Source organism: Tranquillimonas alkanivorans, assembly GCF_900115595.1.
GTDB classification, from domain to species: domain Bacteria; phylum Pseudomonadota; class Alphaproteobacteria; order Rhodobacterales; family Rhodobacteraceae; genus Tranquillimonas; species Tranquillimonas alkanivorans.
On record NZ_FOXA01000004.1, the window covers coordinates 1 to 113,401 of the forward strand.

Here is a 113,401-nt window from a genome sequence, read left to right on the forward strand (position 1 = left end):
GTAGAAGTCGTTCTCACCGATATAGAACACCTTGTCGTAGCTCACCGGGCGCCCGCGGTCGTCGCTCAGCCCGTCGCGCGGCAGGATCATGATCGCGCCGGACATGCCCGAGACGACGTGCCAGGGGATCATGGGGCCGCCGGGCGCGCAGTGGTACACGAACGTGCCCGGCCGCGTGGCCTTGAACCGCAGCTTGGTCATCTCGCCCGGGTTCACCAGCGTCAGCGCGCCGCCGCCCAGGGCCCCCGTGGCCGAGTGGAAGTCGATGTTGTGGGGCAGGCTGTTCGTCGCCGGGTTGATCAGCGTGAGTTCCACGTAATCGCCCTCGTGCACCACCATGAGCGGTCCGGGCACCGAGCCGTCGAAGGTCATCGCCTGAAGATAGGCCCCCTTGTCGACCTCGATCTCCTTCTCCTCGATGGTCATCTGGAACTCGACGATCTCCGGCCCGTGCCGCGCCACCTGGTCGTGCGCGTGCACGAAGGGTGGCTTGACCAGTTCGACCTTGCGGCGGGGCAGGGTCGAAAGGTCCGCCTCGACCGCATCGGTGATGACCATCGCCTCCCCGGCCTTCGCGGCCGTGGCGGCAAGCGGAGCGGCGGCCAGTCCTGCGGCCCCCATCAGTGCGGCGCGACGTGTAAGCATCGTCTTTCTCCTTTCGAACGCCTGATCACGTTGCACTCACCCTAAGCGCGCACAGGAAACCCCGACTTTGCGAATGCGCAAACTCGGCGGCGATAGGCCAGGATTTCGGTGTCGTGACAGGAGGGTGGGCTTCCCGCGGCCCAAAGCATCGGGCGCGATAGGGGGGACGTCGTCCACGTTCTGCTTCCGCAGTCCGGGGCGCACCTGCGCCCGCGGCGCGTGACACGATACTCAGCACGCCCACCGGCCGTTGTCGGTCCGGGCGCCCCCCGATACGGCGCCTGCTGCAGTGATGCCCGAGCCGCCCGAACGGGAAGTTCGCCCCACGCTTGCTCAGAAGGCACGCCTGAGCGACCTCGTCGAAAGGCTCGGCATCGCGCGTGGCCCTGGTCCAGTGAGAGGTCGGAGGAACATCGTTCGATGGTCCTCCGACGCACTGCGCCTGATTTGCGCGATGCAAAACTGGTCGACGGGACCCGCGCCCGTCACCCCTCCGGGGCTTTGCCGGAAAGCTTGCTGCTCAGTACATCACGTCCGGCAGCCAAAGCACAATGGCGGGCAGAAGCAGCAACAGGACGATCCGCACGAGGTCCGCCCCCAGAAACGGGACGATGCCCCTGAAGATCGTGGATTGCCGCACGTCGCCCGCGGCGCCCTGGATGACGAACAGGTTCATGCCGACCGGCGGCGTGATCAGCCCTATCTCGGCCACCGAAACCACGAGGATCCCGAACCACACCGGGTTCACGTCGAGCGCGGCCACCATCGGGAAGACGAACGGAATGGTCAGCAGCACCATCGACAGCGCGTCCATCACGCAGCCCAGCAGCAGGTAGAAGACCACCACGATCAGCAGGACGGTGAAGGAGGACAGCTGCGCCCCTTCGATCGTGCGGACGAGGAAGCTGGGCAGGCCCGACGTCTCGATGAAATAGTTGAAGAGCCCCGCGCCGACGAGGATCAGAAAGATCATTCCCGTCGTCTCCATCGTCTGCCAGCAACTGTCGAGGAATGTCTCCTTCGTCAGTCCGCCCGAGGCCAGCGCCATGAAGAACGCTCCAAGCGCGCCGACGGCCGCGGCCTCGGTCGGAGAGAACCAGCCGAGGTACATCCCTCCGATCACCAGCGCGAACAGGCCCAGCACGCCCCAGACCCGGCCCAGCACGCTCATCCGCTCGGGCCAGGTGTGCCGCTCGCTCGGCGGGCCCAGCCCGGGGCGGCGGCGCACTTGCACCCAGATCGCGCCCATGTAAAGGAGCGTTGCCAGCAGGCCCGGTATCAGCGCGGCGATGAAAAGCTGGCCGATCGAGGTCTCGGTCAGCAGGCCGTAGAGCACCAGGATCACCGAGGGCGGGATCAGCACGCCCAGCGTTCCGCCTGCCGCGATCGATGCGGTGGCAAGGCGGTCGTCGTAGCCGTGCCGCCGCATCTCGGGCAGGGCGACCTTGCACATGGTGGCCGAGGTGGCCAGCGACGATCCGCAGATCGCGCCGAACAGCGCGCAGGCGCCGATGGTCGCCATCGCCAGTCCGCCTTTTGCGTGGCCGGTGAAGGCGTTGACCGCATCGTAGAGGCTGCGCGACAGGCCCGCCTGGGCGGCGAAGATGCCCATCAGGATGAACAGCGGCACGACGGACAGGCTGTAGGGGAACACCGCCTCAAACGGCGCGGCGCCCAGCACGAAGGCGGTGCCGGTCCAGCCGTTCAGCCAGGCGAAGCCGGCCACTCCGGTCACGCCCATCGACACGGCGACCGGGACCCGCAGCAGGATCAGGGCGAGCGTCATCACGAAGCCCAGAAGGCCGATTACGGGGTCAGTCATCCGCGGTGCAGTCCGGTCGAGGGAAAGAGGAAGGAAACGACGGCGGCCCAGAGCGCGAAAAGGCACGCCAGGATCGACAGGCCCGATCCGGCGAGCAGCGGTGCCCAGTACCAGATCATCGGGATGCGGAGGTTCTGGCTCACGTCGCCGAACATCATCTGCATCTGCGCGGCGCCCCAGCCATACCACAGGATCAGCGCCATCAGCCCCAGCGCGGCCAGCGCCGTCAGGACCGCCAGGAACGCCTGCACCCGGTCGGGGAACGCCTGTGTGACAAGGTCAACGCTCACGTGACCGTCACGGAAGAAGGCGAAGGGGATCGCGGTGAAGGCGGTGGCGAGGATCAGAAGCTGCACAAGGTCCACAGCCCCGGGAATCGCGCCACCGACGAACCGCAGGCCGACGTCGATCACCGTGACTAGCCCGGCGCCGAACAGGCACGCCATTCCGAACAGTGCCGTCACGCGGAAAATCGCCCCGGCAATCGTGCCGAGGCGACCCTTGGGCATGCGGGGCGAGGGGATCACCGCCGCCCGCTTGTCCGTCTTATTCTGCCGAGAGTTCTGCGACATGGTCCTGAGCGGCCTGGTAGATTTCGCGCGCGTTGTCCACGCCCTCGGCTTCGAGCGAGTCGAGGTAGGCGTCGATCATCGGCTGCAGCGCCTCGCGCCAACGCTCGCGCTCTTCGTCGGACAGCTCCGTGATCTTGCTGCCCTTCTCCTGTGCGGCGGCGAGGCCTGGCGCGTCCCAGTCGTCCCACCAGTCACCGAAGCGCGCCACCAGCGCGTCGCCCGACAGCGAGTCGACACAGGCCTGCACGTCCTCGGGCAGCCCGTCATACGTGTTCTGGTTCATCACGAAGAAGAACGACACGGTGTAGACGCCGGCGTCCAGGTGATAGTTCAGCACCTCGCTCAGCTTGAACGAGTTGACCGGATCCCACGGGAAGACCGTGCCGTCGATCACGCCCTTCTGCAGGTTCTCGTAGACCTGGCCGGGCGGCAGGCCCACAGGTTCGGCGCCCAGTTCCTCGAGCATGGCCGACACGGCCGGGCTGGGCGTGCGAATGCGCAGGCCCTCCATGTCCTCCATCGTGGTCACGGGGGTGTCGGCGGTGTGGATCAGGCCGCCGTTATGGGCGTGCAGCGCCAGCACCTTGAGGCCGTTGTATTCTTCCTGGAGGTGCTCGGGGAACAGTTCCCACAGGGTACGGCTGGCGACGCCGGCGTCCTCGGTCAGGAAGGGGATGTCGATGACCGACGTGCGCGGGAAACGGCCGCGGGGGATGCCGTGCAGGCCGTGGGCGATGTCCACGACGCCCGCGAGCACCTGTTCCTGCTGGCGCGCCACGTTGCCCAGCTGCGTGCCGCCGGGGAAGATCTCGACCGACACCTGGCCGTCCGAGCACTCCTCGAGGTCGGCCGCCCAGGGCTCGATGAAGTCCGTGTGGATGCCGTGCACCGGCGGCAGGAAGTGGCTGAGCCGCAGGGTGATGTCCTGCGCCTGCGCCGGAAGCCCGGCGAGCGCCGTGCTGGCGGCAAGCGCCAGACCGGCGAACGTACGTCTCTTGGTCATTGTGTTCCTCCCTTTCGTGTTCGGATGATTAGCCTGCCGCGGCTCACAGCGCGAGCCGCAGTTTGCCCTTCCCGCGGGAACAGCAGGCCATCAGGCGCTTGCTCTCGCGGTGTTCGGCGGCGCTGAGCACCTTGTCGCGGTGATCGACGTCGCCGTCGAGCACGCCCACCTCGCAGGTCCCGCAGAGCCCTTCTTCGCAGTCGCTCGCCACGTCGATGCCGGCGGCCCGCAGGGCGTCGAGCAGCGTCTGGTCGGCGGCGACGGTGACGGTGAAACCGCTGTCGGCGAGTTCCGCCTCGAACGGCTGCTCGTGCTCGGGATCGAGAAGGCTCGCGCCGGCGGTGAAGTGCTCGACGTGCAGCGCACCCTCCGGCCAGTCGGCGCAAACCGCGCCGATGGCGTCGAGCAGGCGATCGGGTCCGCAGGCATAGACCTGCCGTCCGACCTCGTACCCGCCGGCGAGCCCGGTGAGGTCCATTCGCCGTCCTTCGTCGCCGGAATAGACGTTCAGCCGCTCCCCGTGATCCGCCATCAGCCGGTCGAGGAACGCCATCTTCGCCCGCGTCCGCCCGGCGTAATGCAACTCGTAATCTTTGCCGAGGTGCTTGAGCCGGTCGGCCATGGCGAGGATCGGCGTGATGCCGATGCCGCCGGCGATCAGGACGTAGCGCTCGGCGTGCTCGTCCAGCGGAAAGTGGTTCTTCGGCCCCCGGAAGCTGAGCTCGGTGCCCGGCTGCAGGTTGTCGTGCAGCCAGACCGAACCGCCCCGGCTCTCGGGTTCGCGCAGGACGGCGATCTGGAGGCGGTCGGTCCGGGCGGGGTCGCCGCAGAGCGAATACTTCCGCTCATAGTCCCCGAACAACAGGTCCACGTGGCCGCCCGCGCTCCAGCGCGGCAGGTCGCGGCCTTTCGGATCGGCGAGCGAGAGGCGCACAACGCCCTCGGCGATCTCTTCGCGTTCGGCCACGACGACGGGGCGCGACAGGGCGCTGGCGTTGGGCGCGCCGACCTCGAAACGCAGCCGCGGCTCGCGGGCCTGCGGATCCGTGCGCTCGGGGTTCTTCGCCGGATCCCAGCGGACCAGCAGATGCTCGGGGCCCCGGAACGAGGTGTTGGGGACGAAGGTGAACTCCTGCTCCACCAGCTCCATGTGCGGGAGGCGGCGGGTGAATTCCTCGAGGAAGATCCGCATCTCGAGCCGGGCGAGGTTCTTGCCCATGCACTGGTGCGAGCCGTAGCCGAAGGTGAGGTGATCGGTCGTGTTGTCGCGGAAGATATCGAGCTCGTCGGGGTTCTCGAACTGGCGCGGATCGTGGTTGGCCGAGGCGGTGACCATCAGGATCTTCGCGCCCTCGGGCAGGTCCACGCCGCCCACGGTCACGGGCTTCGTCGCGATCCGCCGCCACGCCACGACCGAGCCGGAGTGGCGCAGGCATTCCTCGACCGTGTTGGGGATCAGCGAGGGCGCGGCGCAGACCTCGTCCCACAGCTCGCGGTTTTCCAGCAGGCGCCGGAACATGTTGGCCGACGCGTGAGCGGTCGTTTCGTGCGCGGCGACGATGATCGCCATCATCATCGAGTGCAGGTAGCTGTCGGTGACGACCTCGGGCAGTTCCTTCTGCTTGCGGATGGCATAGGGCATCCAGCCGGGCATGTCCGGGTTCGCGCGCATCTTCTCGAGCACTTGGCCGGAATACTGCCAGAACTTGCCCACCGCGTGCGCGACGCCGACCTGCTCTTCCTTCGTAGGGCGGCCCCAGGTGTTGACGGTGTGCGCGACCGAAAACTCGCGCAGCTTGGCCATGTCGTCCTCGGGCACGCCCAGGAAGTGCAGCGCGACGGTGAGCGGGATTTCCCACAGCATCTCGTCGACCAGGTCGGCCTCTCCCCGGTCGACGATGCGGTCGAGCGCTTCGCGGGTGAGGCGGCGCACCATCTCCTCGTGGCCTTCCAGGCGGGCGGGTTCGAAGTGGGACATCAGCGCGCGACGGCGCTCCGTGTGCTGCGGCTCGTCCTCGTTCACGAGGGTGCGGTTCATCGCGTAGCCATAGCCGTTCAGCGCGTCGATCGCCTCCTGCGAGACCGGGGTGATCTTCTCGAGCGCGATGGCGGGCGAGAACGCGATGTTGTCGCGGAAGATCGCCTTGATGTCGTCGTAGCGGCTCACGACCCAGTAGCCGAGCGAGGAGGCGTAGAAGACGGGCTCCTGCTCGCGCGACCAGCGCAGCGCCTCGGCCGGGTCGAACTGGTACTCGGCCCCGAACGGATCGAACGCCTGCGCCTTCTCGGAAAACGGACAGCCGGTGGCGCGCTGCGCCTCCTGAACGTCGGTCATGCTCCTCCTCCGCAGCATGTTTGCAATTATCGCACAACATGTGCACTATCCGGAGACTAGGCGGCGTTCTGGCCGCTGTCAACGAGGTGAGGGGCGATGAGCTCGTTGCAGACGCTGTCGCGTGGACTGAGGGTGCTGGAGCTGGTGGCCCAGCACGAAGAAGGGCTGACCATTGCCCAGATAGCCTCGGCACTGGGCGTGCACCGCGCCATCGCCTATCGGCTGGTCGCGACGCTTGAGCAGCACATGCTGATCGTCCGGCAGCACGACGGGCGCATCACGCTCGGCGGAGGGCTGGTCGCGCTCGCCGCACGGGTCGAGGGGCAATTGCGCAGCCTGTCACGCCCCGTCCTCAAGCGGCTGGCCGACGAAACCGGCGCAACCGCCTTCCTTTGCGTCGGCCACGGCGACGAATGCGTCGCACTTCAAGTGGTCGAGCCCGACAGCGCGCTGTTGAGCGTGTCTTACCGCGTCGGATCGCGCCACCCGGTGACACGTGGCGCTGCGGGACTGGCCATCGCCTCGCTCAGGCCCGAGGCGCCGGACGATCCCCCCGCTGTGCGGCAGGCGCGCGAAGACGGCTACAGCGTCACCCGCGGCGAACTTCAGCCGGGTGCCGTAGGCGTGGCCGCGCCCGTGCGTTTTGCCGACCGCGCATTGGCACATGCCGAAGCCTGCGTCGGAGTCGTGGCGCTGCAGGATCTCGACGTCGAGCGTGTACGCACGGCGGCGCTAGACGCCGCGCGCGCGCTGGCGCTCAATAACAGCTGATCTTCCGTCAGCGCAGACGCCGCGCCTCGGCAGGAAACGCTGGCTCCATAGGGGAGGACCAGCGTCCAAGGATGACGCTCGGCTCTGAGCGGTTCAGTCGACCAGCTTGCTCATTCGCAAAGACCGCAGTCCGGCGTGGCGGCCGGAATGGAAGAACCGCGGAGAGATACAACCAACGAAACGAAAAAGGCGCACGGTTTCCCGTGCGCCTCCTTTGACTTGTACGGCGTTCGCCTCAGTCCTTGCGAAGGTTGATCGCCGGGTTCAGCGAGAAGAAGTTGTTGGGTATGATGTGCACCGTCTTCCAGTCGGTGGACATCACCGGCCAGTCCTCGAGCCGCGGGATGTGGTGGAAGCCGGCGGTGAACCAGGTGACGATGTCCTCACCCGCCAGCGGCTTGTCCGCCTTCACCCACTCGGCCAGCGTGTCGGACCCGTCACTCTGCATGGCGAACTTTCCGCCGGCATAGCGCTGCTCGGGGTCGTAGACCGTGTTCCAGACCGAGTACTCGATATAGGCGTTGCGCTTCATCGGCGGATCGTTCTCGAAGTCGAACGGACCGTAGGCGATGTTGCCGTGGTGGATCAGGTAGGACGGGTTGTGGCCCAGCGGCCCCTCGCGGTCACGGTTGTAGAGGGTGAAGTAGCGCGGTTCCATCGCGCTGATCCGGTAGCGCGCGTCGAGCTCGGAGTCGGGCACGTTCTCCTCGACCGTCCACATTGACGTGCGCGGGCTGTCGGCCGGCACCTCGGCAGGCACGATGTCGAGCGTGGCGAACTCGTTCACGGGCTGGTCCACGTCGAAGTCGAGCCGGAAGTTGAAGTAGTGGTCGTGGTTCGACGCCACGAGGTTCGGCGCGATCAGCGTGCCCCACTTCGTGTCTTCCTCGGCCGTATCGTCGTCGAGATGCGTGGTCGCCACGCCCTTGACCGCGTCAAGACCCGTCGCCCCGATCATGATCTTCATCTCGCCGTTCTGCTTGAAGCGATAGTCGATCAGGTAATCGTAGTTCCCGACCTCGGACGCCGTGCGATAGACCAACTCGGTCGCCGGGCGGCCCTCGGCGGGCACGAAGTTCTCGGGCGTCTGCGCGAAGACCTCGAAGTGCCGCCAGGCCGGGTCGCCGATGTTGCGCTCGAAGATGCAGATCGCGTCCGGGATCTCGAGCGGGTTGCCGGCGTCGTCGGCTATGACGGCAGGCATGTAGGTCGCGTAGGCGGGGCAATCGACGCCCGGGGTCAGCGGCGTCAGGAACAGGCCGAAGCCGTATTCGCCGCTGTCCATGTAGGTGCGCCAGTACATGCCGGCGGTGGGGTCCATGTAGGGGACGAAGACCTCGGACAGGTGCGCCTGGTAGAGGACCGAGCGCCACTCGTCGCTGTCCTGCACCTGGATCTGGGACAGCACCGGTCCGGGCCGCTTGTCGATGCGGTGACGGAAGCGCCAGATGTCCCACTCGATCTGGCTGCCGTCGATGGTGTAGTTCGGCTCGCCTTCCTGGTCGACCTTGGCGGGGTTGGTGACCGGCCGCAGCGCCATGCGCTCGGCGATCTCCTCCTCGGTATAGCCCCACGGATCTTCGGGGATCGGCACGTTGCCCTCATCGACGATCCGCAGCGCCTCGCCCGAGTTCAGATCGACGACCGCAAACAGCCCCTCGACCGGCTTGGCGTAAAAGTTCGAGCCGGTCGGGTTCACGTAGCACGGCACCTTCATCAGGCGGTTGCCGTCTTCCTCGCCCGAGAAGAAGTTGCCGGCCGTCAGCGGCAGGCAGAACACGTCGTCGGGCGTCAGGCCGCGGCTTTCGAGGCCCGAGACCATGTCGGGATGCGACAGCGCCGCTTCCATGGCCGAGATGAACTCCTGGAACAGGATCATCGGCTGGCCGCTGACCGGTTCGGTGCCTTCGACCTCGCCGTCGGTGAGGTTGACCGTCGCCTCGATGAAGCCGTCGCCGTCGGGGGCGGTCATGTGCACCATCGCGCGGCGGTCGACCTCCTCTCCCTGCTCCCAGGCCAGCACCTCGGACTTCGGCGGCTCGATCAGTTCGATCAGCGGGTAGAGCGTGTCGTCCGACGCGATGTCGGCGCCGCGCAGGATCTCGTTGATCTGCCCGTACTCGTCGGGCGTCAGCCCGTCGAGCGGGTGGGCGAGGGCACCGGTGGCGCCGAGCACGAATGCTGCGCTCCCGGTCAGTAGGGTCTTCACGTTCATCTTTCTCTCCCTGTTATCGGTCTCAGGCGAACAGCACCTGGATATCGGTGTATTCGGCCAGGCCTTCTTCTCCGAACTCTACTCCGATGCCCGAGGACTTCACCCCGCCGAAGGGCGCGTTGGGCTGGATCATGCCGTGCTTGTTGATCCAGACCGAGCCGCATTCCATCCGCTTCGCCACGGCGCGGGCCGCGTCGATGTCGCTCGACCAGACCGAACCGCCCAGCCCGTTGGCGCTGTCGTTCGCCTGCGCGATGGCATCCTCGACGTCACTGTATTTGATGATCGGCAGCGCCGGGCCGAACTGTTCCTCGTCCACCAGCGCGTCGCCGTTCTTCAGGCCGGCGATGATCGTCGGCGGGAAGAAGAGGCCGTCGCCGGGTTTCCCGCCAAGCAGCACGTCACCCCGCTCGCAGGCGTCCGCGACGAGGCGCGACAGCTTGTCGAACTGCATCCGGTTCTGCACCGGACCCAGCACGGAATTCTCGTCGAGCCCGTCGCCCATCGGCACGTTGCGCGCATAGTCCACGAGAGCCTCGCAGACCTCGTCATGGATGCTTTCATGGACATAGAGCCGCTTCATGGCGGCGCAGGTCTGGCCGTTGTTGATGAACCCGCCCCAGAACAGCCCCTCGGCGATCTGTTTCGGGTCGGCGTCGGGAAGCACGATCCCGGCGTCGTTGCCGCCAAGCTCCAGCGTCAGGCGCTTCATCGTCTCGGCCGCAGAGCGCATGACCTTCTGGCCGGTCGCGCAGGAGCCGGTGAAGACGATCTTGCGGATGTCGGAATGCGCGGACATGAGCGCACCGAGGTTCTGCTCGGCGTCATCGCCGGTCACCACGTTGACCACGCCCGCGGGGAGCACCTCGTTCATGATCTGCACGAGCCGCAGGGTGGACAGCGGCGTCAGGGGCGAGGGCTTGATGACGACCGTGTTGCCGGTGCGCAGAGCGGGCATGATGTGCCAGATCGCGATCAGGACGGGGAAGTTCCAGGGCGTGATCGACCCGACCACGCCCAGCGGCTTGCGGTGCAGCTCGACCCGGCCTTCGTTGTTGTCCTGAAGCACCTTCATCGGCAGCGACAGCCCTGCGGTGTATCCGGCCCACGCGCCCGCGCCGCCGACTTCCCAGCGCGAGCCGAGCCCGTTCAGCGGCTTGCCCTGCTCGGCCGTGATGATCTGCGCGAGCTCCTCGGCATGTTCGCCGATCTTCGCGGTCACCTCTTCGCAGGCGGCCTGCAACTCCTCGTCCGACTTCTGCGACCACGTCTCGAACGCGCGCTTGGCCGCGGCCACCGCGGCGTCGAGTTCAGCCGCCCCGGCGTTCGGAGCCGCGCCGGCCGGTTGCAGCGTCGACGGATTGATGACTTCGAAGGTGGACCCGGTAGAGACGGCGTTTCCGTCGATGGTCAGGTCGTAGGTGTACAACTCTTGCTCCTCCCAAAGCTTCGGCCCGCGGTCCCGCAGGCCATGTGGAGGAGCAAAGTACTGGGTTCCGCACGCGGGTCTTGGACCACAGCGCCAGATGCTGTGGCTCAGGGCGACAACGTCTTGCGCGCGGCACCGGGAGACGTTCCGAAGCGCTTGCGAAAGGCGCGATAGAAGTACGACAGGTCGTTGAAGCCGGTCTCGTAGGCGATGGCCGAGACGCTCTGTCCGGGCGTGGCCGGCGCCGCCAGGCGAGCCCGGGCGCTCTCCAGCCGTACGGCCAGAAGGCGCTCGCTCACAGTCTCTCCGAGCGCCGAGAAATGCCGCTGCAGCGTGCGTGGCGAAACGCCCAGTTCTCCGGCGAGGTCGGCGGTGCCGAAGTCCGGTTCGCTGCACCGCCGCTCGATGACGGCGAGGGCGCGTGACAGAACCGCCTCTTCCTTCTTCTCGGCCATCCCCGCCTGATGTTCGAGACACCGCAGGTAGGCGCCGAGCAGGCTCAGGAGCGCCTCGCCGAGGTGGGGTGCGACGGCGCCGTCTTCGACGAACAGCTTCGCCAGAACGGCGCGCATCGCCAGGAACAACGGGTCGTCCCGGTCAATCTCGAGCCCGCCGGTGCACACGGGTCCGAAGCGGTGCATCAGCTCATCGCGCGGAAGGTGGATCGAAACCTGCCGCGAATTGGCGCCGTCATAGACGAACTCGGACGGGCGGGCCGAGTCGACGAGGTACATGTCCCCCGGCGACAGCACATGCGCCTTTCCCGCCTGATGGATGCGGCACATGCCCTTGTCCTGCACCAGCAGGAACAGGTGATCGCCCGGGTCCGACCGGATCATCCGCTGGTCGCGCGCCACCTTCTGCGCATCAAGCGACACGATGGCGGTCTCGAAGCGCGACACCTGGATGCGCGATGCCGCACCCGCGACCAGGCCGCGACGTTGCGCGGCAGGCTCCACGCAGAACTGCCCGCAGATCGCCTGCACGTCGCGGGCGAAATCCTCGACCGGCTTGGGATGCGCGCGGGTATCGGTGGACCGGATCAGGGTCTGCGGCTCTGGTCGAAGGGCCATGATGCCAAGCGATCTCCCCGATGGATGCAGCGGCTTTCAGAGCCGGATGTGCGGGAGAGCCTACGCAAGGACCTCCAGCCGAACAACCCGGGACGCCATTACCCGACGGCATGGCGACATGGACAGCCCGGCTGCGACTGTCTAAACAAGACGACGATTGACTGTCCGCGAGGAGCAATGGTGGCGTCCATTCCCGCCAGCATCGACGAAACCATCGCCTGTCTCGCAGAGCAGGATTACGTCTGCGGCCGGGGGCTCGGGACCGTCGTCTTCCTGTCGCTCACCCTGGGCAAGCCGCTGTTCCTCGAAGGGGAGGCGGGCACCGGAAAGACCGAGATCGCCAAGGCGCTGGCCGCCGGGCTGGGCCGCAGGCTGATCCGGCTGCAATGCTACGAGGGGCTCGACGCGGCCTCGGCGATCTATGAATGGAACTTCGCGGCCCAGATGGTCGCCATCCGCACCGCCGAGGCGGCCGGGCAGGCGGACCGGGGCGAGCTGCAGGCCGAGCTCTTTTCGGCCGACTACCTGATCCGCCGCCCGCTTCTGGACGCGCTCGAGCCGCACGCCGAGGGGCCGCCCGTCCTGCTGATCGACGAGGTCGACCGCACGGACGAGCCGTTCGAGGCGTTCCTGCTCGAGGTGCTGTCCGATTTTCAGGTCACGATTCCCGAACTGGGCACCGTGACGGCGCAGGAGCCGCCGATCGTCGTGCTCACGTCCAACCGCACGCGCGAGGTGCATGACGCCCTGAAGCGCCGCTGCCTGTACCACTGGGTCGACTACCCGACGTTCGAGCGGGAACTGGCCATCCTGCGCGCCCGGGTGCCAGAGGCCACGCAAAGGCTGTCGGAAGAGATCGTGGCCTTCGTGCAGGCGCTGCGTGGGCAGGACCTGTTCAAGTCGCCGGGCGTGGCCGAGGCGATCGACTGGGCGCGCTGCCTCGTCGCGCTCGACGCGGTGGCGCTGTCGCCCGAGGTGATCACCGATACGCTCGGCGCGGTGCTGAAATACCAGGACGACATCGCGCGCATCGCCGGCGCCGAGACCACGCGCCTGCTGGACGAGGCGAAGGGCGCGCTGGCAGACGTTTCCTGATGGACGGGGCGGAAGACGGACGGCTCGTCGAAAACATCGTCCACTTCGGGCGGGCGCTCAGGAAGGCGGGGCTGCGCGTCGGCACCGCGCAGGTCGAGACGGCCGTGCGTGCGGTCGAGGCCGCCGGCTTTTCCCGTCGCACCGACTTTTACCACACGCTGCGCGCCACGATGGTGACGCGGGCCGAGGACCTCGAGACCTTCCACCAGGTCTTCGCGATGTTCTGGCGCGACCCGGACTTCCTTCAGACGATGATGCACCTGCTGTCGCCGCAACTGCGACAGGACGCGCGGCAGCCGAAGGACGACGCCGCCCGGCGCCGGGCCGAGGACGCTCTGGCCCGTGACCGCCCGCCGCCCGAGGCGCCGCGCAAGCAGGAGGAGCGCGTCGAGGCCGCGCTGGTGAACTGGTCGGGCATGGAGGTCCTGCGCCGCATGGACTTCGAGCAGATGAGCGCCGCCGAACTGGCCGAGGCGGAACGTGCCGTTGCCACGCTGGCCCTTCCGGTCAAGCCCATCCGGACCCGGCGCGGGCAGCGCTCGCGGCGGGGTGCACCGGATGCGCGGGCGACCATGCGCGCCGCGCTTCGCAAGGCGGGCGAGGTCGACCGCATCGCTCGCAGGACGCCCGCCGTGCGCCCGCCCGACCTGGTTGCACTGTGCGATATCTCGGGCTCCATGTCTGTCTACTCGCGCGTCGTGCTGCGCTTCCTCCACGCCCTCTCTCATGCCCGCGAGCGGGGCTGGGGCCGCGTCCACGCCTTCACCTTCGGCACCGCCCTTACGAACGTGACCCGCGCTCTCGACCGCGCCGACCCGGACGCCGCGCTCGCCGCCATAGGGCGGGAGGCGCGCGACTGGGAGGGCGGCACGCGGATCGGGACGGCGCTGGAGCGGTTCAACAAGGACTGGTCGCGGCGCGTTCTCGGACGGGGAGCGGTTGTCCTGCTGATCACGGATGGTTTGGAGCGAGGCGACGCCGCGCTTCTGGCGCAGGAGGCCGAGCGGCTGCACCTGTCGGCGCGAGCGCTTGTCTGGCTGAACCCGCTGCTGCGCTTCGACGGCTTTGCGCCCGAGGCGGGGGGCATCCGCGCGCTCTTGCCCCACGTCGACAGCTTCCACGCCTGCCACTCGCTCGACAGCCTCGCCGACCTGTCGCGCGCGCTGGGGGCCTCGGGCGAACGGGATCGCCTGCTCCGGGCGATGCAGACCCGTTGACGGGACCGTGGCGCGAAGGGTCTTGCCTTACGTCAAGCTGCCGGTAGGCTTCTCGATAGGGATAGCCGGAGGCTCCCGCCGGAGGAGGGCGGGCGTGCCCGGCAAGAGGGAGGACTTCATGACCAACGTCAACCTGACGGTGAACGGCAAGCCGGTGCGGCGGGACGTGCCCGACACCACATTGCTTTCGGATTTCCTGCGCGAGGACCTGCGCCTGACCGGCACCCATGTCGGTTGCGACACCAGCCAGTGCGGCGCCTGCGTCGTCCACGTGAACGGCAAGGCGGTGAAGTCCTGCACAGCGCTCGCCGTCTCGCTCGACGGCGCCGAGGTGACGACGATCGAGGGCGTGGCGCAGGGGCGGGAGCTTCATCCGATGCAGGCGGCCTTCAACGACCACCACGCGCTGCAATGCGGCTTCTGCACCCCCGGCATGATCATGAGCGGCATCGACATGGTGAACCGCTACCGGGCTGCCGGGAAGGACCTCGACGCCGAGACGATCCGGCACGAGCTCGAGGGCAATATCTGCCGCTGCACCGGATACCACAACATCGTCCGCGCCATCGAGGATGCGGCCGCGCGCATCCAGGGGGCCGATGCCCCCGCGCATGCGGCCGAGTGAGGGAGGATCGACCATGACCGAGGGAATCGGCGCCCGCGTGAAGCGGACGGAAGACCGGCGTTTCATCACCGGCAAGGGCAAGTACACCGACGACATCCGGATGGAGAACCAGGCCTACGCCGCCTTCGTCCGCAGCCCGCACGCGCACGCGAAGGTCACCGGGATCGACAGGTCGGCGGCAGAGGCGATGGAGGGCGTCGTCGCCGTGCTCGACGGCCACCAACTGACCGGCGACGGGATCGGCAACATCATCTGCGGCTGGGCCATCACGTCGAAAGACGGCTCTGCGATGAACATGGGCGCCTGGTCGGCTCTGGCGACCGACCGGGTGCGCTACGTGGGCGATGCCGTGGCGGTCGTCATCGCCGACACGGCGGCACAGGCGCGTCTCGCCGCCGAGGCGGTCGAGGTCGAATACGAGGAACTGCCCGCCGTCACCAACGCCGAGAAGGCGCTGGCAGAGGGCGCGCCGCAGCTTCACGACAACGCGCCGGGCAACCTGATCTACGACTGGGAGATCGGCGAGGAAGCCGCGACGGACGAGGCGCTCGCCGGGGCCGCGCACGTCACCGAGCTTCCCATCGTCAACAACCGCGTTTCGCCCAACGCGATGGAGCCGCGCTCGGCCGTGGCGATCTATGACGAGGCGGACGAGCATTACACGCTCTACACCACGTCGCAGAACCCGCACGTCGCGCGGCTGGTCCTTTCGGCGTTCTACAACGTCGCGCCCGAGCACAAGCTGCGCGTCGTGGCGCCCGACGTGGGCGGCGGCTTCGGCTCGAAAATCTATATTTATCCCGAAGAGATCACCTGCCTCTGGGCCTCGATGAAGACCGGGCGGTCGGTCAAGTGGACCTCGACCCGGTCCGAGGCCTTCATGACGGACGCGCACGGGCGCGATCACGTCTCGAAGGCCCGGATCGGCTTTGACACCGAGGGGAAGATCGTCGGACTGAAGGTCGACACGATCGCCAACTTCGGCGCCTACATGTCGCTCTTTTCGTCGGCGGTGCCGACCTATCTCTATGCCACGCTGTTGTCGGGCCAGTACGACATCCAGAACATCCACTGCAACGTGCGCGCCGTCTATACCAACACGGTGCCGGTCGACGCCTATCGCGGTGCCGGGCGGCCCGAGGCCTGCTATCTCGTCGAGCGGCTGATGGAGACGGCCGCGCGCGAGATGGGCGCCGACCCTGCGGAGCTGCGGCGCAAGAACTTCATCACCGAATTCCCGCACCAGACGCCGGTGATCATGAATTACGACTCGGGCGACTTCCACGGCAACCTCGACAAGGCCATGGCCGCCGCGGACGTCGCGGGCTTCGACGAGCGCCGGAAAGAGGCCGCCGCACGGGGCAAGCTGCGGGGCCTCGGCTATTCCTGCTATATCGAGGCCTGCGGCATCGCGCCCTCGGCCGCCGTCGGCTCCCTCGGGGCAGGGGTCGGCCTGTGGGAAAGCGCGGAGGTCCGCGTGAACCCGGTCGGCACGATCGAGGTCCTGACGGGCTCGCATAGCCACGGCCAGGGGCACGAGACCACCTTTGCGCAGGTCGTCGCCGACCGCTTCGGCGTGCCGCTGAACAGCGTGTCGATCGTCCACGGCGACACCGACAAGGTGCAGTTCGGCATGGGCACCTACGGGTCCCGTTCCGGGGCGGTCGGGCTCTCGGCCATCAGCCGCGCGATGGACAAGGTCGAAGCCAAGGTGAAGAAGATCGCCGCTCACACGCTGGAGGCCGCCGAGGACGACATCGTCATCGAGGGCGGCGAGGTGAAGGTCGCCGGCACCGACCGGAAGATGGCGTGGCACGAGGTGGGGCTCGCGGCCTATACCGGCCACAACCTGCCGCCGGACATGGAGCCGGGCCTGAAGGAGGGGGCGTTCTACGATCCCGTCAACTTCACCTTCCCCGCAGGCGCCTATATCTGCGAGGTCGAGGTCGATCCGGACACCGGAGTGACCGAGATCGTGCAGTTCACCGCCGCGGACGACTTCGGCACCATCATCAACCCGATGATCGTCGAGGGCCAGGTCCACGGCGGCGTGGCGCAGGGGATCGGGCAGGCGCTTCTGGAAAACGTCGTCTACGACGACGCCGGGCAACTCCTGACCGGCTCGTACATGGACTACGCCATGCCGCGGGCCTGGGACACGCCGTTCTACACGCTCGAACACAACACGACCGTCTGTCCCAACAACCCGCTGGGGCTGAAGGGCTGCGGCGAGGCGGGGGCCATCGGTGCGCCGCCGGCGGTCATCAACGCGATCACCGACGCCATCGGCGACAACGACCTGCAGATGCCGGCGACGCCGCAGAAGGTCTGGCGCATGATACAGGCAACGCAAACGCCGATCGCGGCCGAGTGAGAGGGTAAGAGAGCATGTATCCGACCAAGTACCACAAGCCGGCAAGCCTGGAGGACGCCGTGGCGGGGCTCAGGTCCGCCGAGGACGGCGCGCTGCTCGCCGGCGGCCAGACGCTGCTTCCGACGATGAAGCAGCACCTCGCCGCTCCGACCGACCTGATCGACATCCGCGGCATCGACGGGATGTCGGGCATCCGCGTCGAAGGGGACGTGTTGGTGATCGGCGCAGCCACCACGCATGCCGAAGTCGCAGGATCGTCCGACGTGCAGGCGGCCATCCCCGCGCTCGCGCAGCTCGCCTCCGGCATCGGTGACGCGGCGGTGCGGCACATGGGGACCATCGGCGGCTCGGTCGCCAACAACGATCCTGTGGCCGATTATCCATCCGCCGTGCTCGCGCTGGGCGCGACAATCGTCACCGACCGGCGCGAGATTGCGGCCGAGGATTATTTCCAGGGCATGTTCATGACGGCCCTGGAAGAGGCCGAGATCATCCGCGAACTCCGCTTCCCCAAACCCCGGCGCGCAGCCTATGCCAAGTTCCCGAACCCGGCGTCGCGCTATGCGCTCGTGGGCGTTTTCGTGGCCGACACCGCCGCCGGGGCCTGCGTCGCGGTGACGGGCGCGAGCGAAAGCGGCGTGTTCCGCCACGAGGGGCTGGAGGCTGCACTGTCAGGAGACTTCTCGGCCGATGCCGTCGACGGCGTCGAGATCTCGTCCGAGGGCTTCATGTCGGACATTCACGCGGACGCTGACTATCGGGCGAACCTCGTCCGCGTGATGGCGAGGCGGGCTGTGGCGGCATTGGGCTGACCTTTCGCCCCCTGTCGTCCACCGCAGGTACCGGTTCGACGCAGGCACCGCGGTGCCTGAAGCGTCGAGCTGGCCAATACTGTGCGGCTGGCGGAAGACGGCTGATGTACTTCAAGGCGTCAATCCCGTCGTACCTCGTCGACGTGTTTGACTGTCGGCTCATCCGTGTGCCTGGTCTTCGGGTGCTTCCTTGACGGCAGCGCTTCTGCCGCTCTTCCCCTTGCGCGCAAGCTGAGCCAACATGCCGCGAACGGCGGGCTCGGCACCGTCTTCGTGTGCTGGGGGGTGACATGCGGTTCTGGATCACGATCGCGCTGACATTCGTGCTGTCCGCCGTCGGGCTGACCTACGAGATCGCCGCGGGCCGGGTGCTCGCCCCGTTCTTCGGCACCTCGCTGCTGACCTGGACGGCGGTCATCGCCACCGTGCTCGCCGGCTTCTCGCTCGGCAGCGCGCTGGGCGGTCTGATCGCCGAACGCGAGCGGCGGGCTGCGGCGGGGCTCGTGCGCATGGCGCTGGTGGCCACGGCGGTCCTGATGGCCCTGTCGCCGTCGGCGCTGGGGCTGGTCTACGCGATGGGCGCGCGGGGCACCGGCGGGATGCTGGTCAGCGTCTTCCTCGCCTTCTTCCCCGCGTCGGTCTGCGTCACGCTGCCTTCGCCGTTCCTGGCCAAGGCCGCCGTCGAGGCGCGGCCGGGGCGGGAGGGGTCGTCACTGGGGCTCGTGCTCGCGTCCGGGTCGTCAGGCGCCATCCTCGGCGCGATTCTTGCGGGCTTCGTCGCGCTGCCGCTGGCAGGATCGACGGCGACCTTCGCCGGGTGCGGTATCGTCGCGCTGCTCTGCATCTTCTTCGTGCGCGGGGGCCGGCCCGGCGGCGGGGCGCGGGCCGTCAAGTTGGGATCGGAGCCGCAGCCCGGCGTTGTAGTTGGCGCTGCGGCCTTCATCCTGTTCGCGGGCATCGCCGGGGGATCTACGTGCCGGTACGAATCCGGCCTGTCGTGCATCCATGTCGTGCGCGATGGCGACGAGGTCCGGCTTTACTCGGACGGCACGCTCCAGGCGGCCGAGCGGACCGTCGCGGAAGGCGATGCCGGAGCCTCGGGCGACCTCGCCCTGTCTTACACGCGGTGGCTTTGGGCGCGCCTCGATCGCGACCTCGGGCCGGCGCCCTCGGTCCTGTTCGTGGGCGGGGGCGGCTACACGCTGCCCACGAAGCTGCTCGAGTCGCGTCCGGCCGCGCGGGCGGTTTCGGTCGAGATCGACCCGCTCATCACGAGGGTGGTGGAGCAACATTTGCCGAACGCGGGCGACATGATCGAGCGCACCGGCCACGAAGTCGGCGGCGAGGGGGACGGTCGGCTCGGCATCGTGCACGCCGACGGTCGGGTCTTCCTGAACGGGACCGAACGCCGCTTCGACGCCGCCGTGATGGACGCGTTCTCCTCGGGCTCGGTCCCGGCGCACCTGGTCACGCGCGAAACCTACGAACGCCTCCGCACGATGGTGGACGGCCCTGTCTACGTGAACCTGATCGACACGCCCGACGGGCCGCTGGCCCGCGGCGTGCACGCGATCCTCACCGAACTCTACCCGCACGTCCGGGCGGTGCAGGGATCGTCGACGGAGGGCGGGCGGGTCAATATCCTGCTGGCGGCCTCGCGCGAGCCGCTGGCGGCCTTGGATGCACTCCCCGACGGCTACCGGCCCGTCAGCATTTCGCCGGCCCGCGCATTCACCGACGACCGCGGCTGGGTCGGTCATCGATAGGAGACACCGCGCCCCTGCATCACCGGGCGGCTTTGGCTGAAGGCGACAGCGCGCTACCCTTCGCGTGTCGCAGACAGGGACCACCCATGCACATTGCACGCCGTCTCGCCCTTCTCGTGGTCGTGCTCCTCCAGCCTGCGCAGGCGGCCGAGCGGGCGTGGCCCGAACTGGCGCTTGCGCCGCCGCCGTCGCGGCCAGCTGCGCCCGAGGCGCGCGTGCGGTGCACGGCGGACGGCGCGCACTGCATCCGGAGCGAGAGCTACCTGCGGGACGTCTGCCGGGTGATCGCAGCCGCGGCGGTGGCGCACGGGCTTGACACGGGCTTCTTCGCGCGGCTCTTGTGGCGTGAAAGCCTGTTCGACCCTTCCGCGGTCAGTCCGGCGGGGGCGGAGGGTATTGCGCAGTTCATGCCGGGCACCGCACGCCTGCGCGGCCTGGCCGACCCGTACAACCCGGCGGCGGCCACCTTCGCCTCGGCCGCCTATCTCGCCGATCTGGTGGCGGAGTTCGGCAATCTCGGGCTCGCGGCGGCGGCCTACAACGCCGGGGAAAACCGCGTCCGCGACTATCGCGCCGGCGAGCGGGGGCTGCCGGCGGAGACGCGGTCCTACGTGCTGGCGATCACCGGCCACAGCGGCAAGGCGTGGCGCGACGCGCCGCCGGATCGGGTGAATCTCGCCCTGTCCGAAGGGGACAGCTTTCCGCAGGCTTGTGAAGCCAAGGCGGGGACGCGCACCATCGCGGCCTTCCGGGCGCCGACGAGCCGACCGCCTCGGGGCGTCGTCGTGGCGGCCGCGCGGCAGCGTACGGCGGCCGAGACCTACGCCGAGCGGGTGCAGAGACGCCACGCGGCTCTTCTCGGGGAGCAGGACATCGCCTTCGTGAGCGGGAACATCAGCGGCGTGCCGGCAGCCCGCGTGACGGCGCAGGTTCCGTTCGCCGACCGGAACAGCGCGCTGGCATTCTGTCGGCGGATGAGAGCGGACGGCGGCTTCTGCCGCGTTCAGCGGAACTGAGGCGGCGCGGCAATGGGCTAGCTCTACACAATTTCCCTTCAAACGAGCGGGCCAAGCTCCGAAGCGGCAGGCGGGACCGCGCCGTCCCGCCTGCCGTATCGTTCGCCGGGCGGGATCACCCGGCGAACGATCTGGGCTGGCGTCGCCTGCATCGGGGCGCGGCATCGTGTTGATCCGCTGAACGCCCATTGAGGCGACTGCCATGGGGCGTCATTCCCGGAACAGGTCGTGCTCCACGCCGGCGGCTTCAAACAAATAGTCGCGGCTGGCCTCGAGATCCTGGCGCAGGCGCTCGACGTCATAGCCCACGAGCTGACCGCCCCACTTCTTCACCTGCCCGGCGACGAAGACGGTATCGACGTTGTTCCGCTCCATCAGCGTGACCACCGCGCCCGGCGCATGGTTTAGCGGGGCCACGTTGATCGCCTCGGCGTCGAGCAGGACGATGTCGGCCTCCTTGCCCGGGGTGAGGCTGCCGACCTTCGAGTTGAGCTTGAGCCCGCGCGCGCCCTCGAGCGTGGCGTGACGGATCGCGTCGATCGAGCGCATGAGGCCGGGGTAGGATTCACCGGCCAGCGCGCGCTCGTTGGCGAACATGCGCTGCAGGGTCATCATCGAGCGCATCTGCGTGAATGGATCGGCCGTCATGGTGCACTCGACGTCCGAGGACAGCGATGTGCTGATCCCGAGGTCCAGCGCCTTCTGGATCGGCGGCGTGCCGTGGCGCATCTGCATCTCGATCGGCACCGCAAGCGAGATGTGTGCGCCCGCGTCCGCCGCCGCCTGCCACGCCATGTCGGACATGCCGGTCATGTGGATGAAGATGTTGTCGTCCGAGAACATGCCGTCCTGGGCAAGCTGATCGAAGGTCGGCGCCATTCCGAAGGTGCCGACGACGTGCAGCGCGACGGGCAGGCCCAGCTCGCGGCCGATGCGCCAGCTTTCCTCCCAGCCGGGAAGGTAGATCTCGCCACCCATCACCATGGTCAGAAGCTGGTCGTCGGACGAGAACCACTGCTCGCGGATCCGGGCCGCGTCCTGCGGGTACTGGGCACGGTCGCCCCAGCCTTCGAAGTAGCCGAAGACGCCGCGGCGGCCCGCGTCGCGCATGCCCTCGATGGCGGCGTCGGAATGCTCTGGCGAGTGGTGGATCTGGCTGACGTCCATCACCGTGGTCACGCCCGCGTCAAGCTGGGCGATGCCGGCGAAGAGCTCGTTGATGTAGACGTCCTCTGGCCGGTAGACCATCGAGAACTTCTGCAGGATCGTGTCGTAGTAGTTGATCGCGTTGGCGGCGATGCCGTCGTCGACCAGGATCCCGTCGGCGAGGTAGCTTCGCAGCGCCGTCTCAAACTGGTGGTGGTGCGTGTCGATGAAGCCCGGCATGACGATCTTGCCGGTGGCGTCGACCACCACGGCATCCGGCGCCTCGATCTCGCGGGCGACCTCCACGATACGCGCCCCGTCGATCAGCACGTCGCCCACGGCCAGGTTGCCGACCGTGTCGTCCATCGACAGCACGACCCCGCCCTTGAGAAGCACGCGGCGGCCCGGCGTGTTCAGGCCTTCGGGCATCGAGCGGGCGGCAGTATCCTGCGCGCGGGCGTCACGCGCGCCAGCGAAGATCCCGGTGCTCGCCGCCGCGCCGGCAAGCGCACTGGTCTTCAGGAAATCCCGGCGGGTGGGGCAGGCGGCCGAGGCCTTCCCGCTCTTGCACAAACGGCACATCCCTCTCTCCTTTTTCGGTGTGCGAAAGATATTTCGAAGGCTACCGGAGATGTGGAGGAAGTCACGACCTTTCCGTGCGACTGGCCTGTGCGTGTGCGCAGGCTCAGAAGCCGCTGGAGCGCATCACGGAAGCCAGCATCGGGTAGCGGGCGAGGGTTTGGGTGATGCGGGAAGACGCTGCGCGGAGGTCCTGCAGCCGTTCCGCCACGAGCTGGTCTGGCGTGACCATGCCGGTGTAGCCCGACGAGTTGAGCGCCGCGACCGTGACGCCATCCGGTCCGCGGATCGGCACGGCGAGCGCGGTGATCCCGTAATCGAGCTGATCGACCGTCGTCGCGTAGGCGAGTTCGCGGACGCGATAGACGGCGCGCTTGAGCTCTTCCTTGTCGATGCAGGTCTTGTTGGTCAGGGCGCGCGGCCGGGCCATCTCGAAGAAGCGGTCGAGCTCGTCGTCAGGCAGCCCCGCGACCAGCACCCGGCCGAGCGAGGTGGCGAGGGCCGGATAACGGGCCCCGACCACGGCGGTGGCGCGCCGGGCGCGCTGCACCGAGTAATGGGCGATGTAGATCACATCCTCGCCGTCCAGCGTCGCGACCGAAGACGCGTCGCCGTGAAGCTCGACGAGCGAGCGCAGCTCGGGCTGGAGCAGCTCGTCGATGCGCGCCGAAAAGTAGAAGGAAGAGCCCAGGCTCATCACCTTCGGCGTCAGGTGGAACCGCTTGCCGACCTGCCCGACATAGCCGAGCGCCGTGAGGGTGATCAGGCTGCGCCGCGCCGCAGCGGGGGAGAGTCCCACTTCGCGCGCGACCTCGCTCAGCGTCATCTCGCTGTTGGCCGCGCCGAAGGCCTCGAGGATCGAGAGACCCTTGGCGAGGGCCTCGACGAACTCGGCCGGCTTCTTGGCTGGTTCAGGCTGGGTCGCGATGCCGTTCAACTCCTTCAGCCCTCCGGCGCCAGAACGAAGTCGAACTTGAACTTGGCGTCTGGCTGTTTCTCGAGGTGGTACTCGAGCTTGTCGGACTTCTTAACCGGCTCCACCTTCGCGATCAACGACTTGCGCACACCGAAAACGGCGTCGTTGTCGAGGTACTCGGTGTTCTCGAAGAAAACCTCGGTTGTGATGTCGCGCATGCCGGGCGCACGTACGATGTAGTGCAGGTGCGCTGCGCGCCAGGCATGGCGGTTCCCGGCGCGCAGGAGTTGTCCCACCGGACCGTCATAGGGCACGGTATAGGGCTTCGGCAGAACGGTGGTGTAGTAGTACTCGCCGTTCTCGTCCGTGGTGAACTTCCCGCGCAGGTCGTACTTGTCCTGGCCCTGTTCCTGCTCCTGGATCGGGTACGTGCCCGAGCCGTCCGCCTGCCACGTGTCCACGATCGCGCCGGGGATGGGCTTGTGCAGGATGTCGGTGACGCGGCCATGCACCAGGACGGTCGCGCCGTCGCGGTCCTGCGACAGGTCGGCGCCCAGTTTCATCTCGGGCGCGTCGTCCAGGTAGAAGGGCCCCAGGTTCGAGCCCTCGGTCGCGCCGCCGCGAGTGTTGAGCATGTCCACCAGGGCCGAAAGCCCCAGCACGTCCGAGAGCAGGATGTATTCGTGCCGCTCCGGCGTCGAGATCTTCCCGCAATCGTAGAGGAAGTTGAGCATGCCCATCCACTCGTCATGGGTCAGGTTCACCTCGCGCGTGTAGTCATGCAGGTGGTCGATGAACGTTTCGAGCAGGAACTTGAAGCGGCTGCCTTCCTCGGTCTGGAACGACTCCTTCACGGCCTCGGTGAGGTTGTACTGGTTCACGGTTCTCATGCTGTCCTCCTCCCGGATCAGAAACTTCCGATAAATCAGGCGCCTTCGCAGCGCAGCAACATTTCTTCTTGACGGGAAGCTAAAACGCTCAGTAGTTTTCGGCAAGAGTAAAAATGTTCGCACAGCGAAAACAACTGGAGGAAACCATGCGGATCGGGAAACAGGATCAGGCCCAGACGGCGATCGCCACGTCGGATGCCGACAGCATCACCGTGCGGGGGCGCGATCTGTGCGGCGACCTGATCGGCAAGCTCGACTTCACCACCTATTTCTGGCTGCTGGTGACGGGGCGGGAGCCGGACGAGAGGCAGCGCGCAATGATGGACGCCTGCCTGATCTCGATCGCCGAACACGGGCTCGTCCCGTCGGTGCAGGCCGCGCGGATGACGCTGGCCGCTGCCCCCGAAGCCTGGCAGGGCGCCATGTCGGCCGGCCTTCTCGGGATGGGGTCGGTCGTGGCCGGTTCTTCCGAGATCGCGGGCCGCTACATCGTCGAGGTGTTGCAGGACAGCCGCGACAAGGGCATCAGCCTCGACGACGCGGCGGTGCAAAGCCTCGAGGCGCTGAAGGCGCAGAAGAAGAAGGTCCCGGGGCTGGGCCATCCGCAGCATTCCTCGGGCGACCCGCGGGCGAACCGCCTGCTCGACATCGCGGACGAGCTGGGCGTGACGGGCGACCACATCCGCACGCTGCGGGTGCTGGCCGAGCACGCGCCGAAGATCATCAACCGCCCGCTGCCAATCAACGTGTCGGGCGCCATCCCCGCGACGATTCTGGACGCCGGCTGGCCGGTCGAGGCGCTCAAGGCGGTGCCGCTTCTGGCGCGCACGGCAGGACTTGCTGCGCACCTCTTCGAGGAAAGCCAGCGCTCGATCGGCTTCATCATGTCCCACCACGCCGACCTCGCCATCTCCTACGACGGAGAGGGAGCGCAGACGGCCGACCACAAGACCGCCTGAGGAGGCGATACATGAAGATCCTGAAGGATATCCGCGTCATCGAACTGGGCACCTACATCACCGGGCCCGCAGCCGGGATGCATCTGGCCGACCTGGGCGCCGACGTCATCAAGGTCGAGCGGCCGGGCACGGGCGACCCGTTCCGCGCCTTCAAAGGCGGTCTCTATTCGCCGCACTACCAGACCTACAACCGCAACAAGCGCTCGGTCGCGATCGACACGAAGGACCCGGACGAGCGGCAGGTGCTCTACGACCTCGTGGCGACGGCGGACGTGTTCATCCAGAACTTCCGCCCTGGCGTGGCCGAGCGTCTGGGCGTGGGCGAGGACGACCTGCGCAAGGTGAACCCGTCGATCATCTATTGCGCGATCTCCGGCTTCGGCACATCGGGGCCGTCGCGGGATCGGCCGGCCTATGACACCGTCGCGCAGGCGGCGAGCGGGTTCCTGCGGCTGGTGACGCCGCCCGAAAATCCGAGGGTGATCGGCCCGGCCATCGCCGACGCCATTACTGGCCAGTACGCGGCAATGGGCATCCTTGCCGCGCTACTCGAACGGTCGAAGACGGGCGAAGGGCATCGGCTGGACATTTCGATGCTCGAGGCGATGACGCATTTCAATCTCGACAGCTTCACCCACTACTTCAGCGTGGGGGAGGTGATGGGCCCGCTGTCGCGTCCGGTCGTCTCGCAGTCCTACACCTTCGAATGCTCCGACGGGAAATGGATCGCGATCCACATGTCTTCGCCCACGAAGTTCTGGGAGGGGCTGCTGAAGGCGACCGACCAGTGGCAACTCAACGACGATCCGCGCTTCAACGAGCGGCTGGAGCGCATCCAGCACCAGGACGAGTTGATCGAGCACTTCACGCCGATCTTCAAGCAGATGACGCGCGACGCGTGGTGCGAGAAGCTGCTCGCCGCCGAGGTGCCGCACTCGCCCGCCTATGACAGCGACGAGGCGCTCGAGGATCCGCAGGCGCAGCACCTCAATATCAAGGTCAGCACCAGCCACCCGGAGATGGGGGAGTGGACCACCGTGCGCGCGCCGTACTCGTTTGACGGCGAGCCGGACCTGGACGTTCTGCCGCCGCCGACGCTTGACGAGCACGGCGAGGAGATCCGCGGCGAGCTCAGGCGCCGGAAGGCGGGATGAGACGGGCAGGGGAGGAGACAATGTCAGAAGATAACAAGCCGACCGCGCTACCGGTCGCCGAGGTGAAGAAGGCGAGCGCGGCGATGCTGCAAAAGCAGCTCTACGCGATCTTCACGACACCGACCGACGGCATCGGGCCGATGCTCGAGAACATGCAAGATCACCTCGCCTTCCAGGTCGCGCTCGAGGAAGAGGGCGTGATGTACGCCGCCGGCCCGATGTGGACCGACGACGAACAGGAGTGGGAAGGCGAGGGCCTTGTCATCGTCCGCGCGGAAAGCCGCGCCGACGCAATAAAGATCGCCGAACGTGACCCCATGCATCAGCGGCAGGCCAGGTCGTTCCGCGTTCGTCCGTGGATGATCAACGAGGGAACGATCACAGTCCGGCTCGATAGCTCGACCCAGACCTTTGCAATTCTTTGAGAACCGATTGGGAGGAGAACCAATGAAACCGCTTCTCGGACTTACCGTCGCCGGCGCCGTGGCGCTTCCCGGTGCGCTTGCCGCCCAGGAGACGATCCCGCTGACAGTGGCCTCGAGCCACCCGACGACCATCCCCTGGGTCGGCATGATCCAGACGCACTTCATGGCAAAGATCGACGAGATCCTGGCCGAAACCGGGAACTACGAGATCGACTGGCAGGAAGCCTTCGGCGGCCAGCTTTACAAGGCCAACGCCACGCTGTCGTCGGTCGAGGACGGGATCACCGATATCGGCTGGGTTTTCTCGCTGCTCGAGGGCGGCCAGCTTCCGCTCAGCCAGATCGGCAGCTACACCCCGTTCGCCACGAACAACCCGCCGGTGCAGCTCGAGGTCATGCAGGAGCTGCTCGACACGAACGCGGCCTTCGCCGACGAGTGGGAGCAGTACAACGTCGTTGTGCTGGGCCTGACGGGAACCGACAGCTACGACATATACACCAAAGAGCCGATCGAGAGTTTCGAGGATCTCGAAGGGATGAAGATCTCGGCCCCCGGCGCCTTGGCGAACTGGCTGCGGGGCACGGGGGCGAACGCCGTCGACGGATCGCTGACGACCTTCTACACCGACATCCAGACCGGAGTGTCCGATGGCGTGCTGTCGCTTGCGCTGGGGGTGCTGCCGGCCAAGCTTTACGAGGTCGCTCCCTACGTCACGCAGGTGAACATGGGCGTCGCCTTCTCGGGCGCGATTGCGGCCAACCGCGATGTGTGGGACGGCCTGCCCGAGGAAGTGCAGAACGCCATGGTCGAGGCAGGCAATTACTATACCGAGGCGCACGGCCAGGACCTGCTTGAACGGCACGCCTTCGCGCTCGACAAGATCCAGGAGCTCGGGGCCGATCAGGATCCGCCGGTGACGCTGGCGGTGATGCCGGAAGAGACCCGTCAGGCCTGGGTCCAGGCGCTTCCCAATATCGCGGCCGAATGGGCCGAGGCGACGGGCCCCGAGGCGCCCGGCTTCCTCGACTCCTACATGGAGGGCTTGCGCGCGCGGGGCGAGGAGCCGCTGCGTGCCTGGGACGACGAACTCACGAACTGAGCGGAATCCGGACCTTATCCATGTCGACCTATCCGACAGACAGCACCGATGCCCCGCGACTGGGGCATCGGACACGCGGCGGCCAGATCGCCCGCGCCTGGGTGCGGCTCGTCGACGGGCTGTGCGCGCTCGGCACCGTGCTCATCGGCGTTCTGATGTTCATCATCTCGGCCGACGTGGTTGCGCGCAACCTGCTGGGCTCGTCCCTGCCGCTCGTGTCCGAGCTGGGGGCGCTGACGCTGGTCATGATCGTCTATCTGCAGCTCGCCGCGACCGTTCGGCACGACCGGTTGGCCCGAACGGACCTGTTCTTCACGCCTTTCAAGCTGAAGCGGCCGCGGGCCGGCGCCCTGCTGGGCGCGGCGTTCGACGCTGTGGCCGCGGCCGCGTTGGGGATGCTGGCCTGGTCGACGGTCGACATCATCGAGAAGGATTTCACGCGCGGCGAGTACATCGGCGTGACGGGCATCGCCACCCTGCCGACCTGGCCGTTCCGCGTCCTCATCTTCACCGGCATCGCCGTGGCCGCGATCCAGTGCGTCATCCAGGTGATCGCCGCCCTGCGCGCGCCCGGCGAAAAGAAAGGAGCCGACGCATGACCGGCATCGAAATCGGGGCCATCGCCATCGTTGCGCTCATCGTGCTCATCTATCTCGGCATGCCCATCGGGATCGGCATGCTTCTGGTCAGCTTCGGCGGCGTCGCCCTGATCCGCAACGATCTGGTGGCCTTTCGCATGGCGGGGCAGGTGGCCAACGACGCGCTGCGCGAGTACCTGTTCGCGGTCGTGCCGCTCTTCGTGCTGATGGGGCTGCTCGTCACCGCATCCGGGGTCGGAAAGGACACGTTCGACGTCTTCCAGCGGTTGCTCAACCGGGTGACGGCGGGTCTGGGCGTGGCAACCGTCTTCGCGAACGCCGTCTTCGCCTCCATCACCGGCATCTCGATCGCCTCCGCTTCGGTCTTTTCGCGCGTTGCGGTGCCCGAGATGACGCGGCATGGCTATGCCAAGGGCTTCGCAACCGGCGTTGTCGCCGGAAGCTCGGTCCTGGGAATGCTGATCCCGCCGTCGCTGCTGATGATCGTCTACGCGGTGCTGGCCGAGGAATCCGTTGGCCGCATGTTCCTGGCCGGTATCGGGCCGGGGCTGCTGCTGGCGCTGCTCTTCTCGCTCACGATCTTCCTGCTGGCCCGGTTCCGCAGCGGCTTCGTCTTCGACGACGCTGATAACAATGAGGCATACGAGGACATCCCGGTGCTCGCCGTCGTCCGGAAGGGCGTGCCGATCATTTCCCTGATCGTACTGGTGCTGGGCGGCCTCTACGCAGGGTTCCTGAACCCGACCGAAGCGGGGGCCGTCGGAGCGCTCGGGGCGCTGGTGATCGCGCTGCTGCGCCATACGCTTGACCGTCGCAGCTTCTGGAACCTGATGGTGGAAACGGGGCAGATCACCGTGTCCGTCCTGTTCCTGATCATGGCGGCGACGTTCTTCTCGCGCATGCTCGCGCTGTCGGGCCTGCCCAATGCGCTGGCCGACACTTTCCTGTCCGGGCCGATCGGGCCGTACGGCTTCCTCTTCGTCTTCCTGGCGCTGGTGATCGTCATGGGATGCCTGATCGACTCGATCTCGATCATGCTGATCCTGCTGCCGATTGCCCTGCCGATCGCAAATGCAGCCGGGTTTGACATGATCTGGTTCGGAGTGCTCACGGTCGTGGCCGTCGAGATCGGACTGCTCACGCCACCCTTCGGCCTGTCCGTCTATACCATCCGCTCGGCGATGAATGACTCGGACCTCGCCGTGGGCGACATCTTCCGAGGCGCGTTTCCGTTCGTGCTGACCATGATCCTGTCGCTCGTCGTGATCGTTGCCTTCCCGGGCATCGCCACCTACCTCGCCCGTCTCTGACCGCGAAAGTTCACATGACCAAGCTACTCTTCGTCTCCGGCAGCCTGCGCGCCGCCTCCTCCTCCACCGCCACCTGCCGCGCGTTCATCGAGGCCCTTGGCGCGCGGGCTGACTGCAACCTCGCAGAGATCGGGTCGCTTCCGCTCTACAACGCCGACCACGACGGCGGCGCGCCGGTGGCGGCGTGGAAGGATGCGGTCGAGGCGGCTGGCGGGCTCGTCTTCGTCACGCCGGAATACAACTACTCGGTGCCCGGCGTCCTGAAGAACGCGATCGACTGGGCTTCGCGTCCGGCCTACGAGTCTGTGTTCAAGGGCAAGCCGTGCCTCGTCGTTTCGGTCTCGGGCGGCGCTTTGGGCGGCGTGCGCGCGCAGTCGCACCTGAAGTACATCCTGCACGGCATGCTCGCCGACGTGTTCCCCTGCCAGGAGGTCGTGATCCCGCACGCGCCGAAGAAGGTCGAAAACGGGGTGCTGGCGGACGAGGCGGCGGTGTCGTTCGGCCTCCAGACGCTCGAAGCCTTCATCGGACGCGTCTCCGGCTGATCCAAGGGCTGCCGCGCATCCCGATGGCTGCGGCGCCGTCGCCGGACGCGCCAATTGAGCGGGATGTGCTTGGCCGAGCGCCTGTCGGTGTCCGAGCGCGCGTCATCTCTTACCCTGACGGCTACCGGACCGAGGTGCTCGAGCAGGCCGGCCGCTTCGCCTGACCCTGCGCCGGACTTCGCAGTTGTCCCCGCCGCGGGAACGCGCTTTACCTGTGCGCGAATACAAGCTGGAGGGGATATGCCCGACACGACACTGCTTCTGGCCATGCTTGCGCTGCTCATGGCCATCGGCGCCTTCGCGGGCGTTATCGCGGGACTTCTGGGCGTCGGGGGCGGCATCGTGCTGGTGCCGGCCTTCTACTACGCCTTCGCGAGCCTGGGCTACGAAAGCGCCTACCTGATGCAGATCTGCCTCGCCACGTCGTTGGCCACGATCATCGTGACCTCGCTGCGTTCGGTCGCGGGCCACCATCGCAAGGGGGCGGTCGACTGGACGATCCTGAAGGGCTGGGCGCCGGGCATCGCGGTGGGTGCGGTGCTGGGCGTGCTGGTGGCGGCGTCCCTGCGCTCGGTCGTGTTGCAGGGCATCTTCGGCGGCCTGGGCGTGGTCATCGGCCTCTACCTGACCTTCGGCCGGTCGCATTGGCGACTGGGTGACGCAATGCCGGGTCTGGGACCGCGGCTGGCGATGTCGCCCGCGGTCGGGTTCCTCTCGGTCCTCATGGGCATCGGCGGCGGCTCGTTCGGGGTGCCGCTGATGACGCTCTACAACACGCCGATTCACAGGGCGGTGGCGACGGCGGCGGGCTTCGGCGTGCTGATCGCTGTGCCCTCGGTCCTGGGCTTCTTCTTTGTCGAGATCCCGGACGAGGTGCGCCCGCCCCTGACGCTGGGCGCGGTCAACGCCGTGGCCTTCGCGGTGGTCATCGCGATGACCCTGATCACCGCGCCATGGGGCGTGAAGCTGGCGCATGCCACCGACGCCAAGCGGCTCAAGCGCATCTTCGGGGTGTTCCTGATCCTCGTCGCGCTCAATATGCTGCGCAAGGCCGCCGGGTTCTAGAACCCGGACCGCCAGGGGCGCGCGATCTTTCGTCGAAAGATCGCCGTCCCGATTTTTCGACAAAAAAACGGCGGCGTCAGCCGTTGCCGCGTGACCTGAGCCGCGCGGCGCGGCCGCCGCGTCGGGTCTTGAGCCGCTGCGCGCGCTCGGGCAGCGCCGCGACGAGGTCTGCGCGCTCGGCGTCGCTCATCCGCGACCAGGCCGCGATCTCGTCCAGGGTGCGGAAGCAGCCGGTGCATATCCGCTCGGTCGGGTGAACCACGCAGACCTTCACGCAAGGGCTCTGCATCTCGCCGCGTTTCCAGACGTCGTCGTTCACCGCGCGGCCCCCATGTGCCCCAGCCGATCCAGCGCGCCCTGCAGGATATAGGCGGCGGCCACGTGGTCGATCACCTCGCCCCGCCGCTTGCGCGAGGCGTCGGCCTCCAGCAGCGCCCGTTCGGCCGCCACGGTCGACAGCCGTTCGTCCCAGAACCCCAGCGGGATCGCTGTCAGCCGTTCGAGGTTTCGGGCGAAGGCGCGGGTGGACTGGCAGCGCGGCCCTTCCGAGCCGTCCATGTTGCGCGGCAGTCCCAGCACGATGCCACCGATGGTGCGCGCCTCGGCGATCTCGAGCAGCCGCGCCGCGTCCAGCGTGAACTTCTTGCGTTTCACCGTTTCCAGCGGCGAGGCGACCGAGCGCAGGCCGTCGGACACGGCCACGCCTATGGTCTTGGTGCCCAGGTCCAGCCCCATGAGCGCGCGCATCGGGGGCAGGGCGGCGGCGAAGCCGGAGAAGTCTTCGCAGATCATTCGGCCACCCCGGCCTGGCGTGCCGCGGCGCGGATCGTCTCGACCGCTTCGGGGCTTCCCGCGAAGACCTGCTGCGCCTCTTCCCAGATGGCGCGGGCGCGGCCGGTTTCGCCCAGCACGCCGTAGGCGCCGACCAGCCGCGCCCAATCCTCGGGCGGTCCGCCTTCGCTCGCCAGCCGCTCGGCCAGGCCCGAAACCATGCCGCGGATCATCTCGCCGCGCTCCTCGATGCTCATCTGCCCGGCGGCCTCGACGTCGGCGGCGCTGGGGCCACGCGCGGGGGCGGGCGGGTCGTAGCGGACGCCGGCCAACTGCGCGAGCTGCCCGATCTGCGCGCGCACCGGCTCGATCCAAGGCGCCGTTTCCGGCCCCTCTTCGAGCAGACCGCGCCAAATGCGGAACGCGAGGTCCGGCCGCCCCACCTGCGCCTGCATGAGGCCCAGGTAGTACCGCGCCCGCCCCGAGCGCGGGTCGAGCTGCAGCGCGCGCGTCAGCGCCTGTTCCGCCTCGGGCGAGACATAGCCGCCGGCGGCCAGCACCATGTACTCGGCCAGGTCGTTATAGGCCGAGGCCCGGGCGTCCGCACCCTCGAGCTCGATCACCCGTTCCTGCGCGTCGGCGGCGGCGGCGAAGTTGCCCAGCCCCGCCTCGTTACGCGCGAGCAGCCGGAAGCCCTGCACGTCGTCGGTCCGTGTCTCGAGCGCCGCGCGCAGTTCGTCCATCATGTCGAGGAACGCGGGATCCACCTCGGGCCGGGGCAGGGCGGCCACGCCGCCCGCGGCGCGCGTCTCGGCGTCCTCCTGCGAGGGACGGGCCTCACGCGCCTGCTCGGCTTGCGCGATGCGTTCGCGCAGCGGCAGGTCGGGATAGCCCGGCGCGCCCAGCCTCATGTAAAGCGCAAGGCCCCCGCCGATCACCGCCAGCGCGACGGCCACGGCTGCGGTGAGCGTCAGCCAGCGCGGCGCCGTGCCAGCCGCCCGCCGCGCCCGCGCGGCGCGGTCGGCCTCGAGCAGTCGGCGCGAGACCTCGACCCGCACGCGCGCGGCCTCGTCCCTGGTCAGGACGCCTCGATCGACGTCGCGCTCGACCTCGGCCAGCTGGTCGCGATAGACACGGACGTCGCTGTCGGCGTCCGTGCTCGCCTCCGCGTCCTGCTCCCCGCGCAGAAGCGCGAGCCCCACCAGCGCCGTGGCGAGCCCCGCCAGACCGATCGCCGTTAGCCAGAATATCATGCGTTCCCTCGCGATTGCGCCGCGCCTCCGTGCTTACCGCGCCCTCCGCCCGGGCGAAAGGTCCGCGCGGCCCGCGGGCCAAGGTGTCGCGGGGCGATGTCGCTTATCGCTCCCGGTGCGACGGTCGCGGCCTTGTGCGGGCCCCTCGGCTGCTGCCAAAAGGCGACGGAAGGGCCCGGTGACGGGCCGGGTCAGGGGAATCGTGCCGATGCAGCGCTACTCCGTCTTCGCCCTCGCGCGGCAGGCGTTCAGGAACCACGAGGGGTGGGAGAGGGCCTGGCGTTCGCCCGAGCCCAAGCGCCGCTACGACACCATCATCGTCGGCGCGGGCGGCCACGGGCTGGCCACCGCGTACTGGCTGGGACGGAACTTCGGCATCACCAACGTCGCGGTGATCGAGAAGGGCTGGCTGGGCGGAGGCAATACGGGGCGGAACACCACTATCATCCGGTCGAACTACCTCCAGGACGCCTCGGCCGGGATCTATGAAAAGTCCCGCTCGCTCTACGAGACGATGAGCCAGGACCTGAACTACAACGTCATGTACTCCCCCCGCGGTGTCATGATGCTGGCCCAGACCGAGCACGAGGTCCGAGGCTATCGCCGCACCGCGCACGCCAACGCCCTGCAGGGTGTCGAGACCCAGTTTGTGGGACCCGAACGCGTCAAGGAGCTCTGCCCGATCATCAACATCGAGGGGCCGCGCTACCCGGTGCTCGGTGCACTGTGGCAGCCCCGCGCGGGCACGGCGCGTCACGACGCGGTGGCGTGGGGCTACGCGCGCGCATGCTCGGACATGGGCATGGACATCATCCAGAAGTGCGAGGTTACCGGCGTCCGCTCCGAAGGCGGAAAAGTCACTGGCGTCTCCACGACGAAGGGCGAGATCGATTGCGACCGGCTGGGCATCGTGGTGGCCGGCAATTCGGGCGTGCTGGCCGACATGGCGGGCTTCCGGCTGCCGATCGAGAGCGTCGCGCTGCAGGCGCTGGTCTCAGAGCCGATCAAGCCCTGCATGGACGTGGTGGTGATGGCCAACACCGTTCATGGCTACATGAGCCAGTCCGACAAGGGCGAGATGGTCATCGGCGGCGGCGCGGACGGCTACAACAACTACACCCAGCGCGGTTCGTTCCACCACATCGAGGAAACGGTGCGGGCGCTGGTCGAGACCTTCCCGATGATCTCGCGCCTCAAGATGCTGCGGCAATGGGGCGGGATCGTGGACATGACCGGCGACCGCTCGCCCATCATCTCGAAGACGCCGCTCGAGGGGTGCTACATCAATGCGGGCTGGGGCACCGGCGGATTCAAGGCGATCCCGGGCTCGGGCTGGGCGATGGCCGAGTTGATGGCGAAGGGCCACTCGCCGCTGGCCGACGACTTCTCGCTGGACCGCTTCCGCGAGGGTCGCTTCATCGACGAAAGCGTCGCGGCCGGGGTGGCGCATTGATCCGGCTCCATCGCCAGTCCGGATGTGGCGGGCCGGATCGGGCCTCCGATCCGCAGGGATCGTCCGGTTTCGCGTCCGGGCCGACGGCCGGGACAGTGCCCGCCGCGTTCTTCATGACGCGCGCGTCTCGCCGGTCAACTGGCCACCCCCTGTCCTCCGGTGCTCCCCGCGGCCAGGGGCGCATCCTGCCCTGTTACATCCGCTCACGATCCGGAGCGCACTGGAACGGCGACGCGCGCGCACCAGTTTTCCCGGTAACTCCATACTGGGAAAGGCAAACGCCATGCACAGGAACATCTTCACCATCGGCGCGATCATCGCGGTCGTCCTCTTGGTGCTCGCCGCAATCAACTTCTACATCTCCGCCGAAACCGAGGTCGAGGATGCGCGCGCCGCGCCCGTCGACCTGTCCGCCCCTGCGTGACGCGCGGTCCCTCCGTGCGTCCCCCCTTCCGGAGCGCACGGCATGCTGATCCTTCACTGCCCGAATTGCGGCGTCGACGCCGACGAAACCGAACTCGCCCCCGGCGGCGAGGCGCACCTGACGCGGGAGGGCCCCGGTTCCTCGGACGAGGAGTTCGAGCAGTATCTCTTCCTCCGCGAGAACCCGCGCGGCGTTCATTTCGAGCGCTGGCGGCACGCGATGGGCTGCGGCAAGTGGTTCCACGCGGCGCGCTGCACCACGACGATGGAGGTCTTCGGGACCTATCCCGCCCAGACGTCCGAGCCGCCGCAGGAGATCCGCGACCGCATCTCTGACCGCCGCCCGGGCTGGCGGTGGAGGGAACTCTCCTGATGCTTCCTCTTGCTCGAAATACTCCCGCCGGAGGCTCCGGCGGCTCCACCACGACGAAGGCGCGCACATGAGCACTCGACTGGCCACCGGCGGCCGCCTGCTGAACCGCCGCAAGCAGGTTGGCTTCACCTTCAACGGCCGCCGCCTGACCGGCTTCGAGGGCGACACGCTCGCCTCGGCGCTGCTGGCGCAGGGGCAGGCGTTGATGGGCCGCTCGTTCAAGTACCATCGCCCGCGCGGCGTGGTGGCGAGCGGATCGGAAGAGCCCAACGCGCTGATGAACCTGGGCCGCGGCGGGCGGTTCGAGCCCAACCAGCGCGCCACGACCACCGAGCTGTTCGACGGGCTGGAAGCAAGCTCCCAGAACCACTGGCCCAGCCTCGACTTCGACGTGGGCGAGATCAACGCCAGCCTGTCGCGCTTCCTGCCGGCGGGTTTCTACTACAAGACGTTCATCCACCCGCGCCCGTTCTGGAAACACGTCTACGAACCCTTCATCCGTCGCTCCGCCGGTCTGGGCAAGGCGCCGAAGGACCGGGATGTGGACCGCTACGAGCACTTCAACATCCGCACGGATGTAGTTGTTATCGGAGGCGGAATCGCCGGACTTCAGGCGGCGCTCACGGTCGCGCGGTCGGGCGCCGAGGTGCTGCTGATCGAGCAGGCCGCGCACTGGGGCGGCCGCGCGCCGGTGGATGGAGCGGTGATCGACGGCAGGCCCGCCGATGAATGGATCGCGGGCGCCGTGGCCGAGCTGGAGGGGATGGAGAACGTCCGCCTGCGCCTGCGCACCATGGGCTCGGGTGTCTACGACCACGGCTACATGCTGGCTTACGAGCGCGTCGCGGACCACACGCTGGGCGACGACCGCCCGCGCCACCGGCTCTGGCGCATACGTGCGCGGCAGATCGTGACGGCGACCGGCGCCATCGAGCGGCCTTTGGCCTTCGCGGGCAACGACGTGCCGGGCGTGATGCTGGCCTCGGCGGTGCGGGACTACGTGGCGAACTGGGCCGTCTCGCCAGGTGACCGCACGGTGATCGTGACGAACAACGACGACGCCTACCGCACCGCGCTCGCGCTCAAGGCGGCGGGGCTGGAGGTGCCGGCGATCCTCGACGCGCGTCCCTCCGTCTCGGGCGGGCTGGTCGAAGAGGCGCGCAAGATCGGCATCCGTGTCGAGCAGGGGCGCGGCGTGGCGAAGGTCCTGGGCCGCAAGCGGGTGGAGGGCGTCGCCGTCTGCTCGCAATCGGGCGAAGGCGCGGTGCTGGAGGAGATCCCGTGCGAAGCGGTCGCCATGTCCGGCGGCTGGTCTCCGGTCGTGCACCTCTGGTCGCATTGCGGCGGCAGGCTGCGCTGGGACGACAGCCTGTGCCACTTCCGCCCCGATGCCGACAAGGCGCCCACCGGAGCGGACGGGCAGCCGGTCGCGGTCGTCGTCGGCGCGGCGAACGGCGAGTTGCACACCGGCGAGATCCTGCGCGACGCGGCCGAAGGCGGGGCCACGGCCGCCCGCCGCCTGGGCCGCGAGGTCGAGCCGCAGGCAGCGAGCGCCGAGGCCGAGCACGCCAATCCGATGGCGCCGGTCTGGGTGATGCCGCAGGGCGCGGGGCACGACCTGCGCGCGAAGATGTGGCTCGATTTCCAGAACGACGTGAAGGTGACGGACGTCCAGCTCGCCGCGCGCGAGGGGTTCGAGAGCGTCGAGCACGCCAAGCGATACACCACGCTGGGCATGGCGACGGATCAGGGAAAACTCAGCAACATCAACGGACTCGCCGTCCTTGCTCACACCCTGAACGAAGACATCCCGCAGGTCGGCACGACGACCTTCCGCCCGCCCTACACCCCGATCTCGATGGGCTCCATCGCTGGGGAGGCGCGCGGCGAGCTCTTCCAGCCGGTCCGCCGCACGCCGATGCACGACTGGCACGAAGGCAACGGCGCGACGTGGGAGCCGGTAGGTCACTGGCGCCGCCCTTACGCCTATCCGCGCCCGGGCGAGAGCGTGCACGATGCCGTTCAGCGCGAGGTGAAGACCACGCGCGACAGCGTCGGCTTGCTCGACGCCTCGACGCTGGGCAAGATCGTGGTCAAGGGGCCGGACGCGGGCCGCTTCCTCGACATGCTCTACACCAACATGATGAGCACGCTGAAGGTCGGCCGCTGCCGCTACGGGCTGATGTGCTCGGAGAACGGGTTTCTCATGGACGACGGCGTGGTGGCGCGGCTGAGCGAGGATACGTGGCTCTGCCACACCACGACCGGGGGCGCCGATCGCATCCACGCCCACATGGAGGAGTGGCTTCAGACCGAGTGGTGGGGCTGGAAGGTCTACACGGCCAATCTGACCGAGCAATACGCGCAGATCGGCGTCGTCGGCCCCAAGGCGCGGGCGGTTCTGGAAAAGCTGGGCGGGATGGACATCTCCGCCGACAACTTCAAGTTCATGGACTGGGCCGATGGCGAGCTTGCCGGCATCCCGGCGCGGGTCTTCCGTATCTCGTTCTCGGGCGAACTGAGCTTCGAGGTCGCCGTTCCGGCGTCTCGCGGGCGCGAGTTCTGGGACCTGTGCCTCGACGCCGGGCGCGAGTTCGGCATCGCCCCCTACGGCACCGAGGCGCTGCACATCATGCGGGCCGAGAAGGGCTTCATCATGATCGGGGACGAAACCGACGGCACGGTGATCCCGCAGGACCTCGGGCTGGACTGGGCGATCTCGAAGAAGAAGGACGACTACATCGGCAAGCGCGCACAGCAGCGCGAGCACATGGCGCGGCCCGACCGGTGGAAGCTCGTGGGGTTGGAGACGCTGGACGGCTCCACCCTGCCCGACGGCGCCTATGCGGTGGCCGAGGGGACGAATGCAAACGGTCAGCGGATCACGCAGGGGCGCGTGACCTCGACCTACCACTCGCCGACGCTGGGGCGCGGCATCGCGATGGGGCTGGTGCTGCACGGGCCCGACCGGATGGGTGAGGTCCTGGATTTTCCGAAGGTGGACGGCACGGTCGTGCAGGCGCGCATCGTGGACCCGGTGTTCTTCGACAAGGACGGGGAGAAGCAGAATGTCTGAGCCGGTGAGCGCGTTGCGCGGCGAAAGCTACGACGGCCACATCCGGGTCGAGGAGGCGGGCCTGCGCGGCATGATCACGGTGCGCGGCGACCTGTCGTCCGAGGCCGTCGCCCGCGCCGTGGGCGAGGTGTCGGGCGTCGAAGTGCCCGGGCCGAATGCGGCGAATGCGTCCGACGCGCGCGGCCTTTGCTGGATGTCGCCGGACGAGTTGCTGCTGCTGGTGCCCCATGCCGAGGCGGGCGAGACCTTGCGCCGCCTGTCCGACGCTCTGGCGGGCGAGCACGCGCTGGTGGTGGATGTCTCGGATGCGCGGGCGACGTTCCGGCTGACGGGCGCTCCGGTGCGCGAGGTGCTGGCCAAACTCACGCCGGCGGACGTGTCGCCGGGCGTCTTCGAATTGGGCGCGTTCCGCCGCACGCGCTTGGCGCAGGTGCCGGCGGCGATCTGGATGCGGGACGCGCAGACGGCCGAGGTGGTCTGCTTCCGCTCGGTCGCCCGCTACATGTTCGACCTGCTGGCGACCGCCGCGCGGCCGGGGGGCGAGGTCGGATATTTCTGACGCGGGCCCGGCACAAACCGGGCCCGCGCGCTTAGTCAGCCCTGCATCGCGGCTTTCACCCGCTCGGGCGTCATCGGCAGGTGTGTAAGCTGCGCGCCGTTCAGCGCCCGCACGGCGTTGGCGATGGCCGGGGCGGGCAGGGGCATGCCCAACTCGCCTACCTCGGTCGGCGTGTCGCTGCCGCGGATCACGGCGACGGCGATCTCGGGCGTCTCGTCCATGCGCAGCACCGGGTAGTCGTAGTAGTTCGACTGCTGCACCGCACCGTCCTTCACCGTCATCTGCTCTTTCAGCGCGGCGGAGGTGCCGAAAAGCATCGCGCCTTCAAGCTGCGCCTCGACCGCATCGGGGTTCAGCGGCAGTCCCGGGTCGGCGACCGTCCAGATGTTGTGGACGCGGATCGCGCCATCCTCGCCCACCGAAACCTCGGCCACCGCCGCGGCCAGGCTGTCGCCGTATTCCGAGAAGGCGACGCCCTTGCCGCGTCCCTCGGCCAGGTTCGACCAGTCCGACATCTCGCGCACCCGCTCGAGCACGGCGCGCACCCGCGGGTTCGACGTCATCGACAGCCGGTACGCGATGGGGTCGATGCCCTGGTCACGGGCAACGCGGTCGACCATCGTCTCGAGCGCGAACTTGGTGTAGCCCTCGCCGATGCCGCGCCAGGCGGCGGTGCGCGCGCCCTTCATCTCGAAGATCTGCTCGGCGATCTGGTCGGGGATGTCGTAGTGCGGCAGGTGCGAGCCGCGCATCGAGATGATGTCCTTCTTGTCGCCGCTCTCCCACCGTTCCTGGCCGTACATGTACGGCGCGACTGGCTCGCAGGCGACGACGTGGCGCAGCGCGGTGATACGGCCCCCGGGGTCAAGCCCCATCTCGATCCGCTGGGCTGTCAGCGGGCGCATCCGGGCCGAAGCGACGTCGTCCTCGCGACTGAGGACCATCTTCACCGGGCGGCCGAGTTGGTGCGAAAGTCTCACCGCGTCGTCCACGTACTCGGTATGCGCGCGCCGTCCGTAGCCGCCGCCGAGATATTGCTGGTGGACGCGGATCGACGCGGGGTCGAGCCCGGTGATCCCGGTCACCTTGTTCTGCGACATCGTCTGCCACTGCGTACCGACCCAGATGTCCGCGCCGTCGGCGCGCACATCGGCGGTACAGTTCACCGGCTCCATCTGCGCGTGATAGGCGTACTCCGACAGGTACTCGCCCGTCACCACACGGTCCGCATTGCCGAGCGCCGCCTTCGCGTCGCCCTGCTGCGAATAAACCACGTCCGGTTCGCGTCCACCGCGCAGGTGCGACAGGTACTCGTCCTTGTCGGCGTCGCTGTCGATGCTGGCGCCCGGCGGCGTGCCCTCCCACTCGGCCTCGAGCGTGCGGCGGGCGTCGAACACCTGCGGCATACTCTCGCCCACGACGGCGACGCCGTAGGGCAGGGCGACGACGTCGGTGATCCCCGGCATCGCCTTCAGGGCGTCGCCGTTGAAGCTCGCAGGGCTCTGCCCCTCGGCCGGGGCGCGGACGACCGTCGCATAGACCATGTTCGGCAAAGGCGCGGCGTCGATGCCGTACTTCGCGCGACCGTCCGATTTCTCGGCCACGTCGACGCGCATCCGGCTGTTGCCCAGCAGCCGGTACTCGGACGCGGGCTTGAGCTCTTCCGGGGCGATCTCGGGCATCGTCTCCGGCGGCTCGGCGAAAGCGGCGATTTCGCCATAGGTGGCCGAGCGGCCGCCGGGGCCGGTCACCGTGCTGGGGCCGGTCGACAGCTCCGAGACGTCAACGCCCCACTCCTTCGCCGCGGCCTCCATCAGCACGCGCCGGGCGGCGGCGCCGGCCATGCGCGCGGGCGTCCAGTAGCCCTTGGTGGTCAAAGAGGCGACGGTGTACTGGCCGCCGAAGATCGGGTTGTTGAGCGCGGGATCGACCGGCGCGGTTTCGACCACCACGTCGTTCCAGTCGGCGTCCATCTCCTCGGCGATGATCAGCGGAACGCCCGTCTGCACGCCCTGTCCCATTTCGGCGGCGGGAGCGAAGATGCGGATTGCGCCGTCGGGCGAGATGGCGATGAAGGCGTTTACGGTCGTCATGCCGCCCTGCGCCTCGGCCCGGCCCGTGGGCAGGGGCAGCGCGAAAGACAGGGTCAGGCCCGTGGCCCCGGCCAAAAAGCCGCGGCGAGAGACCGAGAGGCGGGTGTCGTGTTCGGTCATCGGATCAGCCCTCCTTCGCGGCGCGTTCGATGGCGCGCACGATGCGCGGATAGGTGCCGCAGCGGCAGATGTTACCGGCCATGGCGCCTCGGATCTCGTCGCGGCTGGGCGACGGGTTATTCGACAGCAGGTCGGCCGCCTGCATGATCTGGCCCGACTGGCAGTAGCCGCATTGCGGCACCTGTTCGGCCACCCACGCCCGCTGAAGCGGATGGTCCCCGCCGTTCGACAGCCCCTCGATGGTGGTGATCTCGGCCCCCTCGACGTCGCCCACGGCGGTGGTGCAGCTGCGCACCGCCCGCCCGTCGACATGGACGGTACAGGCGCCGCACTGCGCGACGCCGCAGCCGTACTTCGTGCCGGTCAGCCCCAGATCGTCGCGGATGACCCACAGGAGCGGGGTCTCGGGCGCGGCGGCGCTTTCGGCGGCCTGCCCATTGATGGTGAACTTGGTCATGTCTCCTCCCTCGTGCGGCCCGGCCTCCCTGCGCGGACCCGTGCGCCTGTATACGGCACACGCGAATGATGGCCCGATTCGGCCGCATTTCCATAGGGAAGGTTGCGTGATGTATACACTGTGCGCCCACACGCGACGCGGGTGTGCGCGCCTCGGGCCTATGTCACAGGACACGCGGGCTTGACGCTGGCGGCGGTGAGGCTCAGTTAGTTGCCGTAACTGCCACACATCACCACAAGGGGCACGACAATGGCTTTCGAACTTCCCGACCTCCCGTACGCGCACGACGCTCTGGCCGCCAAGGGCATGTCGAAGGAGACGCTGGAGTATCACCACGACATCCACCACAAGGCCTATGTCGACAACGGCAACAAGGCGATCGCCGGCACCGAGTGGGAAGGCAAGTCGGTCGAAGAGATCATCAAGGGCACCTACGACCCGAACGCCGTGGCGCAGAACGGCATCTTCAACAACGCCTCGCAGTACTGGAACCACAACCAGTTCTGGCAGTGGATGACCCCGAACGACAGCAAGATGCCGGGCGAGCTGGAAAAGGCGCTCACGGACTCGTTCGGTTCGGTCGACAAGTTCAAGGAAGACTTTGCCGCCGCCGGCGCCGGCCAGTTTGGCTCGGGCTGGGCCTGGCTGGTGAAGGACACCGATGGCGGCCTGAAGGTCACCAAGACCGAGAACGGCGTGAACCCGCTGTGCTTCGACCAGACCGCGCTTCTGGGCGTCGACGTGTGGGAGCACTCCTACTACATCGACTTCCGCAACAAGCGCCCGGCTTACCTTCAGAACTTCCTGGACAAGCTGGTGAACTGGGAAGAGGTCGCCTCGCGCCTCTGATCCCCGTTCCTGCCTGAGAGTTCATGAAGAGCCCGCGGCGTCCCGCGGGCTCTTTTCGTTTGGCATCCGTCCCGTGTCCATTCCGCTCCGTCAGGGCCGGAACTGCGCCGACCACGGACACGTTGACCGATCAAAGGACAACGAAAGGAGGTCCGACATGGCCGAACGGAAGAGATCGACCGACGGCACCCGCGAGACCGAGGAGTTCACCTCCGACACCCCCACGCCCGAGCATTCCGGCCGCGCCGGCGGCGAACTTGAGCGCAAGGTGGGCACCCGCGACGAAGGCAAGCCCGAGGATTACCAGGGCCGCCCCGGCGCGACCCGCGTGACGAAGGAGGACGAGGACGGCGAGGGCAACCTCGGCGGCCATCACGGCACCGGATCGGAGGAGGACTGAGCATGAGCGTCAAGATCACCACCGGCACCCACGTGCTCGTCGCCGACGGCGAGAAGGCGTTGCTGTTGGAGAACCTGGGCGACGCACAGGACCTCAACCTCCAGGTTCACGATAAGCAGGTGCAGGAGAACCCGCCGACGGGTGAGCAGGGCACCGATAAGCCCGGCCGCTTCAGCGATGGGCCCGAGCAGCAGGGTGTCGCCGCCGGGCAGGGCTTTGCGCAGCGTTCGTCGGTTGCGGACACCGACTGGCACCGCCTCGCCAAGGACCGTTTCGCGGACGATCTGGCCGAGATGCTCTACAAAAAGGTGCATGCCGGCGAGATCAAGCAACTGGTGATCGCGGCTCCGGCGCAGGTGCTGGGCGAGATCCGACACAAGATGCACAAGGAGGTCAGCGCCGTGCTGGTGGGCGAGGTCGGCAAGGACCTGACCAACCATCCGGTCGACCAGATCGAGAAGGCGCTGTCGGCCTGAGGAGGTCGACATCCAGACCTTGGAGAGCCGGGCCCTCGGGCCCGGCATCTGCTTTTCCGGCGCAGATCGCGGCCGCTGCATCGCACCAAGCCGGGACACTGGCCACTCACCCGCCCGGGCCAGCGGCCCGGGCAGCGCCCGCCCGCCCCCAAGGCGGGCGCTTCGCGCCCACCGCGGGCGACCGCTGCCCTCCTGTCGCTTGAGTCGGCCATGCACGATGAGCCTCCCATCCGCCCACTTCTCGCGAACTCGGCCGACGCCATGCGCGTGCGATGAGCGGTGACCACCGCTTCGAACGCAGGAGGACGCCTACGCACGCCGCACCGCTCACTCCCCACCACCTGCGCAAACCCGCTCCCGCGCTGGCCACCAAGCGCGCGTTCCGCTACTCCGCACGCAGAGGCTTCCGGGAGAGTGCGAGTGGGCGAGACGGGCAGAGGCATCGCGGCGATGGTCAGCGCCTGCGTGATCTGGGGCCTTTCGCCCCTGTTCTACAAGCTGCTCTCCCACATTCCCCCGTCCGAGGTGCTGGCCCACCGCACCATCTGGTCCTTCGTGTTCTTCGGCTGCGTGCTGCTGGTGCAGGGGCGGATCCGCCTGATCAAGGAGAACCTGTCGACCGCCCGCGCCACCGCGCTGACGCTGGCGGCGGCGCTGGCGATCTCGACCAACTGGTTCCTGTTCATCACCTCGATCACCATCGGCCGCGCCGTCGAGGCGAGCCTGGGCTACTACATCTTCCCTCTCGTCGCGGTTCTGTTCGGGATGATCTTCTTCGGCGAACGGCTGACGCGGGCACAGATGATCGCCGTCGCGCTCGCCACGCTGGCGGTGGTCGGGCTGACGGTGGCACTGCGGGCGCCGCCCTGGATCTCGCTCGCGCTCGCCACGAGCTTCGCGATCTACGGCGCGTTCAAGAAGCAGACGGCGACCGGCCCGGTCGTGTCGGTGACCAGCGAAGTGCTGCTCCTGTCGCCAATCGCGCTCGGCTGGCTGTTCTACCTATGGCAGGCGCAGGCGATGCAGGTGACGACGGGCGCGGATGTCGGCCTGCTGCTCTTCTCGGGGCCGCTGACGGGCCTGCCGCTGATCCTGTTTTCCTATGCCTCGCGCCGGGTGCGGATGGCGACGGTGGGGCTTTTGCAGTACCTCAACCCGACGCTGCAGTTCCTGGTGGCGACGCTGATCTTCCTCGAGCCGTTCACCCCGGCGCACGGCGTCGCCTTCGGGTTGATCTGGGTGGCGCTGGCGGTCTATTCGCTTGACGGTGTCCGCCGAGACCGCGCCGCCCGGCGCGCCGCGCGGGCCGGCGCGCCCGCGGCCTGAAGGCTCAGGCGGGCAGGGCGCCGCGCAGCCCCTCCATCAGCGCCGGCACGTCGTCCGCCACGCTCACCATCGAGGCGAGCGAGGGCGCGGCGAAGCCTTCGGCCACCACGTGATCGATCAGGCCAACGAGCGGCGTCCAGAAGCCTTCGGTGTTGAGCAGGAAGATCGGCTTGTCGTGCAGGCCCAGCTGGCGCCAGGTCAGCACCTCGAAGAACTCGTCCAGCGACCCTGCCCCGCCCGGCAGCACCACGATGGCGTGGGCGTTCATGAACATGACCTTCTTGCGCTCGTGCATCGTCTGCGTGACCACGAAGCGCGACAGGTCGCGCTTGCCGACCTCCTTGGCCAGCAGGTGCTCGGGAATCACGCCGAACGTGTCGGCCCCGCCGGCCTGCGCCGTGCGGGCGACGCGGCCCATCAGCCCCACGTCCCCCGCGCCGTAGACCAGCTGCCAGCCGGCCTCGGCCAGCGCGTGGCCAAGCTCCTCGGCGGCGGCGGCATAGGCCGGCCGCCCGCCGTCGCGTGAGCCGCAATAGACACAAATGGCGGGGGTACTGGCGGTCATCGGCTGGCCTTTCTGCTTTTGACCGTCCATATCCCGGCTGATACTGTCCCTCAAGCGTTGCCGACGGGGGACGGTGGCGTACGGGGGATGAGTCGAGATGCCAGGCTTCGCCGGCTCGGGTTTGATCAAGGGCGCGCTGTCCGCAAGCGCGCTGGCAGCAGTTGCCGGCTGGGTCGTGACCGAACGCGACTGGTGGCCGCCAAGCGACTTCACCGCGCTTCGTCAGGAGTCGGTCGTCCCGGACATGCAGGCGGCGAACCCGCGTGCCGCGCAACCTGCCGCAGCCGCGCCCCCGCCGCAACCGGACGCCTCGGCTTCTGAGCGGCTTCACGCCGATCCCGATGACCCGACACGCGAGGTAGTCTCGGCGATTTCCGGTCTTTCCGACGCCCTCTCCGCCGGGACGGGGGGCGAGGGGGTCCAGATCGCCGCCCTTCCTCCCGGAGAACCGCCCACCCCGTCCGCGCCGGCCGGTCCGGCTTTCGACCTCGTGCGGGTCGAGCCGGACGGCTCCGCCCTGTTCGCCGGCCGCGCCGCACCGAACGCGCGGGTGAGCGTCCTGCTTGACGGTGAGGAAGTCGCCGTCGCCAAGGCTGACGGCTCGGGAGCCTTCGTGGCGATGTCCGACCTGCCCGCCGTGCCGCATCCCCGCGTCGTGTCGCTGCGCGAACAGGTGGGGCAGGGCGATCCGGTTGTCTCCGAACAAACGGTGATCGTGTCGCCCGCCGCTCCGTCGCAGGGGGTCGCCGAGAGCGGGGCCGACGTACGACCCGACGCCACGAAAGCGGATCCAGCCGCCGTAACGTCCGACGACCCGGAACCGGTCGAGACCGCGGGCACCGGACCCACGCCGGACGAAGCCGTCCCTGACCCGGGAGCAGAGGGTGCGGCCCCCGCGATCTCCGACGCACCCGGAACAGGCACCGGCGGCTCCGGGCCGGCCGCGCCCGCGCCGACCGTGATGATGGCCGACCGCAAGGGCGTGCGCGTGCTCCAGGCCCCCTCCGGCGCGCCCAGCGCCGCGCAATCGGTCTCCGTCGACACGATCTCCTACGGAAGCGGCGGCGGCGTCATCCTCGGCGGCCGGGCGCACGGCGACGGCGCCGTGCGCGTCTACCTCGACAACCGGCCCGTGCGCACCGTCCGGATCGGCGAGGACGGCCAGTGGCGGGCCGAGCTGCCGGACGTGGACACCCGGGTCTACACCCTGCGCGTCGACGAGGTCGATGACGGCGGCACCGTCCGCTCGCGGGTCGAGACCCCGTTCCGCCCGGAATCGCCCGCCGATATCGAAAGGCTCTCGGCCAAGGCGCAGGACGTCGACGGGGTGGCGGTCGTCACCGTGCAACCCGGCTTCACCCTCTGGCGCATCGCGCGCGAGAATTACGGCGAAGGCACGCTTTACGTCCGGGTCTACGAGGCGAACGCCGATAAGATCCGCGACCCCGACCTGATCTATCCCGGCCAGGTCTTCACCGTCCCCGACTGAGCGGCTGGCCTTCCCGCCCCCCGCGCCTTACCTGTGTGACATGGCAAGACGGCGGGGCCCAGTGGCGAGCGACGAGGAACTGCGCGCGGCGCAGAGAAGCGGCCTGCGCACCGTGCGCCGGGTCGCCCCCTATCTCTGGCCCGAGGGCGAGGGCTGGGTGAAGCGCCGCGTCGTCTTCGCCGTGCTCGCGCTGTTCGTCGCCAAGCTCGTCGCGGTGGGGACGCCGTTCTTCTACAAGGCCGCCGTCGACTCGCTGTCGGGCGAGGCGCAGGACGCCGCCTGGACGCTGGGCGCGGGCGCGGTTGGCCTCACCGTCGCATATGGCGGGGCGCGGCTGCTGAACGTCGGCTTCCAGCAGTTGCGCGACGTTGTCTTCGCGCGGGTGGGCCAGCGCGCCCTGCGCCAGATCGCGGTCGAGACGTTCACTCACATCCACCGCCTGTCGATGCGCTATCACATCATGCGTCGCACCGGCGGGCTCAGCCGCGTGATCGAGCGCGGCGTGAAGGGGGTGGAGTTCCTGCTGCGCTTCCTGCTGTTCTCGATCGGCCCGCTCCTGCTCGAACTCGTGATGATCGCGGTGGTGCTCGCCTGGGTGTTCGACATCCGCTACCTGCTGGTCGTGGCCGCGGTCATCGGCCTCTACATCGCCTTCACCTTCAAGGTGACCGAGTGGCGGGTGAAGATCCGGCGCGAGATGAACGAGCAGGACACCGACGCCAACCAGAAGGCCATCGACAGCCTGCTGAACTTCGAGACCGTGAAGTATTTCGGCGCCGAAAGCCGCGAGGCGCTGCGCTACGACACCGCGATGGAGCGCTACGTCTCGGCCGCTCTGCGCACCTCGTACTCGCTTGCCTTTCTCAATTTCGGCCAGTCGCTGATCATCACCTCCGGCCTCGTCGGCGTGATGGTCATGGCGGCGATGGGCGTGCAGAACGGGACGCTGACGACGGGCGACTTCGTCATGGTCAACGCCTACATGATCCAGATCACCATGCCGCTGAATTTCCTCGGCACGGTCTACCGCGAGATCCGACAAAGCCTCGTGGACATGGGCGACATGTTCGACCTGCTCGAACAGCCCGCCGAGGTCGCCGACAAACCCGGCGCTAAGCCGCTCGAGGTGTCGGGCGGCGAGGTCACGCTCGACGCTGTGCAATTCGGCTACGACCCCGACCGCCCGATCCTCAAGGGCGTCTCGCTGAAGGTCCCGGCGGGCCGGACGGTCGCCATCGTCGGCCCCTCCGGCTCGGGCAAGTCAACGATCGGCCGACTGCTCTTCCGGTTCTACGACGTGACGGGCGGCGCGCTGACGATCGACGGGCAGGACGTGCGCGACGTGACGCAAGACAGCCTGCACGCGCAGATCGGCGTGGTGCCGCAGGATACGGTGCTGTTCAACGACACCATCCTCTACAACATCGCTTACGGCCGCCCCGACGCCACCCGGGCCGAGATCGAGGCCGCCGCCCGCGCAGCCAGGCTGCACGATTTCGTGGCGGGCCTGCCCGACGGCTACGACACGCGCGTCGGCGAGCGCGGCCTGAAGCTTTCGGGCGGCGAGAAGCAGCGCGTCGGCATCGCCCGCACGCTGCTGAAGAACCCGCCCATCCTCCTGCTCGACGAGGCCACCAGCGCGCTCGACACCGAGACCGAGCGCGACATCCAGTCCGAACTCGAGGCCATGAGCGAGGGCCGCACCGTCATCACCATCGCCCACCGCCTGTCGACCATCGCCGCCGCTGACCGCATCGTGGTGCTCGAGAACGGCGAGATCGTCGAGGAGGGCACGCACGACACCCTCCTGGCCCGCAACGGCCGCTACGCCAGCCTTTGGCGCCGCCAGGCCGCCGAAGAGGAAGAGGCCGCCTGAGCCCGCCCGACCCGACACCACCGGTCAGAGCCTCCGCCCGACCCGCTCCCGCACATCTCTGGTCCGGAAACATCCTCGGGGGTGAATTGAGCGCAGCTCAAGAGGGGGCAGACAGCCCCCTTGCCCCCGCCCGCCGCAGGCGCCGCAGCAGGTCGCGGGACGCTCCGGCGCCAGTTCCGTCACCACACCACCATCTCTGGTCTGGAAATATCTCGGGGGTAAATTGAGCGGAGCTCAAGAGGGGGCAGAAAGCCGCCTTTCCCCCGCCCGCCGCTGGCGCCGCGGCAGGTTTCCTGCCGCCTTCATTCCGCCGCGCGCAGCGGTGCGGCGGGCCGCCCGGCCGCCGTCGTCATCTCGTCCACCTCCCACAGGATCTCGGGCGAGCGGACCTTGCGCGCCGCGCGGTTGAGCGCGAGGTCCCGCGCCGCGCGGCTGCCCCGGCCCAGCGACAGCGCCCGCAGGCCGCGGACCGAGCGGTAGGCGCCGGTCGACAGCCACACGCGCAGCGCCAGCATCGACGGGGTGAAGACCAGCGTGAGAACGGTCGCCACGCCCAGCCCGAAGACGACCGCCGTGGCCAGCTGTTTCCACCACAGCGCCGTGGGCGAATCGATCGTGTAGCCGCCGCCGATGAAGTCGAGCGAGATGCCCAGCATCATCGGCGCAAGGCCGGCCATCGTTGTGATCGTGGTCAGCAGGACGGGGCGGATGCGGTCCTCGGCGGTGCGCACGATGGCCTCGATCCGCGGCATGTAGCGCGCGTAGTCCTGATAGGTGTCGATCAGCACGATGTTGTTGTTCACCACGATCCCGGCCAGCGCCACGATCCCCGTGCCGGTCATGATGATCGAGAAGGGCTGTCCCATCACCAGCATCCCGATCAGCACGCCGGCGACCGACAGCACCACCGCCAGCAGGACGAGGAAGGCGTTGTAGAACGAGTTGAACTGCGCCAGCAGGATGATGAACATCAGCATCAGCGCCGCCGCGAAGGCCTTCATCAGGAACTGGCCGGACTCCTCCTGGTCCTCCTGGTCGCCCGTCCACTCCCACGACATGCTGTCGGGCAGGGGCGCCTCGGTCTCCAGCCACTCCGTCAGCACGCCGATCCGCTCGTTCGCGTTGAGCGGGCGCAGGCCGGCCCCCTCGGCCATTGCGGCCGACAGCGCGTCCGCCGTCACGCCGTCGGCGAAGTCCACCACGCCGAGCGCTTCGCCGTCCGGCCCCTCGACGCGCGCCAGCACCGGCAGGCCCGGATCGCCCTCGGCGGTGTCGGGATGCACCGTGGCCAGCACCTCGCCGTCCGCCACGACCGTCGACAGGCCCGGCGCCACGGCGGCGCGGACGTCGAAATACCGCTGCTGGTCCACGCGGTCGATCTGGCCCAGCTTCGCGACCGGCTGGCGCGAGATGAAGTTCGACAGCGGCACCAGCCCGTCGCGGGTGCGCACCTTCAGACTGTCGAGGGTTGAGAGCACGCGGTCCTCCTCGGGCAGGCGCACGCGGATCTCGATTTCGTCGTCCGAGGACGGCACGCGCATCGTGTCCAGCAGAATGCCGCGGGTGACAAGCTGCACCATGCCGCCCACGGTCGCCACGTCGGCGCCGTAGCGTCCGGCCTTCTCGACGTCGACGTCGATCTGCCAGTCGATGCCGGGCAGGGGGCGGCTGTCCTCGACATCCAGGAGCCCCGGGGTCGCGTCGAAGCGGGCGCGCGCGGTTTCCGCCGCCGCCAGCAGCGCTTCCCAATCCTCGCCCATCAGGCGCAGGTGAACGGGCTTGGCGCTCGCCGGCCCCATGGCAAGGTTGAGGATCTCGGTACGGATGCCGGGGATCGTGTCGAGCCGCGCCTGCAACGTATCAAGCACCACGTCGCCGTCGAGCTGCGCCAGCGTGACCTCGTCGGGATGCGCGGCGGCATAGGTCGGCCGGTCGTCCCAGGGCACGAGCTCGATCTGCACCTGCCCGATGGAGTCGCGCGGCCCCTCGGCCCCGCCGGTGTTCGATTCGAGCCCGCCGTCGCCCGCGAAGGCGAAGGCGCTCTGTACGCCCGGCGTGTCGAGGACGATCTCCTCGGCCTCCCTGAGCAGCGCGTCCTTCTCGGGCAGCGACAGGTTGCCCCGCGCCCGGACATAGACCAGCGCCTGCTCTGGCTCGCTGTCGACGAAGAACTCGACGCCCCGGTTATTCTCGCCGTAGTAGCCGAAGACCGCGACGACGAAGGCGATGACCCCACCGACGGCCACCAGCGGCATCACGGGGTTGCCGGCGATGACCTTGATGACCCAGCCGAACGGCGTGCGGCGGTGGCCGGCGCGAATGCGGCGCGGCGCACGCTCGATCTTCGCCGCGCCCAGCGTGATTGCGGTCAGGATCGCGCCGCCGAGGAACAGGACCGCGCCGGGGCCGATCTGCGCCACCTCGGGCAAGGGCGAGCGCCCCGGGAACAGGTAGTGCGGGTTGAGCACCTGCATCGCGCCCAGGAACACCAGGTACGCCGCCGGAACGACCAGTGCGGCGCGCACCAGCCAGGGCAGGCCCCGCAACAGGCCCGAGCCCCGGTCGAACAAGCGGCTGATCCGGCCCGCGACGCCGCCCATCACCGGCAGGTAGACCAGCGCCACGATGAGCGACGCGCACAGCACGAAGATCAGCGTGACCGGCAGCATGCCCATGAACTCGCCCGCGACCCCGGGCCAGAACAGCATCGGCAGGAACGCGCAGAGCGTCGTGGCCGTGGACGACACGATGGGCCAGAACATTCGCTTCGCGGCCTCCGTATAGGCGGCCATGGGACCCGAGCCTTCCGAGATGCGGCGGTCGGCGTATTCCACCACCACGATCGCGCCGTCGACCAGCATGCCGACGGCGAGGATGAGGCCGAACATCACGATGTTCGAGATGGTGATCCCCATCACCCCCAGCAGCACGAAGCACAGAAGGAACGAGGTGGGGATGGCGAAGCCCACCAGCAGGGCCGAGCGGATGCCGAGCGCGGCCAGCACCACGATCATCACCAGCGCGATGGCGGTCAGGACCGATCCCTCGAGCTGGCTGACCATCGACTCGACCGTGCGCGACTGGTCGTTCGAGGTGGCGACGCTGATTGCCTCGCGCAGTTCGGGCGGCCATGTCTCCTGCTCGGCGGCGACCTCTTCGCGCACCAGTGCGGCGGTGTCGATGATGTTGAAGCCCTTGCGCTTGACCACCTGCAACGCGACCGTCGTCTCGCCGTTGAAGCGGGCAGTGGCGGTGCGATCCTCGAAGGTCAGGCGGATGTCGGCGAGGTCGCCCAGCGTGACCACGCGGTCGCCGTTCACCTTCACCGGCAGGTCGTAGACGTCCTGCCGATCGTCGAAGCTCGACGGGATCTTGACAGAGAAGGCACCGCTCTCCGTCTCGACCTCGCCCGCGGCGATCAGCTGGTTGTTGTTCTGCACAACCTGGATCAGCTCGGCCGCGGTCACGTTGTAGGCTTCGAGCCGCAGGGGGTCGATCACCACCTCGAGCATCTCTTCCCGGTGGCCCGCCAGCGCCGCCTCGAGGACGGGTTCGAGCCCTTCGAGCCGGTCCTGCAAATCCTCGGCCACGCGCAGCAGCATGCGCTCCGGCACGGCGCCGGTCAGGCTGACGATGATGATCGGGAATTCCGAGAAGTTGATCTCGTTGATCGAGTACTTGTCGGCGCCTTCCGGGAAGTCCGCCTCGACCGTGTTCATGCGGTCGCGGACGTCGGCGATGACCTTGGTCTTGTCCCAGCCGAACTCGAATTCCAGCGCGAGGCCGGCATAGCCCTCGGCCGCCGTGCCGGACATCTTCTCGAGGCCGTCCAGGTCTGAGAGCTCGGTCTCCATCGGCTTGAGTATCAGCTTCTCCGCGTCCTCGGCCGAGATGCCGGGGAAGGGGACTGACACGAACAGCGCCGGCACCTCGATGTCCGGCTCGCCCTCCTTGGGAAGCGAGGCATAGGTCAGGCCGCCCGCCACCAGCGACAGGGCGATGAAGGCCAGCACCATCCGCGCGCGGGATGCGGCCCAGTCGACGATGCCGGTCACGGCCGCGCCTCTCGGAAGCTCGCCTGGACCGGCACGCCGTCGGTGACGAATTCCTGACCAACGACGATCACCGACACCGCGTCCTCGAGCCCGGCGACCCACGCGCCCCTGGTCGTGTCGCGCAGGATCGAGACGGGAGCGAAGCGGGCGACGCCGTCGCGCACCAGGCGCACCCCCAGATCGCCTTCGTCGTTCAGCGTCAGCGCCGATTGCGGCAGCAGATGCGCCGACCGGCCGTCGGCCTGGATCACGATCTCGGCCGTCTGCCCGTCGCGGATAGAAAGTGCGGCGTTTTCGGCCTCGACCTCGACGCGGAAGGTCCGCGTGTCGGGATCGGCCGAGCGGCTGAGGAAGGTGACGGTGCCTGCGACCTCGCGCCCGGACGCCAGCCGCGCCTGCGCCCGCGCGCCAACCTCAACCCGGTCGACCTCGGTTTCGGGCACGAAGCCCACCAGCTTGATCGGGTCCAGCCGGATCACCGTGGCGCACAGCCCGCCCGGCTGCATCAGTTCCCCCAGTTCGGCCGTGTCCGACTCCAGAAGGCCGGCGAAGGGCGCGTGGATCGCCAACCGTTCGAGTTCGGTCTCGGCGGCGGCGACCGCGGCCTCGGCCGACTGCACCTGGGCCGAGACGGATTGAAGCCCCGACTTGGCCGACTGCACCGCGGCGCGCGCCGATTCCACAGCCGCCTCGGACGAGGCCACGCGGGTTTGTGAGGCGAAGCCGCCCTCGCTCAGCTTGCTGGCGGCGTTCTGGTTGATCTCGGCCTCGCGCAGCCGCGCCTCGGCCTCGGCCAGCCGCGCCTCGGCCTCGGGGCGGGTGGCGCGAGCCTCGGTCAGGCGGGCGGCTGCCTCGGCCAGCGCGACCTCGCGGGTGCCGGGGTCCAGCCGGCACAGCACCTCGCCCTCGTCAACGAAAGCGCCTTTGCGCAGCGGCTCGGACGTGATCTTCCCGCTGGTTTCCGCACGCACGTCCACCTGGCGCGCGGCCTCGGTCCGGCCACGCACCAGCACGGCGCTGTCGATCGACTGGGCTTGCGAACGCATCGCCACCACAGGGACGGCCGCCGCGGCCGCGTCCTGCAACACCGCCTCGTCGGCCGTGGCCTCGGGCGGTGCGCCGTCGCGGGCGAAGGCCACGACCGCCTCGCGCTCGAACACCAGAAGATACAATGCGGCGACGACGAGCAACGCTGTCAGGATCGAAAAGGGTTTCATCGCTCTCTCTTGCAGCGCGCGGGACGGCGGCGTGCGCGCCCGCTGAAGCGTGAGATAGGAAACAGTAGAGCACATGGCCAGCCTATCCTGAACCACTCTGTTCAGATTGTGCATTCCGCGCCACGTCCGCGGCGCGGCGCCCGATAATTCGGCGGCCCTTGGCAATCCCTCGGCATCCGCGATAAGACGCCCCGGAGTTAGCTACGGGCGGGGCAGGCATGAGCAACCAGGACAGCTTCATCGAGGAAGTGAGCGAGGAGGTCCGCCGCGACCGACTGTTCGCGATTTTCCGCCGCTACGGCTGGATCGCCATCACGCTCGTCGTGCTGCTGGTCGCCGCCGCCGCCTGGAACGAGTGGCGCAAGGCCAGCGAACGGGCCGAGGCGCAGGCGCTGGGGTCGGCCATCCTGGCCGCGCTCGAGCAGCCCGACGCCGCCGCCCGCCGCGCCGCACTGGCCGAGATCGAGGCCAACCAGGGCGCCGAGGCCGTGATCGCGCTGCTTGCCGCAGGCGAGATCGAGGGCGAGGAAAGCCGCGCAAGCGCGGTCGAGGCGCTCGAAGCGATGGCCGCCGACGCCGATCTGGCCCCGGTCTACCGCGACCTCGCCGTGATGAAGATCGTCCTGCTGGACGGCGACGCGCTGTCCCCGGAAGAGCGGATCGCCCGGCTCGAGCCGCTGACCATCGCGGGCGCGCCGTTCCGGCTGTTGGCGCTCGAGCAGACCGCGCTGGCGCAGGTCGAGGCCGGCAACGACGACGAGGCCATTGCAATCGCTCGGGATCTTCTGGCCGAGGACGGTGTGTCGGAGGGCTTGCGCCGCCGGCTATCGCAGTTGATTGTGGCGCTCGGCGGAAGTCTCGACGCGGCCTGACCCGCGCCGGCATCCGGGGGACAAGAAGCGAGGGGACATGCGCAAGGCCTGCATCGGAGGAATCGCGGCGATCACGCTGCTCGCGGCGTGCGAGAAGGAGCTGATCCTTCCCGGCGAACGCCTGGCGCTCAGGGGTGATGCCGCGACCGACACCGTCGAGGCCGGGGCCCGCAGCGTCCCCATCTCGCTTCCCGCGGCGCGCGCCAACACGCAGTGGACTCACAAGGCCGGCTCGCCGACCCACGACACGGTGCACCCTGCCTTCTCGGGCGCACCGCAGCTTCTGTGGAGCGCGGATGTCGGGCAGGGCGAGGATCGCCGCCACCGCATCACGGCCGATCCGGTCGTGGCCGGCGGGCGCGTCTTCACCGTCGACAGCCGCGCCCGCGTCTCGGCGCACGGGCTCGACGGGCGGCCGCTGTGGTCGGTCGACCTGACCCCGGCGGGCGAGGATTCCGACGACGCCTCGGGCGCGGGGCTCGCGGTGCAGGGAAATACACTTTACGTTTCGTCCGCCTTCGGCGACCTGGTTGCGCTCGACACCGCCACGGGCGGGGAGCGCTGGCGCCAGGCGCTCGACGCGTCGGCCTCGGGCGCGCCGACTGTCGTGGGCGATTTGGTCTACGTCGCTGCCCGCGACGCGCGCGGCTGGGCCGTGGAAACCGACACCGGCCGCATCCGCTGGACCCTGCCGGGCACGCCCAGGGTGGCGGGCATCGTCGGCGGCGCGTCCCCGGCCGTGACCGACCGGCTGGCGATCTTCCCGTTCCCGTCGGGCGAATTGGTCGCCACCCTGCGCGACGGCGGCACGCGGGTCTGGCAGGCGAACGTGGCGCGCGATCGGCTAGGCAAGGTCTATGCCCAGATCAACGACATCACCGGCGATCCCGTGATTTCGGGCGGGCGCGTCTATGCCGGCAACCCGGCCGGACGCACCGTGGCGCTGGACCTTGCCAGCGGTGAGCTGCTTTGGGCCGCCGAGGACGGCGCGATGAGCCCCGTCAGCGTGGCGGGCGGCGCAGTGTTCGCCGTTTCCGACCAGGCCGAGCTCGTGCGGCTGAACGCCGCCACGGGCGAAACCGTTTGGCGTCAGCCGCTGCCGCTTTACCAGCCCTATCGCAGCCTCGGCCGTCGCGACGCGGTCTACGCCCATTACGGCCCGGTCCTGGCCGGCGGACGGCTCTGGGTCGCGTCGGACGACGGCATGCTGCGCGGCTTCTCGCCCGAAAGCGGGGCGCTCGTCTCGTCGCTCGAACTGCCGGGCGGGGCGACGACGAATCCGGTGGTCGCGGGCGGCGTGATGTACCTGGTGACCGAGGACGGGCAGCTTCTGGCTTTCCGCTGACCGCCAAAGGGTGTAAGGGCCGGAGCTTGATCTTTTCCGGAGAGGCGCAATGAGCTTCACCCTCGCCATCGTCGGACGCCCCAACGTGGGCAAGTCCACCCTGTTCAACCGCCTCGTCGGCAAGCGCCTGGCGCTCGTCGACGACCAGCCCGGCGTGACCCGCGACCTGCGCGAGGGCGAGGCGCGGCTGGGCGACCTGCGTTTCACCGTCATCGACACGGCCGGGCTGGAGGAAGCGACGGACGAGTCGCTTCAGGGCCGCATGCGCCGCCTGACCGAGCGCGCGGTCGAGATGGCCGATATCTGCCTGTTCATGGTGGACGCGCGCGCCGGCATCCTGCCGACCGACGAGGTCTTCGCCGATATCCTGCGCAAGAAGTCGTCGAACGTGATCCTCGCCGCCAACAAGGCCGAGGGTCGGGCGGCCGATGCCGGTCTGCTCGAGGCTTACGCGCTGGGTCTCGGCGAGCCGATCCGCCTGTCGGCCGAGCATGGCGAGGGGCTCAACGACCTTCTGTCGCAGCTCATGCCGCTGGCCGACACCTTCACCGCCCGCGCCGCCGAGGAAGCGCCCGAGACGAACGTGGACGTCGAGGACGACGAGGACGAGGACGCGGTGCGTGTGCCGACGAAGGCCAAGCCGCTCCAGGTCGCCGTCATCGGACGCCCGAACGCCGGGAAGTCCACGCTCATCAACAAGTTGCTGGGCGAAGAGCGGCTGCTGACCGGCCCCGAGGCCGGGATCACCCGCGACGCGATCTCGATCTCGATGGAGTGGGACGGCGTGCCGGTGCGCCTGTTCGACACGGCCGGGATGCGCAAGCGCGCCAAGGTGCAGGAAAAGCTGGAGAAACTCAGCGTCTCGGACGGCCTGCGCGCGGTGAAGTTCGCCGAGGTGGTCGTGGTGCTGCTCGACGCGGCCATTCCCTTCGAAAGCCAGGACCTGCGCATCGCCGATCTGGCCGAGCGCGAGGGGCGGGCCGTGGTCGTCGCGGTGAACAAGTGGGACCTCGAGGACGACAAAAACGTCAAGATCCGCGAGTTGCGCGAGGCGTTCGAGCGGCTGTTGCCGCAGCTGCGGGGCGCGCCACTGGTCACGGTTTCGGCCAAGACAGGCAAGGGGCTCGACCGGCTTCAGGCCGCGGTGGTCAAGGCGCACGAGGTCTGGAACCGCCGCGTCTCGACCGCGCGGCTGAACCGCTGGCTGACCGGCATGCTCGAGGCGCATCCGCCCCCGGCGCCGGGCGGGCGGCGGATCAAGCTGCGCTACATGACGCAGGCCAAGACGCGGCCGCCGGGATTCGTGGTGATGTGCTCGCACCCCGACAAGCTGCCCGACAGCTATACGCGATACCTGATCAACGGGTTGCGCGACGACTTCGACATGCCGGGCACGCCGATCCGGATGTGGCTGCGGTCGCAGGCCGAGGACAACCCGTACAAGGACCGCAAGAAGTCGACGCCGTCGCGGCTGCGCAAGCACCTGGGGAAGAAGCCGCTGGGCTGAGTGAAAGCGTACAATCCGTACGCTTTGCGCTCAAAGATGTACGTTTTCGCCCCGCGCCTGCTGGCCGCGCCAGATCAGCCAGCCCATCAGCACCGCCCCCACCAGGCCCAGCGTGATCAGCGAGCCGTCGTCGGCGTTCGAGACCGACACCGCGACGAACGCCCAGGCGACGGCGGCGCCGTAGCCCCAGGCGCGGGGTTTCTTGGCCTGCACCCAGCCCGCCACGGCAAGGGCGGGGATCAAGGCCGACCACGCCGCGCGATTGTCGTCCATGATGCCGTAGCCGGCCAGCAGCAGGCCCAGCGACACGAAGCTCGCCGCCGTCAGCCAGCCCGCGTAAAGCGCCACCGGCGGTTGCAGCAGCCACCGGTCGGCGTCGGGCGTGGCGCGCATCAGCGCCCAGAGTGCGGCCAGCAGCATCACGAAGATCAGCACCGTCGCCCAGACAGGTGAGACGTTGGCCACCGGGATCCACGACGCGCCCACGGCGAGCGAGACGAAGAGCGGCCAGCGCGGCGCGTCCCAGGCCGGGGCCTCGGCGCGGGCGAACAAGCCGAACGCCCCGTGGGCCACGAGCCAGGCATAGATCAGACCCCAGATCGAGAAGGCATAGCCCGCGGGCTGCACCGGCGGGTCGACCTGCGGACGCGGATAGGCCTGCGGATCGAAACCGTTGAACCCACTCGAGTAGAAGGGCGAGGCGGCGAAGGCCAGCGCGGCGACGAGGACGAGAATGGCTTTGGCGCGGATCATGCCACATCAACGCCCCGCTGCCCCCGTGGTTCAAGCGATTTCGGCCATTTGTCGCCGAAGGACGCGCCGTCACCGGCGGGCTGTCGCACCTACCTAACTTGGCCAATTGGCGGCGACGCGGTTGTGCCTAAAGTTCCTCTCGGAGGGTCGCCGCTGCGGCGATCCCCTATTTCGATCTTGGAGTGATACTGATGAAAAAGACGATTATCGCGCTTGTCGGCCTGGGCGCCTTTGCTGCCGTTCAGGCCCAGGCCCAAGACGACATGATGGTGGAGGACACCGACGGCGACGGCATGTACTCGATGGAAGAGATCACCGTCGCATACCCCGACGTCACGGAGGAGCAGTTCACCGAGATGGACACCGACGGCGACGGCTCGATCAGCGAGGAAGAGCTGACGGCCGCCATGGACGCGGGCATGCTTGGCGAAGACATGTAATTCAGCGTCGAAACCGGCGTTGGCGCGGCCCCCGGAGGTTCTCCGGGGGCCGTTTTCGTGTCGGAGCCTTGGCCTTTGGGCGCGGGCGGGCTACGGCTGGGCGATCCGAGACATCACGGGACGCCCATGCTCCGCGACACCTATTCCGGCCTCGCGCTGGCCGCCTTCGGCGCGCTGATCCTGACCCCCGACACGCTGTTCATGCGGTTGTCGGGGATGGACGGCTTCCAGATGGTGGCCTGGCGCGGCCTGCTGATGGGCGCGCTTTTGCTGGCGGCCTGGGTGGTGCTGCGCGGCGGGCGCGTGGGCGCGGAAGCGCGGGCGCTGGCGCGGCCGGCGGGGTTGGTGCTGGTAAGCTGCCACCTGTCGAATTCTCTGATCTTCTCGTTTGCGATCGCCAATGCGCCGGTCCCGGTGGTGCTGTTCGGCCTGGCGACGGTGCCGGTGGCCAGCGCCATCCTGTCGCGCGTCGTGCTGGGCGAGCGTACGCACTGGTCGACATGGGCGACCACGGCGGCGGTCCTGTCCGGCATCGCGCTGGCCGTCTTCGGCGGTGGTCATGGCGAGGTCGGCGGCGGCGGGGGCGCGCTTCTTGGTGCCGTGCTGGGCCTGAGCGCGGCGATCGTGATGGCGCTGAACTTCGTGGTGATCCGGGGACATCCGGGCCTTCCGGTGATGCCGGGGATCGGGACGGGCGCATTCTGCGCGGGGCTCGTGGGGCTGGCGGTGACGGGGCCGGCGGACATGACCGACGGCTCGGTGCCCGCGATCGCCGTGACGGGGCTGGTGATCCTGCCGGTGTCGTTCCTGTCGATGTCGCTCGCCTCGCGCATGACGGCGACGGCGAACGTGAGCCTTCTGATGCTGCTCGAGACCGTTCTGGGCCCGGCTTGGCTGTGGCTGTTCCTGGACGAGCCGCCGACGCCGCCGATGATCCTGGGCGGAGCGGTCGTGGTGATCAGCCTCGCCGTCTACCTCTGCGGCATGCGCTGGCGCGGCCGCCGCAACGCTGCCATGGCGCGGGCGGTGGCCGTGTGGGAGTAGCGGGCGGCTGATCAGGCGCTCCGTCCCGAGGGCAGGGCTCGACCGCGGGCGGGGGGGGCGAAGCGCCCGCCCATGGGGGCGGTCGGGCGCTGCCCGGGCCGTGGCCCGGGCGGGTGGTGGTGCTGAGGGTGCGACTTCGCGGCTTGTGAAGGAGCGCTGGTGGAGCGTCATGCTGCACTTCAACCGGACTGATGAATTGGGATCAGTGATCCAGCAGACGTGCGCGCTTGCGTCCTCAAGCGGCTGATCAGGCGCTCCGGCCGGAGTGCAGGGCCCGGCCGCGGGCGGAGGGCGTCGCAGTAGGTCCTGGCGTGGCCAGTGATGTCATGCCCGCGGAAGGCGGGCATCTTCTTGCGCGACGCGCCCGCGGTGGGAGGTTCCCGCTTTCGCGGGAATGACAGAGGGGCGGGCGGTTACGCCAGGTCGCCCTCCGCCGTGATCCGCGTCTTGCCGCCGAGGTAAGGCGCCAGCACCTCGGGAAGCTCCACCGAGCCGTCCTCCTGCTGCCCGTTCTCGAGCACCGCGATCAGCGTGCGGCCAACGGCGAGGCCGGAGCCGTTGAGCGTGTGGACGAAGGCGGGCTTGCCGCCCTCGGGGCGGTAGCGGGCGTTCATCCGGCGGGCCTGGAAATCGCCGCATGTCGAGACCGAGGAGATCTCGCGGTAGGTGTTCTGGCCGGGCAGCCAGACCTCGATGTCGTGGGTCTTGCGCGCGCCGAAGCCGAGGTCGCCGGTGCACAGGACGACCGTCCGGTAGGGCAGGCCGAGGCGCTCCAGCATGTTTTCGGCCAGGCCCGTCATGCGGGTGTGCTCGGCGTCGCTGTCCTCGGGGCGGGTGACGGACACCATCTCGACCTTCTCGAACTGGTGCTGGCGCAGCATGCCCGAGGTGTCCTTGCCCGCGCTGCCGGCCTCCGAGCGGAAGCACTGCGTGTGCGCGGTCAGGCGGACGGGCAGCTCGCCCTCGTCCAGGATGCTTTCGCGGACCGAGTTGGTCAGCGTCACCTCGGAGGTCGGGATCAGCCACCAGCCGTTGGTGGTGCGATAGCTGTCCTCGGCGAACTTCGGCAGCTGGTTCGTGCCGTACATCGCCTCGTCGCGGACGAGCACGGGGGTGATCGTCTCGGTCAGACCGTTGTCGTTGACGTGGACGTCGAGCATGAACTGCGCCAGCGCCCGGTGCAGGCGGGCCATCGCGCCGCGCAGCATCACGAAGCGCGAGCCCGAGAGCTTGGCCGCCGTCTCGAAGTCGAGGCCCTTGGCGGCGGTAAGCTCGTAGTGCTCCTTCGGCTGGAAGTCGAAGGCGCGGGGCTCGCCCCAGCGCTTGATCTCGATGTTGTCGTCCTCGTCCGCGCCGTCTGGCACGTCGTCGTAGGGCAGGTTCGGCAGGGTCAGCAGGAGGTCGGTCAGGCGCTGGTCCTCGGCCTTGGCCTCATCCTCGAGTCGGGCGACCTCGGCCTTCTTGTCCGAGACCAGCGCGCGCAGGCGGTTGAACTCGGCATCATCGCCGGCGGCCTTGGCGGCGCCGATCTGCTTGGAGGCGGCGTTCTGCTCGGCCTTCGCCGTTTCGGCTGCGGTGATCTTCGAGCGGCGGGCCTCGTCGATCTTCAGCACCTCGTCCGAGACGCCCGACAGGCCCCGGCGGGCCATGGCGGCGTCGAAGGCTTGCGGGTTTTCGCGAATGGCGCGGATGTCGTGCATGTCTCGTCCCTCGGGTGCGTGTGCGGGCGGATATGCCGTAAAGCGCGGAGGTTTTGAACCGGTAATCGGACGGGCCGGGCGCAGGAACCCTGTCGCGCAGCGCCAGTTGACTCCGGGACTGGCCGAACGGGCGGCGACCTGCCGCGGCCGGGTCCGGCACAGGCCGGGCGTAAGAACGAAGAGTGGAGGACGAGATGAACCGATACAGCACCACCGCAATGGCGATGGTCCTGGCCGTGGTCGCCGGACCGCTGGCTGCGCAGACCACCACCTGGAACTACGCGGAACTGGACCAGGACGGCAACCTGGAGCTCGACCAGGTCGAGTTCGAGCCGGCCGCCGAGGCCCAGTTCCGGGAGTGGGACCTGAACGCCGACGAGGTCGTGGGCGAGGACGAGTTCTATGAAGGGCTCTATGGCCTGTGGGACGTGGACGGCGACGCCCTGCTGAGCGAGGACGAGTACGCCGACGGCTGGGCGATGTGGTTCGGCGAGGACATGGAATTCGTCGACTACGAGGTGGTCGACGTGAACGCCGATGCCGGGCTGACCACGGACGAGTTCGCCACCGGGCTCGGCGAGGCCGATGCCTACGAAGGCTGGACCGGCGACGCAGACCTGGACCAGGAGACGTTCGCCACCGGGCTCTACGAAACCTATGACGTCGACGCCGACGCCGCGCTGACCGAGGACGAGTTCGCGGCCATGGGTGCCATGCCCATGACGGGCGGTGGCGCCGAGATCGACGTGGAGGAGGTCATCTCGCTGTCCGAGTGGAGCTATGACGACCTTTATGCCGGCGGCGCCAGCGCCGAGGAGTTCATCGACGAGATGGAAGTCTATGGCGTGAACGGCGAAGAGATCGGCGACGTCGAGGACGTGATCATCGGCGCGAACGGTCAGATCCTGGCCGTCATCGCCGAGGTCGGCGGCTTCTGGGACATCGGCGATACCCATGTCAGCATCCCGTGGTCCGACGTCGAGATGGGGCCGGCGGAAGACGGCATCGTCGTGCCGCTCACCGAGGAGAACGTCGATGAATACGGCCTGTTCGAGGACAGCTGGGCCACGGCGGGCCGCCTGACGGACGAGCCGGTGTCCGACCTGGACGATGACCCGCTGGGGCCGCGTGCCTGGCGCGCCTCGGAGCTGATCGGGGACTACGCCCGCCTTCGCGACGGCGACGCGTTCACCGATTACGGCTACGTCAACGATCTGATCCTGTCGTCGGGCGAGGTGTCGGCCGTGGTCGTGTCGCCGGACGTGGGCGGCTACGGCGCCGGTTACAGGGCGTATCCGTTTTACGGCTACGGCGCCGGATGGGGCTGGACCCCGGGCGCGCAGTACTACGACATGCCGTACGGCGCGAACGAGGTCGGTGATGTCGACGTGTTCGATTACGAGCGCATGGGCGGGTGACCCCGCGCGGCCCGCGGTGGCCAAGCTCCGCCGCGGGAGCCGCTCCAGGTGTTTTCAGCGCACGAAAAAGGCCCCGGCGATGTCGCCGGGGCCTTTCTTTCGCACCTGCGACACCCGATCAGAACGGGCTGTCGGGATAATAGAAGTCTTCGGCATTCTCGGGGGTGATCAGCACCGAGCCGATGATGAAGTCGCCCGAGACCGGCGCGTTCGACACGAAGTTCAGCGCCGTCAGCTCGATGGCCGTGGCGATCATCGCCGGCGGGTAAGTCACGTCGGCAGGGATCATTTCGTCCTCCTCCATGACGCGCTGCACCATCTCCTTCATGCCGGCGCCGCCCAGCACCCACATCTCGTCCGAACGCCCGGCCTGTTCGATGGCCGCGAGCGCGCCCACGGCCATATCGTCATCCGAGGCCCAGACGGCGTCGATATCAGGATACTTCGACAGGAAGTCCTGCATCACCGTGAAGGCATCGTCGCGATTCCAGTTGCCGTGCTCCATCGCCAGGATCTCGATGCCCGCGCCCTCGATCGCCTGCTGGAAGCCTTCCACGCGCTCATTGTCGATCGTGGTGGGGATGCCGCGCAGCACGACGATGTTGCCGCCCTCGGGCATGTTCTCGACGAAGTATTCGCCCGAGACGCGGCCGAAGCCGGGGTTGTCGCCGGCGACGTAGAGATCCTCGATCCCGTCCTGGGCCAGGCCGCGGTCCACGACCGTGACCCAGGTGCCGTTCTCGGCCACGCGGGCGACGGGGCCGGTCAGCGGCTCGGACTCGAAGGGCAGGACGACCAGCGCGTCGATGTTGCGCGTGGCGACCATGTCCTCGATGTCACTGACCTGCTTCGACGGATCGGAGGCGGTGGTCAGCACGAAGTCGAGGTTCTCGTACGTCTCTTCGAGCCGGTCCACGGCCTCTTGCGCATGGAAGTTCATGCCGCCGGCCCAGCCATGGGTCGCGGCGGGGATCGAGACGCCGATGGTCGCCGTCTCCTGCGCCATGGCGGGCGCGGCGGCAAGCGCCAGGCCGGCCGCGGCGAACGCGTATTTCATCTTCATGTCAGTCCTCCCTTGGTTTGCACTCGATACCTCCTCACCGCGCGGCGCGCTTCGTGCGCTGGAGCACGACGGCGAGGATGATGATGACGCCCTGGATCGCGCCGTTCAGGTACGGGCTCACCAAATCCGTCAGATTTAGGATGTTCCCGATCAGGCTCAGGATCAGTACGCCGACTACGGTGCCCCAGACGCGCCCGAAGCCGCCCTTGAGCATGGTGCCACCGATGATCACCGCCGCGATGGCCTCGAGCTCCCACAGAACGCCGGTGGAGGACGAGGCCGAGCCGAGGCGCGGCACGTACATGATCGTCGCCACGCCCACCAGGAGGCCCAGCAGCACGTAAGTGGCCGTGCGCGCCCGGTCCACGTGGACGGCCGAATAGCGCGCGACCTGCTCGTTGGAGCCAATGGCGGCGCAATGGCGGCCGAAGGCGGTGTGGCGCATGGCGATCTCGGCGAGGAGCGCGACCACCGCGAAGACGATGATCGGCCAGGCCACGCCGAGGATGCCGTCGTAATAGACCGGGCGGTAGAGGCCGCGCAGATCGAAGTCGAGCGACAGGGTGCCGCCGTCGGCCAGCCAGGTCACGAGGCTGCGGTAGATGCCCATCGTGCCGAGTGTCACGATGAAGGCCTCGATCCCCGCCTTCGTCACCAGAAGCCCGTTGATCGCCCCGGCGACAAGGCCCGCCACCAGGGCCGTCGCCACTCCGATCAGGATGGTGAGCACGCTGACGCCGGTAAAGGGCAGGGCGGCGTTCATCACCAGGATCATCAGCCCCGCGATGAAGGCGGCCATCGAGCCCACCGAAAGGTCGAGGCCACCTGCGGTGATCACGAAGGTCATGCCGACCGCGATGATGCCGATGAAGGCCGAGCGCGCGAGCACGTTGGTGATGTTGGCGTAGCTCAGGAAGTTGGGGTTCAGCAGGATGCCGATCACCACCAGCACCGCCAGCGCCACGAGCGGGCCCAGCACGTGCAGGTCGATCCCCCTGCGCGGGGCCGCGCCCGCCGGTTTGCCAGTCGTTTCCGCCACGCTCATGCCTCTGCCATCTCCGTCGGTGTGTCCTTCAGGCCCATCGCCAGACGGACGATGGCCTGTTCGTTGATGTCGCTGCCGGTCAGCTCGCCTGCGATCCGGCCCGAGCGCATGACCACGACCCGCTCGGCCAGCCCGATCACCTCGGGCATCTCGGACGAGATGAAGATCACGCTGTGCCCCTTCTCGGCGAGGTGATGGATGAAGTCGTAGATCTGCTGCTTGGTGCCGATGTCGATGCCGCGCGTCGGCTCGTCGATGATGACGATGTCGGGGTCGGCGAGCATGGTCTTGGCGATCAGCAATTTCTGCTGGTTGCCGCCGGAAAGGTTCCCGGCGGCGATGTCGCGCGACGGGGTGCGGATGTCGAACTCCTTGATCGCGTTGTCCAGCGCCGCTTCCTCGCCCTTGCGGTCGATCAGGCCATGCGTGAACTTGTCGAGCGCCAGGAGCGTCAGGTTGTCCTTGAGCGACTTGTTCAGCAGAAGCCCGCGTTCCTTGCGGTCTTCGGTCAGATAGACCAGCCCCGCTCTCTTCGCCGCGTCCACCGAGCCGGGCCTGAGCGGCTGGCCGTTGACGCGCACGCTGCCGTGCGTCTGGCGCAGGCCGACGATGCCTTCCATCAGTTCGGTGCGCCCCGCGCCGACGAGGCCCGCGAAGCCCAGGATCTCGCCCTTGGCCAGCGTGAACGAGGCCTCCTGCACCACGCCCGGCACGGTCAAGTTCTCGACCTCGAGCACCGGTGTGCCGGGCACACGCTGCCGCTTGGCCGGATACAGGTCCTCCATTTCGCGCCCGACCATGGCGGCTGCCATCGCGTCCTCGCTCAGCCCATCGGCCGGCTGCGACAGCACCACGTGGCCATCGCGCAGGACGGTGATGCGGTCGGCGATGCGCGCGACCTCGTCGAGCTTGTGCGAGGTGTAGAGGATCGCGACGCCGGCCGCGCGCAGCCGCTCGATCTGGGCGAACAGCACCTCGGCCTCGCGGTTGGTCAGCACCGCCGTCGGCTCGTCCATGATCAGCACCCGCGCGTCGCGGGACAGCGCCTTGGCGATCTCGACCATCTGCTTGTCGGGGACCGAGATGTCGGAGACCCGCGCCTTCGGGGCGACCTTGCATTGCAGCCGGTCGAGCAGGACGCGCGTCTCGGCCTGCATGGCGCGGTGGTCGAGGAACAGGCCCTTCCGCTTCTCGCGGCCCAGGAACACGTTCTGCTCGACGGTGAGTTGCTCGGCCAGGTTGAACTCCTGGTGGATCATCACGATCCCGGCGTCCTCGGCCCCTTCCGACGAGGCGAACCGGATCGGCTGCCCGTCGAGCAGGATGCGCCCCTCGCTGGCCTCGAGGTAGCCGGCGAGGATCTTCATCGTCGTGGACTTGCCCGCCCCGTTTTCGCCGATCAGCGCGTGGACCTCGCCCGCGCGGAGAGAGAAATCCACGTCGAACAACACCTGAACCGGGCCGAACCGGCGCGAGACGGCGTCGAGCGCAAGGATCGGGGGCGCATCGGTCACGACAGTTTCACCCAGGCGCCATCCCGCTTCGACGAGCGCACGCAGGCATCCACGAAGGCGACGCCGGTCAGGCCGTCATGGACGGTGGGGAAGTGCACCTCGGATGGCAGGTCGGTGCCGTCGGTCTTCGCGCGGATGGCGGTGGCGGCTTCGGAATAGATGTTGGCGAAGCCTTCCAGGTAGCCCTCGGGATGGCCCGGCGGGATGCGGCTGACGCGGTTGGCGGCGTCGCCCGCGCCCGCGCCGTTGCGGGTGATGAGGCGCTTGGGCTCTCCGAACGGCGTGAACCACAGGTGGTTGGGATGCTCCTGCTCCCACTCCAGCCCGCCTTTCTCGCCATAGACCCGCAGCTTCAGGGCGTTCTCGTTACCGACAGCGACCTGGCTGCACCAGAGCATCCCCTTGGCGCCGCCCTCGTAGCGCAGCATCACGTGGCCGTTGTCGTCCAGCCTGCGCCCCTCGACGAAGCTCGTGAGGTCGGCGGCGAGCGAGTCGAGCGTCAGGCCGGTGACGTAGTCGGCCAGGTGGAAGGCATGCGTGCCGATGTCGCCGATGGCACCGCCGAGGCCCGAGCGCTCGGGGTCCGTGCGCCAGCCGGCCTGCTTGACGCCTTTGGTCTCGGCGGCGTCGGCCAGCCAGTCCTGCGGGTACTCGACCTGCACCACGCGCAGCCGCCCCAGATCCCCATTCGCCACCATCTCGCGCGCCTGGCGTACCATCGGATAACCGGTGTAGTTGTGGGTCAGCACGAACAGCGCGTCCGACTTCTCCGCCGCCTTCACCAGCTTCTTGGCGTCGGCCAGCGTCGAGGTCAGAGGCTTGTCGCAGATCACGTGGATGCCGCGCTTCAGGAATTCCTTCGCGGCCGGGTAGTGCACGTGGTTCGGGGTGACGATCGCCACCGCCTCGATCCCGTTCTTCAGCCGCGCCTCGCGCTTGGCCATCTCGGTGAAGTCGTCGTAGATGCGGTCTTCGTCCAGCCCCAGCGCCCGGCCCGACGCCTGTGCCTTCTCGGGAGTCGAGGACAGCGCCCCGGCCACAAGGTCGAAGTGCCCGTCGATGCGCGAGGCGATGCGGTGCACCCCGCCGATGAACGCGTCGGCGCCGCCGCCGACCATGCCCAGTCTGATCTTGCGCGTCATGCTCGTTCCTCAGTCCAGCCCCAGCATCCGACGGTTCGCCGCCTCGTCCGTGCCGCCCGACGCGAAATCGTCGAACGCCTGCTCGGTCACGCGGATGATGTGGTCGCGCACGAACTGCGCCCCCTCGCGTGCGCCGTCCTCGGGGTGCTTGAGGGCGCATTCCCATTCCACGACCGCCCAGCCCTCGAAGCCGTGCGTCGTGAGTTCGGAGAAGACGGCGTTGAAATCCACGTGCCCGTCCCCGGGGCTGCGGAAACGGCCGGCGCGGTTCACCCATGACTGGTAGCCGCCGTAGACACCCTGCCGGCCCGTCGGGTTCAGCTCGGCGTCCTTGACGTGGAACATGCGGATGCGGTCGGCGTAGATGCGGATGTTGTCGATGTAGTCGAGCGCCTGCAGAACGTAGTGCGACGGGTCGTAGAGCATGTTGCAGCGCGGGTGGTTGTCCACGCGCTCGAGGAACATCTCGAACGTCACACCGTCGTGCAGGTCCTCGCCCGGATGAATCTCGTAGCAGATGTCGACGCCGCATTCCTCGGCGTGGTCGAGGATCGGCCGCCAGCGCTTGGCGAGTTCATCGAACGCAGTGTCGATCAGCCCCGGCGCGCGCTGCGGCCAGGGATAGACGTAGGGCCAGGCCAGGGCGCCGGAGAATGCCGCCTGCGCCGTCAGCCCCATGTTCTTCGAGGCTGTCAGCGCCTTCTTCACCTGGTCCACGGCCCATTCCTGCCGCTTCTTCGGATTGCCCCGCACCTCGGGGGCGGCAAAGCCCTCGAACGCCTCGTCATAGGCGGGGTGGACGGCGACGAGCTGGCCCTGAAGGTGGGTGGACAGTTCCGTGACCTCGACACCGTTCGCAGCCGCCTTGCCCTTGAACTCGTCGCAATAATCCTTGGACGATGCCGCCTTATCGAGGTCGATCAGCCGGGCGTCCCAGCTTGGCACCTGCACGCCGGCATAGCCGCAATCGGCCGCCCACTTGGTTATCGCGTCCCACGAGTTGAACGGCGCCTCGTCGCTCGCGAACTGCGCCAGGAAAAGGGCAGGGCCCTTGATCGTCTTCATCGCTGTCCTCCCTTCGCCGGTCCCGCCGTTCCTCGGCGGCGGGCCGTCGCTCCTCGCCTCGATGCTAGGCACGGCTTGTAATCGTTTACAAGCCCCTAAGATCGGGGCAGCATGGACGCCCCCGAAAAGCTCGGCTATGCAAGCCGTCTGGCGAGGGCAGGATGAACCGAAGAACCGCGACAATTCAGGATGTTGCACGCGTCGCGGGCGTTTCCACGGCGACCGTCAGCCGGGCGTTGTCCACCCCCGGCGTGGTGGCCGAGACGACGCGCAAGGCGGTGTTCGCGGCGGTGCGCGAGACCGGGTACACGGTGAATCAGGCGGCGCGGAACCTGCGCCAGCGCCGGACGGGCAGCGTGGTGGCGCTGGTGCCCAACATCGCCAACCCCTTCTTCTCGCGCATCCTGTCGGGGGTAGCGGCCACGCTATCGCCGGCGGGCTACAGCCTGCTGATCGCCGACACGCAGTCGGGCCCCGAGGCCGAGGCGCGGCTGATGGGGTACCTGGACGACCGGCGCGCCGACGGGCTGATCCTGTTCGACGGCAGCGTCCCGCGCGCGCACCTGGCGCGGGGGCTGAGCGCGCGGCCGCTGCCGCCGCTGGTCTTCGCGTGTGAGTGGATCGGCGGGCTCGACGTGCCGGGCGTTCGTATCGACAACGCCGAGGGCGCGCGGCTGGCGGTGGCGCATCTGGCCGGGCTTGGGCACACGCGCATCGGCCACCTTGCCGGGCCGCCGGGCAACGTGCTGAGCATTTCGCGGGCTGCGGGGTTTGCCGAGGCGCTGAAGGCGCACGGAATGGAGAAGCGGGAGGAGTGGACCTTCGACGGCGACTTCACGCTCGACTCAGGGGCCTTCGCCGCGCAGCGCTGGCTGGAGCTGGGTGACAGGCCGACCGCGGTCTTCTGCGCCAGCGACGAAATGGCCTGCGGTTTCGTCGGCGCGCTGCAGCGCCATGGCGTGCGGGTTCCCGAGGACGTCTCGGTCGTGGGGTTCGACAATATCGAGATCGCGGGCCACGTCTCGCCCCCGCTGACGACGGTGCGACAGCCGCGCACCGAACTGGGCGAGCGGGCGGCGGCGCAGTTGATGTCGCTGATGGCGGGCAAGACGCTGGAGGCGCGCGAGGTGGTGCTGCCCGTGGAACTGGTCGAGCGCGAGAGCACCGCGCCGCCGGCCTCTCATGCCGCGGGGGACGCAGCGTCCTGAACTTGCGCGCGGGGGCACGCGGGCTGAACTTGCGCGCGGCGACGCGCGGGGCTACGCCCGTGACATGCTGATCCTGGACAACATCATCAGCGACCGTGGCTCGCGCTATGCCGTAGCGGGACAGCCCTGCGCCTCGGAGGACGAGGCGAAGCAGCTGGTCAAGGAGCTTTGCCGCCGCAAGAAGTTTGCCAAGGCCACGCACAACACCTGGGCGCTGCTGACGGCGGACGCGCCGGTGAAGAACGACGATGGCGAAAGCGGCGCGGGCATGGTGATCCTGCGGATGCTGGAGCGGGAGGGCGTGTACGATCACCTCGTCGTTGTGACCCGCTGGTTCGGCGGCAAGCACCTGGGCGGCGATCGCTTCCGACACGTGCAGGAGGCGGTACGGATTTACCTCGAGGAAACCCGGCTCGGAGGAAAAACGGAGTGAGGCCGGATGCGGAAAATCTCGACCGGCTGTCGCGGTCCCGTTTCCGCAGCCGGTTCCGGATGGGCCAGCGCGAGCGCGCCTATCTCGAAACGAAGGGCGCAGGAATCATTCGCAGCCATGCCGACGATTTCATCGCGCAACGCCTCGCCCCGGCCATGCCGAAGAACGACGGGCGGCAGACGCCGATGCGGGGACACCCGGTTTTCATCGCGCAGCACGCCACGGCCACCTGTTGCCGCTCGTGCCTCGAGAAGTGGCACGGCATACGGCGGGGCCGCGAGATGACCGAGGAGGAGCGTCGGCAGGTCGTGGCGCTGATCATGCACTGGATCGCGCGGGACGCCGGAGGAGATTGAGCGATGTGCAACCTCTACTCGATCACGCGCAGCCAGGATGCCATGCGGCAGGTCTTCGACGTGGTGGAGGACCGGGCGGGGAACGTCCCTCCGATGCCCGAGGTCTATCCGGATTACCGCGCGCCCATCGTGCGCAGCGTGCCGGAGGGGCGTGAACTGGCGCTCGGCCGCTGGGGGATGCCCACGCCGCCGCGAGCCCTGCGGGGCAAGAAGACCGACCGCGGCGTGACCAACCTGCGCAACACCCGCTCGCCCCACTGGCGGCGCTGGCTGGGGCCGGAGTGCCGCTGCCTCGTCCCGTTCGACCGGTTCGCCGAGCCGGACGTGAACACCTCGCCCCGCCGGAACGTCTGGTTCGAACTGCCCGAGGGCGTGCAGGGGGCATTCGCCGGCGTGTGGACGCGCTGGACGTCGGTCCGCAAGCTCAAGGACGGCGAGACGACAGACGAACTGTTCGGCTTCCTGACCACCGAGGCGAACCGCGAGGTCGGGGCGGTCCACCCCAAGGCGATGCCGGTCATCCTGAGGACCCCGGAAGAGTGGGAGACGTGGCTGACCGCCCCGTGGCCCGAGGCCGCGCACCTCCAGCGCCCGCTGCCCGGCGAGACGCTGAAAATCGTCGGCTGAGACGGAACGCACGAGGGCGTCTGAACGTTTCCTCCTGCCGGGCCATGAGAGCCCGCGCGAGGGGAGGAGCACATGCCTGCAAAGTCGAAGGCCCAGCAGAAGGCGGCGGGCATCGCCCTTGCCGCCAAGAAGGGCGACAAGAAGAAGAGCGAGCTCAAGGGCCCGTCCAAGGACATGTACGAGTCCATGAGCAAGAGCGAGCTCGAGGACATGGCGTCCACGAGCCGCAAGGGGAAGCCCGATCACGAAAGCGACGATTGATGGGTGGCCCATACCGCGCGGCCGACCGGCCGTGGCGCCCGAAGACGCTGAGCCGCACCGTCGTGCTGGTCGAGGACGACGCACGCCAGGCGCAGGACCTGCGAGAAAGGTGCGAAGCCATCGGTGCCGAGGTGCTGAAGGTGGCGCATCGGCCCGAGGAGGGGCTGGACGCGATCCTACGCTACCGCCCCGACTATGCACTGATCGACGTCAACCTGGGCGCGCAGCCTGACGGGGTGGGGATCGCCCGCCGCGCCTCGGCCCGCTTGCCTGGCACGCGCTTCGTCTTCCTCAGCCGCTCGGGCGAGATCGAAGAGCCGGGCCCGCGCCTGCGGCCGCATGTTTGCCTATCGAAACCAGTCAGCACCGCCTGGCTTCGGGTGGCGCTGGGCGCGGAGGATTAGGGCCCGCCGACGACCAGTCCGACGCCGCCGCCTGAGGTGACGACCTGCAGCGGCAGCAGCGAGCTGGCGTCGGTGTGGCGGTCGAGCGCGATTTCCTTGCTGCTGCGCAGGCCGCGGGACAGCGCGATCATGGCGGGCGAGCTCCAGGTCGTGGTGTGATGCGGGCCGGGACCCACCGCCGCGCCGCTGCTGTCGAGCAGCACCACGTCGAGGTCCGCGATCGGACGGGGATCGCCGATATGGCCGAGCTCGCGCCCGCTGCTCAGCCAGCCCGACAGGCCGAGGATGCGGTCGCGCTGTGAGGTGACGATGACGAACGGGTCGGGCAGTTCGCCAATTTCATGGGCCTGCTGTCGAAAGACGTCCACGGCGATGTCGGGGGCCACCAGCGCCACAGAGTCGAGCTTCGGCCACAGCGTGCCCTCCATCAGCGCCCGCTGGCGCAGCGCCTCCATGACCAGTTGTCCGCCAAGCGAATGCGCGACGATAACGATGCGCTCGACCGGCAACTGCTGGAGCCTGTCGAGCAGACGCACCAGCCCGCCGCGCGCAAACAGCACGCTGTCCCGGTCGTAGATATAGTCGGTGGCCCGGGCGGCGGAGGGCCAGCTGTAGAGGACCGGCACGCCGTCCAGCTGGAAGTCGTGGCGGATCTGCGCGAAGCGGTACAGCGCCTCGGCGAAGTTCGTGTTGTAGCCGTGGACGAAGACGACGGCCTCGCGCCGGGCTGGGGGGAGGTCGCGCGTGCTGGTGGCGATGTCCCCCAGGAATTGCCCGGGGTCGTCGTACCGGGCGGCATCGGTGACGGCGAAGCGTTCGCGCGGCGCGTCGTTCCTTCGCGGCCACTCGATTTCGCCCGGCGTGTGACCGGGCGGGACCGTCACCTCGTAGAGCGCATGGCGCGTGCCGAAGGCCCGACCGGGGCCAAAGCCGACCGGCTGCTGCGCGTCGCGCGTGGTGGCCACGAAGATGCGGTGAGGTGTGCCCGCGGCGCTGTCGTCGAAGGCAAGCTGCCCGCGCGGGGCGCAGGCGGCGACGAACGCCAGCAGCAGGCCGGTCAGAAGCCGGGCGCGGATGGACATCGGCAATCTCCGAACGTGGAATGGGGCCCGCCGGACCCGGCGACGCCCGGAGTCTCAACCGCGACGCTGCGTCCGTTCCTCGTGGCGAGCGGTCGGCGACGGCTCAATGTCCGCCGCCGATGCGCGTTACTGGCTGCGGCCGGTCGTGTCGCCGTCCATCTCCGCGCCGCCTTGGTCCGCGCCGCCTGCGTCTGCGCCATTCTGATCCGCCGTATCGCCGCCGCCGGTCGCGGCCGGCTCGGCGGCGAGCGGCTGGCCGTCGGGGCCGTAGAACATCACCCGCACGTCGTCCTGAAGTCCGGTCCGCAGATCCTCGACCGTCTGGCGGCGAAGCTGCTGCTCGATTTGCGGGCGCAGCTCCTCCAGCGGGGGCAGTTCGGCGTCGGACCCGGTCTGGAGCTGGTCATAGGTCTGCTGCACCGTCTCGTCCGTCACGGCGGCGTCGAGTTCGCGCTGGAGCCAGACCTGCACCATCGCGTCCTGCTCGGCGGCCTGTCCGGCCTCTTCCACCAGCGCCACGACCTCGGGGTCCTCGCCCAGGTTCTCGGCCTGCGCCGCTTGGTAGATCAGTTCGCGCAGGACCAGCTGCTCGATGGCGAAGGGCACCAGCATCTCGGGCGGCTGGCTGCGCATCTGCGCGGGCAGGGCGCCGATGGCCGCGCGCACGTCCGATGTCATGATTTCGGCGTCACCCACCGTGGCGACCAGCGCATCAGCCGGTTGCGCCTGCTGCGTTTCGGTCGGGGCCTGGGTGTCTGCGCCCTCGGTGGGAGCGGCCTGCGTTGCCTCCTGCGCCGTCGCCGCACCGGCGGCGAGCGTGAGGGCGAGGGCGGTGGCCTGAAGAAGTCGCGTATCCGTCATCTTTGGTCCTCCTGTAGTTCCTCGGCCAACCGCCGTCTCGCGCGGGCGTTCCGTGCGAACTGAGACGCGGTCGTGCGACCGTGTGCCGCTGTATGCAGAAGGGCGGCAATTTTAAGCGCATTTTCCGGAACGACGCGCCCATGGCCGGCGTTTTCCCGCATTCGTGAGCGCCCACGATTGCGCGGGCGAGGAATAATGTATACATTCCTTCACGTCAGCATCGGGAGGAAACGATGAGCGTCCTTAACTTCTGGAGCCGCCGCGAGACCGGCGACCGTCCGCACGGCCTGCACGACATCCTGTCCGGCTACTCGATCGAGGTGATGCCGCGCACCGCGGCCAAGGTCGAGGATTTCCAGGCGCTCATGCCGCCCGAGACCCGCGTCTACATCGCGCATCTCGAGGACACGCCGATCGAGGACATGGTCGCCACGGCGCGCCGGCTGCACGAGGACGGCTTCCGCGTCATGCCGCACTTTCCCGCCCGGATCATCCGCGATGCCGCCACGCTCGAGGACTGGATCAAGCGCTATCGCGACGAGGCGGGCGTGACGCAGGCGCTGCTTCTGGCCGGCGGCGTCGAGAAGGCGCACGGCGACTTCGAGAACTCGATGCAACTGCTCGAGACCGGCCTCTTCGACAAGCACGGCTTCCACCGCCTGCACGTCGCCGGTCACCCCGAGGGCAACCGCGACATCGACGCCGACGGCTCAACCCGGCTGGTGGACGAGGCCGCGCTGTGGAAGCAGGACTATTCCGAGCGCACAGATGCCCGGATGGCGCTGGTCACGCAATTCGCCTTCGACGCCAAACCGGTGATCGAATGGGCCGAGCGCATCCGCGACATGGGCGTGACGCTGCCCGTCCACGTGGGCATCGCGGGTCCCGCGAAGCTTCAGACGCTGATCAAGTTCGCCGTCGCCTGCGGAGTGGGGCCTTCGCTCAAGGTGCTCCAGAAACGCGCTATGGATGTCAGCAAGCTGGTCCTGCCCTACGAGCCGACCGAGGTGCTGAGCGATCTGGCTGCGCATCGCGCCACGCATCCCGACAGCAATATCGAGCAGGTCCACATCTTCCCGCTCGGCGGCATCCGCAAGGCGGTGGAGTGGACGAAGGAAACGGGCGGGCTCGAGGTTGCCCGCACGGCCTGATCCGGCGAAACCTTCTCCGCCCCCCGGACGTTGCTGATCCTCAACGTCGAGGGAGGTGGAGATGAGCAGACCGGTCAACCGCGGGGTCGCGGGTCGGTGAGGGACGAGCGTGCGGCCGCAGGGCGGCCGGACGTCGACGCGGAGTTCCTGCGCGACGTCCTCGACGGACTGGACCGCCCGCAGAAGGCGCTCCTCCCGAAGTATTTTTACGACGAAGAGGGCTCGCGGCTTTTCGACCAGATCTGCGAGCTTCCCGAATACTACGTCACCCGCACCGAGCTGGCGATCCTGCGCGACCGGGCGGGCGAGCTTGACGGGCTGGTTCCCGACGGCGCCGCGCTTGTCGAGCCCGGCGCGGGGTCCAGCGTGAAGGTCCGCATCCTGCTCGACGCCATGCCGTCGCTGTCGGCGTGCGTGCCGCTCGATATCTCCGGCGAACATCTGCACGCCTCCGCCGCCCGGCTGGCCGAGGATTATCCCGCGCTCGACGTCCGGCCGGTGGTCGGCGACTTCACCACCGGGATCGACCTGCCGGACGGCCTGGACGAGACGCCGAAGCTGCTGTTCTTCCCCGGCTCGACCATCGGCAACTTCGATCCCGAGGAGGCCGGCGCGCTGCTTGCCGCGATGCGCGGGGTGCCGGGCGTCGTGGGCCTGGTGATCGGCGTCGACCTGCGCAAGGACCCCGAGCGGCTGGTGGCCGCCTATGACGATCCGCAGGGGGTTACGGCGGCGTTCAACCTCAACCTGCTGACCCGGATGAACCGGGAACTGGGGACGGATTTCGACGCCGACGCGTTCCGCCACGAGGCGCGGTGGAACGACGGCGACAGCCGGATCGAGATGCATCTGGTCAGCACCTGCGAACAAGTCGTGTCCCTCGACGGCGCACGCTTCGACTTCGCGGCCGGCGAAAGCATCCACACCGAGAATTCGCACAAGTTCTCCATCGAGAGCTTCGGCGAATTGGCGGCGTCCGCCGGCTGGCGGTCCGGACGGGCGTGGACCGACCCCGAGCGGCTGTTCAGCGTGCACCTGCTGACGCCAGGGTGAGCGTCCTGCCCTTGGCGCTGGCGCGCGCTCCGAGTATACCCTCCGCTCTAAGGAAGCGAGGCGGGGTTCGAAAATGGCATCAATAACAAGGCATTGTGGCTCACTTCTCACGCCGGGGCCTGGCGCATGACGCCCGCCGCGCGTGTCACTGCCGCGATCGAGGTCCTCGACGAGGTGCTTGCCGGTGCCCCGGCCGAGAAGGTGCTGACCAACTGGGCACGAAGCCATCGCTTCGCCGGCTCCGGCGACCGCGCGGCCATCCGCGACCACGTCTTCGATGCTCTGCGCTGCCGCCGCTCCTTCGCTGCGCTCGGCGGTGCCGAAACGGGCCGCGGCCTGATGATCGGCGCGTTCCGAGATGTGGGCGTGGACGCGGCAGAGGTGTTCACCGGCGCGCGCTTCGCGCCTGCGCCCTTGTCGGAGCAGGAAGCGGAGCCGCAGGCCATCGACGACCCGCTGGTGGCGCTGGACTGTCCCGACTGGCTGGCCGGGCCGCTGCGGGGCTCGCTCGGCGACGACTTCGAGCCGGTGATGCAGCGCCTGCGCCGGCGGGCCCCGGTGTTCCTGCGGGTGAACCTCCTGAAGGGCACGATGGAAACCGCGCTCGCTGCGCTGGCGGAGGAGGGGCTGGAGACCGCTCCCGGCCCGCTCGCAGCGACGGCGCTCGAGGTGGTGACAGGGGCGCGCCGCGTCGCCCGGTCGACAGCCTTTCGCGACGGTCTGGTGGAGTTGCAGGACGCCGCCAGCCAGGCGGTCGTCGAGGCGCTGCCGGTGACCACGGGGCTGCGGATCCTCGATTACTGTGCCGGCGGGGGCGGCAAATCGCTCGCCCTGGCCGCCCGCTCGAACGCTCCGGTCGACGCCCACGATATCTCGCCCGCCCGCATGCGCGACATCCCCGACCGCGCGGCGCGGGCGGGCGCCGAGGTGCGCGTGTTGAAGCCCGGCGCGCTGGGTGAGGGGCAGTACGACCTCGTTCTGGCGGACGCGCCGTGCTCCGGAAGCGGTGCGTGGCGGCGATCGCCCGAGGGGAAATGGCGCTTGGATGCCAGTGGCTTGCGGGCTCTTATTGAGACACAACGCGAGGTTCTGGAGGCCGCGGCTCGCCACGTGGAGCCCGGCGGCTGTCTGGCCTATGCCACCTGCTCGCTGCTGGATAGCGAGAACGGCGATCAGGTGGACGCCTTCCTAGCGCGTCGGCCCGCTTGGCGCGAGGAAAGGCGCCTGCGGCTCACGCCACTGGACGGCGGCGACGGCTTTTTCCTCTCGTGCCTGCGGCGACCGCCGAACGACGATTAAGGCGATGTTAACGTTGCAGCCGTAGCCCTCTCGGGGCAGACGGACGGAGGCAACGTGCAGCGACCGGCATTGGCAGACCTGCGGCTTTCGGCCAGCGCGGCGCTGCTATGGGCCGCGATGGCCGCGGCCGCACTCATCGTCGCTCTGGCGCGGCCCGAGCCGCCGGCGCAGGCGGCCCCGGTCGCGTTCGCGGCGGTCGCGGCCCTGTTCCTTGTCGTGACGCTGCTGCGCGGGCTGCTTCGCCAGTCCGACGCGCGCCGCTTGGTCGACACCGTGGCAATCCTCGCGACGCGCGATCCGGTGCCCGTGCTGTTGTGCGACACGAAAGGCCACGTGATTTATCGCAACCGCGCCGCAGCGAAGGGCCTTGGCGCCCGGCGTGGGGAACCGCTGAGCCGGGTGCTCGGCGCGCGCCTCGCGGCCCCGGCCGAGGTGGTGCTGCGGCTGAAGACGGTGGCCGAGGACGACGGCGAGGCGCGCGAGACGGTCGCGTTGCGCCGCGGCCGTGTCCGGCTCGCCGCCCACGCCGTCGCCGCGAACCATCTTCTGTGGCGGATCGAGGATGCGCCGGACCGCGCGCCGCCCCATCCCGGCGAAGCGCTCGCTGTGCCGATGCTGCTCGCCGACGAGGGCGGGGCCGTGCTGTTTCGTAACGCCGCGCTCCGCGAGATAGAGGTTGGTGCGGCGCAGGCGCTGGAAGACCTGCTCGGCACCCGCGCCGCGGATGGCTTTGTCACGCTCGGGGCGGGAGAGCACGCGCTTCCCACCCGGCCGGTCGAGGTGCCGTCGCGGGACGGCCGACGCGAGGTCTACTTCCTCCCGCCCGACGTACTTCCCGAGGCGCATCGCGACGATTTGTTCGACGCGCTTCCGGTGGCGCTGATCCGCCTGTCCCGCACCGGGACGCTGCGCCAGGCGAACCGGCTGGCGCGCGAGCTGCTGCGCATCGAGAGCGTGGAGGACCAGCCGCTTTCGGACCTGGTGGAGGGGCTGGGGCGCCCCGTTTCGGAATGGGTTGCCGACTGCGCGCGCAGCGGGCGCCTGCGCAGTTCCGAGGTCGGCCGGGCATGCCGTGCGCCGGATGACCGGTTCGTGCAACTCACACTCGGGGCCCAGCCCCGGGCCGGGGGCGATTTCGTTGCCGTGCTGCATGACGCGACTGAACTCAAGACGCTCGAGGCGCAGTTCGTGCAAAGTCAGAAGATGCAGGCCATCGGGCAGCTTGCCGGCGGCGTCGCGCACGATTTCAACAACCTGCTCACGGCAATCAGCGGCCATTGCGATCTGCTGCTGTTGCGCCATGACGAAAGCGACCCGGACTACCCGGACCTCGAGCAGATCAACCAGAACGCCAACCGCGCGGCGAGCCTCGTGGGCCAATTGCTGGCGTTTTCGCGTAAGCAGAACCTGCGGCCCGAGCTTCTGGACATGCGCGAGGCGCTGGCGGACCTGACGCACCTGCTCAATCGTCTGGTGGGCGAGAAGGTGAGCCTGACCTTCCGCCACGATCCCAACCTGCAACACGTGCGTGCGGACAAACGACAACTCGAGCAGGTGATCATGAACCTCGTGGTCAACGCGCGCGACGCGATGCCCGAAGGCGGCGCGATCATGATCGAGACGGTGATGAAGCAGCTCGACAGCCCCCTGCAACGCGACCGGGCCAAGGTGCCGCCGGGGGAGTACGTGCTGGTGCGCGTGACGGACGAGGGGGAGGGCATACCGCCCGAAAGCCTGCCCAAGATCTTCGAGCCCTTCTTCACCACGAAGGCTGCGGGCGAGGGCACCGGGCTGGGGCTCTCGACCGCCTATGGCATCGTCAAGCAGACCGGCGGCTTCATCTTCGCCGACAGTCCGCCCGGCGAAGGTACGACCTTCACGCTTTACTTCCCCGCGCACGCGCGTCCCGCCGAGGCATCGGTGGGTCGCAGTCCGGCCGCGATTCGCGCGGCCCGCGCCGGCGGAGCGACCGTGCTTCTGGTCGAGGACGAGGCTCCGGTGCGCGCCTTCGCTGCGCGGGCGCTCTGCATGCGCGGGTTCGACGTAATGGAGGCCGGCGACGGGGAAGAGGCGCTGGAGTTGCTCGAGGACCCGGAGCTGGAGGTCGACGTCTTCGTCACCGACGTCATCATGCCCGGCCTCGACGGCCCCGGCTGGGTGCGACGTGCGCTCGAGGACCGGCCCGAGGCACGCGTGGTCTTCATGTCCGGCTATGCCGAGGAAAGTTTCGCCGACCAGCAGGCGCGCATTCCCAACTCGGTGTTCCTGCCCAAGCCGTTCTCGCTCCAGGATCTCGTCGCGACGGTGCGCAACCAGACCGGCTGACCCGGTCCTCGCAGGGTGGTGTTAACTTCGAAGTGTATAGGATAGCCGAGAAAGCAGTTGCCTTGTTCTCCTTTTGCCCCCATGTTCGGGCGGAACAAGAGGCGAACGAAGCAGTCATTGCCGCTTGCGGGCGGGTGTGAAATAAGGACGCGAAACATGGCCACGGCAAGTCTTCTCGACATGGCAGACAAGCGTACAGCAGAAAAGCAGAAGGCGCTCGACTCGGCGCTCGCCCAGATCGAACGGCAGTTCGGCAAGGGCTCGATTATGAAGCTCGGCGCCGATAACCCGGTGGCCGAGATCGAGGCAACGTCGACCGGATCGCTCGGGCTCGACATCGCGCTGGGAATCGGCGGCCTGCCCAAGGGCCGGATCATCGAGATCTACGGCCCCGAATCCTCGGGCAAGACGACGCTGACTCTGCACGTCGTCGCCGAGGAACAGAAGAAGGGCGGCGTCTGCGCCTTCGTCGACGCCGAACATGCGCTCGACCCGCAATACGCCAAGAAGCTCGGCGTGAACCTCGACGAGCTTCTGATCTCGCAGCCCGACACCGGCGAACAGGCGCTCGAGATCACCGACACACTCGTGCGCTCGGGCGCGGTGAGTCTGGTCGTGGTCGACTCGGTCGCGGCGCTGACGCCGAAAAGCGAGCTCGAAGGCGACATGGGCGATTCGAGCGTCGGCGTGCAGGCCCGCCTGATGAGCCAGGCGATGCGCAAGCTGACCGCGTCGATCCACCGGTCGAACTGCATGGTCGTCTTCATCAACCAGATCCGGATGAAGATCGGCGTCATGTTCGGCTCGCCCGAGACGACGACGGGCGGCAATGCGCTAAAATTCTACTCTTCGGTCCGGCTCGACATCCGCCGCATCGGCTCGGTCAAGGACCGTGACGAGGTCGTGGGCAACCAGACCCGCGTGAAGGTGGTGAAGAACAAGGTCGCGCCGCCGTTCAAGCAGGTCGAGTTCGACATCATGTATGGCGAGGGCATCTCGAAGATGGGCGAGCTTCTCGACCTCGGCGTGAAGGCCGGTGTTGTGGACAAGTCCGGTTCGTGGTTCTCGTACGGGGACGAGCGGATCGGGCAGGGGCGCGAGAACGCCAAGACGTTCCTGCGCGAGAATTCCGCCATCGCGATCGAGATCGAGGACAAGATCCGCGCGGCCCACGGGCTCGACTTCCAGATGAGCGCGAACGAAGACAGCGGCGAAAGCCTCGTCGACGACTGACATTGCCGGCAGGCCCGCGCGCCGGGCCTGCCGCCGCACGGGCATGGACAGCCCCGGCGCGCGGGTCTAAACGGGCGGGAAACACACGCCAACTCAGGACCCGCAGCCCCACATGCCCAGCCTGAACGACATCCGCTCCACCTTCCTCGACTATTTCGAGAAGAACGGACACCGGAAGGTTCCGAGCTCACCGCTCGTCCCGCGCAACGACCCGACGCTGATGTTCGTCAATTCGGGGATGGTGCAGTTCAAGAACCTGTTCACCGGCGTCGAGCATCGCGATTACACCCGCGCCACCACCAGCCAGAAATGTGTGCGCGCCGGGGGCAAGCACAACGACCTCGACAACGTGGGCTACACGGCGCGCCACCACACGTTCTTCGAGATGCTGGGCAATTTCAGCTTCGGCGACTACTTCAAGGACCAGGCGATCCCCTTCGCGTGGGACCTGATCACCAAGGAGTTCGGGATCGACAAGGACCGGCTGCTGGTCACGGTGTACCACACCGACGACGAGGCGGCCGACATCTGGAAGAAGTACGCCGGCCTCCCGGACGAACGGATCATCCGCATCCCGACCGACGACAATTTCTGGATGATGGGGCCGACCGGCCCCTGCGGCCCGTCCTCCGAGATCTTCTATGACCACGGGCCTCACATCCCCGGCGGCCCCCCGGGCAGCCCGGACGAGGACGGCGACCGGTTCATCGAGATCTGGAACCTGGTCTTCATGCAGTACGAGCGGTTCGAGGACGGCACGCAGCGCGACCTGCCGAACCAGTCGATCGACACGGGCATGGGGCTCGAGCGGATCGGCGCGCTCTTGCAGGGCAAGCACGACAACTACGACACCGACCTGATGCGCGCGCTGATCGAGGCCAGCGCCAACGCCACCAGCGCCGACCCGGACGGGCCGGGCAAGGTGCACCACCGGGTGATCGCGGACCACCTGCGCTCGACCTCGTTCCTGATCGCGGACGGGGTGATGCCCTCGAACGAGGGGCGCGGCTACGTCCTGCGCCGGATCATGCGCCGCGCGATGCGTCACGCGCACCTCTTGGGCGCGCAGGACCCGCTGATGTACCGGCTTGTCCCGTCGCTGGTGCAGCAGATGGGACAGGCCTTCCCCGAGCTGGGCCGCGCCCAGCCGATGATCGAGGAGACGCTGAAGCTGGAGGAGACGCGCTTCAAGCAGACCCTCGACCGCGGCCTGCGCATGCTGGACGACGAACTGGAAAGCCTCCCCGATGGCAAGGCGCTGCCGGGCGAAGTGGCGTTCAAGCTTTACGACACCTATGGCTTCCCGCTCGACCTGACGCAGGACGCCCTGCGCGAGCGGGGGCGCACCGTGCAGATCGCCGGCTTCGACGCCGCGATGAACGAGCAGAAGGCCAAGGCGCGCGCCGCCTGGTCCGGCTCGGGCGAAACCGCCGATGCCGCGATCTGGTACGACCTGTCCGAGGAGAAGGGCCCGACCGAGTTCCTGGGCTACGACACCGAGGTGGCCGAGGGGCAGATCCTCGCCATCGTGAAGGACGGCGCGGCCATCGACAGCGCGTCCGAGGGCGACACGGTGCAGATCGTCGTCAACCAGACCCCGTTTTACGCTGAGGCCGGCGGCCAGGTCGGCGACACCGGCACGCTGAAGACCGACACCGGCGCGGCGAAGATCACCGACTGCCGCAAGACCGCCGGCGTCTATATCCACTTTGCCGAGGTGACCGGGGGCACCCTGACCCGCGGCGACGGCGCGCAGCTCGAGGTCGACCACACCCGTCGCGGCGCCATCCGCGCCAATCACTCGGCCACGCACCTGTTGCACGAGGCGCTGCGCCAGGCGCTCGGCGAGCATGTCGCGCAGCGCGGCTCGCTCAACGCGCCCGACCGCCTGCGCTTCGACTTCAGCCACGCCAAGGCGCTGACGGCCGATGAACTCGAGCAGGTCGAGAGCGAGGTGAACGCCTATATCCGTCAGAACGCGCCGGTCGAGACGCGGATCATGACCCCCGACGAGGCGCGCGAGATCGGGGCCCAGGCTCTGTTCGGTGAAAAGTACGGCGACGAGGTGCGCGTCGTGTCGATGGGCCACGCGCCCACCGGCAAGGGCGTCGACAAGGAAACATACTCGATCGAGCTTTGCGGCGGCACCCACGTGCGGCAGACCGGCGACATCGGCACCTTCGTAGCGCTCGGCGACAGCGCCTCCTCGGCCGGCGTCCGCCGGATCGAGGCGCTGACCGGCGACGCCGCCTTCCGCCACCTGGCGCAGAAAGAGCGCAAGCTGGCCGAGGCCGCCGCGGCGCTCAAGACGCAGCCCGACGATGTGCCCGAGCGCGTGCGCGCCCTGATGGAAGAGCGCCGCGCGCTACAGAACGAGGTGGCGCAACTGCGCCGCGAGCTGGCGATGGCCGGCGGCGCGGGCCAGGGTGGAGGCGCCGAGCCGCGCGAGGTCGCGGGCACGGCCTTCCTCGCCCAGGTGCTCTCGGGCGTCAGCGGCCGCGACCTGCTGGCGCTGATCGACGAGCACAAGTCGCGCCTGGGAAGCGGCGTGGTGCTGCTGATCGGCGAGGCCGACGGCAAGGCCGCCGTGGCCGCGGGCGTGACGGTCGACCTGACGGAACGGGTCTCGGCCGTGGACGTGGTGCGCGCGGCGGTCGGGGAGTTGGGCGGCAAGGGCGGCGGCGGCCGCCCGGACCTCGCCCAGGGGGGCGCGAAAAGCGCCGATAATGCACAGTCGGCGATCGCAGCCGCCGAGAAAGTTTTGGAGGAGGCGAAATGAGCGCACTCTGGATCGCTAACGTCGAAGTCACGGACGAGGAGGCGTACAAGAAGTACGCCGCCATCGCGACCGAGGCCATCGCCGCCCACGGCGGCACCTTCCTGGCGCGCGGTGGCCGCTACGTCCAGCTCGAGGGGCGAGAGCGGGCGCGCAACGTCGTCGCTCGCTTCCCCTCGGTCGAGGCGGCGGTCGAGTGCTACAACTCCGACCGTTACCAGGAGGCGCTGAGCCACGCCAAGGCCGCGGCCGAGCGCGACCTGGTGGTGGTCGAAGAGGTCTGAGCGCCCGCCGAGCCACGGCATTTCCGGCCGCGGCCCGCTTGCCGGGCGGCGGCCCCGCACATTCCATGGAGACCCGCGCATGGCCGAGACCGAGCGCCCGCAACTCTACCTGATCACCCCGCCCGAGTTCGACCTGGACGTGTTCCCCGACCGACTGGGCCGGGTGCTGGACGGGGCCGAAATCGCCTGTATCCGCCTGGCGCTCGCCACGAAGGACGAGGACCGGCTGGCGCGGGCGGCGGACGCCCTGCGCGAGGTGGCGCATGCCCGCGACGTGGCGCTGGTGATCGAAAGCCATCTGATGATGGTCGAGCGCCTGGGCCTCGACGGCGTGCACCTGACCGACGCCGCCCGTTCGGTGCGCAAGGCGCGCAAGGAACTCGGCTCGGACGGCATCGTCGGCGCCTTCTGCGGCGCCTCGCGCCACGACGGTATGAACGCGGGCGAGGGCGGGGCCGACTATGTCAGCTTCGGGCCCGTGGGTTCCTCGCCGCTGGGCGACGGGACGCAGGCCGACCGCGATCTCTTCTCCTGGTGGTCCGAGATGATCGAGGTGCCGGTGGTGGCCGAAGGCGCGCTCACCGGCGATCTGGTCGAGAGCCTGGCCCCGGTCACCGACTTCTTCGGGCTGGGTGACGAGCTTTGGCGGGCCGACGACCCGCTGGCCGCGCTCGAGGCGCTCATCGCCCGCATGGGCTGATCACCGCTCCCGCATCATCTTCGGTCCTGAAATATCCTCGGGGGTGAATGGCCCGGAGGGCCAGAGGGGGCAGACAGCCCCCTCGACCCCCGCGCCGCCAGGCGAACCGCCCGAGCCGGCGCGCCACGCCTGACGATCAGACCTCCTTCGCCAGTGGATGATGCTCCAGCACCAGTTCCTTCAGCCGCGCGTCCAGGACGTGGGTGTAGATTTCGGTCGTCGAGACGTCCGCATGCCCCAGCAACGTCTGGATCGAGCGGAGGTCGGCGCCGTTGGCCAGAAGGTGCGTGGCGAAGGCGTGGCGCAGGGTGTGCGGCGTGACCTTCGTCGGGTCGACCCCGCCCGCGACGGCCAACTCCTTGATCAGCATGTAGAACCTGTGCCGCGTCAGGTGCCCGGCGGCCCCGCGCGAGGGGAACAGGAAGCGCGAGTGTGGCTTTCGCTCGGCCTCGGCGCGGGCGTCCTGCGCCTCGCGCTCGGCCAGCCAGGCCGCCATCGCCGCGCGGGCGGGCGGCGAGAGGGGCACCAGACGTTCCTTACCGCCCTTTCCGCGCACCAGAAGCATGCGCGGGTCGCCCTTCGCGGCGGCCAGGGGCAGCGACACGAGCTCGCTGACGCGCATCCCCGTGGCGTAAAGCAGCTCCATCAGACAGGTGTTGCGCAGGCGGTCGGCGGGTGTGCGGCCGGTGGCGCGCGAGGCCTCGATCAGGCGGTCCACGTCCTCGACCGAAAGGGTCTTGGGCAGCCGCTTGGTCCGTCCCGGCCCGCGCACCTGGATCGCCGGGTTGTCGCTGCGCCAGCCTTCCTCGAACGCGAAGCGGTAGAGCTGCTTGATCGCTGAAAGCCGCCGCGCGCGCGTCGACACCGCCAGCCCCTGTGCGTCGCAATGGATCAGGTAGGCCTCGACGTCGCCGCGCTGCGCGCTCTGGAAGTCGAGCCCGCGCGCGTCGAGCCAGCCGGCGAAGTCCTTGAGGTCGCGCGCATAGGCGAGAAGCGTGTTCTGCGCGGCATCAAGCTCGGCCGCCTGCGCCTCGAGGAACGCCTCGATCCGGTGCGCCATCGTCACGGCGCGGCGTCCAGGATCAGCGCTTGCAGAGCGGCGTCGCGGGCGCTGCCGTCGGGTCCCGAGTGCTTCAACAGTGCCAGCGCGTCGCGCAGGTGCGACAGCTCGCCCGTCCGCCCCTCCCGAAGGTCCGTCAGTGCCCGCAGGACGGCTTCACCGGTTCGGCCGGTGTCCAGCATCTCGGCGTAGCGGGCGGGCGGGGGGGAGGCGGCCAGACCCTCGGCGACCGCGCGTTCGCGGGCGGTCGAAGGCATCGCCGGGCGGTCGGTGGCGAGCGAGGCGAGGACGCGCTCCTCCCGCGACGTCGGCTCGACCGGGTCTCCGCCCGAAAGCAGGATCATCTGAAGCGCCGGCGCCCCCTCGGTCCCGCCAAGCGCCTCGAGCCGCGGCCCAAAGGCGCGGGCGAGCGGGTGGGCCAGCCCGGCCGCCGTCATCTCGTCCCATGCTATGGGAAGCGCTGCGGCCACGGCGTTCGCGTCGCCCGCATCGAGCGCGGCGTCCAGCGCCTGGACGGCGGCAACGCGGTCCCACACCCCGCCCGAGGCCGCCGGCTCCTGTTCGCCGTAGAGCGCCATGAGCTGGTCGGCCGACAGCGAGCCCAGCCGCGCCAGCCGTTCGGCGGCGGCCAGTCGTGCCTTCCAGCCGTTCACCGGGCGCAGGTCGGCATGGGCGAAGGCGGCCGGCAGCGTCTGTGTCGACAGCGGCGCGCCGATCGCCTCGTACATCGCGAAGGTCAGCGGCGAAGGGTCCTCAGGCGGGGGCAGAGACAGCCCGTCCTCGGCGATCATCGGGTCGAGGAAGCGCGCCAGCAGCGCGTCCTCGGCCGGCGACACGACGCCGAGCGCCTCGGACGTCTCGAGCGTCAGCGCCGCCGCGGGCCAGTCGCCGCCGCGTGCCAGACAGAAGATGCGCGTAGCGTAGGTCGGCGTGATCTCGGGCAGGGCGCTCATGCGTTCGCAGGCGCGGGTCTCGGTGCCGCGCAGGATCGAGATGTCGAACCAGCGGCGGAAGAGCTCGGGGTCGCGCAGCTCGGCCCGTTCCAGCAGGGCGGCGGCGGAATGAATATCGCCCAGCCGCAGCAGCGCATCCACCCGCGCCAGAAACAGCGCGCGTCCGTCCGATCCCGGCGGGGGCGGCGCCTCGACGGTGGCGAGCGCCTCGAACAGGTCGCGGGCGGCGGGCAGCGCATCTGTCATGTCCACGGCGAACAGCCGTTCGAGATCGCGCGGAGAAGAGCCGGACCAGAGGTCGGCGGGCAGCCCGAGGGACGCGGCCGGGTGCAGGCCGACCGCATCGGGCACCGTCTTCGACAGCGGCGCGACGGTGACTTCCTCGGGCAGGGCCGAACGGGCGACACCCGTGGTCCACCCGTCGTCGGGGCGCTTCGGGGCGGGCGCCCGCGCCACGCTGTCCGACAACCAGTCGATCGCCGACAGCGGCCCTTCGGCCGCCACCGCCCCGGGGACGAGCGTCAGCGCGAGCGCGGCGGCGAGACGACGCATCGCGTCAGTCCCCGAGTTCGACGGGCTGCACGACCTCGGAGCGCTCGGGCGAGAGATTGCCGAGATAGGCGAAGCCGGCCAGACCGATGAAGCCCACGACGACCAGAAACACCAGAACCTTGAGTAAGCGGACCATGCGGCTGCCCTTCCTTCCTGCCCCTCACGACGCATCTGCGGCGCCGTTGGGGGGATTTATATATGGTCTTTTCGGCAATATCACGCCATTCAGTGAAGCCGAGTGAAGGATTGCGCGGGACGCTGCCGGATTGGCCTATCGACTGAAGAAAACGGTTGTCATGGTGGGGATGATGGGGGCCGGCAAGACGGCCGTGGGCACCGCGCTCGCCCGTCTGCTGAACGTGCCGTTCCGGGATTCCGACGCCGCCATCGAGCAGGCGGCGAACATGAGCATCGCCGAGATCTTCGCCCGCGACGGCGAGGCGTTCTTCCGCCGCAAGGAATCGCAGGTGATCGAGCGTTTGCTATCGGCCCCGCCCGGTGTGCTGTCGACCGGGGGCGGCGCGTTCCTGGCCGCCGACAATCGCAACATGATATCCGAGCGGGGCGTGGCGGTGTGGCTGAAGGCGGACCTGGATCTGCTTTGGACGCGCGTGCGGCACAAGCAGACGCGGCCGCTACTGCAAACCCGCGATCCGCTGGGCACGCTGCGCCGGCTGCTCGAGACTCGAACGCCGGCCTATGCCGAGGCCGATCTGACGGTCGAGGCCGAGCACGGCCTGCCGGTCGACGACATGGCGGCGCGCGTGGCCGAGGCGCTTGCAACCCGACCCGACGTTCTGGAGATAAGCTAGATGACCGAAACCGTGAGGGTCGAACTGGGCGCGCGCGCCTATGACGTGCGCATCGGCACGGGGTTGATCGAACGGGCGGGTGCCGAGATCGCGCCGCTGCTCAAGCGTCCGCGCGTCGCCGTGCTGACGGACGAGCATGTGGCCAAGGCGCACCTGGATCGCCTGCGCGCGGGGCTTTCTGCGGAGGGCGTCGAGATGACGGCGCTGGCGCTTCCGGCGGGCGAGGCGACGAAGGGCTGGCCGGAGTTCAGCCGCGCCGTGGAGTGGCTGCTGGCCGAGCGGGTCGAGCGGCGGGACGTGGTGGTGGCCTTCGGAGGCGGCGTGATCGGCGACCTCGCGGGCTTTGCCGCGGCGGTTCTGCGCCGCGGCGTGCGGTTCGTGCAGATCCCGACGACGCTGCTGGCGCAGGTGGATTCCTCGGTCGGCGGCAAGACCGGCATCAATTCGTCCCACGGCAAGAATCTGATCGGCGCGTTCCACCAGCCCAGCCTCGTGCTCGCCGATATCGGCGCGCTCGACACCCTGCCGCCGCGCGACTTCCTGGCGGGCTATGGCGAGGTGGTGAAGTATGGTCTGCTGGGGGACGCGGGTTTCTTTGAGTGGCTGGAGCGCAACGGCCTGGCGCTGGCGCAAGGCGACGCGCAGGCACGGTTGCATGCCGTGAAGCGGTCGGTCGAGATGAAGGCCGAGATCGTTGCGCGGGACGAGACCGAGCAGGGCGACCGCGCGCTTTTGAACCTTGGCCACACCTTCTGCCACGCGTTCGAGGCGGCGACGGGGTATTCCGACCGGCTTCTGCACGGCGAGGGCGTCGCGGTGGGCTGCGCGCTGGCCTTCGAGACCTCGGCCCGGCTGGGCCTGTGTTCGCAGGAAGAGCCGTCGCGCGTGCGGGCGCACCTGCGCGAGATGGGGATGAAGACGGACCTGTCCGACATTCCGGGCGAGTTCCCGGATGCCGACGGCCTGCTGGACCTCATGGCGCAGGACAAGAAGGTGATCGACGGCCGGCTGCGCTTCATCCTCGCCCGCGCCATCGGCGATGCCTTCGTGGCCGAGGACGTGGACCGCGACGTGGTGCGCGGGGTGCTGTCGGACGCGCTGGCGGCGCGTTAATGGCGGCGGCCGGCGATCACCACGAACTCGCCGATATTCTCGCGCGTGATGTAGCCGATGAAGTGACCGTGCCGGTCGGTGACCGCCACCGCCGATACGCCGGGACGGTTGAGCGCGTCGAGCGCCCGGTTCAACGGCGCGCCAAGCGTCACCGACGGCACATCCCGCTCCATCACGTCGGCCACGCGGGCGGGTGGCTCGGAGGCGTCTAGCGCAGCGAAAAGCGCGTTGCGGGCCAGCAGTCCGGCCAGCCGTCCGTCGTGGCCCACCACCGGAAACTCGTGCTGCGTAGTGCGCAGAACGCTGTTCGACGCGGTGGCGAGACTGTCTTCGGGCGAGAGGGATTCGAAGGTGGTGATTGTCGCCTCGCGGGCCGAGACGTTGCGCACCACGTCGCGCATCGCGACGTCCGAGCTTTCCGCCTGCGCCGCCACGAAGACGAAGATCGCGATCAGCAGGAGGATCGGGCTGCCGCTGGTCAGGCCGAGGAAGCCGAAGACGAAGGCGATGACCTGTCCGGCATAGGCCGCCGTCCGCGTCGCGCGCACCCGGTCCATCGGGATCGCCAGAAGGGCGCGCAGCACCCTGCCCCCGTCCATCGGGAAGGCCGGGATCATGTTGAAGAGCACCAGGAACAGGTTCACCGCCGCCAGTCGCCCCCAGAAGCCGACCGCCGGATCCTCGATGTTGTCGAGCTGCTGGAAGCTGGCCTGCGCACCGAAGCCGAAGGCAAGCACCGCCCAGATCACCACGTTTACCGCCGGCCCGGCCAGCGCGACCAGCACCTCCTGTCCCGGCTTCTCGGGCATCTGCTCGAGCCGGGCGAGCCCGCCGATGGGCAGAAGCGTGATGTCCGGCGTCGCGATGCCGAAGCGGCGCGCCATCAGCGCGTGCCCGAACTCGTGCGCCACGACGCAGGCGAAAAGCGCGAGGATGAAGGCGAGGTTCACGAGCGCGGCGTCCACGCCGCCCTCCAGGTACGCCGCCGCCCCGATCCACAGCAGAAGCAGGAAGAACGTCGCGTGGATCCGGATCTCGGAGCCGAACAGGCGGCCGATGGGAAAGGACCAGGTCATGCGGGCCTCGGTATTTGGCACATGCGGCGCGGGCCGTCCGGGTCAGGAAAGACCGGCAACGGGACGGAAGGCAACCTGCCTCATGCCGCGTGGTGCATCGGCAAGTGCACGACCTGCCGGTGCCCGTCGATCGTGTCTGCGTCTAGGGAAGCGCGACGTCCATCTCGCGGGCGCAGGCTGAAACCCGCCGCCACACTTCGTCCGGAAGGCGGACACCCTCGGCACGGGACGAAGCCAGGCGCGCATGTGCTCCGTCGCCGGGCACGCGCACCCGATCGAGACCTTCCGCGGGCCGGTTCTCCCGGCAAAGGGCGTTCACCGCGGCGACCTGCTCGACGAAGGCGTCGGCGCCGCCGAATGCCTCGGGATCCATCACCTGGATGAAGACGTTGCCGCCCCAGCGGCTCGGCGCGTCGGCGCGGCCGTGTCCGGAGAGTGCCTGCGTCTGCATCTCGACGTGAAGAGCCATGGCGTAACCCTTGTGGCCATGGTCGATGCCGCCCACCGGCAGAAGCGTCCCCGGCGGGTCGGCGTTCACCACGGTCGGGTCCGTCGTCGGGCGGCCCCGCGCGTCGAGCATCCATGGATGCTCGAACCGGGTCCCGCTGTTGATGTGCTCGCGCACCTTGGACACGGTCGTGATCGAGGCACAGGTATCGATCAGCACCGGATGCTCGCCGCCGGGATACCCCACGGCCCAGGGATTCGGGGTCAAGGTCGGTTCCGTGCCACCGTAAGGCGCCACCCATTTCCCGGACGGATCAGAGGTGGCGATGTAGCAGACAAGGCCTTGCTCGGCCGCGATGCGGGTGAGCGTCGAGAGGCAGCCGATATGGTGACTGCGCCGCATGGCGAGCCCGGCCATGCCGTAGGTGCGGGCGCGATCCATGCAGGTGTCGAGCGCCTGCGTCATCAGCCAGTGGCCAGGCAGATAGTTGCCGTCCCACACCATGGTCGCGCCGGTGTCACGGACGACCTCGTGCGTGCCCTCGGACGTCATGTTGCCCGAGGCGAGCTCGGGCAGGTAGTAGGGCACCATCGAGATGCCGTGGGTGGTCACGCCCATCTCGTCCGTGCGGATCAACAACTCGGCGACCACCTCGGCCTTCTCCGGTGCGAGGCCGCCCTTCGTCAGCAGGCTCCGGGCGAGGTCGCAAAGGTCTTCGCGGGAAAACGTGTTCTGCATGATCGGTCCTTTCAGGCGGCATCGAAGGTGATGTGGACCTTGACGGCGCGTGTGCGGTCAATGGCGGTCTCGAAAGCCTCGATCGCTTCGGCGAGGGGAAAGCTGCCGGTGACCATCGGGCGCAGGTCGATGCGGCGCTCCGAAATCAGGCGCACGGCCTCGGCAAACTCGGTCTGCCGGAAGCGCTGGGTGCCCTGGAACGTGATCTCCTTCCCGACGATGGCGTTGAGCGGCAGCGTCACGTCGCCCGTGACGCCCACCTGCACCAGCCGGCCCTGCGGGCGGATGGCGGCGATGGCGCTGCGGATCGCGGGGGCGGCGGCGGAGCATTCGAAGACCACGTCAAAATGACCCTTGTCGGCGGCATAGGCCTCCATCGCCTCGGTATCCCGCGCGGCGTTGAGGGTGCGGGTCGCGCCCATCTTCCGCGCGACCTCGAGAGGCATGTCCTGCAGGTCGGTCGTCACGATCTCGGCCGCGCCGCCCTCGGCCGCGACGGCGGTGCAGAGCGCGCCGATGGGGCCCGCGCCGGTCACCAGCACGCGCTTGCTCTTCACATTCCCGGCCATGTGCCGGGCGTGCAGGCAGACGGCGAGGGGCTCGGCGCAGGCGGCCTCGGTCAGGCTGGTGCCGGGGCCGACCGGGTGGCATTGCGCGGCGTCCACGATCATGCGGTCGCGAAACAGGCCCTGCTCGTGCGGCATCCGCATGGCGGAGCCCGAGAAGCGCATGTTCAGGCAGTGCGTCGTCAGCCCCTCGCGGCAATAGCTGCACGCGCCGCAGGGGCGGCTGGGGTTGATGGCGACGCGATCGCCTTCGCTCAGCCCCTCGATCTCGGGTCCGACGGCGAGGACGGTGCCCGCCGCCTCGTGTCCGAGGATGATCGGCTCGCGCACCCGGATCGGGCCGAAGCCGCCGTCCTGGTAATAGTGCAGGTCCGAGCCGCAGATGCCGCCCGCGCCGACCGCGACCAGCGCCTCGCCGGGACCGGGGGCGCCGACCTGCTGCGTTTCGATGCGGATGTCGTTCTGGCCGTGAAGCCGGCAGATGCGGGTTTCCATGAGGGGCTCCTATGGGGCGAGGACGGAGGGCAGCCAGGTGGAGAGCGCCGGGATGTAGGATACCAGAAGCAGCACCACGATGTTGGTCAGCAGGAACGGCAGGATCGCCACGACGACCGGTGCCAGCGGCAGCCGGGCGATGCCGGCGCAGACGAAGAGGCAGACGCCGACCGGCGGCGTGGTCAGGCCGATCATCAGGTTGAGCACCGCGAAGGTGGCGAAGTGAATCGGGTCGATCCCCACCGCCTGCGCGAGAGACAGGAGCGGCACGAACAGGATGATGAGCGCCGCGATCGTCTCCATGAACATGCCGACGAAGAGGAGCAGCAGGTTGATGATCAGGATCACGAGGAAGCGGTTGTCGGTGAACGACAGCACGCCGTCGGCCAGCGCCTGCGGGATGCGCTCGGACACGAGGATCCAGCCAAAGACGTTGGCGAACCCCACCAGCGCCAGGATGCCGGCGGCCGACACGGCGCTGTCCACCAGGATGCCCGGCACCTTCCGGATCGGCAGCTCGCGATAGATGAACGCGCCGACGATGAAGGCATAGACCGACGCGACGACGGCGGTTTCGGTCGGCGTGGCCAGCCCGCTGAGCAGGCCGTAGATGATCAGGAAGGTCATCGCCAGCGCCCATACGGCGCCGCCGAAGGACCGCGCGACTTCGCCCGCGCCCTGCCAGTCCTGTCTGGGGAAATTCCGGCGGGCCGAGATGACGAAGGCCGTCACCATCATCGCCACGCCCATCAGGATGCCGGGCACCGCCCCGGCGAGGAACATCTTGCCCACCGAGATCCCCGAAAGCGCGCCGACGATGATCATCGGCACCGAGGGCGGGATGATCGGCCCCACGGTCGAGGAGGCGGCGGTCACGGCGGCCGAGAAGTCCGCCGGATAGCCCGCCTTCTTCATGCCGGGGATCATCACGCCGCCGATCGAGGCCGCGTCGGCCACCGCCGTGCCCGTGATGCCGCCGAAGAGCATCGAGGCCGCGATGTTGGTCAGGCCCAGCCCGCCGCGAATCCAGCCCACCAGCGAGTTCGCGAAGCGGATGATCCGGTGCGTGATCCCGCCCTGGTTCATCAGGTTGCCGGCCAGGATGAAGCCGGGGATCGACAGCAGCACGAACACGTCCATGCCCGCGTACATCTTCTGCGGCATGACGACCGGCGGCATGCCGGCGAGCAGGAGGTAGGCCAGCGACGACAGGCCCAGCGTGATCGCCACCGGAACTCCCAGGACGAGCCCGCCGATGAAGACGGCGAAGAGGACCGTCACGTCCATGTTATTCTTCCTCGGGTTTGACTGGCTTGCCGTCCTCGGCGCCCGAGAGCATGCCGAAGATGCGCAGCAGGCCGAAGAGGGCCAGCAGCGCCAGCATCAGCACGATGGTCGAGTGGGCGACGTCCATGCGCAGCCCCAGCGCGGGCGAGGTCTGCATCCGGCCGATGGACATGAAGCGCCAGGCGTGGGGCAGCAGGTAGGCCGCCAGCCCCAGCGTCGCGGCGGCGGCGACGAGCCGCAGCACCCATGGCGCGCGGCCGGGCAGGGATTCGCAGACCACGTCCACGTTCACCAGATCGCCCGTGCGGAACGACAGTCCGGCGCCGAAGGCGACGGTGAAAAGCAGCGCGAAGCGCGTCAGCTCCTCGGTCCAGACGGGCGAGGCGCCAAGCGTGCGCCCGACGACCTGAATCAGCACCGCCGCGATCAGCACGGCGAACGAGATCCCGGTGCCGACGCGCGCGACCAGCACGATGTAGTGGATCAGTCGGTCTGCGAACTTCACTGTCTGCCCCCGATGAAGGAACCGGCGCCGCCCGGTGCGGCGCCGGCAGGTCTGGCTTCGGCTCGCTTACTGCTGCGAGGCGAACAGGTCCTCGACGATCGGCTTGATCTCGTCGTTGACGTTGTTGAGCACGGCGTCCTTGGCCTGGGCGGCGAAGGCCGGCTGGTCGACCTCGACGAAGGTCATGCCGTTCTCCTCGAGATACGCGCGATCGGCGGCGATGCTCTCCTCGAACAGCTCACGCTCGTATTCCTGCGCGCGCGCCGCGGCTTCCATGACGGCCGCCTGATCCTCTTCGGAAAGCTGGTTCCAGGTCGACTCGGCGATGGTGAGGTAGATCCACGACCGCACGTGATCGGTCATGTTCACGTAGTCCTGCACCTCGTTGAAGCTGGCCGAGCGGATCAGGGCGAGCGGGTTCTCCTGCGCGTCGATGGTGCCGTTCTGCAAGGAGGTGAAGACCTCGGAGAAGGCCATCGGCGTCGGCTGCGCGCCGAGCGCGGACCAGACGTCGACGAACAGCGGCACGTTGGGCACGCGCATCTTCAGGCCGTCCAGATCGTCGGGGCTCTCGATCGGGCGGTTCGACGTGAGCTCGCGCGGGCCGCGGGCGAAATAGGCGATCGGGCGGATCTGCGCGTTGTCGATGATCTGCTGCTCGATCTGGTCGCCGATCTCGCCGCTGGCGACCTCGTCCATGTGCTCGATCGAGCTGTACGCGTAGGGCACGGCCAGAAGGGCGGCCATCGGGGCCCAGTTCTGCAGCGACTCGCCGGTGATCGTCATGTCGACGGTGCCGAGCTGCATGCCGTTGATCAGGTCGATCTCCTTGCCCAGCGACTCGTTGGGGAAGACCTCGACGGCGATGCGGCCGTCGGTCAGCTCTGCCAGCTCCTCGCCGAAGCGGACCGACGCCTTGTGCCAGGGGTTGTCCTCGTTCGCGAGGTGGCCCAGCTGCAGCGTCATCTCCTGCGCCGAGAGCGGCGCGGACAGCAGCGTCGCCGCGGTCAGCGCGACGGCCGGCAGGGTCCAGTTGATGCTCATTCTTTCACTCCTCCTTGGATGGGTGCGTTGACCGGCCGGGGCATTCCCCCGTCCGGCAGGTCGAAGAAATCGGGGTTGGCGGCGACGATCGAGGGCAGGTCGATCAGGACTTCGCGCAGGTGCTGGCGGATCGCCGCGTTGACGCCGGTCGTGTCACCCGAAGCGATGCTGTCGACGATGGCGGTGTGCTGCTCGACCAGCTTCTCCACCGGGAAGTGGCCCAGTGACAAGAAGCGCACGCGATCCATCTGCGACTTCAGCCCCTCGATCAGCTTCCAGGCTCCGGACTTCCCGGCGGCCTCGGCCAGGGTGCGGTGAAAACGGTCGTCCAGCTGGATGAAGTCGAGCGGCGCGGTGCGGGCGACGTCACGCTGTTCGGCAAGTTGGGCGCGCAGATCCTTCACCAGGGCGTCGTCGGCGGCGCTGGCGAGTATGAGCGCGATGTCGGCCTCGATCGCTTCGCGCAGGAAGCGGGCGTCGAGCACGGCGCTGTAGGCGATCTTCGAGATGATCGTGCCGCGCTGCGGGCGGACCGAAAGCAGACCCTGCTCGGCCAGCTTGATGAACGCCTCGCGCACCGGCTGGCGGCTGACGTCGCAGGCGCGGGCGATCTCGGATTCCGAGATGCGGTTTCCCGGCTTCAGGTCGTTGTGGATGATCCGGTCGCGCAGGAACAGGTAGATTTGGGGAGTGATCGGAGCTGCGGGGTCCAGTGCCCAGGCTGTCGCTTCTTCGATCTTCATGATTCGACGTCCTCCCTGCGCAGCAGTTACCATACTTCCATACTAGTCGACAACCGCGAGAAGTGGTATGTCGTTCGCAACTCGCAGACTCGGGAGGACAAGATGAGACAGACCTGGCGCTGGTTCGGGCCGCAGGACCTCGTTTCGATCGAAGACACGGCACAGGCTGGGGTCGAGGGTATCGTCTCGGCCCTGCATCACGTTCCCACGGGCGCCGTCTGGACGCCCGAGGAGATCGTAAGGCGGCAGGACGAGATCGGCCGGATGCCCGACGGCCGCCCCTCCGGAATCGCTTGGGAGGTGGTGGAAAGCCTGCCGGTCTCGGAGGACATCAAGAAGCAGCGGGGCGACTGGCGCGCGCATGTCGAGGCCTACCGCGAAAGCCTGCGCAACCTCGCCGCCGCCGGGATCGAGGTAATCTGCTACAACTTCATGCCGGTGCTCGACTGGACGCGCACGGACCTCGCCTGGAAGCTGCCGAACGGCGCGACCTGCATGCGGTTCGACCTGACGGATTTCGCGGCCTTTGACCTGCACATCCTCGAGCGCCCCGGTGCCGAGGACGATTTCGACGAGCCCCTGCGCGACGCGGCTTCGGAGCGCTTCGCCGGAATGAGCGAGGCGCGGAAGCAGGAACTGGCGAAGAACGTCGTCTTCGGCCTGCCCGGCGCGGCGGAGCACTTCACATTGGCTGACGTGCGCGAGCACCTCGCCGAGTACGCGAAGATCAGCGAAGAGCGCCTGCGCGCCAACCTGGTCGATTTCCTGGAACAGGTGGTGCCCACGGCCGAAGAGCTTGGCCTGAGGCTTTGCTGCCACCCCGACGATCCGCCGGTGCCGCTCTTGGGCCTGCCGCGCATCATGTCGACCGAGGCGCAGTACAAGGCGGTGATGGACGCCGTGGACCGGCCCGCCAACGGCATCACGCTCTGCTCCGGTTCGTTGGGGGCGCGGCCCGACAATGACCTGCCGGGGATGATGGAGCGGCTGGGCGACCGCGTGCATTTCCTTCACCTGCGCAACGTGAAGCGCGAGACGCCGGACATCCGCGGCTCGTTCTACGAGGCCGAGCATCTGGGCGGTGACACCGACATGGTTGCGCTGGTCGAGGCGGCCCTGCGCGAGGAGGCGCGGCGCAAGGCGGCCGGCCGCGCCGACACCAATATCCCGTTCCGCCCCGACCACGGGCAGGACATCCTGGACGACCTGAAGCGGCAGGCGCAGCCGGGCTATCCGGCTGTCGGCCGGCTGAAGGGCCTTGCCGAACTGCGCGGCATCATCGCGGCGCTCGAGCCAAGGGTGTCGGCATGAGCCCGCGCCTGACGGACCTCCGCGGTCTGCCGGAAGACGTGCAGGTTCCCGGCTATGACCGGACGACGCATGGCACGGGAATTGTCCACCTGGGCCTCGGGGCGTTCCACAAGGCGCACCAGGCCGTCTACACCGACGATGCGCTCGGCGCGGAGGGCGGCGACTGGCGTATCATCGGGGTGAGCCTGAGGAGCACCGGTCCCTCCGAGGAACTGATGCCGCAGGGCGGCCTCTACACCGTGATCGAGCGAAGCGTGGACGGCACCCACGCCCGTGTTGTCGGCGCCCTTGATAGTGCATTCGCGCTTCGGCAGGAGCCGGATGCCGTCGAGGCGGCGCTGCGCGACCCGGCGACCAAGATCGTTTCTCTCACGGTGACCGAGAAGGGCTACGGCATCGACCGCGCGACGGGAGGCGTCGATCGCAGGCATCCGGCCATCGCCGCCGACCTTGCCGATCCCCAAAATCCCCAGGGCGTGGCGGGGCTGCTGGTCCGGGCGCTGGGGCAGCGGAGGACAGACGGCACGCTGCCCTTCACCGTCCTCTGCTGCGACAACCTGCCGGAAAACGGACGGATGCTGTGCGGCCTGCTGATGGACTTCGCCCGGCAGGTCGCGCCGGAGCTCTCCGAGCACATCGCGCAGGAGGTCGCCTTTCCCTGCACCATGGTCGATCGCATCACGCCGGCGCGCGGGCCCGCGACGCTGGACCTCGCCGAGCGGCTGATCGGCCGCCGCGACGAAGCGGCGATCGAGGCCGAGGCTTTCCGGCAGTGGATCATCGAGGACGACTTCCCCGCCGGACGCCCGGCCTGGGACGCCGGAGGCGCGATCTTCGTGGAGGACGTGCGGCCGTACGAAGAGATGAAGCTGCGCATGCTGAACGGCGCGCACTCGATGCTGGCCTATACTGGGTTCCTGCTTGGCCACACATTCGTGCGCGACGTGATGAACGATCCCGATCTCGTGCCGCTGATCAAGAGACACATCGCTGCCGCCGCAGGCACGCTCCCGCCCATGCCCGGCGTCGATCTCGACAGCTACGCGCGGGACCTGTCGGCCCGCTTCGCCAACCCGCACCTCGAGCACGCGACGTACCAGATTGCCATGGACGGGAGCGAGAAGCTCCCCCAACGCGTCTGGGCGCCAGCCTGTGACGCCCGGCAAAAGGGCCTGCCGCTCGACGCCTTCGCTTTCGCGACGGCCGCGTGGATTCGGTATGCGTTCGGCCGCACCGAGGCGGGCGAGGCCTACGACCTTCGCGACCCGCGCGAGGCGGCGCTGCGATCCGCGCTAGACGGCACGGACACGGCGGAAAGCGCGCTCGCGCGACTCGCGGACCTGGAGCATCTCATGCCGGAAGAACTGGGAGCCGATGCCCAATGGCTGCGCGCCGTGGCGGTGCGGCTCGAAACGATGATGTCCCGCGGCATGCGGTCTGCGGTGAAGCGGGAACTTCAGGCCTCGTGACGCTCGGCCGTCCCGTTTTCGTAAGCCCATGATCATGTCTGCGCCACGGAGGGCTCGCCGCCAACCAGTCGCACAATAGGCCAGTCTTGGACACGAGGCGGCGCGGTTCTCCGAAGGGTCGGGGCCGGAGTCCTCAGGGCTGGATTGCCGCAACCGTTCCCTCGGCCGAATAGCAAAATAAAGAGGGCCGGCAAGCGCCGGCCCTTCGATGCTGTCACGCATTCCGCAGAAACGGTGCGCGGACATGCTCGACGGACTTTAGAACGGAATTTCGTCGTCCATATCGCCGCCACCGCCGTAGCCGCCGCCGCCGCCGCCCTGCGGGCCGCCACCACCGCCGCCATAGCCGCCACCACCGCCGCCGTAGCCGCCGCGGTCGTCGGAGTAGCCGCCGCCACCGCCGCCCGCAGGTCCGTCACGGCCGTCGAGCATGGTGAGTTCACCCTTGTACGGGCGCAGCACGACCTCGGTCGAATAGCGGTCCTGCCCCGACTGGTCCTGCCACTTCCGCGTCTCGAGCTGCCCCTCGATATAGACCTTCGAGCCCTTCCGCAGGTACTGCTCGGCGATCCGCGCGAGCGGCTCCGAGAAGATGGCGACCGAATGCCATTCCGTCTTTTCGCGCCGCTCGCCGGTGTTGCGGTCCTTCCAATTCTCGGACGTGGCGATGCGCAGGTTGCACACCTTGCCGCCGTTCTGGAACGTCCGCACCTCCGGATCGCGGCCCAGGTTGCCGATCAGGATGACCTTGTTGACCGAGCCTGCCATGGCGCGTTCCTCCTACGATTCTCGTGCATTCCGGCGCGTTATACCTAGCGTGCCCGTGGTTAACGAGAGCTTCCGCCGCAGGAGGTGGAAAAACGGCGCGACTCGGGTATTGTCGCCACCGAACGAACGAGGGACGAAGAACATGCGCATCGCGATGCTGGGCCTCGCGCTGGCCTGTGCCTTCGGCGGTCATGCCGTGGCCCAGGACGTCAGCGTTTCGACGAAGAACCGGATGCAGTTGTTCAACAGCCAGACCAAGCTGCTCGACGGGCGGCTGTCGGGGCAGTACGCGGGCTCGTCCCGGCTCAGGCCGAAGCCGGTCACCGTGCCGGTGCGGACGCCGCGCTTCACCGGCCAGTACCGGGGCGAATACCTTCCGGTGGCGCGCGCCGCGGCGCGCAAGTACGACGTTCCCGAGGACCTGTTCCTGCGCCTCGTCCAGCAGGAATCTGGGTGGAACCCCGGTGCCGTGTCGCACAAGGGGGCCGTCGGGCTGGCGCAACTGATGCCCGGAACCGCCCGCCTGTTGCGAGTGGACCCACACGATCCGCACCAGAACCTTGATGGCGGGGCGCGTTACCTGCGGGCGCAGTTCGACAAGTTCCGCGACTGGCGGCTGGCGCTCGCCGCCTACAACGCCGGGCCCGGCGCGGTCGAGAAATACGGCGACGTGCCGCCCTATGCCGAGACGCGGGACTACGTCGTGAAAATCCTCGGGCGCTGACTCAGTTCGCCGCCGCTTCGGCCTTGGCCTTCATGCGGTGGGCCAGCGTCTCGATATCGTCCCCCGCAGCCTTGGGTACGATGCGGTAGGCGGCGTTGACGGCGCAGAACAGGGCGAAGCCCAGAAGTCCGACGCAGACGATGGCAACGAGGATGCGGCCATAGGGCTGCCCGTTCAGCCAGGAAAAGGCCTCGGCCACGCCGCCGGCCTCGTTCGGGTTGGCGGTGAAGGCGGCATAGACGAAGAGCGCGCCGATGATGCCCACGACCACGCCCTGCGCCGCCACGCCGGCCTTGAGCGCGCCGTTCCAGTTCATGGTGAAGCGGTTGGCGCGCAGGTGCTCGCGGTACTTTTCTTTCCACGCCTTGTGCAGGTAGTAGACCGCCGCGCCAATCGTCAGCAGCCCGGCCAGCCCCACGATCCAGCGCCCGCCGGGCCAGGACATTACGGCGTCCACGCCCTGCGTGATGCTCGACCCGCCGCCGCTGCCGGCGCCCGAGGTGAAAAGCAGCGTGAATGCCAGCACGCCGATCGCCCCGTGGATCACACCGGTCGTGACCATCCCCAGCCGAGCGACGATGCCTTCACCATCGCTGCCATAGGCTTCTAGGTCCCAGATCGCGTCGATGATCCGCCAGACGGCATAGCACAGCATGCCAGCGAAGATCAGGAACAGCACGATGCCGCCGCCGGTCGTCGTTTCGAGCTTTTCCAGCGAGGACGAGGTCCCCGAGGCGCTGCCGCCCTGCCAGATGGCCCAGAGTGAGAACCCGGCCACCACGAGGTACACCAGCGCCCGGCCGGCATAACCCGCCCGCATCACGGGAATCGCCCAGGAAAAATCGCTTTGCGCCATGGCCTTCGTCCTTCTTCCGTTGCGTGGGCTAACGGACTGGGAAGAAGAACGTTCCGACGCGCTACTCCGCCGCCGTCCGGATCACGGGCTCCATCGCGGCCAGTTCCGCGTCGTCAAGCCAGCACAGTGACCGATGCCCATCGCTCAGGTCGCGATAGGGCGGAAGCTCGGTCTCGCACCTGTTGCCGGGCACCTTGTGCTTCCACCGGCACCGCGTCTGGAAAGGGCAGCCCGGCGGCGGATCCATGGCCGAGGGCACGTCGCCTTCAAGCACGACGGACTTCTTCTGGACCCGCGTGTCCGCCACCGGCACGGCTGAAAGCAACGCCTCGGTATAAGGATGATAGGGCGGGGCGAAGATCTGTTCGGTCGTGCCGGTTTCGACGATGTGGCCCAGGTACATGACCGCCACCCGGTCGGCGAGGTAACGCACGATCGACAGGTCGTGGCTGATGAACAAGAGCGTCGTATTCTCCGTGCGCTGGAGCTCCATCAGCAGGTCCGTCACCGCCGCCTGCACGCTGACGTCCAGCGCCGAGACGGGTTCGTCCGCCACCACGATCCGCGCCCCGCCGGCGAAGGCGCGGGCGATGCCTACCCGTTGCTTCTGTCCGCCCGAAAGCTGCCGCGGCATGCGGTCCGCGAATTCCCGCGGCAGCTTCACGAGGTCCAGAAGCTCCAGCATACGCGCGCGGCGGCCGGCCTCGGTCTCGCCCACGCCGAAGATTTCGAGTGCGCGGACGATCTGGCGGCCCACGGTCATCGAAGGGTTCAGCGTGTCGAAAGGGTTCTGAAACACCATCTGCACGTCCGACACCGTCTTCGTGTCGCGCCGCCCGATAGGCACGTCGCCGATCGAGCGGTTGTCCAGCGTGATCTCTCCGTCCGTCGCCGTCTCGAGCCCCAGAAGCACCTTGGCGAAGGTGGACTTGCCGCAGCCCGACTCGCCCACGATGGCCAGCGTCTCGCTTTCGCGCGCCTCGAAGCTGATCGATTCGTTGGCCTTGATCACCTTGCTCTCGCCGCCGCCGAACAGGCTGTTGGCCGCCACCTCGTAGTATTTCTTCAGATCGTCCATCCGTAGCACCACGTCGCCCGGCTCGGTCGCAGCGTGGCGCGCACCGGCCTCGGGCGGCGCGTCCCAGTCGATCTCGTCCACGCGGACGCAGCGCGACTCGTGCCGGTCGTCCCCGGCGACCGGAACCATCGGGATCTCTTGCCCGTCGCAGCGGCCGTCGACGAAGTAGTCGCAGCGGGGGCCAAAGTTGCAGCCGGGCGGGCGTTCGTGGGGCAGGGGGAAATTCCCCGGAACCGCCACCAGCGGGCGCGCGTTCTTGTCCGCGCCGGGCAGGGGGATCGAGCGGAACAGCGCCTGCGTATACGGGTGCCGCATCCGGTCGAACACGTCCCAGATCGATCCCGTCTCGACCGCCTCGCCGGAATACATCACGCAGATGCGGTCGCAGGTCTCGAGGATCAGGCCCAGATTGTGGCTGATGAACAGCATCGACGTGCCGTACTTCTTGCCCAGGTCCTTCACCAGCTCGACCACCGCCGCCTCGACCGTGACATCGAGCGCGGTGGTTGGTTCGTCCAGGATCAGCAGCGACGGGTGCGCCATCAGCGCCATGGCGATCACGATGCGCTGCTGCTGCCCGCCCGACAGCTGGTGGGGATAGGATCTAAGGATGCGCTCGGGGTCGGGCAGCTTCACGTCGGCCACGACTTCCAGCGCCCGCGCGCGGGCCTCCTTCTCCGACACGCCCTCGTGGATCATCGGCACTTCCATCAGCTGCCGGCCCACCCGCATCGCCGGGTTCAGCGACGCCATCGGCTCCTGGTAGATCATCGCGATCTCGCGCCCGCGGATGCGGCGCAGTTCGTCGGCGCTCATCTCGTTGAGGTCGCGGCCCTTGAACCGGATCGAGCCGCTCACGATCCGCCCGTTCACGCCGAGGTCCTGCATCACCCCCAGCGCCACGGTTGATTTTCCGCAGCCCGACTCCCCCACGAGCCCCATCGCCTCGCCCGGCCGAACCGTGCAGGAGAAGTCCATCACCGCCGGGATTTCGCCCGCCCGCGTGAAGAACGAGATCGAGAGGTTCTCGATCTCCAGGATCGGCCCGTCATCGTCCCACGCCGTCATCGTCGCGCCTCTGTTCATCTTCGGTCCTCAAATATCCCGGGGGTCCGGGGGCAGCGCCCCCGGGGCTCTCGGTTCAGTCCCTCAGGCTTTCTTCCCTCAGCCCGTCCGCCAGTAGGTTCAGCCCCAGCACCAGGCTCAGAAGCGCCAGCGCCGGCGGCAGGGCCGGGTGCAGGTAGATCGACAGAAGCTTTCGTCCCTCGTTGATGGTCGATCCCCAGTCCGGGCTCTCGGGTGGCAGGCCCAGCCCGAAGAAGCCCAGTGTCCCCAGAAGGATCGTGGTATAGCCCACGCGCAGGCAGAAATCGACGATCAGCGGCCCGCGTGCGTTGGGCAGGATCTCCCACAGCATGATGTACCACGCACCCTCGCCGCGGGTCTGCGCGGCGGCCACGTAGTCGCGCGTCTTGATGTCCATGGCGATGCCCCGCACGATCCGGAAGACCGTGGGCGAGTTCACGAAGACGACCGAGACGAAGACCACGAGGATCCCCCCGGGGATGTCGAACAGGTCGAGCCACGACGGCAACACCTCCAGCGCGCCTGCGCGTTCCGAGATCAGCGACAGGTAAAGCCAGCCCAGCACCGCGATGACTGCCGCAAGCACCGGCGTGCGCACCGACGGCCGCGTGTGGTAGCGCGAGTTCAAAAGGACCGTGGCGAAGAGGATCGGGAAGACGAACATCACCGCCGCCATGTAGCTGGGGATGCCAGTCGCCACGATCTCGGGCGTCACCAGAAGATAGAACAGCAGGATTACCGGGAAGGCGAGGATCAGGTTCGCCAGGAACGACAGGAACGTGTCGAGCCGCCCGCCGTAATAGGCCGCCGGAAGCCCCAGCGTGATGCCCACCATGAACGCGAAGAGCGTGGCCAGCGGCGCGATCTGGATCACGATCCACGCGCCGTCTACGACCCGGCTGAACACGTCGCGGCCTAGGTTGTCGCCGCCCAGCAGGTAAAAGGGATAGGCGTCCGGGTCCGGGTCTCCGATCAGCTTCGAATACGGCGTACCGGGCGGTTCGTTCTTCATCGACGCGCTCTGGCTCAGCGCGTCGTGGGTCACGATCAGGTCCATCGCGCCGAAGATCGCGGTGAAGACCCAGAACATCACCAGCCCGAAACCGACCATGCCGATGGGGCTGTCGAAAAGCTTGCCGTAAAGCCCCAGCCGCCGCTTGAACGCGATCGACAGGGCGATGGTGGCGACCAGCCCGATCCAGACGGGCGTCAGCAGGCCTAGGATGCGTAGGACGATCTCGCCCCAGCTCAGCGGTTCCATCATCCCTCCTCAGGCCACCTTGATGCGCGGGTTGAGGTAGACGTAGACGATGTCGGAGATCAGCTGCGTCACCAGCACCACGAAGACCGACACGACCGACACGCCCAGAAGCAGCTCGATGTCGTTATTTCCCGCCGCCTGCACCAGCGTCCAGCCGAAGCCCTTGTAGTTGAACAGCGTCTCGACGATCACCACGCCGTTCAGCAGCCACGGAAACTGCAGCATGATGACGGTGAAGGGTGCGATCAGGGCGTTTCGCAGCGCGTGCTTCAGAACGATGTTGGGAAAGCTCACGCCCTTGAGCCGCGCGGTGCGGATGTATTGCTGGGTCATCACCTCGGCCATGCTCGCCCGCGTCATCCGGGCGATGTAGCCCATGCCGTAAAGCGCGATGGTCAGCACGGGCAGGAAGAAGTTCTCGAACGTCGCATCCTCCATCGCGCTGGTCGCGGTGCCCTTGAACCACTTCAGCCCCACGGCGGACGAGGCGAAGACGGCGATCAGGATCACGCCAGAGACGTATTCCGGCGTCGCCGTCGTGGTGATGGCGAAGGTCGACAGGGTGCGGTCGGTGCGAGATCCCTCGCGCATCCCCGCCAGCACGCCCAGCAACAGGGCCGAGGGCACCATCAGCACCATCACCCAGAACATCAGCTTGCCGGTTAGCCCCAGCCGTTTCGAGACAATGTCCCAGACCGGCTCCTTGAACACCGACGAGTTGCCCCAGTCGCCCTGCAACACGCCGCAGAAGCGTGGCGCGGCCTCGGGCGGCCTCCCCGGCTCGAGGCATTGCCCGACCGCACGGCCGTCCGTCGTCACGCCCTGCCAGCCCGGCAGCACGCCCAGCCATTGCCCGTACTTCACCGGCAGCGGCTGAAGGTAGCCTCGCGTCTCCAGCCATGTCTGGACCTGCTCGTCCGACATCCGGACGTTGCCCTGCGTCTTCGCAAGCTTTTCCAGGTTCGGGTAGAGGTTCGTCAGGAAGAAGACGATGAATGTAAGGCAAAGCGCCGTCAGGATCATCACCCAGACGCGCCTCAGGATGAAAGTGCCCATGTCAGTCCCCGTCGCCGCGCAGGCCGCAGGCCACGGCGGACGCGGGACGCGCCGCCGGGCCGGGACGGCCGCCGGAAGCCGGGCCGTCCCCGTGGGAACGGCCCGTGATCAACCCTGAGGTCAGGCCGCGAAGCCCAGTTGCTGCGGATAGATCTCGAAGGTGATGTGCATGTCGGCGCCCACCAGCCCCTCGACGTGGTGGCGGTAGAGCGAACGCCAGTAGGGCTGGATGGTCACGCCCTGCTCCTGCATGATTTGCTGCAGGCGGCGCGATTTCTCGCGTCGCGCGTCGGCGTCGGCGATGGCCAGCGCCTCAACCAGCGTCTGGTCGAATTCCTCGTTCGAGAAGCCCGTCTCGTTCCACGCCCCGCCCGAGCGATAGGCCAGGCCCATCACCTGCACGCCCAGCGGGCGGTGGTTCCAGTTGGTCGAGCTGAAGGGATATTTTGTCCAGTCGTTCCAGAAGGTCGAGCCGGGCAGGATCGTGCGGCGCACCGGGATGCCGGCGTCGCGCAGCTGCGCGGCCACGGCGTCGGTCGTGTTCTTCCGCCAGTCGTCGTCGATCGAGATCAGCTCGTGCTCATAGTCGGCCATGCCGGCCTCCTGCAGCAGTTCGAGCGCCCGGTCGGGATTGTACTCGATCGGCGGCAGTTCGGCGTATTCGGGGTGGACCGGCGCGACGTGGTGGTTTTCCGCCGCGATGCCGCGGTTGGAATAGCCGAGTTCCAGGCAGATGGCGTTGTTCGTCGCCAGTTGCAGCGCGTTGCGCACGCGCACGTCCTCGTAGGGGCGCATCCCGTCCACCTCGGCCAGCTGGTTGGGCCGGATGGTGATGGTTGCACCTGTAACGATCTCGGACTTCACCCAGCCGATGGCGTCCATGATGTCGATGAAGTCGCCCACGGTTTCGTAGAACATGTCGACTTCCTCGGCCTCGGCCGCGGCGACCCACGCCGCCGGGTCCTGGCCGTAGTCGATGTACTCGATGGTATCGAGGTACGGCCCTCCGAAAACGTCGGTGCCCCACCAGGTGTGATCGGGGTTGCGCACCAGAACGCCCTTCACGCCAACCTCGAGCGACTCCATCAGGTACGGCCCGGTGCCCACGGCGTTCTGCACGTCGTTGGGGTCGAAGCTTTCGTGCACGATGGCGGCCGGGTAGTCGGCCATGCCCGCGATCAGCGTGATGTCGGGGCCGGGCAGGTTCAGCCGGACGGTGTGCTCGTCCACGACCTCGATCGAGCCGTCGATGGCCTTGCCCGTCTCCTCGTCGATCATGGTGGTGAAGCGCGACGCCATGGAGTTGCCCTCGACCCCGCTTTCGCACCAGCGGCGGATGTTGCGGGCGACATCTTCGGCAGTGAAGGGGTCGCCGTTGTTCCAGGTCACGTTCGGGCGGACGCGCAGGCTGTATTGTGTGGCGTCGTCGTTCACCTCCCAGCCTTCGAGCAGCATCGGGGTGAACGTGCCGTCGTTGTTGTAGCGCACCAGGTATTCCAGCGTGCCGCGGAAGAAGTTGGCGATCTGGCTCCAGTCGGTGACGCGCGGGTCCTTGAGCGCGCGCACTTCCATCTGGACGCGCAGCGTACCGCCCTCCTGCGCGTGCTCGGAGGCCTTCGCGGGGGCCTGCAGGCCGATCATGCCGTAGGCGGCGGTGGCTGACACGCCAAGCGCGGTGGCGCGGGTGAGGAATTCGCGCCGGCTGAGCTTGCCCTCGCGGACTTCCTCGGCATGCATGATGGCTGCGGGATGGACCCGGCCGCCGGGCGTGGTCGGATGTGTCATCTGGCTCTCCCCTACGAGATGCTTGTTCTTGTGCGTCGCGAGGCTGACGGTGGCGCGCAAAGTACAGCGTTCAAGGGTGCCTCGCCGCTATGTGCGCCAATTGCGCATGTTCTGCGCACCGGGGTCAACAGCATCAACAAGGTCGTAGGGGAAAAATGCGACGCAGGACTTGTCGAAAAGCGACATCGCGGGCGCCTGGAGCCGGACCGGGCACGCGCAAATGCTCTGTCCGGACGTCCGTCGAAGAAGAGAGCGGCTGCACGCTGCCCCGCGTTCCTTCGCCGGTTCGGCGCGGCGGAGCGATTGCGTAACCTGAAGATCGGTGTGGAAGCCTATGAGGTAAAAGCGGAACGGTTTCAGACCGGCAGCGAAATCCGCTGCCAGTTCCGCATCCGCTTGCGGAACCACGTCCTCTGTCGCTTGGCGTATTGCCGCGTCGCCACGACCGCGCGCTCGCGCGCCTCCTCCAGCGTCAGGTGCCCGTGAAGGCAGGCGACCAGCTCCGGCGCGCCGATGGCCTTCGACGAGGGCGCGGCGGGATCCCAATCGGGCAGGTGGGCGCGGACCTCCTCCAGCGCGCCGCCCTCGAGCATCACGTCGAAGCGCCGCGCGATGCGGTCGTTCAGCCAGTCGCGGTCAGTGTCCAGAACGACCGGCAATGCGTCCCGCAAAGGCAGCAGCGGCGGCCCGGTCTCGTCCTGCCAGCGCGCCAGGCCTCGGCCCGTCGCGCGCAGCACTTCCCAGGCCCGCTGCACGCGCACGGGATTGGCGCGGTCGATCCGCGCGGCCGTTTCGGGGTCGAGTTCGTCCAGCAGCGTCTGCGGCCCTTCCTCCGCCAGCCGCGCATCGGCCTCGCGCCGCAGCTCGGGCGGCGTCGGCGGGATCACGGCCAGCCCCTCGGTCAGCGCGGCGAAGTAGAGGCCCGTTCCGCCCACGATGATCGGGCGCGGGCCGGACAGGAGCGGCGCGAGGTCGCGCAGCCAGTGCCCGACGGAATAGGCGGCGTCGCCCGGCACGTGGCCATAAAGCGCGTGGGGCAGGGCGGCCTCGTCGGCCTCGGAGGGGCGCGCGGTCAGCACGCGCCAGTCGGCGAAGACCTGCAGCGCGTCGGCATTGACGATGCGTCCGCCATGGCGCGCGGCGATCTCGGCGGCCAGCGCGGATTTGCCGCTGGCGGTGGGGCCCGCGATCAGAACCGGCCGCCCGTCCGCGGCGCTGGCCATCACGTCGTCGTGGTTCACCGGCATCTCTCGTCTTCCGCCCCGTCCTCGCGCATTGCAGTCCAGCGGCTTTTGCGACATTTTCCGCCCCGAAGCAAAACCACCACGGACGGGGGATCGATGACCGAGGCCACAGGCGTCAAGCCAGCCAGGACGTATGACCGCGTGCTCCTGAAAATCTCGGGCGAGGCGCTGATGGGCAATCAGGGCTACGGTCTGCACCCGCCCACCGTCACCCGCATCGCCGAAGAGGTCAAAAGCGTCCACGACCTGGGCGTCGAGATCTGCATGGTCATCGGCGGCGGCAACATCTTCCGCGGGCTCGCCGGCTCGGCCCAGGGGATGGAGCGCACGACCGCCGATTACATGGGCATGCTCGCCACGGTCATGAACGCGCTGGCCATGCAGTCCGCGCTCGAAACGATCGGCGTCTACACCCGCGTGATCAGCGCCATCCCGATGGACCAGGTGTGCGAACCCTACATCCGCCGCCGCGCGGTGCGCCACCTCGAGAAGAAGCGCGTGTGCATCTTCGCGGCCGGGACGGGCAACCCGTACTTCACCACCGACACCGCCGCGACGCTGCGCGCGTCCGAGATGTCGTGCCAGGCGATCTTCAAGGGCACCAAGGTCGACGGCGTCTACGACAAGGATCCGGTCAAGCACGAGGACGCCCGCCGCTACGACAAGATCAGCTATGACGAGGTGCTTCAGCAGCACCTGGGCGTCATGGACGCCTCGGCCATCGCGCTGGCGCGGGACAACAAGCTGCCCATCGTCGTCTTCTCGCTCGACGAGCCGGGCGGGTTCCGGGGAATCCTCGCGGGGCGCGGCACCTATACATTGGTGCACCCCTGAGGGTATAGAGATCAAAAAGCGGGCAGAACCGGCCCGGCAGGAAGGCATACGACCATGGCAGACGAAGACTTCGAACTCGACATCGACGACCTCAAGCGCCGCATGGACGGCGCGATGACATCGCTGCGGCAGGAATTCGCCACGCTGCGGACGGGGCGCGCCTCGGCCACCATGGTCGAGCCGATCATGGTCGAGGCCTATGGCACGCAGACGCCGATCAACCAGGTCGGCACCGTGAACGTTCCCGAGCCGCGGATGGTCACGATCAACATCTGGGACAAGAGCCTGGTCGGAAAGGCCGAGAAAGCGATCCGCGAATCCGGCCTGGGCATCAACCCGGTGATCGACGGCACGATCATCCGCCTGCCGATCCCCGAGTTGAACGAAGAGCGCCGCCGCGAATTGACAAAGGTGGCCGCCCAGTATGCCGAGCACGCCCGCGTCGCCATCCGCAACGTGCGCCGCGACGGCATGGACCAGCTCAAGAAGGCCAAGGCCAACGGCATGCCCGAGGACGACCACAAGATCTGGTCGCAGGAAGTGCAGGACCTGACCGACCAGGCCATCGCGAACGTCGACAAGGCGCTCGAACACAAGCAGGAAGAGATCATGCAGGTCTGACGGCCTGCACAAGATTCACTCCGCCAGAACGGGAGAGGCATCGTGAGCAGCACGCAGGGCCGGGGGCCACGCCATGTCGCCGTCATCATGGACGGCAACGGACGTTGGGCCGAGATGCGGGGCAAGCCTCGTCTCTTCGGCCATCATTCCGGCGCCAAGCGCGTCAAGGAGATCGTGCGGGCCTGTCCCGATCACGATGTGAAATACCTCACGATCTTCGCCTTCTCGACCGAGAACTGGCGGCGCACCCAGAACGAGGTGGCGGGGCTGATGAGCCTGTTCCGCCGTTATATCCAGAAAGAGGCGCGCGACCTTCTGGCCGAAGGCGTGCGCGTGCGTTTCATCGGCGACCGGGTGCGGCTTGACGCCAAGCTCGTGCGGATGATGGACGAGCTCGAGCTTCTGACCTCGAAGAACGACCGCGTGCACCTGACCATCGCGCTGAACTACGGCGGGCGGGACGAGGTCGCGCGCGCCACGCAGCGGCTCGCGCGCGAGGTCGCGGCCGGTCGGCTCGACCCCGAAGCGGTGGACGAGACGTCGCTGGCGCGCTTCCTCGACACCTGCTTCCTGCCCGACCCCGACCTGGTGATCCGCACCAGTGGCGAGGCGCGCATCTCGAACTTCCTGCTCTGGCAGTCGGCCTATGCCGAGTACGAATTTGTCGACACGCTCTGGCCCGACTTCTCGGCTGCCGAGTTCGCCAAGGTACTGCGCGGCTACGGCTCGCGCGAACGCCGCTTCGGTGCCGTGCCTGCATGACGGCGAAGTCCGGACAATGGGATGATCTGCTCGTCCGCCTGTCCTCGGGCGGAGTGATTGCCGGAGTAGGGCTCCTGTCGGTGTGGCTGGGCGGCGTATGGTTCCTGGCGCTGACCGTGATCGTGGCCGCCGTGATGATCTGGGAACTGGCGCGCATGCTGGACGCGGAGGCGCCCGCGCTGGCGCTGGCCGGCGTCGCCGGTGTTGCGCTGCTGATCGCCGAGTTGGTGCCGAGCGGCTTCGCGCTTCCTCTGATCGTCGCGCCGGCGCTCGTGGGCTTCGGGCAGCTTTCCCGGCACCGCACGCTGTTCACAGTCTTCTCGCTGTCGGTCCTGCTGGCGGCGTTCGGCCTCTACGTCCTGCGCCAGGACTTCGGCTTCACATGGATCGCGTGGCTGGTGATCGTGGTCGCAGCGACCGACATCTTCGGTTACTTCGCCGGCCGCTTCATCGGGGGGCCGAAGTTCTGGCCGCGCGTCAGCCCGAAAAAGACTTGGTCCGGCACCGCCGCGGGATGGATCGCGGCGGCGGTCGTGGGACTCGCCTTCCTCGGCGCGACCGGCGCGGGGTGGGAGTTGATCGGTGTGAGCATCGCGATCTCGATGGCCAGCCAGATCGGCGACATCGCCGAGTCGGCGGTCAAGCGGCGTGTCGGCGTCAAGGACAGCTCGTCGCTTCTGCCGGGGCATGGCGGGCTTTTCGACCGGTTCGACGGCATGCTCGGCGCGTCGATCTTCCTGCTCATCGTCGGGCAGATCGTGGACTTCCCTCCGGGGCTCGCATGAAGCGCGTTTCCATTCTGGGCTCGACCGGCTCCATCGGGCGCAACACGTTGGACCTGATCGGCCGCGCGCCGGACGACTACGACGTCGTGGCGCTGACGGGCGGGCGCAACATCGCGCTTCTGGCCGAACAGGCGCGCACGCATCGTGCCCAGGTCGCCGTCACCGCGCACGAGGAGTGCCTGCCCGACCTGCGCGCGGCACTCGCCGGCACGGAGATCGAGGTCGCCGCGGGTGCGCAGGCGCTGTGCGAGGCGGCGGTGCGGCCCGCCGCCTGGATCATGTCCGCCATCGTGGGCGCCGCCGGCCTGCCGCCGGGGCTGAAGGCGCTGGAGCAGGGCGCGACGCTGGCGCTGGCGAACAAGGAAAGCCTGGTCTGCGCCGGCCCGCTGCTGATGGCCGAGGCCAATCGCCACGGCGCGCGCATCCTGCCGGTGGACAGCGAACACTCCGCCATCTTCCAGGCTCTGGTGGGTGAGGATATCGCCGCCGTCGAGCGCATCGTGATCACGGCGAGCGGCGGCGCCTTCCGCGACTGGCCGCTGGAGAAGCTTGCCACCGCCACGCTTGAGCAGGCGTCGAGCCACCCGAATTGGAACATGGGCCAGCGCATCACGATCGACAGCGCAAGCCTGTTCAACAAGGCGCTCGAGGTCATTGAAACGCATGAGTTCTTCGGCCTGCCGCCCGAGCGGATCGAGGTGGTGATCCATCCCGAAAGCCTGATGCACGCGCTGGTGGGCTTCAACGACGGGGCGCTGATGGCGCATGTTGGGCCGCCCGACATGCGGCACGCCATCGGCTACGCGCTACACTGGCCCGACCGGCGCGAGGTGCCGGTCGAACGGTTGGACCTGGCAAAGATCGGCGCGCTGACCTTCCGCGCCCCGGATGAGGGGCGCTGGCCCGCGCTCAGGCTCGCGCGCGAGGTCATGGCGGCGGGCGGCCTGTCCGGCGCGGTCTTCAACGCCGCCAAGGAAGCCGCGCTCGACGGTTTCATCGACGGGCGCATCGGCTTTCAGCGCATGGCCGGCGTGGTCGAGGACGTTCTGACGCAGATGTCAGACGAGTGCCGCGGAATCGCCGGCTTCTCTCTTGATACGGTGCTTCAGACGGATCATCT

General features: G+C 68.4%; 102 protein-coding genes (1 of these 102 cut by a window edge). 57 read left to right on the forward strand and 45 right to left on the reverse strand.

The window, feature by feature from the left end; genetic code table 11:
- The 5 genes from nirK to BM162_RS06645 form a co-directional block, all read right to left on the reverse strand.
- Positions 1 to 645 (reverse strand): copper-containing nitrite reductase (gene nirK, locus BM162_RS06625; protein WP_093419515.1); only part of this gene is annotated, 645 nt, incomplete at its 3' end.
- Positions 646 to 1,165: 520 nt separating this feature from the next.
- The gene (locus tag BM162_RS06630; RefSeq protein WP_093419518.1) at positions 1,166 to 2,467 is read right to left on the reverse strand and encodes a TRAP transporter large permease; all 1,302 of its coding nucleotides are present in this window, start codon (positions 2,465 to 2,467) and stop codon (positions 1,166 to 1,168) included.
- Positions 2,464 to 2,976: a TRAP transporter small permease gene (locus BM162_RS06635; protein WP_218153072.1), complete on the reverse strand. Its 513-nt coding sequence runs from the start codon at positions 2,974 to 2,976 to the stop codon at positions 2,464 to 2,466. Before BM162_RS06635 ends, BM162_RS06630 begins: the two co-directional genes overlap by 4 nt.
- A gap of 37 nt (positions 2,977 to 3,013) precedes the next feature.
- On the reverse strand, positions 3,014 to 4,042 hold the full coding sequence (locus BM162_RS06640; RefSeq protein WP_093419520.1) for a TRAP transporter substrate-binding protein: 1,029 nt from the start codon (positions 4,040 to 4,042) through the stop codon (positions 3,014 to 3,016).
- 43 nt (positions 4,043 to 4,085) lie between these two features.
- On the reverse strand, positions 4,086 to 6,377 hold the full coding sequence (locus BM162_RS06645; protein ID WP_093419523.1) for a cytochrome P450/oxidoreductase: 2,292 nt from the start codon (positions 6,375 to 6,377) through the stop codon (positions 4,086 to 4,088).
- Positions 6,378 to 6,473: 96 nt separating this feature from the next.
- Here BM162_RS06645 and BM162_RS06650 point away from each other — a divergent pair, with 96 nt between their 5' ends.
- Positions 6,474 to 7,148, forward strand: a complete 675-nt coding sequence (locus BM162_RS06650) for an IclR family transcriptional regulator (RefSeq protein WP_093419526.1) — start codon at positions 6,474 to 6,476, stop codon at positions 7,146 to 7,148.
- Positions 7,149 to 7,383: 235 nt separating this feature from the next.
- On the opposite strand, the gene BM162_RS06655 is transcribed toward BM162_RS06650, so the two are convergent.
- The 3 genes from BM162_RS06655 to BM162_RS06665 all read right to left on the reverse strand — a co-directional run bounded on the left by BM162_RS06655 (position 7,384) and on the right by BM162_RS06665 (position 11,865).
- Complete coding sequence (locus BM162_RS06655; protein WP_093419528.1) at positions 7,384 to 9,363, reverse strand: copper amine oxidase; 1,980 nt, start codon at positions 9,361 to 9,363, stop codon at positions 7,384 to 7,386.
- A gap of 22 nt (positions 9,364 to 9,385) precedes the next feature.
- Positions 9,386 to 10,792, reverse strand: a complete 1,407-nt coding sequence (locus BM162_RS06660) for an aldehyde dehydrogenase family protein (protein ID WP_093419531.1) — start codon at positions 10,790 to 10,792, stop codon at positions 9,386 to 9,388.
- A 107-nt stretch (positions 10,793 to 10,899) separates the two neighbouring features.
- Positions 10,900 to 11,865, reverse strand: coding sequence for a helix-turn-helix domain-containing protein (locus tag BM162_RS06665; RefSeq protein WP_093419533.1), 966 nt, complete (start codon positions 11,863 to 11,865; stop codon positions 10,900 to 10,902).
- A 177-nt stretch (positions 11,866 to 12,042) separates the two neighbouring features.
- On the opposite strand from BM162_RS06665, the gene BM162_RS06670 reads away from it, so the two are divergent.
- From BM162_RS06670 to BM162_RS06700, 7 genes are all read left to right on the forward strand, one after another.
- Entirely contained in the window at positions 12,043 to 12,960 is a 918-nt protein-coding gene (locus BM162_RS06670; RefSeq protein ID WP_093419536.1) for an AAA family ATPase, read from the forward strand.
- A complete protein-coding gene (locus tag BM162_RS06675) occupies positions 12,960 to 14,177 on the forward strand; it encodes a vWA domain-containing protein (protein WP_093419538.1) in 1,218 nt (405 codons plus the stop codon). The genes BM162_RS06670 and BM162_RS06675 overlap by 1 nt, the downstream gene beginning before the upstream one ends.
- Before the next feature lie 118 nt (positions 14,178 to 14,295).
- Positions 14,296 to 14,802 carry a (2Fe-2S)-binding protein gene (locus BM162_RS06680; protein ID WP_093420021.1) on the forward strand — a complete coding sequence of 169 codons (507 nt, stop codon included), beginning with the start codon at positions 14,296 to 14,298 and terminating at the stop codon, positions 14,800 to 14,802.
- 13 nt (positions 14,803 to 14,815) lie between these two features.
- Positions 14,816 to 17,176: a xanthine dehydrogenase family protein molybdopterin-binding subunit gene (locus BM162_RS06685; protein ID WP_093419541.1), complete on the forward strand. Its 2,361-nt coding sequence runs from the start codon at positions 14,816 to 14,818 to the stop codon at positions 17,174 to 17,176.
- Between the two features lie 14 nt (positions 17,177 to 17,190).
- Positions 17,191 to 17,988: an FAD binding domain-containing protein gene (locus tag BM162_RS06690; RefSeq protein WP_093419544.1), complete on the forward strand. Its 798-nt coding sequence runs from the start codon at positions 17,191 to 17,193 to the stop codon at positions 17,986 to 17,988.
- Between the two features lie 290 nt (positions 17,989 to 18,278).
- Positions 18,279 to 19,754, forward strand: coding sequence for a fused MFS/spermidine synthase (locus BM162_RS06695; RefSeq protein WP_177215087.1), 1,476 nt, complete (start codon positions 18,279 to 18,281; stop codon positions 19,752 to 19,754).
- An 86-nt stretch (positions 19,755 to 19,840) separates the two neighbouring features.
- Complete coding sequence (locus BM162_RS06700) at positions 19,841 to 20,770, forward strand: lytic transglycosylase domain-containing protein (protein WP_093419546.1); 930 nt, start codon at positions 19,841 to 19,843, stop codon at positions 20,768 to 20,770.
- A 210-nt stretch (positions 20,771 to 20,980) separates the two neighbouring features.
- On the opposite strand, the gene BM162_RS06705 is transcribed toward BM162_RS06700, so the two are convergent.
- The 3 genes from BM162_RS06705 to BM162_RS06715 all read right to left on the reverse strand — a co-directional run bounded on the left by BM162_RS06705 (position 20,981) and on the right by BM162_RS06715 (position 24,301).
- Positions 20,981 to 22,498, reverse strand: a complete 1,518-nt coding sequence (locus BM162_RS06705; protein ID WP_093419549.1) for an amidohydrolase family protein — start codon at positions 22,496 to 22,498, stop codon at positions 20,981 to 20,983.
- A 103-nt stretch (positions 22,499 to 22,601) separates the two neighbouring features.
- A complete protein-coding gene (locus BM162_RS06710) occupies positions 22,602 to 23,432 on the reverse strand; it encodes an IclR family transcriptional regulator domain-containing protein (protein ID WP_245759189.1) in 831 nt (276 codons plus the stop codon).
- Between the two features lie 5 nt (positions 23,433 to 23,437).
- Positions 23,438 to 24,301, reverse strand: coding sequence for a dioxygenase family protein (locus BM162_RS06715; RefSeq protein WP_093419551.1), 864 nt, complete (start codon positions 24,299 to 24,301; stop codon positions 23,438 to 23,440).
- Between the two features lie 146 nt (positions 24,302 to 24,447).
- Between BM162_RS06715 and BM162_RS06720 the strand changes: the two genes are divergently transcribed.
- The 8 genes from BM162_RS06720 to BM162_RS06755 all read left to right on the forward strand — a co-directional run bounded on the left by BM162_RS06720 (position 24,448) and on the right by BM162_RS06755 (position 31,457).
- A complete protein-coding gene (locus BM162_RS06720) occupies positions 24,448 to 25,260 on the forward strand; it encodes a citryl-CoA lyase (RefSeq protein WP_093420026.1) in 813 nt (270 codons plus the stop codon).
- Positions 25,261 to 25,271: 11 nt separating this feature from the next.
- On the forward strand, positions 25,272 to 26,414 hold the full coding sequence (locus tag BM162_RS06725) for a CaiB/BaiF CoA transferase family protein (protein ID WP_093419554.1): 1,143 nt from the start codon (positions 25,272 to 25,274) through the stop codon (positions 26,412 to 26,414).
- Between the two features lie 20 nt (positions 26,415 to 26,434).
- Positions 26,435 to 26,839, forward strand: a complete 405-nt coding sequence (locus BM162_RS06730) for a YciI family protein (protein WP_093419557.1) — start codon at positions 26,435 to 26,437, stop codon at positions 26,837 to 26,839.
- Positions 26,840 to 26,861: 22 nt separating this feature from the next.
- Positions 26,862 to 27,938, forward strand: a complete 1,077-nt coding sequence (locus tag BM162_RS06735; RefSeq protein ID WP_093419560.1) for a C4-dicarboxylate TRAP transporter substrate-binding protein — start codon at positions 26,862 to 26,864, stop codon at positions 27,936 to 27,938.
- 20 nt (positions 27,939 to 27,958) lie between these two features.
- The gene (locus BM162_RS06740; protein ID WP_093419563.1) at positions 27,959 to 28,537 is read left to right on the forward strand and encodes a TRAP transporter small permease subunit; all 579 of its coding nucleotides are present in this window, start codon (positions 27,959 to 27,961) and stop codon (positions 28,535 to 28,537) included.
- Positions 28,534 to 29,847, forward strand: coding sequence for a TRAP transporter large permease (locus BM162_RS06745; RefSeq protein WP_093419565.1), 1,314 nt, complete (start codon positions 28,534 to 28,536; stop codon positions 29,845 to 29,847). Before BM162_RS06740 ends, BM162_RS06745 begins: the two co-directional genes overlap by 4 nt.
- Positions 29,848 to 29,861: 14 nt before the next feature.
- Entirely contained in the window at positions 29,862 to 30,392 is a 531-nt protein-coding gene (locus BM162_RS06750) for an NADPH-dependent FMN reductase (RefSeq protein ID WP_093419568.1), read from the forward strand.
- Between the two features lie 240 nt (positions 30,393 to 30,632).
- Positions 30,633 to 31,457 carry a sulfite exporter TauE/SafE family protein gene (locus BM162_RS06755; RefSeq protein ID WP_093419570.1) on the forward strand — a complete coding sequence of 275 codons (825 nt, stop codon included), beginning with the start codon at positions 30,633 to 30,635 and terminating at the stop codon, positions 31,455 to 31,457.
- A gap of 76 nt (positions 31,458 to 31,533) precedes the next feature.
- Here the strand turns inward: BM162_RS06755 and BM162_RS06760 are convergent, their stop codons facing one another.
- From BM162_RS06760 to ccmI, 3 genes are read right to left on the reverse strand one after another with little or no spacing between them, the layout of a single operon-like run.
- Positions 31,534 to 31,776 carry a DUF1289 domain-containing protein gene (locus BM162_RS06760; RefSeq protein ID WP_093419573.1) on the reverse strand — a complete coding sequence of 81 codons (243 nt, stop codon included), beginning with the start codon at positions 31,774 to 31,776 and terminating at the stop codon, positions 31,534 to 31,536.
- Entirely contained in the window at positions 31,773 to 32,249 is a 477-nt protein-coding gene (ruvX, locus tag BM162_RS06765) for a Holliday junction resolvase RuvX (RefSeq protein WP_093419576.1), read from the reverse strand. Before ruvX ends, BM162_RS06760 begins: the two co-directional genes overlap by 4 nt.
- A complete protein-coding gene (gene ccmI, locus BM162_RS06770) occupies positions 32,246 to 33,481 on the reverse strand; it encodes a c-type cytochrome biogenesis protein CcmI (protein ID WP_093419579.1) in 1,236 nt (411 codons plus the stop codon). Before ccmI ends, ruvX begins: the two co-directional genes overlap by 4 nt.
- Positions 33,482 to 33,689: 208 nt before the next feature.
- Between ccmI and BM162_RS06775 the strand changes: the two genes are divergently transcribed.
- From BM162_RS06775 to BM162_RS06790, 5 genes are all read left to right on the forward strand, one after another.
- Positions 33,690 to 34,934, forward strand: a complete 1,245-nt coding sequence (locus BM162_RS06775) for a sarcosine oxidase subunit beta family protein (protein WP_093419581.1) — start codon at positions 33,690 to 33,692, stop codon at positions 34,932 to 34,934.
- 283 nt (positions 34,935 to 35,217) lie between these two features.
- The gene (locus BM162_RS22730) at positions 35,218 to 35,358 is read left to right on the forward strand and encodes a hypothetical protein (protein ID WP_177215088.1); all 141 of its coding nucleotides are present in this window, start codon (positions 35,218 to 35,220) and stop codon (positions 35,356 to 35,358) included.
- A gap of 42 nt (positions 35,359 to 35,400) precedes the next feature.
- Positions 35,401 to 35,730 (forward strand): sarcosine oxidase subunit delta, encoded by a 330-nt coding sequence (locus BM162_RS06780; protein WP_093419584.1) that lies wholly within the window; start codon positions 35,401 to 35,403, stop codon positions 35,728 to 35,730.
- Between the two features lie 67 nt (positions 35,731 to 35,797).
- Positions 35,798 to 38,806: a sarcosine oxidase subunit alpha family protein gene (locus tag BM162_RS06785; protein ID WP_093419587.1), complete on the forward strand. Its 3,009-nt coding sequence runs from the start codon at positions 35,798 to 35,800 to the stop codon at positions 38,804 to 38,806.
- Complete coding sequence (locus BM162_RS06790; RefSeq protein ID WP_093419589.1) at positions 38,799 to 39,365, forward strand: sarcosine oxidase subunit gamma; 567 nt, start codon at positions 38,799 to 38,801, stop codon at positions 39,363 to 39,365. The genes BM162_RS06785 and BM162_RS06790 overlap by 8 nt, the downstream gene beginning before the upstream one ends.
- A gap of 35 nt (positions 39,366 to 39,400) precedes the next feature.
- Here BM162_RS06790 and BM162_RS06795 read toward each other — a convergent pair whose 3' ends face one another.
- Complete coding sequence (locus tag BM162_RS06795) at positions 39,401 to 41,578, reverse strand: xanthine dehydrogenase family protein molybdopterin-binding subunit (RefSeq protein WP_093419592.1); 2,178 nt, start codon at positions 41,576 to 41,578, stop codon at positions 39,401 to 39,403.
- Positions 41,579 to 41,582: 4 nt separating this feature from the next.
- Complete coding sequence (locus BM162_RS06800; protein WP_093419594.1) at positions 41,583 to 42,035, reverse strand: (2Fe-2S)-binding protein; 453 nt, start codon at positions 42,033 to 42,035, stop codon at positions 41,583 to 41,585.
- A gap of 249 nt (positions 42,036 to 42,284) precedes the next feature.
- Between BM162_RS06800 and BM162_RS06805 the strand changes: the two genes are divergently transcribed.
- The 4 genes from BM162_RS06805 to rarD all read left to right on the forward strand — a co-directional run bounded on the left by BM162_RS06805 (position 42,285) and on the right by rarD (position 45,086).
- A complete protein-coding gene (locus BM162_RS06805; RefSeq protein ID WP_093419597.1) occupies positions 42,285 to 42,884 on the forward strand; it encodes a superoxide dismutase in 600 nt (199 codons plus the stop codon).
- Positions 42,885 to 43,041: 157 nt separating this feature from the next.
- Positions 43,042 to 43,284 carry a hypothetical protein gene (locus BM162_RS06810; RefSeq protein WP_093419600.1) on the forward strand — a complete coding sequence of 81 codons (243 nt, stop codon included), beginning with the start codon at positions 43,042 to 43,044 and terminating at the stop codon, positions 43,282 to 43,284.
- A 2-nt stretch (positions 43,285 to 43,286) separates the two neighbouring features.
- Positions 43,287 to 43,760 (forward strand): host attachment family protein, encoded by a 474-nt coding sequence (locus tag BM162_RS06815; RefSeq protein WP_093419602.1) that lies wholly within the window; start codon positions 43,287 to 43,289, stop codon positions 43,758 to 43,760.
- A gap of 420 nt (positions 43,761 to 44,180) precedes the next feature.
- Complete coding sequence (gene rarD / locus BM162_RS06820; protein ID WP_093419605.1) at positions 44,181 to 45,086, forward strand: EamA family transporter RarD; 906 nt, start codon at positions 44,181 to 44,183, stop codon at positions 45,084 to 45,086.
- A 4-nt stretch (positions 45,087 to 45,090) separates the two neighbouring features.
- Here rarD and BM162_RS06825 read toward each other — a convergent pair whose 3' ends face one another.
- On the reverse strand, positions 45,091 to 45,651 hold the full coding sequence (locus BM162_RS06825; RefSeq protein WP_093420028.1) for an LOG family protein: 561 nt from the start codon (positions 45,649 to 45,651) through the stop codon (positions 45,091 to 45,093).
- A gap of 97 nt (positions 45,652 to 45,748) precedes the next feature.
- Here BM162_RS06825 and BM162_RS06830 point away from each other — a divergent pair, with 97 nt between their 5' ends.
- Complete coding sequence (locus tag BM162_RS06830) at positions 45,749 to 47,140, forward strand: LysM peptidoglycan-binding domain-containing protein (protein WP_093419608.1); 1,392 nt, start codon at positions 45,749 to 45,751, stop codon at positions 47,138 to 47,140.
- Between the two features lie 40 nt (positions 47,141 to 47,180).
- Positions 47,181 to 49,016, forward strand: coding sequence for an ABCB family ABC transporter ATP-binding protein/permease (locus BM162_RS06835; protein WP_093419610.1), 1,836 nt, complete (start codon positions 47,181 to 47,183; stop codon positions 49,014 to 49,016).
- 302 nt (positions 49,017 to 49,318) lie between these two features.
- Here the strand turns inward: BM162_RS06835 and BM162_RS06840 are convergent, their stop codons facing one another.
- Both BM162_RS06840 and BM162_RS06845 read right to left on the reverse strand, forming a co-directional pair.
- Positions 49,319 to 53,071 (reverse strand): efflux RND transporter permease subunit, encoded by a 3,753-nt coding sequence (locus tag BM162_RS06840; RefSeq protein WP_093419613.1) that lies wholly within the window; start codon positions 53,069 to 53,071, stop codon positions 49,319 to 49,321.
- Positions 53,068 to 54,288 carry an efflux RND transporter periplasmic adaptor subunit gene (locus BM162_RS06845; protein WP_093419616.1) on the reverse strand — a complete coding sequence of 407 codons (1,221 nt, stop codon included), beginning with the start codon at positions 54,286 to 54,288 and terminating at the stop codon, positions 53,068 to 53,070. Before BM162_RS06845 ends, BM162_RS06840 begins: the two co-directional genes overlap by 4 nt.
- A 218-nt stretch (positions 54,289 to 54,506) precedes the next feature.
- On the opposite strand from BM162_RS06845, the gene BM162_RS06850 reads away from it, so the two are divergent.
- From BM162_RS06850 to der, 3 genes are read left to right on the forward strand one after another with little or no spacing between them, the layout of a single operon-like run.
- A complete protein-coding gene (locus BM162_RS06850) occupies positions 54,507 to 55,160 on the forward strand; it encodes a hypothetical protein (protein ID WP_093419618.1) in 654 nt (217 codons plus the stop codon).
- Positions 55,161 to 55,197: 37 nt separating this feature from the next.
- Positions 55,198 to 56,505, forward strand: coding sequence for an outer membrane protein assembly factor BamB family protein (locus BM162_RS06855; protein WP_093419621.1), 1,308 nt, complete (start codon positions 55,198 to 55,200; stop codon positions 56,503 to 56,505).
- 49 nt (positions 56,506 to 56,554) lie between these two features.
- Positions 56,555 to 58,012 carry a ribosome biogenesis GTPase Der gene (der, locus tag BM162_RS06860; protein ID WP_093419624.1) on the forward strand — a complete coding sequence of 486 codons (1,458 nt, stop codon included), beginning with the start codon at positions 56,555 to 56,557 and terminating at the stop codon, positions 58,010 to 58,012.
- Between the two features lie 30 nt (positions 58,013 to 58,042).
- On the opposite strand, the gene BM162_RS06865 is transcribed toward der, so the two are convergent.
- Positions 58,043 to 58,765 (reverse strand): TspO-related membrane protein, encoded by a 723-nt coding sequence (locus BM162_RS06865; RefSeq protein ID WP_093419627.1) that lies wholly within the window; start codon positions 58,763 to 58,765, stop codon positions 58,043 to 58,045.
- A 191-nt stretch (positions 58,766 to 58,956) separates the two neighbouring features.
- Between BM162_RS06865 and BM162_RS06870 the strand changes: the two genes are divergently transcribed.
- Together BM162_RS06870 and BM162_RS06875 are read left to right on the forward strand one after the other, a co-directional pair.
- Positions 58,957 to 59,205: a hypothetical protein gene (locus BM162_RS06870; RefSeq protein ID WP_093419629.1), complete on the forward strand. Its 249-nt coding sequence runs from the start codon at positions 58,957 to 58,959 to the stop codon at positions 59,203 to 59,205.
- A gap of 126 nt (positions 59,206 to 59,331) precedes the next feature.
- The gene (locus BM162_RS06875; RefSeq protein WP_093419632.1) at positions 59,332 to 60,249 is read left to right on the forward strand and encodes a DMT family transporter; all 918 of its coding nucleotides are present in this window, start codon (positions 59,332 to 59,334) and stop codon (positions 60,247 to 60,249) included.
- A gap of 413 nt (positions 60,250 to 60,662) precedes the next feature.
- On the opposite strand, the gene serS is transcribed toward BM162_RS06875, so the two are convergent.
- A complete protein-coding gene (gene serS / locus BM162_RS06880; RefSeq protein WP_093419634.1) occupies positions 60,663 to 61,949 on the reverse strand; it encodes a serine--tRNA ligase in 1,287 nt (428 codons plus the stop codon).
- Between the two features lie 194 nt (positions 61,950 to 62,143).
- On the opposite strand from serS, the gene BM162_RS06885 reads away from it, so the two are divergent.
- Complete coding sequence (locus tag BM162_RS06885) at positions 62,144 to 63,367, forward strand: PRC-barrel domain-containing protein (protein WP_093419637.1); 1,224 nt, start codon at positions 62,144 to 62,146, stop codon at positions 63,365 to 63,367.
- A gap of 118 nt (positions 63,368 to 63,485) precedes the next feature.
- Here BM162_RS06885 and BM162_RS06890 read toward each other — a convergent pair whose 3' ends face one another.
- Genes BM162_RS06890 through BM162_RS06910 form a run of 5 tightly spaced genes read right to left on the reverse strand, consistent with a single transcriptional unit; the run spans position 63,486 to position 69,196 of the window.
- Positions 63,486 to 64,430, reverse strand: coding sequence for an ABC transporter substrate-binding protein (locus BM162_RS06890; protein ID WP_218153074.1), 945 nt, complete (start codon positions 64,428 to 64,430; stop codon positions 63,486 to 63,488).
- Positions 64,431 to 64,464: 34 nt separating this feature from the next.
- Positions 64,465 to 65,475: an ABC transporter permease gene (locus BM162_RS06895; RefSeq protein ID WP_093419640.1), complete on the reverse strand. Its 1,011-nt coding sequence runs from the start codon at positions 65,473 to 65,475 to the stop codon at positions 64,465 to 64,467.
- Positions 65,472 to 66,989 (reverse strand): sugar ABC transporter ATP-binding protein, encoded by a 1,518-nt coding sequence (locus tag BM162_RS06900; protein WP_093419642.1) that lies wholly within the window; start codon positions 66,987 to 66,989, stop codon positions 65,472 to 65,474. The genes BM162_RS06895 and BM162_RS06900 overlap by 4 nt, the downstream gene beginning before the upstream one ends.
- On the reverse strand, positions 66,986 to 68,131 hold the full coding sequence (locus BM162_RS06905) for a Gfo/Idh/MocA family protein (RefSeq protein WP_218153075.1): 1,146 nt from the start codon (positions 68,129 to 68,131) through the stop codon (positions 66,986 to 66,988). The genes BM162_RS06900 and BM162_RS06905 overlap by 4 nt, the downstream gene beginning before the upstream one ends.
- 9 nt (positions 68,132 to 68,140) lie before the next feature.
- On the reverse strand, positions 68,141 to 69,196 hold the full coding sequence (locus BM162_RS06910) for a sugar phosphate isomerase/epimerase family protein (protein WP_093419644.1): 1,056 nt from the start codon (positions 69,194 to 69,196) through the stop codon (positions 68,141 to 68,143).
- Positions 69,197 to 69,357: 161 nt separating this feature from the next.
- On the opposite strand from BM162_RS06910, the gene BM162_RS06915 reads away from it, so the two are divergent.
- From BM162_RS06915 to BM162_RS06940, 6 genes are all read left to right on the forward strand, one after another.
- On the forward strand, positions 69,358 to 70,404 hold the full coding sequence (locus tag BM162_RS06915; protein WP_093419646.1) for a LacI family DNA-binding transcriptional regulator: 1,047 nt from the start codon (positions 69,358 to 69,360) through the stop codon (positions 70,402 to 70,404).
- A 64-nt stretch (positions 70,405 to 70,468) separates the two neighbouring features.
- Positions 70,469 to 70,837 (forward strand): YigZ family protein, encoded by a 369-nt coding sequence (locus BM162_RS06920; protein ID WP_093420036.1) that lies wholly within the window; start codon positions 70,469 to 70,471, stop codon positions 70,835 to 70,837.
- On the forward strand, positions 70,834 to 71,193 hold the full coding sequence (locus BM162_RS06925) for a DUF4186 domain-containing protein (protein ID WP_245759191.1): 360 nt from the start codon (positions 70,834 to 70,836) through the stop codon (positions 71,191 to 71,193). The genes BM162_RS06920 and BM162_RS06925 overlap by 4 nt, the downstream gene beginning before the upstream one ends.
- 3 nt (positions 71,194 to 71,196) lie before the next feature.
- Entirely contained in the window at positions 71,197 to 71,820 is a 624-nt protein-coding gene (locus tag BM162_RS06930; RefSeq protein ID WP_093419648.1) for an SOS response-associated peptidase, read from the forward strand.
- Between the two features lie 72 nt (positions 71,821 to 71,892).
- Entirely contained in the window at positions 71,893 to 72,081 is a 189-nt protein-coding gene (locus BM162_RS06935; protein WP_093419651.1) for a DUF3008 family protein, read from the forward strand.
- Positions 72,081 to 72,485, forward strand: coding sequence for a response regulator (locus BM162_RS06940; protein WP_093419653.1), 405 nt, complete (start codon positions 72,081 to 72,083; stop codon positions 72,483 to 72,485). The genes BM162_RS06935 and BM162_RS06940 overlap by 1 nt, the downstream gene beginning before the upstream one ends.
- Here the strand turns inward: BM162_RS06940 and BM162_RS06945 are convergent.
- Together BM162_RS06945 and BM162_RS06950 are read right to left on the reverse strand one after the other, a co-directional pair.
- The gene (locus BM162_RS06945; RefSeq protein WP_093419655.1) at positions 72,482 to 73,567 is read right to left on the reverse strand and encodes an alpha/beta hydrolase; all 1,086 of its coding nucleotides are present in this window, start codon (positions 73,565 to 73,567) and stop codon (positions 72,482 to 72,484) included. The genes BM162_RS06940 and BM162_RS06945 overlap by 4 nt on opposite strands.
- A gap of 126 nt (positions 73,568 to 73,693) precedes the next feature.
- Complete coding sequence (locus BM162_RS06950; RefSeq protein WP_093419658.1) at positions 73,694 to 74,428, reverse strand: SurA N-terminal domain-containing protein; 735 nt, start codon at positions 74,426 to 74,428, stop codon at positions 73,694 to 73,696.
- Positions 74,429 to 74,661: 233 nt separating this feature from the next.
- Between BM162_RS06950 and BM162_RS06955 the strand changes: the two genes are divergently transcribed.
- The 8 genes from BM162_RS06955 to BM162_RS06990 all read left to right on the forward strand — a co-directional run bounded on the left by BM162_RS06955 (position 74,662) and on the right by BM162_RS06990 (position 85,249).
- Positions 74,662 to 75,579, forward strand: coding sequence for a methylenetetrahydrofolate reductase (locus BM162_RS06955; protein ID WP_093419660.1), 918 nt, complete (start codon positions 74,662 to 74,664; stop codon positions 75,577 to 75,579).
- A gap of 96 nt (positions 75,580 to 75,675) precedes the next feature.
- The gene (gene egtD, locus BM162_RS06960) at positions 75,676 to 76,632 is read left to right on the forward strand and encodes an L-histidine N(alpha)-methyltransferase (protein WP_093419662.1); all 957 of its coding nucleotides are present in this window, start codon (positions 75,676 to 75,678) and stop codon (positions 76,630 to 76,632) included.
- Positions 76,633 to 76,758: 126 nt separating this feature from the next.
- On the forward strand, positions 76,759 to 77,931 hold the full coding sequence (locus tag BM162_RS06965) for an RsmB/NOP family class I SAM-dependent RNA methyltransferase (protein WP_093419664.1): 1,173 nt from the start codon (positions 76,759 to 76,761) through the stop codon (positions 77,929 to 77,931).
- 54 nt (positions 77,932 to 77,985) lie between these two features.
- On the forward strand, positions 77,986 to 80,256 hold the full coding sequence (locus BM162_RS06970) for an ATP-binding protein (RefSeq protein ID WP_245759192.1): 2,271 nt from the start codon (positions 77,986 to 77,988) through the stop codon (positions 80,254 to 80,256).
- Between the two features lie 156 nt (positions 80,257 to 80,412).
- Positions 80,413 to 81,489, forward strand: a complete 1,077-nt coding sequence (gene recA / locus BM162_RS06975) for a recombinase RecA (protein WP_093419667.1) — start codon at positions 80,413 to 80,415, stop codon at positions 81,487 to 81,489.
- A 112-nt stretch (positions 81,490 to 81,601) separates the two neighbouring features.
- Positions 81,602 to 84,268 carry an alanine--tRNA ligase gene (alaS, locus tag BM162_RS06980; protein WP_093419670.1) on the forward strand — a complete coding sequence of 889 codons (2,667 nt, stop codon included), beginning with the start codon at positions 81,602 to 81,604 and terminating at the stop codon, positions 84,266 to 84,268.
- A complete protein-coding gene (locus BM162_RS06985; protein WP_093419673.1) occupies positions 84,265 to 84,549 on the forward strand; it encodes a DUF1330 domain-containing protein in 285 nt (94 codons plus the stop codon). The genes alaS and BM162_RS06985 overlap by 4 nt, the downstream gene beginning before the upstream one ends.
- Before the next feature lie 79 nt (positions 84,550 to 84,628).
- A complete protein-coding gene (locus BM162_RS06990; RefSeq protein ID WP_093419675.1) occupies positions 84,629 to 85,249 on the forward strand; it encodes a thiamine phosphate synthase in 621 nt (206 codons plus the stop codon).
- Positions 85,250 to 85,385: 136 nt separating this feature from the next.
- On the opposite strand, the gene BM162_RS06995 is transcribed toward BM162_RS06990, so the two are convergent.
- The 3 genes from BM162_RS06995 to BM162_RS23460 are packed head-to-tail and all read right to left on the reverse strand — an operon-like array spanning position 85,386 to position 87,950.
- Positions 85,386 to 86,309: a site-specific tyrosine recombinase XerD gene (locus tag BM162_RS06995; protein ID WP_093419678.1), complete on the reverse strand. Its 924-nt coding sequence runs from the start codon at positions 86,307 to 86,309 to the stop codon at positions 85,386 to 85,388.
- Between the two features lie 2 nt (positions 86,310 to 86,311).
- Positions 86,312 to 87,814 carry a hypothetical protein gene (locus BM162_RS07000; RefSeq protein WP_093419680.1) on the reverse strand — a complete coding sequence of 501 codons (1,503 nt, stop codon included), beginning with the start codon at positions 87,812 to 87,814 and terminating at the stop codon, positions 86,312 to 86,314.
- A gap of 4 nt (positions 87,815 to 87,818) precedes the next feature.
- On the reverse strand, positions 87,819 to 87,950 hold the full coding sequence (locus tag BM162_RS23460; RefSeq protein ID WP_093419683.1) for a hypothetical protein: 132 nt from the start codon (positions 87,948 to 87,950) through the stop codon (positions 87,819 to 87,821).
- 130 nt (positions 87,951 to 88,080) lie between these two features.
- Between BM162_RS23460 and BM162_RS07010 the strand changes: the two genes are divergently transcribed.
- Complete coding sequence (locus BM162_RS07010) at positions 88,081 to 88,626, forward strand: shikimate kinase (RefSeq protein ID WP_093419685.1); 546 nt, start codon at positions 88,081 to 88,083, stop codon at positions 88,624 to 88,626.
- Entirely contained in the window at positions 88,627 to 89,739 is a 1,113-nt protein-coding gene (gene aroB, locus BM162_RS07015; RefSeq protein WP_093419688.1) for a 3-dehydroquinate synthase, read from the forward strand. It begins immediately after the preceding gene.
- Here aroB and BM162_RS07020 read toward each other — a convergent pair.
- The 7 genes from BM162_RS07020 to BM162_RS07050 all read right to left on the reverse strand — a co-directional run bounded on the left by BM162_RS07020 (position 89,736) and on the right by BM162_RS07050 (position 96,641).
- Positions 89,736 to 90,815 (reverse strand): site-2 protease family protein, encoded by a 1,080-nt coding sequence (locus BM162_RS07020; protein WP_093419690.1) that lies wholly within the window; start codon positions 90,813 to 90,815, stop codon positions 89,736 to 89,738. The genes aroB and BM162_RS07020 overlap by 4 nt on opposite strands.
- A 142-nt stretch (positions 90,816 to 90,957) precedes the next feature.
- Positions 90,958 to 92,001 carry an Ldh family oxidoreductase gene (locus BM162_RS07025; protein WP_093419693.1) on the reverse strand — a complete coding sequence of 348 codons (1,044 nt, stop codon included), beginning with the start codon at positions 91,999 to 92,001 and terminating at the stop codon, positions 90,958 to 90,960.
- 11 nt (positions 92,002 to 92,012) lie between these two features.
- Positions 92,013 to 93,062 carry an L-idonate 5-dehydrogenase gene (locus BM162_RS07030; protein ID WP_093419696.1) on the reverse strand — a complete coding sequence of 350 codons (1,050 nt, stop codon included), beginning with the start codon at positions 93,060 to 93,062 and terminating at the stop codon, positions 92,013 to 92,015.
- A gap of 9 nt (positions 93,063 to 93,071) precedes the next feature.
- The gene (locus BM162_RS07035) at positions 93,072 to 94,349 is read right to left on the reverse strand and encodes a TRAP transporter large permease (RefSeq protein ID WP_093419698.1); all 1,278 of its coding nucleotides are present in this window, start codon (positions 94,347 to 94,349) and stop codon (positions 93,072 to 93,074) included.
- Position 94,350: 1 nt separating this feature from the next.
- Positions 94,351 to 94,854, reverse strand: coding sequence for a TRAP transporter small permease (locus BM162_RS07040; RefSeq protein WP_093419701.1), 504 nt, complete (start codon positions 94,852 to 94,854; stop codon positions 94,351 to 94,353).
- Positions 94,855 to 94,920: 66 nt separating this feature from the next.
- On the reverse strand, positions 94,921 to 95,898 hold the full coding sequence (locus tag BM162_RS07045) for a TRAP transporter substrate-binding protein (RefSeq protein WP_093419703.1): 978 nt from the start codon (positions 95,896 to 95,898) through the stop codon (positions 94,921 to 94,923).
- Positions 95,895 to 96,641, reverse strand: a complete 747-nt coding sequence (locus BM162_RS07050; RefSeq protein ID WP_093419706.1) for a GntR family transcriptional regulator — start codon at positions 96,639 to 96,641, stop codon at positions 95,895 to 95,897. Before BM162_RS07050 ends, BM162_RS07045 begins: the two co-directional genes overlap by 4 nt.
- Positions 96,642 to 96,743: 102 nt before the next feature.
- Here BM162_RS07050 and uxuA point away from each other — a divergent pair, with 102 nt between their 5' ends.
- Together uxuA and BM162_RS07060 are read left to right on the forward strand one after the other, a co-directional pair.
- Positions 96,744 to 97,952, forward strand: coding sequence for a mannonate dehydratase (gene uxuA / locus BM162_RS07055; protein WP_093419708.1), 1,209 nt, complete (start codon positions 96,744 to 96,746; stop codon positions 97,950 to 97,952).
- Positions 97,949 to 99,421 carry a mannitol dehydrogenase family protein gene (locus BM162_RS07060; protein ID WP_093419711.1) on the forward strand — a complete coding sequence of 491 codons (1,473 nt, stop codon included), beginning with the start codon at positions 97,949 to 97,951 and terminating at the stop codon, positions 99,419 to 99,421. Before uxuA ends, BM162_RS07060 begins: the two co-directional genes overlap by 4 nt.
- 258 nt (positions 99,422 to 99,679) lie before the next feature.
- On the opposite strand, the gene ssb is transcribed toward BM162_RS07060, so the two are convergent.
- Positions 99,680 to 100,189: a single-stranded DNA-binding protein gene (ssb, locus tag BM162_RS07065; protein ID WP_093419713.1), complete on the reverse strand. Its 510-nt coding sequence runs from the start codon at positions 100,187 to 100,189 to the stop codon at positions 99,680 to 99,682.
- A gap of 142 nt (positions 100,190 to 100,331) precedes the next feature.
- Between ssb and BM162_RS07070 the strand changes: the two genes are divergently transcribed.
- Entirely contained in the window at positions 100,332 to 100,913 is a 582-nt protein-coding gene (locus BM162_RS07070; protein WP_093419716.1) for a lytic transglycosylase domain-containing protein, read from the forward strand.
- Position 100,914: 1 nt separating this feature from the next.
- On the opposite strand, the gene BM162_RS07075 is transcribed toward BM162_RS07070, so the two are convergent.
- The 6 genes from BM162_RS07075 to miaA all read right to left on the reverse strand — a co-directional run bounded on the left by BM162_RS07075 (position 100,915) and on the right by miaA (position 109,282).
- Positions 100,915 to 101,769: a DUF1206 domain-containing protein gene (locus tag BM162_RS07075; protein WP_093419718.1), complete on the reverse strand. Its 855-nt coding sequence runs from the start codon at positions 101,767 to 101,769 to the stop codon at positions 100,915 to 100,917.
- Between the two features lie 61 nt (positions 101,770 to 101,830).
- Positions 101,831 to 103,933 (reverse strand): dipeptide ABC transporter ATP-binding protein, encoded by a 2,103-nt coding sequence (locus BM162_RS07080; protein WP_093419721.1) that lies wholly within the window; start codon positions 103,931 to 103,933, stop codon positions 101,831 to 101,833.
- Between the two features lie 55 nt (positions 103,934 to 103,988).
- Positions 103,989 to 105,194, reverse strand: a complete 1,206-nt coding sequence (locus BM162_RS07085) for an ABC transporter permease (protein WP_093419723.1) — start codon at positions 105,192 to 105,194, stop codon at positions 103,989 to 103,991.
- A gap of 9 nt (positions 105,195 to 105,203) precedes the next feature.
- Positions 105,204 to 106,250 carry an ABC transporter permease gene (locus BM162_RS07090; protein WP_093419726.1) on the reverse strand — a complete coding sequence of 349 codons (1,047 nt, stop codon included), beginning with the start codon at positions 106,248 to 106,250 and terminating at the stop codon, positions 105,204 to 105,206.
- A 120-nt stretch (positions 106,251 to 106,370) separates the two neighbouring features.
- Complete coding sequence (locus tag BM162_RS07095; protein WP_093419730.1) at positions 106,371 to 108,035, reverse strand: ABC transporter substrate-binding protein; 1,665 nt, start codon at positions 108,033 to 108,035, stop codon at positions 106,371 to 106,373.
- Positions 108,036 to 108,391: 356 nt separating this feature from the next.
- A complete protein-coding gene (gene miaA / locus BM162_RS07100) occupies positions 108,392 to 109,282 on the reverse strand; it encodes a tRNA (adenosine(37)-N6)-dimethylallyltransferase MiaA (protein WP_245759193.1) in 891 nt (296 codons plus the stop codon).
- A 93-nt stretch (positions 109,283 to 109,375) separates the two neighbouring features.
- On the opposite strand from miaA, the gene pyrH reads away from it, so the two are divergent.
- The 5 genes in view from pyrH to dxr are tightly spaced (at most 54 nt apart) and all read left to right on the forward strand, a layout consistent with a single transcriptional unit that may run on beyond the window.
- On the forward strand, positions 109,376 to 110,113 hold the full coding sequence (pyrH, locus tag BM162_RS07105; RefSeq protein ID WP_093419736.1) for a UMP kinase: 738 nt from the start codon (positions 109,376 to 109,378) through the stop codon (positions 110,111 to 110,113).
- Positions 110,114 to 110,167: 54 nt separating this feature from the next.
- A complete protein-coding gene (frr, locus tag BM162_RS07110; RefSeq protein ID WP_093419738.1) occupies positions 110,168 to 110,734 on the forward strand; it encodes a ribosome recycling factor in 567 nt (188 codons plus the stop codon).
- Between the two features lie 42 nt (positions 110,735 to 110,776).
- Entirely contained in the window at positions 110,777 to 111,496 is a 720-nt protein-coding gene (gene uppS / locus BM162_RS07115) for a polyprenyl diphosphate synthase (protein ID WP_093419741.1), read from the forward strand.
- Positions 111,493 to 112,281, forward strand: a complete 789-nt coding sequence (locus BM162_RS07120) for a phosphatidate cytidylyltransferase (RefSeq protein ID WP_093419743.1) — start codon at positions 111,493 to 111,495, stop codon at positions 112,279 to 112,281. The genes uppS and BM162_RS07120 overlap by 4 nt, the downstream gene beginning before the upstream one ends.
- On the forward strand, positions 112,278 to 113,401 hold the 5' portion of the coding sequence (gene dxr / locus BM162_RS07125; protein ID WP_093419746.1) for a 1-deoxy-D-xylulose-5-phosphate reductoisomerase. Its footprint extends 46 nt past the window's final position; only the first 1,124 of its 1,170 coding nucleotides appear in the window; the start codon lies at positions 112,278 to 112,280; its stop codon lies beyond the right edge, outside the window. The genes BM162_RS07120 and dxr overlap by 4 nt, the downstream gene beginning before the upstream one ends.

Excerpts from the sequence above, each read along its gene's own strand:
- BM162_RS06705 (WP_093419549.1), bottom strand. The coding sequence starts at position 22,498 with ATGTGCCGTTTGTGCAAGAGCGGGAAGGCCTCGGCCGCCTGCCCCACC.
- BM162_RS06790 (WP_093419589.1), top strand. The coding sequence starts at position 38,799 with ATGTCTGAGCCGGTGAGCGCGTTGCGCGGCGAAAGCTACGACGGCCAC.
- BM162_RS06715 (WP_093419551.1), bottom strand. The coding sequence starts at position 24,301 with ATGAGAACCGTGAACCAGTACAACCTCACCGAGGCCGTGAAGGAGTCG.
- frr (WP_093419738.1), top strand. The coding sequence starts at position 110,168 with ATGGCAGACGAAGACTTCGAACTCGACATCGACGACCTCAAGCGCCGC.
- serS (WP_093419634.1), bottom strand. The coding sequence starts at position 61,949 with ATGCACGACATCCGCGCCATTCGCGAAAACCCGCAAGCCTTCGACGCC.
- BM162_RS07020 (WP_093419690.1), bottom strand. The coding sequence starts at position 90,815 with ATGACCTGGTCCTTTCCCATCGGCCGCCTGTTCGGCTCCGAGATCCGG.
- BM162_RS06915 (WP_093419646.1), top strand. The coding sequence starts at position 69,358 with ATGAACCGAAGAACCGCGACAATTCAGGATGTTGCACGCGTCGCGGGC.
- BM162_RS06700 (WP_093419546.1), top strand. The coding sequence starts at position 19,841 with ATGCACATTGCACGCCGTCTCGCCCTTCTCGTGGTCGTGCTCCTCCAG.
- recA (WP_093419667.1), top strand. The coding sequence starts at position 80,413 with ATGGCCACGGCAAGTCTTCTCGACATGGCAGACAAGCGTACAGCAGAA.
- BM162_RS22730 (WP_177215088.1), top strand. The coding sequence starts at position 35,218 with ATGCACAGGAACATCTTCACCATCGGCGCGATCATCGCGGTCGTCCTC.
- BM162_RS06845 (WP_093419616.1), bottom strand. The coding sequence starts at position 54,288 with ATGAAACCCTTTTCGATCCTGACAGCGTTGCTCGTCGTCGCCGCATTG.
- BM162_RS06720 (WP_093420026.1), top strand. The coding sequence starts at position 24,448 with ATGCGGATCGGGAAACAGGATCAGGCCCAGACGGCGATCGCCACGTCG.
- BM162_RS06755 (WP_093419570.1), top strand. The coding sequence starts at position 30,633 with ATGCCCGACACGACACTGCTTCTGGCCATGCTTGCGCTGCTCATGGCC.
- BM162_RS06780 (WP_093419584.1), top strand. The coding sequence starts at position 35,401 with ATGCTGATCCTTCACTGCCCGAATTGCGGCGTCGACGCCGACGAAACC.
- BM162_RS07045 (WP_093419703.1), bottom strand. The coding sequence starts at position 95,898 with ATGAGCATCAACTGGACCCTGCCGGCCGTCGCGCTGACCGCGGCGACG.
- BM162_RS07060 (WP_093419711.1), top strand. The coding sequence starts at position 97,949 with ATGAGCCCGCGCCTGACGGACCTCCGCGGTCTGCCGGAAGACGTGCAG.
- BM162_RS06805 (WP_093419597.1), top strand. The coding sequence starts at position 42,285 with ATGGCTTTCGAACTTCCCGACCTCCCGTACGCGCACGACGCTCTGGCC.
- BM162_RS06725 (WP_093419554.1), top strand. The coding sequence starts at position 25,272 with ATGAAGATCCTGAAGGATATCCGCGTCATCGAACTGGGCACCTACATC.
- BM162_RS07000 (WP_093419680.1), bottom strand. The coding sequence starts at position 87,814 with ATGCGTCGTCTCGCCGCCGCGCTCGCGCTGACGCTCGTCCCCGGGGCG.
- BM162_RS06740 (WP_093419563.1), top strand. The coding sequence starts at position 27,959 with ATGTCGACCTATCCGACAGACAGCACCGATGCCCCGCGACTGGGGCAT.
- BM162_RS07120 (WP_093419743.1), top strand. The coding sequence starts at position 111,493 with ATGACGGCGAAGTCCGGACAATGGGATGATCTGCTCGTCCGCCTGTCC.
- BM162_RS23460 (WP_093419683.1), bottom strand. The coding sequence starts at position 87,950 with ATGGTCCGCTTACTCAAGGTTCTGGTGTTTCTGGTCGTCGTGGGCTTC.
- BM162_RS06835 (WP_093419610.1), top strand. The coding sequence starts at position 47,181 with ATGGCAAGACGGCGGGGCCCAGTGGCGAGCGACGAGGAACTGCGCGCG.
- uxuA (WP_093419708.1), top strand. The coding sequence starts at position 96,744 with ATGAGACAGACCTGGCGCTGGTTCGGGCCGCAGGACCTCGTTTCGATC.
- BM162_RS06690 (WP_093419544.1), top strand. The coding sequence starts at position 17,191 with ATGTATCCGACCAAGTACCACAAGCCGGCAAGCCTGGAGGACGCCGTG.
- BM162_RS06930 (WP_093419648.1), top strand. The coding sequence starts at position 71,197 with ATGTGCAACCTCTACTCGATCACGCGCAGCCAGGATGCCATGCGGCAG.
- ccmI (WP_093419579.1), bottom strand. The coding sequence starts at position 33,481 with ATGATATTCTGGCTAACGGCGATCGGTCTGGCGGGGCTCGCCACGGCG.
- BM162_RS06675 (WP_093419538.1), top strand. The coding sequence starts at position 12,960 with ATGGACGGGGCGGAAGACGGACGGCTCGTCGAAAACATCGTCCACTTC.
- BM162_RS06955 (WP_093419660.1), top strand. The coding sequence starts at position 74,662 with ATGAGCGTCCTTAACTTCTGGAGCCGCCGCGAGACCGGCGACCGTCCG.
- BM162_RS06905 (WP_218153075.1), bottom strand. The coding sequence starts at position 68,131 with ATGACGCGCAAGATCAGACTGGGCATGGTCGGCGGCGGCGCCGACGCG.
- BM162_RS06935 (WP_093419651.1), top strand. The coding sequence starts at position 71,893 with ATGCCTGCAAAGTCGAAGGCCCAGCAGAAGGCGGCGGGCATCGCCCTT.
- aroB (WP_093419688.1), top strand. The coding sequence starts at position 88,627 with ATGACCGAAACCGTGAGGGTCGAACTGGGCGCGCGCGCCTATGACGTG.
- BM162_RS06750 (WP_093419568.1), top strand. The coding sequence starts at position 29,862 with ATGACCAAGCTACTCTTCGTCTCCGGCAGCCTGCGCGCCGCCTCCTCC.
- BM162_RS06785 (WP_093419587.1), top strand. The coding sequence starts at position 35,798 with ATGAGCACTCGACTGGCCACCGGCGGCCGCCTGCTGAACCGCCGCAAG.
- BM162_RS07070 (WP_093419716.1), top strand. The coding sequence starts at position 100,332 with ATGCGCATCGCGATGCTGGGCCTCGCGCTGGCCTGTGCCTTCGGCGGT.
- BM162_RS06640 (WP_093419520.1), bottom strand. The coding sequence starts at position 4,042 with ATGACCAAGAGACGTACGTTCGCCGGTCTGGCGCTTGCCGCCAGCACG.
- BM162_RS06950 (WP_093419658.1), bottom strand. The coding sequence starts at position 74,428 with ATGACGGATACGCGACTTCTTCAGGCCACCGCCCTCGCCCTCACGCTC.
- BM162_RS07030 (WP_093419696.1), bottom strand. The coding sequence starts at position 93,062 with ATGGAAACCCGCATCTGCCGGCTTCACGGCCAGAACGACATCCGCATC.
- BM162_RS06630 (WP_093419518.1), bottom strand. The coding sequence starts at position 2,467 with ATGACTGACCCCGTAATCGGCCTTCTGGGCTTCGTGATGACGCTCGCC.
- alaS (WP_093419670.1), top strand. The coding sequence starts at position 81,602 with ATGCCCAGCCTGAACGACATCCGCTCCACCTTCCTCGACTATTTCGAG.
- BM162_RS06895 (WP_093419640.1), bottom strand. The coding sequence starts at position 65,475 with ATGAGCGTGGCGGAAACGACTGGCAAACCGGCGGGCGCGGCCCCGCGC.
- BM162_RS06855 (WP_093419621.1), top strand. The coding sequence starts at position 55,198 with ATGCGCAAGGCCTGCATCGGAGGAATCGCGGCGATCACGCTGCTCGCG.
- BM162_RS06730 (WP_093419557.1), top strand. The coding sequence starts at position 26,435 with ATGTCAGAAGATAACAAGCCGACCGCGCTACCGGTCGCCGAGGTGAAG.
- BM162_RS06885 (WP_093419637.1), top strand. The coding sequence starts at position 62,144 with ATGAACCGATACAGCACCACCGCAATGGCGATGGTCCTGGCCGTGGTC.
- BM162_RS07095 (WP_093419730.1), bottom strand. The coding sequence starts at position 108,035 with ATGACACATCCGACCACGCCCGGCGGCCGGGTCCATCCCGCAGCCATC.
- BM162_RS06745 (WP_093419565.1), top strand. The coding sequence starts at position 28,534 with ATGACCGGCATCGAAATCGGGGCCATCGCCATCGTTGCGCTCATCGTG.
- der (WP_093419624.1), top strand. The coding sequence starts at position 56,555 with ATGAGCTTCACCCTCGCCATCGTCGGACGCCCCAACGTGGGCAAGTCC.
- BM162_RS07075 (WP_093419718.1), bottom strand. The coding sequence starts at position 101,769 with ATGGCGCAAAGCGATTTTTCCTGGGCGATTCCCGTGATGCGGGCGGGT.
- ssb (WP_093419713.1), bottom strand. The coding sequence starts at position 100,189 with ATGGCAGGCTCGGTCAACAAGGTCATCCTGATCGGCAACCTGGGCCGC.
- BM162_RS06850 (WP_093419618.1), top strand. The coding sequence starts at position 54,507 with ATGAGCAACCAGGACAGCTTCATCGAGGAAGTGAGCGAGGAGGTCCGC.
- BM162_RS07085 (WP_093419723.1), bottom strand. The coding sequence starts at position 105,194 with ATGGAACCGCTGAGCTGGGGCGAGATCGTCCTACGCATCCTAGGCCTG.
- BM162_RS06940 (WP_093419653.1), top strand. The coding sequence starts at position 72,081 with ATGGGTGGCCCATACCGCGCGGCCGACCGGCCGTGGCGCCCGAAGACG.
- BM162_RS07050 (WP_093419706.1), bottom strand. The coding sequence starts at position 96,641 with ATGAAGATCGAAGAAGCGACAGCCTGGGCACTGGACCCCGCAGCTCCG.
- BM162_RS06965 (WP_093419664.1), top strand. The coding sequence starts at position 76,759 with ATGACGCCCGCCGCGCGTGTCACTGCCGCGATCGAGGTCCTCGACGAG.
- BM162_RS06650 (WP_093419526.1), top strand. The coding sequence starts at position 6,474 with ATGAGCTCGTTGCAGACGCTGTCGCGTGGACTGAGGGTGCTGGAGCTG.
- BM162_RS06635 (WP_218153072.1), bottom strand. The coding sequence starts at position 2,976 with ATGCCCAAGGGTCGCCTCGGCACGATTGCCGGGGCGATTTTCCGCGTG.
- BM162_RS06910 (WP_093419644.1), bottom strand. The coding sequence starts at position 69,196 with ATGAAGACGATCAAGGGCCCTGCCCTTTTCCTGGCGCAGTTCGCGAGC.
- BM162_RS06800 (WP_093419594.1), bottom strand. The coding sequence starts at position 42,035 with ATGACCAAGTTCACCATCAATGGGCAGGCCGCCGAAAGCGCCGCCGCG.
- BM162_RS06645 (WP_093419523.1), bottom strand. The coding sequence starts at position 6,377 with ATGACCGACGTTCAGGAGGCGCAGCGCGCCACCGGCTGTCCGTTTTCC.
- BM162_RS06775 (WP_093419581.1), top strand. The coding sequence starts at position 33,690 with ATGCAGCGCTACTCCGTCTTCGCCCTCGCGCGGCAGGCGTTCAGGAAC.
- BM162_RS07025 (WP_093419693.1), bottom strand. The coding sequence starts at position 92,001 with ATGCAGAACACGTTTTCCCGCGAAGACCTTTGCGACCTCGCCCGGAGC.
- ruvX (WP_093419576.1), bottom strand. The coding sequence starts at position 32,249 with ATGATCTGCGAAGACTTCTCCGGCTTCGCCGCCGCCCTGCCCCCGATG.
- BM162_RS06685 (WP_093419541.1), top strand. The coding sequence starts at position 14,816 with ATGACCGAGGGAATCGGCGCCCGCGTGAAGCGGACGGAAGACCGGCGT.
- BM162_RS06665 (WP_093419533.1), bottom strand. The coding sequence starts at position 11,865 with ATGGCCCTTCGACCAGAGCCGCAGACCCTGATCCGGTCCACCGATACC.
- BM162_RS06995 (WP_093419678.1), bottom strand. The coding sequence starts at position 86,309 with ATGGCGCACCGGATCGAGGCGTTCCTCGAGGCGCAGGCGGCCGAGCTT.
- BM162_RS06990 (WP_093419675.1), top strand. The coding sequence starts at position 84,629 with ATGGCCGAGACCGAGCGCCCGCAACTCTACCTGATCACCCCGCCCGAG.
- BM162_RS06920 (WP_093420036.1), top strand. The coding sequence starts at position 70,469 with ATGCTGATCCTGGACAACATCATCAGCGACCGTGGCTCGCGCTATGCC.
- BM162_RS06875 (WP_093419632.1), top strand. The coding sequence starts at position 59,332 with ATGCTCCGCGACACCTATTCCGGCCTCGCGCTGGCCGCCTTCGGCGCG.
- BM162_RS06795 (WP_093419592.1), bottom strand. The coding sequence starts at position 41,578 with ATGACCGAACACGACACCCGCCTCTCGGTCTCTCGCCGCGGCTTTTTG.
- BM162_RS06655 (WP_093419528.1), bottom strand. The coding sequence starts at position 9,363 with ATGAACGTGAAGACCCTACTGACCGGGAGCGCAGCATTCGTGCTCGGC.
- BM162_RS06870 (WP_093419629.1), top strand. The coding sequence starts at position 58,957 with ATGAAAAAGACGATTATCGCGCTTGTCGGCCTGGGCGCCTTTGCTGCC.
- BM162_RS06680 (WP_093420021.1), top strand. The coding sequence starts at position 14,296 with ATGACCAACGTCAACCTGACGGTGAACGGCAAGCCGGTGCGGCGGGAC.
- BM162_RS06815 (WP_093419602.1), top strand. The coding sequence starts at position 43,287 with ATGAGCGTCAAGATCACCACCGGCACCCACGTGCTCGTCGCCGACGGC.
- BM162_RS06735 (WP_093419560.1), top strand. The coding sequence starts at position 26,862 with ATGAAACCGCTTCTCGGACTTACCGTCGCCGGCGCCGTGGCGCTTCCC.
- BM162_RS06810 (WP_093419600.1), top strand. The coding sequence starts at position 43,042 with ATGGCCGAACGGAAGAGATCGACCGACGGCACCCGCGAGACCGAGGAG.
- BM162_RS07090 (WP_093419726.1), bottom strand. The coding sequence starts at position 106,250 with ATGGGCACTTTCATCCTGAGGCGCGTCTGGGTGATGATCCTGACGGCG.
- BM162_RS06985 (WP_093419673.1), top strand. The coding sequence starts at position 84,265 with ATGAGCGCACTCTGGATCGCTAACGTCGAAGTCACGGACGAGGAGGCG.
- BM162_RS06945 (WP_093419655.1), bottom strand. The coding sequence starts at position 73,567 with ATGTCCATCCGCGCCCGGCTTCTGACCGGCCTGCTGCTGGCGTTCGTC.
- BM162_RS07035 (WP_093419698.1), bottom strand. The coding sequence starts at position 94,349 with ATGGACGTGACGGTCCTCTTCGCCGTCTTCATCGGCGGGCTCGTCCTG.
- miaA (WP_245759193.1), bottom strand. The coding sequence starts at position 109,282 with ATGCCGGTGAACCACGACGACGTGATGGCCAGCGCCGCGGACGGGCGG.
- BM162_RS06695 (WP_177215087.1), top strand. The coding sequence starts at position 18,279 with ATGCGGTTCTGGATCACGATCGCGCTGACATTCGTGCTGTCCGCCGTC.
- BM162_RS06670 (WP_093419536.1), top strand. The coding sequence starts at position 12,043 with ATGGTGGCGTCCATTCCCGCCAGCATCGACGAAACCATCGCCTGTCTC.
- BM162_RS06890 (WP_218153074.1), bottom strand. The coding sequence starts at position 64,430 with ATGAAGATGAAATACGCGTTCGCCGCGGCCGGCCTGGCGCTTGCCGCC.
- BM162_RS07080 (WP_093419721.1), bottom strand. The coding sequence starts at position 103,933 with ATGAACAGAGGCGCGACGATGACGGCGTGGGACGATGACGGGCCGATC.
- pyrH (WP_093419736.1), top strand. The coding sequence starts at position 109,376 with ATGACCGAGGCCACAGGCGTCAAGCCAGCCAGGACGTATGACCGCGTG.
- BM162_RS06865 (WP_093419627.1), bottom strand. The coding sequence starts at position 58,765 with ATGATCCGCGCCAAAGCCATTCTCGTCCTCGTCGCCGCGCTGGCCTTC.
- BM162_RS06825 (WP_093420028.1), bottom strand. The coding sequence starts at position 45,651 with ATGACCGCCAGTACCCCCGCCATTTGTGTCTATTGCGGCTCACGCGAC.
- BM162_RS06830 (WP_093419608.1), top strand. The coding sequence starts at position 45,749 with ATGCCAGGCTTCGCCGGCTCGGGTTTGATCAAGGGCGCGCTGTCCGCA.